Origin of the sequence: Pikeienuella sp. (genome assembly GCF_046290545.1) — a bacterium.
In the GTDB taxonomy this organism is placed as follows: Bacteria; Pseudomonadota; Alphaproteobacteria; order Rhodobacterales; family Rhodobacteraceae; genus Pikeienuella.
The window spans coordinates 137,405-246,438 of the sequence record NZ_JBKAGV010000017.1; the positions used below are offsets into that span (position 1 = coordinate 137,405).

108 protein-coding genes, 1 tRNA gene and 1 riboswitch (2 of these 110 running past the window's edge) are annotated in these 109,034 nt (G+C 70.3%); of the genes, 43 read left to right on the forward strand and 66 right to left on the reverse strand.

Features of this window, described 5'->3' with window-relative positions; all coding sequences use genetic code 11:
* From folE2 to ACE37J_RS17200, 5 genes are all read right to left on the reverse strand, one after another.
* Window positions 1-128, reverse strand: the 5' end (the start) of a protein-coding gene (folE2, locus tag ACE37J_RS17180) for a GTP cyclohydrolase FolE2 (RefSeq protein ID WP_409715455.1). It extends 934 nt beyond the left edge of the window; 128 of the gene's 1,062 nt are visible here — the first part of the coding sequence; the start codon lies at window positions 126-128; its stop codon lies off the left edge, out of view.
* A gap of 101 nt (window positions 129-229) precedes the next feature.
* The gene (locus ACE37J_RS17185; protein ID WP_409713258.1) at window positions 230-1,885 is read right to left on the reverse strand and encodes a 4Fe-4S dicluster domain-containing protein; all 1,656 of its coding nucleotides are present in this window, start codon (window positions 1,883-1,885) and stop codon (window positions 230-232) included.
* A 155-nt stretch (window positions 1,886-2,040) separates the two neighbouring features.
* Window positions 2,041-3,147 (reverse strand): class II histone deacetylase, encoded by a 1,107-nt coding sequence (locus tag ACE37J_RS17190; protein WP_409713261.1) that lies wholly within the window; start codon window positions 3,145-3,147, stop codon window positions 2,041-2,043.
* Window positions 3,148-3,194: 47 nt separating this feature from the next.
* Entirely contained in the window at window positions 3,195-5,375 is a 2,181-nt protein-coding gene (locus ACE37J_RS17195) for a glycosyltransferase (RefSeq protein WP_409713263.1), read from the reverse strand.
* A gap of 262 nt (window positions 5,376-5,637) precedes the next feature.
* Entirely contained in the window at window positions 5,638-6,612 is a 975-nt protein-coding gene (locus ACE37J_RS17200; protein ID WP_409713266.1) for an NAD-dependent epimerase/dehydratase family protein, read from the reverse strand.
* 161 nt (window positions 6,613-6,773) lie between these two features.
* Here ACE37J_RS17200 and ACE37J_RS17205 point away from each other — a divergent pair, with 161 nt between their 5' ends.
* On the forward strand, window positions 6,774-7,949 hold the full coding sequence (locus ACE37J_RS17205) for an aspartate aminotransferase family protein (protein ID WP_409713270.1): 1,176 nt from the start codon (window positions 6,774-6,776) through the stop codon (window positions 7,947-7,949).
* Window positions 7,946-8,890, forward strand: coding sequence for an ornithine carbamoyltransferase (gene argF / locus ACE37J_RS17210; RefSeq protein ID WP_409713272.1), 945 nt, complete (start codon window positions 7,946-7,948; stop codon window positions 8,888-8,890). Before ACE37J_RS17205 ends, argF begins: the two co-directional genes overlap by 4 nt.
* Before the next feature lie 287 nt (window positions 8,891-9,177).
* Here the strand turns inward: argF and ACE37J_RS17215 are convergent, their stop codons facing one another.
* The gene (locus tag ACE37J_RS17215) at window positions 9,178-9,756 is read right to left on the reverse strand and encodes a thymidine kinase (protein WP_409713275.1); all 579 of its coding nucleotides are present in this window, start codon (window positions 9,754-9,756) and stop codon (window positions 9,178-9,180) included.
* 75 nt (window positions 9,757-9,831) lie between these two features.
* On the opposite strand from ACE37J_RS17215, the gene ACE37J_RS17220 reads away from it, so the two are divergent.
* Together ACE37J_RS17220 and ACE37J_RS17225 are read left to right on the forward strand one after the other, a co-directional pair.
* On the forward strand, window positions 9,832-10,818 hold the full coding sequence (locus tag ACE37J_RS17220; RefSeq protein WP_409713278.1) for an NAD(P)-dependent oxidoreductase: 987 nt from the start codon (window positions 9,832-9,834) through the stop codon (window positions 10,816-10,818).
* A gap of 69 nt (window positions 10,819-10,887) precedes the next feature.
* On the forward strand, window positions 10,888-11,346 hold the full coding sequence (locus ACE37J_RS17225) for a universal stress protein (RefSeq protein WP_409713281.1): 459 nt from the start codon (window positions 10,888-10,890) through the stop codon (window positions 11,344-11,346).
* 5 nt (window positions 11,347-11,351) lie between these two features.
* On the opposite strand, the gene ACE37J_RS17230 is transcribed toward ACE37J_RS17225, so the two are convergent.
* Entirely contained in the window at window positions 11,352-12,272 is a 921-nt protein-coding gene (locus ACE37J_RS17230) for a sterol desaturase family protein (RefSeq protein ID WP_409713284.1), read from the reverse strand.
* A gap of 90 nt (window positions 12,273-12,362) precedes the next feature.
* Here ACE37J_RS17230 and ACE37J_RS17235 point away from each other — a divergent pair, with 90 nt between their 5' ends.
* The 6 genes from ACE37J_RS17235 (at window position 12,363) to ACE37J_RS17260 (ending at window position 16,913) form a co-directional block, all read left to right on the forward strand.
* Window positions 12,363-12,950 carry a TetR/AcrR family transcriptional regulator gene (locus tag ACE37J_RS17235; protein WP_409713287.1) on the forward strand — a complete coding sequence of 196 codons (588 nt, stop codon included), beginning with the start codon at window positions 12,363-12,365 and terminating at the stop codon, window positions 12,948-12,950.
* A 65-nt stretch (window positions 12,951-13,015) separates the two neighbouring features.
* Window positions 13,016-13,570 carry a NifU family protein gene (locus ACE37J_RS17240; protein WP_409713290.1) on the forward strand — a complete coding sequence of 185 codons (555 nt, stop codon included), beginning with the start codon at window positions 13,016-13,018 and terminating at the stop codon, window positions 13,568-13,570.
* 6 nt (window positions 13,571-13,576) lie between these two features.
* A complete protein-coding gene (gene tsaB / locus ACE37J_RS17245) occupies window positions 13,577-14,215 on the forward strand; it encodes a tRNA (adenosine(37)-N6)-threonylcarbamoyltransferase complex dimerization subunit type 1 TsaB (protein ID WP_409713294.1) in 639 nt (212 codons plus the stop codon).
* Window positions 14,212-14,661 carry a GNAT family N-acetyltransferase gene (locus ACE37J_RS17250; RefSeq protein ID WP_409713297.1) on the forward strand — a complete coding sequence of 150 codons (450 nt, stop codon included), beginning with the start codon at window positions 14,212-14,214 and terminating at the stop codon, window positions 14,659-14,661. Before tsaB ends, ACE37J_RS17250 begins: the two co-directional genes overlap by 4 nt.
* A gap of 80 nt (window positions 14,662-14,741) precedes the next feature.
* Window positions 14,742-15,104 (forward strand): preprotein translocase subunit SecG, encoded by a 363-nt coding sequence (gene secG / locus ACE37J_RS17255; protein WP_409713300.1) that lies wholly within the window; start codon window positions 14,742-14,744, stop codon window positions 15,102-15,104.
* Window positions 15,105-15,269: 165 nt separating this feature from the next.
* Window positions 15,270-16,913 (forward strand): CTP synthase, encoded by a 1,644-nt coding sequence (locus ACE37J_RS17260; RefSeq protein ID WP_409713303.1) that lies wholly within the window; start codon window positions 15,270-15,272, stop codon window positions 16,911-16,913.
* A gap of 153 nt (window positions 16,914-17,066) precedes the next feature.
* Here ACE37J_RS17260 and ACE37J_RS17265 read toward each other — a convergent pair whose 3' ends face one another.
* From ACE37J_RS17265 to ACE37J_RS17280, 4 genes are all read right to left on the reverse strand, one after another.
* Entirely contained in the window at window positions 17,067-17,774 is a 708-nt protein-coding gene (locus ACE37J_RS17265; protein WP_409713306.1) for a hypothetical protein, read from the reverse strand.
* Between the two features lie 240 nt (window positions 17,775-18,014).
* Complete coding sequence (locus tag ACE37J_RS17270; RefSeq protein WP_409713309.1) at window positions 18,015-18,932, reverse strand: ribokinase; 918 nt, start codon at window positions 18,930-18,932, stop codon at window positions 18,015-18,017.
* Window positions 18,929-19,387, reverse strand: coding sequence for an RbsD/FucU family protein (locus ACE37J_RS17275; RefSeq protein ID WP_409713312.1), 459 nt, complete (start codon window positions 19,385-19,387; stop codon window positions 18,929-18,931). Before ACE37J_RS17275 ends, ACE37J_RS17270 begins: the two co-directional genes overlap by 4 nt.
* Window positions 19,388-19,403: 16 nt before the next feature.
* Window positions 19,404-20,471: an ABC transporter ATP-binding protein gene (locus ACE37J_RS17280; protein WP_409713315.1), complete on the reverse strand. Its 1,068-nt coding sequence runs from the start codon at window positions 20,469-20,471 to the stop codon at window positions 19,404-19,406.
* Between the two features lie 181 nt (window positions 20,472-20,652).
* On the opposite strand from ACE37J_RS17280, the gene ACE37J_RS17285 reads away from it, so the two are divergent.
* Genes ACE37J_RS17285 through ACE37J_RS17295 form a run of 3 tightly spaced genes read left to right on the forward strand, consistent with a single transcriptional unit; the run spans window position 20,653 to window position 24,354 of the window.
* Window positions 20,653-22,284, forward strand: a complete 1,632-nt coding sequence (locus tag ACE37J_RS17285) for an extracellular solute-binding protein (RefSeq protein ID WP_409713318.1) — start codon at window positions 20,653-20,655, stop codon at window positions 22,282-22,284.
* A 49-nt stretch (window positions 22,285-22,333) separates the two neighbouring features.
* Window positions 22,334-23,440 carry a carbohydrate ABC transporter permease gene (locus tag ACE37J_RS17290; protein ID WP_409713321.1) on the forward strand — a complete coding sequence of 369 codons (1,107 nt, stop codon included), beginning with the start codon at window positions 22,334-22,336 and terminating at the stop codon, window positions 23,438-23,440.
* Window positions 23,437-24,354, forward strand: coding sequence for a carbohydrate ABC transporter permease (locus ACE37J_RS17295; RefSeq protein WP_409713324.1), 918 nt, complete (start codon window positions 23,437-23,439; stop codon window positions 24,352-24,354). The genes ACE37J_RS17290 and ACE37J_RS17295 overlap by 4 nt, the downstream gene beginning before the upstream one ends.
* Window positions 24,355-24,658: 304 nt before the next feature.
* On the opposite strand, the gene ACE37J_RS17300 is transcribed toward ACE37J_RS17295, so the two are convergent.
* Genes ACE37J_RS17300 through ACE37J_RS17310 form a run of 3 tightly spaced genes read right to left on the reverse strand, consistent with a single transcriptional unit; the run spans window position 24,659 to window position 28,057 of the window.
* Window positions 24,659-26,149 (reverse strand): FGGY-family carbohydrate kinase, encoded by a 1,491-nt coding sequence (locus ACE37J_RS17300; RefSeq protein ID WP_409713327.1) that lies wholly within the window; start codon window positions 26,147-26,149, stop codon window positions 24,659-24,661.
* A 4-nt stretch (window positions 26,150-26,153) separates the two neighbouring features.
* Entirely contained in the window at window positions 26,154-27,245 is a 1,092-nt protein-coding gene (locus ACE37J_RS17305) for a M42 family metallopeptidase (protein WP_409713330.1), read from the reverse strand.
* Window positions 27,245-28,057 carry a BtpA/SgcQ family protein gene (locus ACE37J_RS17310; RefSeq protein WP_409713333.1) on the reverse strand — a complete coding sequence of 271 codons (813 nt, stop codon included), beginning with the start codon at window positions 28,055-28,057 and terminating at the stop codon, window positions 27,245-27,247. The genes ACE37J_RS17305 and ACE37J_RS17310 overlap by 1 nt, the downstream gene beginning before the upstream one ends.
* Before the next feature lie 88 nt (window positions 28,058-28,145).
* On the opposite strand from ACE37J_RS17310, the gene ACE37J_RS17315 reads away from it, so the two are divergent.
* Window positions 28,146-29,186 carry an aldo/keto reductase gene (locus ACE37J_RS17315; RefSeq protein ID WP_409713336.1) on the forward strand — a complete coding sequence of 347 codons (1,041 nt, stop codon included), beginning with the start codon at window positions 28,146-28,148 and terminating at the stop codon, window positions 29,184-29,186.
* Entirely contained in the window at window positions 29,183-30,016 is an 834-nt protein-coding gene (locus ACE37J_RS17320) for an amidohydrolase family protein (RefSeq protein WP_409713339.1), read from the forward strand. Before ACE37J_RS17315 ends, ACE37J_RS17320 begins: the two co-directional genes overlap by 4 nt.
* Here ACE37J_RS17320 and ACE37J_RS17325 read toward each other — a convergent pair.
* Genes ACE37J_RS17325 through ACE37J_RS17340 form a run of 4 tightly spaced genes read right to left on the reverse strand, consistent with a single transcriptional unit; the run spans window position 30,004 to window position 33,916 of the window.
* Entirely contained in the window at window positions 30,004-30,876 is an 873-nt protein-coding gene (locus ACE37J_RS17325; RefSeq protein WP_409713343.1) for a PfkB family carbohydrate kinase, read from the reverse strand. The genes ACE37J_RS17320 and ACE37J_RS17325 overlap by 13 nt on opposite strands.
* Window positions 30,873-31,859 (reverse strand): TIM barrel protein, encoded by a 987-nt coding sequence (locus ACE37J_RS17330; RefSeq protein WP_409713346.1) that lies wholly within the window; start codon window positions 31,857-31,859, stop codon window positions 30,873-30,875. The genes ACE37J_RS17325 and ACE37J_RS17330 overlap by 4 nt, the downstream gene beginning before the upstream one ends.
* Window positions 31,860-31,872: 13 nt before the next feature.
* A complete protein-coding gene (locus ACE37J_RS17335) occupies window positions 31,873-32,604 on the reverse strand; it encodes a GntR family transcriptional regulator (protein WP_409713349.1) in 732 nt (243 codons plus the stop codon).
* A gap of 43 nt (window positions 32,605-32,647) precedes the next feature.
* Window positions 32,648-33,916 carry an acyl-CoA dehydrogenase family protein gene (locus tag ACE37J_RS17340; protein WP_409713352.1) on the reverse strand — a complete coding sequence of 423 codons (1,269 nt, stop codon included), beginning with the start codon at window positions 33,914-33,916 and terminating at the stop codon, window positions 32,648-32,650.
* 101 nt (window positions 33,917-34,017) lie between these two features.
* Window positions 34,018-34,118: riboswitch (TPP riboswitch) on the forward strand.
* Window positions 34,119-34,167: 49 nt separating this feature from the next.
* On the opposite strand from ACE37J_RS17340, the gene thiB reads away from it, so the two are divergent.
* The 3 genes from thiB to ACE37J_RS17355 are packed head-to-tail and all read left to right on the forward strand — an operon-like array spanning window position 34,168 to window position 37,458.
* Window positions 34,168-35,154, forward strand: a complete 987-nt coding sequence (gene thiB / locus ACE37J_RS17345; protein ID WP_409715457.1) for a thiamine ABC transporter substrate binding subunit — start codon at window positions 34,168-34,170, stop codon at window positions 35,152-35,154.
* Complete coding sequence (locus tag ACE37J_RS17350; RefSeq protein ID WP_409713355.1) at window positions 35,130-36,737, forward strand: thiamine/thiamine pyrophosphate ABC transporter permease ThiP; 1,608 nt, start codon at window positions 35,130-35,132, stop codon at window positions 36,735-36,737. The genes thiB and ACE37J_RS17350 overlap by 25 nt, the downstream gene beginning before the upstream one ends.
* The gene (locus ACE37J_RS17355) at window positions 36,724-37,458 is read left to right on the forward strand and encodes an ATP-binding cassette domain-containing protein (RefSeq protein WP_409713358.1); all 735 of its coding nucleotides are present in this window, start codon (window positions 36,724-36,726) and stop codon (window positions 37,456-37,458) included. Before ACE37J_RS17350 ends, ACE37J_RS17355 begins: the two co-directional genes overlap by 14 nt.
* Here the strand turns inward: ACE37J_RS17355 and ACE37J_RS17360 are convergent.
* The 8 genes from ACE37J_RS17360 to sucC form a co-directional block, all read right to left on the reverse strand.
* Entirely contained in the window at window positions 37,416-37,952 is a 537-nt protein-coding gene (locus tag ACE37J_RS17360) for an NADPH-dependent FMN reductase (RefSeq protein ID WP_409713361.1), read from the reverse strand. The two genes, ACE37J_RS17355 and ACE37J_RS17360, sit on opposite strands and share 43 nt — an antisense overlap.
* A gap of 73 nt (window positions 37,953-38,025) precedes the next feature.
* Window positions 38,026-39,411 carry a dihydrolipoyl dehydrogenase gene (lpdA, locus tag ACE37J_RS17365; protein ID WP_409713364.1) on the reverse strand — a complete coding sequence of 462 codons (1,386 nt, stop codon included), beginning with the start codon at window positions 39,409-39,411 and terminating at the stop codon, window positions 38,026-38,028.
* A gap of 22 nt (window positions 39,412-39,433) precedes the next feature.
* Window positions 39,434-39,823 (reverse strand): MAPEG family protein, encoded by a 390-nt coding sequence (locus ACE37J_RS17370; protein ID WP_409713367.1) that lies wholly within the window; start codon window positions 39,821-39,823, stop codon window positions 39,434-39,436.
* On the reverse strand, window positions 39,820-40,302 hold the full coding sequence (locus ACE37J_RS17375; RefSeq protein ID WP_409713370.1) for a PaaI family thioesterase: 483 nt from the start codon (window positions 40,300-40,302) through the stop codon (window positions 39,820-39,822). Before ACE37J_RS17375 ends, ACE37J_RS17370 begins: the two co-directional genes overlap by 4 nt.
* Window positions 40,302-41,474 (reverse strand): 2-oxoglutarate dehydrogenase complex dihydrolipoyllysine-residue succinyltransferase, encoded by a 1,173-nt coding sequence (odhB, locus tag ACE37J_RS17380; protein WP_409713373.1) that lies wholly within the window; start codon window positions 41,472-41,474, stop codon window positions 40,302-40,304. The genes ACE37J_RS17375 and odhB overlap by 1 nt, the downstream gene beginning before the upstream one ends.
* 14 nt (window positions 41,475-41,488) lie before the next feature.
* Window positions 41,489-44,428, reverse strand: coding sequence for a 2-oxoglutarate dehydrogenase E1 component (locus tag ACE37J_RS17385; RefSeq protein WP_409713376.1), 2,940 nt, complete (start codon window positions 44,426-44,428; stop codon window positions 41,489-41,491).
* A 24-nt stretch (window positions 44,429-44,452) separates the two neighbouring features.
* The gene (sucD, locus tag ACE37J_RS17390; RefSeq protein ID WP_409713379.1) at window positions 44,453-45,328 is read right to left on the reverse strand and encodes a succinate--CoA ligase subunit alpha; all 876 of its coding nucleotides are present in this window, start codon (window positions 45,326-45,328) and stop codon (window positions 44,453-44,455) included.
* Window positions 45,329-45,370: 42 nt separating this feature from the next.
* Window positions 45,371-46,564, reverse strand: a complete 1,194-nt coding sequence (gene sucC, locus ACE37J_RS17395) for an ADP-forming succinate--CoA ligase subunit beta (RefSeq protein ID WP_409713382.1) — start codon at window positions 46,562-46,564, stop codon at window positions 45,371-45,373.
* A gap of 229 nt (window positions 46,565-46,793) precedes the next feature.
* Here sucC and ACE37J_RS17400 point away from each other — a divergent pair, with 229 nt between their 5' ends.
* The gene (locus ACE37J_RS17400) at window positions 46,794-47,048 is read left to right on the forward strand and encodes a hypothetical protein (RefSeq protein ID WP_409713385.1); all 255 of its coding nucleotides are present in this window, start codon (window positions 46,794-46,796) and stop codon (window positions 47,046-47,048) included.
* Between the two features lie 130 nt (window positions 47,049-47,178).
* Window positions 47,179-47,829, forward strand: a complete 651-nt coding sequence (locus tag ACE37J_RS17405; protein ID WP_409713388.1) for a sulfotransferase family 2 domain-containing protein — start codon at window positions 47,179-47,181, stop codon at window positions 47,827-47,829.
* A gap of 199 nt (window positions 47,830-48,028) precedes the next feature.
* Here ACE37J_RS17405 and mdh read toward each other — a convergent pair whose 3' ends face one another.
* Window positions 48,029-48,991 carry a malate dehydrogenase gene (mdh, locus tag ACE37J_RS17410; RefSeq protein ID WP_409713391.1) on the reverse strand — a complete coding sequence of 321 codons (963 nt, stop codon included), beginning with the start codon at window positions 48,989-48,991 and terminating at the stop codon, window positions 48,029-48,031.
* Between the two features lie 85 nt (window positions 48,992-49,076).
* Between mdh and ACE37J_RS17415 the strand changes: the two genes are divergently transcribed.
* Complete coding sequence (locus ACE37J_RS17415) at window positions 49,077-49,841, forward strand: sulfite exporter TauE/SafE family protein (protein WP_409713394.1); 765 nt, start codon at window positions 49,077-49,079, stop codon at window positions 49,839-49,841.
* Here ACE37J_RS17415 and ACE37J_RS17420 read toward each other — a convergent pair.
* The 4 genes from ACE37J_RS17420 to ACE37J_RS17435 form a co-directional block, all read right to left on the reverse strand.
* Entirely contained in the window at window positions 49,834-50,391 is a 558-nt protein-coding gene (locus tag ACE37J_RS17420; RefSeq protein WP_409713397.1) for a HupE/UreJ family protein, read from the reverse strand. The two genes, ACE37J_RS17415 and ACE37J_RS17420, sit on opposite strands and share 8 nt — an antisense overlap.
* An 85-nt stretch (window positions 50,392-50,476) precedes the next feature.
* Window positions 50,477-51,046, reverse strand: a complete 570-nt coding sequence (locus ACE37J_RS17425) for a TetR/AcrR family transcriptional regulator (RefSeq protein WP_409713400.1) — start codon at window positions 51,044-51,046, stop codon at window positions 50,477-50,479.
* A gap of 70 nt (window positions 51,047-51,116) precedes the next feature.
* Complete coding sequence (locus ACE37J_RS17430; protein WP_409713403.1) at window positions 51,117-52,436, reverse strand: hypothetical protein; 1,320 nt, start codon at window positions 52,434-52,436, stop codon at window positions 51,117-51,119.
* The gene (locus tag ACE37J_RS17435) at window positions 52,405-55,554 is read right to left on the reverse strand and encodes an outer membrane lipoprotein-sorting protein (RefSeq protein ID WP_409713406.1); all 3,150 of its coding nucleotides are present in this window, start codon (window positions 55,552-55,554) and stop codon (window positions 52,405-52,407) included. Before ACE37J_RS17435 ends, ACE37J_RS17430 begins: the two co-directional genes overlap by 32 nt.
* Window positions 55,555-55,769: 215 nt before the next feature.
* On the opposite strand from ACE37J_RS17435, the gene ACE37J_RS17440 reads away from it, so the two are divergent.
* A complete protein-coding gene (locus ACE37J_RS17440; protein WP_409713408.1) occupies window positions 55,770-56,291 on the forward strand; it encodes a cytochrome P460 family protein in 522 nt (173 codons plus the stop codon).
* 43 nt (window positions 56,292-56,334) lie between these two features.
* Here ACE37J_RS17440 and ACE37J_RS17445 read toward each other — a convergent pair whose 3' ends face one another.
* From ACE37J_RS17445 to ACE37J_RS17455, 3 genes are all read right to left on the reverse strand, one after another.
* Window positions 56,335-56,658, reverse strand: coding sequence for a hypothetical protein (locus tag ACE37J_RS17445; protein WP_409713411.1), 324 nt, complete (start codon window positions 56,656-56,658; stop codon window positions 56,335-56,337).
* 216 nt (window positions 56,659-56,874) lie between these two features.
* Window positions 56,875-57,324, reverse strand: coding sequence for a glyoxalase (locus tag ACE37J_RS17450; RefSeq protein WP_409713414.1), 450 nt, complete (start codon window positions 57,322-57,324; stop codon window positions 56,875-56,877).
* A 72-nt stretch (window positions 57,325-57,396) separates the two neighbouring features.
* Window positions 57,397-58,215, reverse strand: coding sequence for an alpha/beta hydrolase family esterase (locus ACE37J_RS17455; RefSeq protein WP_409713417.1), 819 nt, complete (start codon window positions 58,213-58,215; stop codon window positions 57,397-57,399).
* 9 nt (window positions 58,216-58,224) lie between these two features.
* Here ACE37J_RS17455 and ACE37J_RS17460 point away from each other — a divergent pair, with 9 nt between their 5' ends.
* Window positions 58,225-59,877 (forward strand): caspase family protein, encoded by a 1,653-nt coding sequence (locus ACE37J_RS17460; RefSeq protein WP_409713420.1) that lies wholly within the window; start codon window positions 58,225-58,227, stop codon window positions 59,875-59,877.
* Window positions 59,878-59,886: 9 nt separating this feature from the next.
* Here the strand turns inward: ACE37J_RS17460 and ACE37J_RS17465 are convergent, their stop codons facing one another.
* The 23 genes from ACE37J_RS17465 to ACE37J_RS17575 all read right to left on the reverse strand — a co-directional run bounded on the left by ACE37J_RS17465 (window position 59,887) and on the right by ACE37J_RS17575 (window position 81,904).
* Window positions 59,887-61,959: an adenylate/guanylate cyclase domain-containing protein gene (locus ACE37J_RS17465; RefSeq protein ID WP_409713423.1), complete on the reverse strand. Its 2,073-nt coding sequence runs from the start codon at window positions 61,957-61,959 to the stop codon at window positions 59,887-59,889.
* A 7-nt stretch (window positions 61,960-61,966) separates the two neighbouring features.
* Window positions 61,967-62,578 (reverse strand): hypothetical protein, encoded by a 612-nt coding sequence (locus ACE37J_RS17470; RefSeq protein ID WP_409713426.1) that lies wholly within the window; start codon window positions 62,576-62,578, stop codon window positions 61,967-61,969.
* Between the two features lie 123 nt (window positions 62,579-62,701).
* Window positions 62,702-63,088 carry a 50S ribosomal protein L19 gene (gene rplS / locus ACE37J_RS17475; protein ID WP_409713429.1) on the reverse strand — a complete coding sequence of 129 codons (387 nt, stop codon included), beginning with the start codon at window positions 63,086-63,088 and terminating at the stop codon, window positions 62,702-62,704.
* A 4-nt stretch (window positions 63,089-63,092) separates the two neighbouring features.
* Window positions 63,093-63,971 carry a tRNA (guanosine(37)-N1)-methyltransferase TrmD gene (trmD, locus tag ACE37J_RS17480; RefSeq protein WP_409713432.1) on the reverse strand — a complete coding sequence of 293 codons (879 nt, stop codon included), beginning with the start codon at window positions 63,969-63,971 and terminating at the stop codon, window positions 63,093-63,095.
* A complete protein-coding gene (gene rimM, locus ACE37J_RS17485; protein WP_409713435.1) occupies window positions 63,964-64,497 on the reverse strand; it encodes a ribosome maturation factor RimM in 534 nt (177 codons plus the stop codon). Before rimM ends, trmD begins: the two co-directional genes overlap by 8 nt.
* A gap of 6 nt (window positions 64,498-64,503) precedes the next feature.
* Window positions 64,504-64,866, reverse strand: coding sequence for a 30S ribosomal protein S16 (gene rpsP / locus ACE37J_RS17490; RefSeq protein ID WP_409713438.1), 363 nt, complete (start codon window positions 64,864-64,866; stop codon window positions 64,504-64,506).
* A gap of 37 nt (window positions 64,867-64,903) precedes the next feature.
* Window positions 64,904-65,200: a chorismate mutase gene (locus tag ACE37J_RS17495; RefSeq protein ID WP_409713441.1), complete on the reverse strand. Its 297-nt coding sequence runs from the start codon at window positions 65,198-65,200 to the stop codon at window positions 64,904-64,906.
* Entirely contained in the window at window positions 65,197-65,718 is a 522-nt protein-coding gene (locus ACE37J_RS17500; RefSeq protein ID WP_409713444.1) for a GNAT family N-acetyltransferase, read from the reverse strand. The genes ACE37J_RS17495 and ACE37J_RS17500 overlap by 4 nt, the downstream gene beginning before the upstream one ends.
* A complete protein-coding gene (locus tag ACE37J_RS17505) occupies window positions 65,715-66,260 on the reverse strand; it encodes a GNAT family N-acetyltransferase (RefSeq protein WP_409713447.1) in 546 nt (181 codons plus the stop codon). Before ACE37J_RS17505 ends, ACE37J_RS17500 begins: the two co-directional genes overlap by 4 nt.
* Window positions 66,257-67,747, reverse strand: coding sequence for a signal recognition particle protein (ffh, locus tag ACE37J_RS17510; RefSeq protein ID WP_409713450.1), 1,491 nt, complete (start codon window positions 67,745-67,747; stop codon window positions 66,257-66,259). Before ffh ends, ACE37J_RS17505 begins: the two co-directional genes overlap by 4 nt.
* 159 nt (window positions 67,748-67,906) lie before the next feature.
* Complete coding sequence (locus tag ACE37J_RS17515) at window positions 67,907-68,113, reverse strand: formate dehydrogenase subunit delta (RefSeq protein ID WP_409713453.1); 207 nt, start codon at window positions 68,111-68,113, stop codon at window positions 67,907-67,909.
* Complete coding sequence (fdhD, locus tag ACE37J_RS17520; protein ID WP_409713456.1) at window positions 68,103-68,924, reverse strand: formate dehydrogenase accessory sulfurtransferase FdhD; 822 nt, start codon at window positions 68,922-68,924, stop codon at window positions 68,103-68,105. Before fdhD ends, ACE37J_RS17515 begins: the two co-directional genes overlap by 11 nt.
* Window positions 68,925-68,930: 6 nt before the next feature.
* Window positions 68,931-71,834, reverse strand: coding sequence for a formate dehydrogenase subunit alpha (fdhF, locus tag ACE37J_RS17525; RefSeq protein ID WP_409713459.1), 2,904 nt, complete (start codon window positions 71,832-71,834; stop codon window positions 68,931-68,933).
* Window positions 71,831-73,351 (reverse strand): NADH-ubiquinone oxidoreductase-F iron-sulfur binding region domain-containing protein, encoded by a 1,521-nt coding sequence (locus ACE37J_RS17530; protein WP_409713462.1) that lies wholly within the window; start codon window positions 73,349-73,351, stop codon window positions 71,831-71,833. Before ACE37J_RS17530 ends, fdhF begins: the two co-directional genes overlap by 4 nt.
* Entirely contained in the window at window positions 73,348-73,824 is a 477-nt protein-coding gene (locus ACE37J_RS17535) for a formate dehydrogenase subunit gamma (protein WP_409713465.1), read from the reverse strand. Before ACE37J_RS17535 ends, ACE37J_RS17530 begins: the two co-directional genes overlap by 4 nt.
* Window positions 73,825-73,917: 93 nt before the next feature.
* Complete coding sequence (locus ACE37J_RS17540) at window positions 73,918-74,805, reverse strand: LysR family transcriptional regulator (RefSeq protein ID WP_409713467.1); 888 nt, start codon at window positions 74,803-74,805, stop codon at window positions 73,918-73,920.
* 71 nt (window positions 74,806-74,876) lie between these two features.
* Window positions 74,877-76,430, reverse strand: a complete 1,554-nt coding sequence (locus tag ACE37J_RS17545) for a class I adenylate-forming enzyme family protein (RefSeq protein WP_409713470.1) — start codon at window positions 76,428-76,430, stop codon at window positions 74,877-74,879.
* The gene (locus tag ACE37J_RS17550; RefSeq protein ID WP_409713473.1) at window positions 76,427-77,077 is read right to left on the reverse strand and encodes an ABC transporter ATP-binding protein; all 651 of its coding nucleotides are present in this window, start codon (window positions 77,075-77,077) and stop codon (window positions 76,427-76,429) included. Before ACE37J_RS17550 ends, ACE37J_RS17545 begins: the two co-directional genes overlap by 4 nt.
* A gap of 4 nt (window positions 77,078-77,081) precedes the next feature.
* Complete coding sequence (locus ACE37J_RS17555; RefSeq protein WP_409713476.1) at window positions 77,082-77,834, reverse strand: ABC transporter ATP-binding protein; 753 nt, start codon at window positions 77,832-77,834, stop codon at window positions 77,082-77,084.
* A complete protein-coding gene (locus ACE37J_RS17560; protein WP_409713478.1) occupies window positions 77,831-78,778 on the reverse strand; it encodes a branched-chain amino acid ABC transporter permease in 948 nt (315 codons plus the stop codon). The genes ACE37J_RS17555 and ACE37J_RS17560 overlap by 4 nt, the downstream gene beginning before the upstream one ends.
* Complete coding sequence (locus ACE37J_RS17565; protein WP_409713481.1) at window positions 78,775-79,671, reverse strand: branched-chain amino acid ABC transporter permease; 897 nt, start codon at window positions 79,669-79,671, stop codon at window positions 78,775-78,777. The genes ACE37J_RS17560 and ACE37J_RS17565 overlap by 4 nt, the downstream gene beginning before the upstream one ends.
* A 78-nt stretch (window positions 79,672-79,749) precedes the next feature.
* Entirely contained in the window at window positions 79,750-81,048 is a 1,299-nt protein-coding gene (locus tag ACE37J_RS17570) for an ABC transporter substrate-binding protein (protein WP_409713484.1), read from the reverse strand.
* A gap of 61 nt (window positions 81,049-81,109) precedes the next feature.
* A complete protein-coding gene (locus tag ACE37J_RS17575) occupies window positions 81,110-81,904 on the reverse strand; it encodes a FadR/GntR family transcriptional regulator (protein ID WP_409713487.1) in 795 nt (264 codons plus the stop codon).
* Window positions 81,905-82,093: 189 nt separating this feature from the next.
* Here ACE37J_RS17575 and ACE37J_RS17580 point away from each other — a divergent pair, with 189 nt between their 5' ends.
* From ACE37J_RS17580 to ACE37J_RS17600, 5 genes are read left to right on the forward strand one after another with little or no spacing between them, the layout of a single operon-like run.
* Window positions 82,094-83,110 carry a BMP family protein gene (locus tag ACE37J_RS17580; protein ID WP_409713490.1) on the forward strand — a complete coding sequence of 339 codons (1,017 nt, stop codon included), beginning with the start codon at window positions 82,094-82,096 and terminating at the stop codon, window positions 83,108-83,110.
* On the forward strand, window positions 83,107-84,651 hold the full coding sequence (locus tag ACE37J_RS17585) for an ABC transporter ATP-binding protein (RefSeq protein ID WP_409713493.1): 1,545 nt from the start codon (window positions 83,107-83,109) through the stop codon (window positions 84,649-84,651). The genes ACE37J_RS17580 and ACE37J_RS17585 overlap by 4 nt, the downstream gene beginning before the upstream one ends.
* A complete protein-coding gene (locus ACE37J_RS17590; protein WP_409713496.1) occupies window positions 84,641-85,690 on the forward strand; it encodes an ABC transporter permease in 1,050 nt (349 codons plus the stop codon). Before ACE37J_RS17585 ends, ACE37J_RS17590 begins: the two co-directional genes overlap by 11 nt.
* A complete protein-coding gene (locus ACE37J_RS17595) occupies window positions 85,690-86,631 on the forward strand; it encodes an ABC transporter permease (RefSeq protein WP_409713499.1) in 942 nt (313 codons plus the stop codon). The genes ACE37J_RS17590 and ACE37J_RS17595 overlap by 1 nt, the downstream gene beginning before the upstream one ends.
* Entirely contained in the window at window positions 86,628-87,908 is a 1,281-nt protein-coding gene (locus ACE37J_RS17600; protein ID WP_409713502.1) for a cytosine deaminase, read from the forward strand. The genes ACE37J_RS17595 and ACE37J_RS17600 overlap by 4 nt, the downstream gene beginning before the upstream one ends.
* Before the next feature lie 46 nt (window positions 87,909-87,954).
* Here ACE37J_RS17600 and ACE37J_RS17605 read toward each other — a convergent pair whose 3' ends face one another.
* The 3 genes from ACE37J_RS17605 to ACE37J_RS17615 form a co-directional block, all read right to left on the reverse strand.
* A complete protein-coding gene (locus ACE37J_RS17605; protein ID WP_409713505.1) occupies window positions 87,955-88,740 on the reverse strand; it encodes a HesA/MoeB/ThiF family protein in 786 nt (261 codons plus the stop codon).
* Between the two features lie 78 nt (window positions 88,741-88,818).
* A complete protein-coding gene (locus tag ACE37J_RS17610) occupies window positions 88,819-90,033 on the reverse strand; it encodes an NAD(P)/FAD-dependent oxidoreductase (RefSeq protein ID WP_409713508.1) in 1,215 nt (404 codons plus the stop codon).
* Window positions 90,026-91,894 carry a glycosyltransferase family 2 protein gene (locus ACE37J_RS17615; RefSeq protein WP_409713511.1) on the reverse strand — a complete coding sequence of 623 codons (1,869 nt, stop codon included), beginning with the start codon at window positions 91,892-91,894 and terminating at the stop codon, window positions 90,026-90,028. The genes ACE37J_RS17610 and ACE37J_RS17615 overlap by 8 nt, the downstream gene beginning before the upstream one ends.
* A gap of 85 nt (window positions 91,895-91,979) precedes the next feature.
* On the opposite strand from ACE37J_RS17615, the gene ACE37J_RS17620 reads away from it, so the two are divergent.
* Genes ACE37J_RS17620 through ACE37J_RS17630 form a run of 3 tightly spaced genes read left to right on the forward strand, consistent with a single transcriptional unit; the run spans window position 91,980 to window position 95,256 of the window.
* Window positions 91,980-93,017, forward strand: a complete 1,038-nt coding sequence (locus ACE37J_RS17620; protein ID WP_409713514.1) for a glycosyltransferase family 2 protein — start codon at window positions 91,980-91,982, stop codon at window positions 93,015-93,017.
* Window positions 93,014-94,921, forward strand: a complete 1,908-nt coding sequence (locus ACE37J_RS17625; protein WP_409713517.1) for an OmpA family protein — start codon at window positions 93,014-93,016, stop codon at window positions 94,919-94,921. Before ACE37J_RS17620 ends, ACE37J_RS17625 begins: the two co-directional genes overlap by 4 nt.
* Complete coding sequence (locus ACE37J_RS17630) at window positions 94,918-95,256, forward strand: hypothetical protein (protein ID WP_409713520.1); 339 nt, start codon at window positions 94,918-94,920, stop codon at window positions 95,254-95,256. The genes ACE37J_RS17625 and ACE37J_RS17630 overlap by 4 nt, the downstream gene beginning before the upstream one ends.
* Before the next feature lie 87 nt (window positions 95,257-95,343).
* On the opposite strand, the gene moaE is transcribed toward ACE37J_RS17630, so the two are convergent.
* From moaE to pgsA, 3 genes are read right to left on the reverse strand one after another with little or no spacing between them, the layout of a single operon-like run.
* Window positions 95,344-95,781 carry a molybdopterin synthase catalytic subunit MoaE gene (moaE, locus tag ACE37J_RS17635; RefSeq protein ID WP_409713523.1) on the reverse strand — a complete coding sequence of 146 codons (438 nt, stop codon included), beginning with the start codon at window positions 95,779-95,781 and terminating at the stop codon, window positions 95,344-95,346.
* A complete protein-coding gene (moaD, locus tag ACE37J_RS17640; RefSeq protein WP_409713526.1) occupies window positions 95,781-96,029 on the reverse strand; it encodes a molybdopterin converting factor subunit 1 in 249 nt (82 codons plus the stop codon). The genes moaE and moaD overlap by 1 nt, the downstream gene beginning before the upstream one ends.
* On the reverse strand, window positions 96,026-96,595 hold the full coding sequence (gene pgsA / locus ACE37J_RS17645; protein WP_409713529.1) for a CDP-diacylglycerol--glycerol-3-phosphate 3-phosphatidyltransferase: 570 nt from the start codon (window positions 96,593-96,595) through the stop codon (window positions 96,026-96,028). The genes moaD and pgsA overlap by 4 nt, the downstream gene beginning before the upstream one ends.
* A 107-nt stretch (window positions 96,596-96,702) precedes the next feature.
* On the opposite strand from pgsA, the gene ACE37J_RS17650 reads away from it, so the two are divergent.
* The 5 genes from ACE37J_RS17650 (at window position 96,703) to yihA (ending at window position 100,451) form a co-directional block, all read left to right on the forward strand.
* On the forward strand, window positions 96,703-96,927 hold the full coding sequence (locus tag ACE37J_RS17650) for a hypothetical protein (RefSeq protein ID WP_409713532.1): 225 nt from the start codon (window positions 96,703-96,705) through the stop codon (window positions 96,925-96,927).
* A gap of 51 nt (window positions 96,928-96,978) precedes the next feature.
* On the forward strand, window positions 96,979-97,218 hold the full coding sequence (locus tag ACE37J_RS17655; protein WP_409713535.1) for a GlsB/YeaQ/YmgE family stress response membrane protein: 240 nt from the start codon (window positions 96,979-96,981) through the stop codon (window positions 97,216-97,218).
* A gap of 73 nt (window positions 97,219-97,291) precedes the next feature.
* The gene (gene yidC, locus ACE37J_RS17660; RefSeq protein ID WP_409713537.1) at window positions 97,292-99,085 is read left to right on the forward strand and encodes a membrane protein insertase YidC; all 1,794 of its coding nucleotides are present in this window, start codon (window positions 97,292-97,294) and stop codon (window positions 99,083-99,085) included.
* Window positions 99,085-99,801, forward strand: a complete 717-nt coding sequence (locus tag ACE37J_RS17665; RefSeq protein WP_409713540.1) for an MOSC domain-containing protein — start codon at window positions 99,085-99,087, stop codon at window positions 99,799-99,801. The genes yidC and ACE37J_RS17665 overlap by 1 nt, the downstream gene beginning before the upstream one ends.
* Window positions 99,798-100,451 (forward strand): ribosome biogenesis GTP-binding protein YihA/YsxC, encoded by a 654-nt coding sequence (yihA, locus tag ACE37J_RS17670; RefSeq protein ID WP_409713543.1) that lies wholly within the window; start codon window positions 99,798-99,800, stop codon window positions 100,449-100,451. Before ACE37J_RS17665 ends, yihA begins: the two co-directional genes overlap by 4 nt.
* A 22-nt stretch (window positions 100,452-100,473) precedes the next feature.
* Here the strand turns inward: yihA and ACE37J_RS17675 are convergent.
* Window positions 100,474-100,548: transfer RNA gene (locus tag ACE37J_RS17675), tRNA-Gly, on the reverse strand.
* A gap of 91 nt (window positions 100,549-100,639) precedes the next feature.
* Between ACE37J_RS17675 and ACE37J_RS17680 the strand changes: the two genes are divergently transcribed.
* From ACE37J_RS17680 to ACE37J_RS17700, 5 genes are all read left to right on the forward strand, one after another.
* Entirely contained in the window at window positions 100,640-101,203 is a 564-nt protein-coding gene (locus tag ACE37J_RS17680) for a prolyl-tRNA synthetase associated domain-containing protein (RefSeq protein WP_409713546.1), read from the forward strand.
* Window positions 101,204-101,263: 60 nt separating this feature from the next.
* The gene (locus ACE37J_RS17685) at window positions 101,264-102,190 is read left to right on the forward strand and encodes a tetratricopeptide repeat protein (protein WP_409713549.1); all 927 of its coding nucleotides are present in this window, start codon (window positions 101,264-101,266) and stop codon (window positions 102,188-102,190) included.
* 7 nt (window positions 102,191-102,197) lie between these two features.
* Window positions 102,198-102,845 (forward strand): LON peptidase substrate-binding domain-containing protein, encoded by a 648-nt coding sequence (locus ACE37J_RS17690; protein WP_409713552.1) that lies wholly within the window; start codon window positions 102,198-102,200, stop codon window positions 102,843-102,845.
* On the forward strand, window positions 102,842-103,048 hold the full coding sequence (locus tag ACE37J_RS17695) for a Trm112 family protein (protein WP_409713555.1): 207 nt from the start codon (window positions 102,842-102,844) through the stop codon (window positions 103,046-103,048). The genes ACE37J_RS17690 and ACE37J_RS17695 overlap by 4 nt, the downstream gene beginning before the upstream one ends.
* A gap of 112 nt (window positions 103,049-103,160) precedes the next feature.
* Window positions 103,161-106,610: an AAA family ATPase gene (locus ACE37J_RS17700; RefSeq protein WP_409713558.1), complete on the forward strand. Its 3,450-nt coding sequence runs from the start codon at window positions 103,161-103,163 to the stop codon at window positions 106,608-106,610.
* Window positions 106,611-106,616: 6 nt separating this feature from the next.
* Here ACE37J_RS17700 and ACE37J_RS17705 read toward each other — a convergent pair whose 3' ends face one another.
* Complete coding sequence (locus ACE37J_RS17705; protein ID WP_409713560.1) at window positions 106,617-106,925, reverse strand: antibiotic biosynthesis monooxygenase family protein; 309 nt, start codon at window positions 106,923-106,925, stop codon at window positions 106,617-106,619.
* Between the two features lie 45 nt (window positions 106,926-106,970).
* Window positions 106,971-107,453, reverse strand: a complete 483-nt coding sequence (locus ACE37J_RS17710) for an Lrp/AsnC family transcriptional regulator (RefSeq protein ID WP_409713563.1) — start codon at window positions 107,451-107,453, stop codon at window positions 106,971-106,973.
* 115 nt (window positions 107,454-107,568) lie between these two features.
* On the opposite strand from ACE37J_RS17710, the gene ald reads away from it, so the two are divergent.
* Entirely contained in the window at window positions 107,569-108,684 is a 1,116-nt protein-coding gene (ald, locus tag ACE37J_RS17715; RefSeq protein ID WP_409713566.1) for an alanine dehydrogenase, read from the forward strand.
* Window positions 108,685-108,837: 153 nt separating this feature from the next.
* Window positions 108,838-109,034, forward strand: partial view of a sulfotransferase gene (locus ACE37J_RS17720; protein ID WP_409713569.1) — the 5' end (the start) only. The gene runs 436 nt beyond the window's last position; only the first 197 of its 633 coding nucleotides appear in the window; the start codon lies at window positions 108,838-108,840; its stop codon lies beyond the right edge, outside the window.

The following is a 109,034-nucleotide window of genomic DNA, read 5'->3' on the forward strand; positions in this document are numbered from 1 at the left end:
GCGCCGGAGGAAAGGCCGAGCGCCGCTGCGGCGGCCGGGTCCGTCTCGCGCAGCCGGCGCAGGATTTCGAGCGCGGCTTCCCCGTCCTCGATGGTCGGGGCGTCGGGCGCCATCGGCTTCACGATCATGTTCATGTCAGGCCTCCGTTCGTCGAACCGGGGATATGGGGCCGATTGCGGGCGCGTCCACGACCCGGACGAATAGTTTCCGGAAGCTTGACGGAACCGCCTCACATGTTCGGGTAGTTCGGCCCGCCCCCGCCCTGGGGCGTTCGCCACTCGATGTTCTGCGACGGGTCCTTGATGTCGCAGGTCTTGCAGTGGACGCAGTTCTGCGCGTTGATCTGGAAGCGCGGGGCCGCGCCCTCCTCCGAAATCACCTCGTAGACGCCCGCCGGGCAGTAGCGCTGCGCCGGTTCGGCGTAGGTCGGCAGGTTGACGCCGATGGGGACGGACGCGTCCTTCAGGTGGAGATGGGCGGGCTGGTTCTCCTCATGGTTCGTGAAGGAGAAGGCGACGTTCGTCAGCCGGTCGAAGGAGAGTTTCCCGTCCGGGCGCGGATAGTCGATCGGCTGGTGCGCGGAGGCCTTCTCCGTCGCCTCGGCGTCGGATTTGCCGTGGCCCATCGTGCCGAAGAGGTTGAAGCCGGTGAGGTTGGCCGTCCACATGTCCACGCCGCCGCCGATGAGCGAGGCGACGAGGCCGTATTTGGACCAGAGCGGCTTCACGTTCCGCACGCGCTTCAGGTCCTTCGCGATGGGGCCGGAGCGGACATCGTCCTCATATTCCGCCAGCACGTCGCCGCCGCGGCCCTCCGCGATGGCGGCGAAGGCCGCCTCCGCCGCCGCCTTGCCGGAGAGCATGGCGTTGTGGTTGCCCTTGATGCGGGGGACGTTGACCATGCCCGCGGCGCAGCCGAGCAGCGCGCCGCCGGGGAAGGCGAGCTTCGGGAGGGATTGCCAGCCGCCCTCGGTGATCGCGCGGGCGCCGTAGGCGACGCGCTTTCCGCCCTCCAGCACCTCCGCGATCAACGGGTGATGCTTGAAGCGCTGGAACTCCATGTAGGGGAAGAGGTGCGGATTCTTGTAATTCAGGTGGACGACGAAGCCGACATAAACCTGGTTGTTCTCGAGGTGATACATGAAGGAGCCGCCGCCGGCGTTGCCGCCGAGGGGCCAGCCCATCGTGTGCGTGACCTGGCCGAGCCGGTGCTTTTCCGGCTTCACCTCCCAGATCTCCTTCATGCCGAGGCCGTATTTCTGCGGCTCGCGGCCTTCCGAAAGGCCGAATTTCGCGATGGCCTGCTTGGAGAGGGAGCCGCGCACGCCCTCCGCGAGGAAGACGTATTTGCCGTGCAGCTCCATCCCAGGCTCGTAGCCGTCGCCCTTCGACCCGTCCTTCTCGATGCCGAACTCGCCGGCGACGACGCCCTTCACCGCGCCGTCCTCGCCATAGACCAGCTCGGAGCAGGACATGCCGGGGAAGATCTCCACCCCCAGCTCCTCGGCGTGCTCCGCCATCCAGCGGCAGACATTGGCCATCGAGACGATGTAGGCGCCGTGATTGTTCATCAGCGGCGGCATCGGCAGGTTGGGGATGCGGATTTCCCCCGCCTCGCCGAGCATGTAGAACCGGTCCTCGGTCACCGGGGTCGTCACCGGGGCGCCGCGCTCCTTCCAGTCGGGGATCAGCGCGTCGAGGCCCGAGGGGTCGAGCACGGCGCCGGAGAGGATATGGGCGCCGACCTCGGAGCCCTTCTCCAGCACGACCACCGAGATGTCGTCGCCCCCGAGCTGCTTCAGGCGGATCGCGGCGGAGAGGCCGGCGGGGCCGGCGCCGACGATGACGACGTCATATTCCATCGCTTCGCGGGCGGTCTCGGTCATGGCTGGCCTTTCTCGGTTGCGCGGCTGCGGCGCATTTAGGGCGGCGCCGGAGGGGCGGTCAATGCGGGCGCGCCGCTTCGTCGCGGCCCATAACCATGGTTATGGGCGTTTTTTCATTGAATTCATTGGCCTTTCCGGAAAGGCGGCCTGGGCGGTCACAATCCGTGCACGGCGGCGACCTCGTCGATCCAGCCGCGGTGGAAGGCGAGCGCCTTGCCCCGCGGCTGGTGCGCGCGCATCCGCGCCTCGATCGGATCGGGCGCCGAGATCGCGCTGCCGGCCATGAGGCGGATGACCTCGTGCCCGCAGAAGGGGACGTGAAGCTCCGAATAGCCGCCCTCATGCGCCATGACGAGCCTGCCGCCGCAGAGTTCCGCCGCGAGGGCGAGGATGCGCTCCGTCATCGCGCCGAAGGTGAAGGCGCCGGCGACGGTGCGGGAGAGCGGGTCGATGCCGGAGGCGTCGAAACCGCAGGCGACGATGATGAGGTCGGGCCCGAATTCCCGCAGCTTCGGCCCGACGATGCGGTCGAAGGCGTAGGTATAGGCGTCGTCCCCCGCGCCGGGGGCGAGAGGGACGTTGACGTTGAAGCCGAGCCCGGCGCCCGCGCCCCGGTCCTCCGCCCCGCCCTTGTCGGTCGGGAAATTGCCCTCCTGATGGAGGGAGATCGTGAGGACGTCCGCATCGTCGTAGAAGATCGCCTCGGTCCCGTTACCGTGGTGCACGTCCCAGTCCACCACCGCAATGCGGAGGTCGGGGCGGGCGGCGCGGGCGGCCTCGATGGCGATGGCGATGTTGGCGAGGAGGCAGAAGCCCATCGGGCTGTCCGGCAGGCAGTGATGCCCCGGCGGGCGCGAAAGGGCGTATGAATTTTCATGGATTCCGGAAAGCACGGACTCGACCGCGGCGACGACGAGCCCTGCGGAAAGCGCCGCGATCTCGTATCCGCCCGGCCCGAAGGGCGTGCGGAGGCCAAGCTCGCCGCCGTCTTTCGCCGAAAGCGCGGCGAAGCGTTCGAGGTAATGCGGCGGGTGGATGCGCAGCAGCATCTCCTCCGTCGCCGCGGGCGCGCTCCGGCAGTCGAGCTCGGCGGAGAGGCCGGTGACGTCCATCAGGTTCTTCAGCCGGCGCTTCGTCTCCGGATTTTCGGGCAGGCCGCCCGAGGGGAGCGGCTGCACCAGCCCGCCGACCCGCGCGACGGAAACGTAATTGCCGCCGAAATGCCAGAAGCATTTCTCGTCCCAGAAGAACCCCGTCTTCATCCGCGCCTCCCTCTGTCCGGCGCCGCTGAAACCCGCCAGACCGTATCTCACCAGATTCTGCCCGCCAATCCGCGCCCGAACCGGTAGGCGCGCAGCCACCACGGATTCGCCGCCGTCTCGAACCCCTCTTCCCAGACCGAGGCGAGCGCCGCGATCGCCGCGTCCGCGTAGCGCGGATCGAGCGCGGGCGGCTCGCCCGCCGCCTCCGCCGCCTTTCGCCAGTCCGCCACAGGCGCATCCGCCCCGTGGGCGTGGAGCCAGGGCAGCGAGCGGGCGGCGAAGCGGTCGATCAGCATGAGCCGCGCCTCCCGCCCGAGGGCGGAGGCCCCCTTTTCCGCCGGCAGCCCGGCGGTGGCGGCGAGGAAGGCGCCGAGCGCATCCGCCTTCGGCCCCTTGCCGATCCGCGCCATGGCGATGGCGCGCGCGGCGATGGCCTGCTCCGCCGTCGGGGAGGGATAGGCGGCGCCGCCCGCCTCGCCTTCGGGCGGCGCGAGGCCGAGCGCGGCGTAGAATTCGCGGTGGAGCCCCCGCCCCGCCGCCTCGTAGCCGATGAGCGTGAGGTTCCCGCCGGCGAAGGCCCGCCAGTCCCCCGTCAGGAATTCGAGATCGGTCATCTGGGGCCCGAGCTCGGCCGCGAACTGCTCCGCCGTCCGCCGCGCCCAGCCGGTCGCGAGGAAGACATGCTCGCGCCAGTAGCGCTCCACATATTCGTCCGGCCGGCGGAAGACGGCGACGATCCGGCGGCGGGGGAAGGCGGCGAAGGCCTCCTCCGCCCGCGCGAGGAAGACGGCGCGCTCCTCCGGCGTGTCGAAGGGGTAGCTCAGGTTCTCCGCGCTGATGAGCACGCGGTCGCCGGGGCTTTCCGCCGCCTCGGCGCGCAGACGCTCGAACACGCCCGCCCCGCCATGCCGCAGCGCGCCGGGAAAGCCGACATGGCCCGGCGTTGCGTCCCCCCTCCGGTTGTCCGCCACCGCGCCGAGAAAGCCGGTGCGTGGGAAGAGGATTCCGGCCCCGGCGAGGCGATCCCTGTCCCGCTCCAGCATCCGCTGGAGGAAGGTGGAGCCGGTCTTGTGGAGGCCGATATGGAGGATCAGCTCCTTGTCGATCCGCGGCGGCGCGATCTTCGCCGGGGCGGGCAGGCGCTGCGCGCGCCGCCAGGCGACGAGATCGGCCCAGCGCCCCGCCTGCGCCAGCGCGAAGGCTTCGATGAGCCCCCGCCAGGTGACGGGGCCGTAGCCGCCCGAGGCCTTCCAGAGATGGGAGATCTTCATGGTGGCGAGGTCGGCGTAAACGGCGCGGCGGAAGGTCAGCCCCTGAAGCGAGGCGGAGAAGCGGGCGCGCGCCTCGTCCAGCGCCGGGCTCTCCTCCGGCGTGAATTCGAGCACGCGCACGTCCCAGATCACGCGGGAGATGGAATGGTGCAGCTCGCGCTGGAGCGCCATCTCCCGGCCCGGCGCCCCCTCCGCATAGGCGCGGGCGGAGAGGACGCATTTCGTCAGGAGGTCGAGCTGCATGGCGATGTCCGCCATCTCCCGCTCGCCCGTCGTGATGGAGCCGAGGCGGCGGCGCCAGATGCGGGCGGGAATGTCGGAGAAGGCCATGTGGCGCGCGGCGAAGACGGCGTCGAGCACGAAGAGCCTGTCCTCGAACCGCCGCTGCGCCTCGTCGAACCGCACGCCCTTTCCGATCAGGAAATCGCGCCGGTAGATCGAGGACCAGGAGGAGACGACGTATTGCGACTCCGGCAGCGTCTCCAGCGTCGCCTTCGGGATGCGGCGGCCGAAGAGGAGATGGTCGCGCCGCAGCGGCTGCGGGTGGAGGCGGCCGACGAACATGGAGAGGGTCGGCGCATGGGTCAGTTCCGCGCCCGTCTCCGCCGCGAAGGCGAGATTGGCGGCGAGCGCGCCGGCGACGAAGACGTCATCCGCGTCGATGAAGGTCACGAAGGGCTTCGTCGCCGCCTCGATCCCGGTGTTGCGGGCGGCGGCGAGGCCGCGGTTGACCTCGTGCCGCACGATGCGGACGGGGTGGCGCGCGGCGACGGAGGCGAGGAAGGCGTCGCTCTCCTCCCCCGGATTGTCGTTGACGACGATGATCTCGAGATCGGGGATCGGCTGGCCCGCGGCGGAGGCGACGGCCTCGTCCAGATAGACCTGGTCCCGGTAGAAGGGGATGACGACGGAGAGGGCTGGGCCGCCTTGCGGCGTCTCGTCTGTCATCGTCGTCATCGGCTCCGGACTTCGCGGATTGCGGTTGCCACCCGATTCGCGCGCCGTCAAGGGCGGGGGGCGGGAAAGCCGGGGGGCGGCGTTGGGCGTCCGCGGTCAGTTTGCGCGCCCGGCCTCGATCAGCATCTCTCCGGGGGAGAGATGCAGAGGCCGTCGCCCGGAGGCGAAGGCCGAAGGCCGCGGGCCGATCTGACGCGGGTCAGATCGGCCGGGCGCTTGTGAAGACGGCCCGCAACAAGTTGAAGGTTAGGCTCCCGCCCCCTCACCGCGCCCCGTAAACCCCCTTCGCCCCCGGATAGCCCTTCGCGCCGACCGCCCGGCCGAGATCGGAGCCGAGGGGCCGCCCCTCCGCGATGGCCCGGAGCGCCGCGGCGAAATCCCAGCGGGGCGCCCAGCCGAGCGCGGCGCGGGCGCGGGCGTTGACATAGACGCGGTCGATGGAGGCCGGCGGGCGGAAGCCGGCTTCGGCGTAGATCGCCGCGCATTCGGGATGCGTGCGGGCGATGACCGGAGCCGGGTCGCGCCGCAGCTCCGGCAGGTCGGCCTTCGCGAAGGGCGTCGTGGCGCTCACCACGAATTTCGCGAAGCCGATCTCGGGCGCGCGGCGGAGTGCGAGTTCATGCGCCTCTGCCGCGTCCTCGATGTCGACGCGCCGGTAGAGAAGCTCGTTTGCCTTCAGGTTCGCATCGGCGAAGCCCTCCCGCGCCGCGGCGTCGTCATCCGGCTCGGGGAAGAAGCGGGAGGTGCGGAGGATGACGACGGAAAGCCGCCCGTCGCGCGCGAAGAGGGCGCAGAGATCCTCCGCAGCCGTCTTGGTGACGCCGTAGATGTTCTTCGGCACGGCGGGCGCATCCTCGTCGATCCAGGCCGCCGGTGCGCCGGGCGGGGGGACGAGCGCGTCGCCGAAGGCGCTCGTCGTGCTGGTGAAGACGAAGCGGCGCGCGCCGGCCTCCGCCGCCGCCTCCAGCAGGGTCAGCGTTCCGGCCACGTTGGCGTCGATGAAGTCCTGCTTGCGGAGCGAGGCGACCTGCGGCTTGTGCAGCGTCGCGGCGTGGATCACGCCCTCCATCCCCGCCATGGCGCGGCGGACGAGCGCGGCGTCCGCCACGGAGCCGACATGGGCGGTGAAGGGGCCGGGGAGCATGTCGAGCCCGGAGGGTTCGTGCCCGAAGGCCGGCAGGATGCGCATCAGCGCCTCGCCGAGATGGCCGGAGCTGCCGGTGACCAGAACCCGCATCGAGCGCCCTCCTTTCGCGCGGATAGCCTTGGAGGCGCGCTCAGGCAAGGGCCTCCGATTGACATTCCCCGCCACGCCCCCCGATATGCTTCCGCGCCCCGCCCGGACGGTTCCGGGCGGGGCGGCGCCGTTTCCCCAGCCCCGGAAGGAGGGCCCGACCGATGATCCCGACCGTGATGCCGACCTATGCGCGCACCGAACATGACTTCGTGCGCGGCGAAGGCGCCTGGCTGATCGACGGGTCGGGCCGACGCCATCTCGATTTCGGCGCGGGCATCGCGGTCAACTGCCTCGGCCATGCGCACCCGAAGCTCGTCGCCGCGCTCACGGAGCAGGCGGGCAAGCTCTGGCACACGTCGAACCTCTATCGCGCGCCCTGGCAGGAGGCGCTTTCGAAGCGGCTCTCTGAGCTGACCTTCGCGGAAACGATGTTCTTCACCAATTCGGGCGCGGAGGCGATGGAATGCGCCTTCAAGCTCGCGCGGAAATACCAGCACCATGCGGGTTTCCCGGAGAAGACGGAGATCGTCGTCTTCGAAGGCTGCTTCCACGGGCGGACGATGGCGGGCATCTCCGCCTCCGGCGCGGAGAAGATGGTGAAGGGCTTCGGCCCGCTTCTCCCCGGCTTCGTGCGTGTCCCGCTCGACCTTGAGGCGGTGAAGGCGGCGGTGAGCGCGGAGAAGACCGCGGCGATCTGCATCGAGCCGGTGATGGGCGAGGGCGGGATCATCCCCATCGAGCGGGACTTCCTCCGCGCGCTCCGCACGATTGCGGACGAGGCCGGCGCGCTCCTGATTCTCGACGAGATCCAGTGCGGCGTTGGCCGGACGGGCAAGCTCTTCGCCCATGAATGGGCCGGGATCACGCCAGACGTGATGGCGATCGCCAAGGGGATCGGCGGGGGCTTCCCCATCGGCGCCTGCCTCGCGACGGAGAAGGCGGCCGCCGGCATGGTCGCCGGCACGCACGGCTCCACCTATGGCGGCAATCCGCTCGGCTGCGCCGTCGCGATGGCGGTGCTGGACGAACTGACGGCGCCGGGCTTCCTCGACAACGTCAATCGCCTCGCCGGGCGGCTCCGCCAGAAGCTCGGCGCGCTGGTGGACGCGCATCCCGCGGTCTTCGAGGGGACGCGGGGAGAGGGGCTCATGCTCGGCCTCCGCTGCGCCGCGCCGAACGGCGACGTGGTGAAGGCGGCCTATGCCGAGGGGCTCCTCACCGTGCCGGCGGCGGACAACGTGGTGCGCATCCTGCCGCCGCTCAACGTGACGGAGGCGGAGATCGACGAGGCCCTCTCCCGGCTCGACGCGGCGGCGGCAAGGCTGGAGGCGGCATGAGCGGGGGCGCGCGCCCCCGCCATTTCCTCGACATCAGGGATCACGCGCCGGAGACCCTGCGCGCGATCCTCGACGATGCGAAGGCGATGAAGGCGGCGCGGGCCGGCCTGCCGAAGGGCGCGCCGGACCCGGAGCCGGCGCTGCCGGGCCACGCGCTCGCCATGATCTTCGAGAAGCCCTCGACCCGCACCCGCGTCAGCTTCGACATCGGCATGCGGCAGATGGGCGGCCATTCGCTGCTCCTCAACGGGGCGGAGATGCAGCTCGGCCGGGGGGAGAGCGTGGCGGACACCGCGCGCGTCCTCTCCCGCTATGTCGATGCGGTGATGATCCGCACGACGAGCCACGCCAACCTCATGGAGCTGGCGGAGCATTCGAAGGTTCCGGTTGTCAACGGCCTGACGGATGACAGCCATCCCTGCCAGATCATGGCCGACATCCTCACCTTCGAGGAGAAGCGCGGCCCTGTCGCCGGGCGGAAGCTGACCTGGACGGGGGACGGCAACAACGTCGCCACCAGCTTCATCGAGGCGGCGGCGCTGTTCGGCTTCGAGCTTGTCCTCGCCTGCCCGGAGACGCTGCCGCCCTCCCCCCGCGCGCTGGCCTTCGCGGCGGAGCGGGGCGCGAAGGTGCGGGTGGAGCGGGATGCGGAGCGGGCGGTGGAAGGGGCCGAGGCGGTCATCGCCGACACCTGGTTCTCGATGGGCGACGACCCTTCCGCGCGGGAGAGCCGGCACAACCAGCTCGCGCCCTATCAGGTGACGGCGCGGCTGATGGCGGGCGCCGCGCCGGGCGCGGTCTTCCTCCATTGCCTCCCCGCCCATCGCGGCGAGGAGGCGACGGCGGAGGTGATGGACGGCCCGCAATCGGCGATCTTCGACGAGGCGGAGAACCGGCTGCATGTGCAGAAGGCGATCCTGAAGTGGTGCCTCGGGGCGTAAGGGCCCCCCTTTGGTGCGGAAGCCGACCTTGTGGACTCGGCCGGGCGGAGGCGCAGCGCTCCCCCCACGCCCCTTGGCCCGTGCGTCCAGCACGGGCCGCGGCCTCCCTCCCCCCAAGGGAGGCCGCATCGCAACGGCGCAAGTTGCGCAATCGTTTGGGTTCCTGACGCCATAAACCGCGCCGACCAATCGTTCCGAGGCGGCCCCCCGGAGGGAGGCCGCGGCCCTTCGCGCTCCGTTCGGAGGCCGGCCGGCCTCGTCAGGTCTCCGCCGGATCAGCCTCCGCCCTACGGGTCGAGCCGCCGCGCGCGCCAGTGCTTGCGGCAGAGCGAGACATAGATGTCGTCCCCGATGGCGATCTGGTCGCCCTCTTCCGCCACGGCGCCCGCCGGGTCGAGCCGCACCACCATCGTCGCTTTCGCGCCGCACCAGCAGATCGTCCGCACCTCGCGCAGGTTGTCCGCGATGGCGAGGAGGGCGGCGGAGCCGGGGAAGAGCGCGCCGCGGAAATCGGTGCGGAGGCCGTAGGCCATGACGGGGACGTTCAGGTCGTCCGCCGCGCGGGCGAGCTGCCAGACCTGCTCCTCCGAGAGGAACTGCGCCTCGTCCACCAGCACGCAATGAAGCGGCCCGGCGCGCATCCGCCGCTCCACCCGGGCGAAGAGGTCGTCATCCGGCCCGAAGGTCTCCGCCGTCGCGGAGAGCCCGATGCGGGAGGCGACGCGCCCCGCGCCCGCCCGGTCGTCCAGCGCCGCGGTCATCAGCATCGTCGCCATGCCGCGCTCGACATAATTGTGGGACGCCTGGAGGAGGATGGTCGTCTTCCCCGCGTTCATCGTTGAGTAGTTGAAGTAGAGCTTGGCCATGGGCGGAGCTTCGCCGCGCCTGCGCCGCGCTTCAAGCCCGGTTGACTTTGGCCGCGCGGCGGAGAGGCTCGCCGCATGATCAGGACCCTGACCCTCCACGAAGACGCCCTCGCCCATATCGGCGAACGGCTCGAGGCGCTCCGCCTCCCGCTCGAGATCGCGACCTTCGGGAATGACGGCGCCGTCGCCTTCCGCGGCGCGACGCTCGCGCCCGGCGAACACGACGCCGGCTATCTCTGGCTCAGCCGGCAGGCCACGGCGGCGATGGGGCAGCCCGCGCTCTTCGACGCCGCGCTCGCCTTCCGCTCGGTCGACGTGCTCCAGACCTACAATGCCGGGCTCGACCATCCGTTCTACGCCGCCATCGCCGCGAAGGGCGCGCGCATCTGCAATTCGAGCGCGCAGGGCGTCGCCATCGCGGAATATGTCTTCGCGGAGCTGCTCGCCGTTCTGCATCCGGCGGAGCGGCGCCGGGCGCTTCAGGCCGAGCGGAAATGGGAGCTGACGCCCTTCCGGGAAATCTCGCGGACGCGCTGGCTGATCCTCGGCCACGGGCCCATCGGCGCCGCCCTCGCGCACCGGGCCAAGGCCTTCGGCGCGGCGGTGGACGTGGTGCGGCGGAGCCCGGCGGGGACGGCGGACGCCGACCGGGCGGGGACGCTGGCGGACCTGCCGCGCTTCCTGCCCGATGCGGACATCGTCATCCTCGCCTGCCCGCTGACGCCGGAGACGCGGGGCCTCGCCGGGGCGGAATTCTTCGCCGCGCTGAAGCCCGGCGCGATCCTCGTCAACGTCGCGCGGGGGGCGCTGGTGGAGACGCCGGCGCTCCTCTCCGCGCTCGACGGCGGGCGGCTTTCGACGGCGATCCTCGATGTCTTCGATCAGGAGCCGCTCCCCGTGGAAAGCCCGCTCTGGTCTCATCCCGGGGTGCGGATGACGGCGCACACCTCCTATGCCGGGGACGGGGCCGGCGGGCGGTGGGACGCTCTCTTCCTCGACAATGTCGCGCGCTGGGCTCGCGGCGAGCCGCTGGCGCGTCTGGCGGAGCCGTCGGCGGGCTGAGGGCGCCATTGCGGGCGGCGCCGCTTTGAGCGATGTTGCCCGGCCGGAGAGGACGGACGGAGCCCCGCCTTGCGCAAGTTCATGACCGTGGTGGACGATTCGCCCGAATGCCGCAACGCGCTGCGCTTCGCCGCGCGCCGCGCCGCGAAGACGGGCGGCGGCGTCGTCATGCTCTATGTGATCCGGCCCGAGGAGTTCCAGCACTGGATCGGCGTCGGCGAGATGATGCGCGCGGAGGCGCGGGAGGCGGCGGAGGCCCGGCTCACACAGCTCGCCGGGGAGGTGAAGGCTCTTTCCGGCGTGCTCCCCGAATTCGTGATCCGCGAGGGCGTGGCGCGGGACGAGGTTCTGGCGCAGATCAGGGAAGACCCGGAGATCGGCGTCCTCGTCCTCGGCGCGGGCGCCTCCGGCGAGGGGCCTGGCCCGCTCGTCTCCGCCCTCGCCGGGCGGCTGGCGGGGACGATGACCGTCCCCGTCACTGTCGTTCCCGGCTCGCTCTCGATGGAGCGGATCGATTCGATCTGCTGACGGGGTCACTCCGCCGGTTTCGCAGCCTCGCCCGGCTGCGCTTCCGGCGGCCCGAACGCGGCCTTCAGCGCGTCGGAGGCCGAGCGGGCGCGGCCCAGCGCCGCGAAGAGCTTGCCGAAACCCGCGAAGTGGACTGCGAGCGGATTGCGGCTCTTCAGTTGCTCGACCAGTCCGTAATCCACCGCCTCGCTCTCCGGCGCGTAGGTGCCGAAGAGACGGTCCCACAGGATGAGGACGCCGCCATAGTTCCGGTCGAGATAGATGTCGTTCCTTCCGTGATGCACGCGGTGGTTCGCCGGCGTGTTCAGCCAGGGGTCGAGGAGCGGCAGCTTGCCGACGAGCTCCGTGTGGATCCATTGCTGCCAGGCCAGCACGACGCCGAAACAGGCGAAGACGAGCAGCGGGTGAAACCCGACGATGACGAGCGGCAGGTAGATCAGCGGGGCGAAGAAGAAGTCCACGAAGCTGATGCGGAGCCCGATCGTCTGGTCGAAATGATCGGCGGAATGGTGCACCGAGTGATAGAGAGACCAGAGCGCGTTCACCCGGTGCCCGAGGCGATGCTCCCAGTAATAGAAGAAATCCACGGCGACGAGGCAGAGCAGGGCCGTCGCCCAGCCGGTCGGGATCGACCAGGGCGCGAGGGTGGAGGCGGCGAGGAAGACTGCCATGAGCGCGCCGCCGAACAGCGCCTGCACGAGGCTCGCGGGCAGGGCGCAGAAGGCGCTCGTCGCCATGCCGGCGAGCCGCCTGCGGGTCAGCTCGCCGCGCCGGCGGAGACGGATCGCCTCGATGGCCAGAAGCGGCAGGCCGACCAGCGCCATGCCGGCGGCGGCGAGGCCGAGCGCGGGCAGGAGCAGAGCCGGCGCGCCGGCGATGGTCTCCGCGCCGAGATCGAAGAGGGAGGGGGCGGTGGCTTCGGACATTCTGCATCTCCATAATGAGAGTGAACGTTCGCTCTAAATAGATGGAGGGCGGCGCCGGCGCAAGGGGCGCGCGAAGGGGACATTGCGGTCATGGGACGGGTGAGGAACGAGACGGTTCATGCGGCGAAGCGGACGGAGATTCTCCGCGCTGCGGAGGGGCTTTTCGTCGAGGCTGGGTTTCACCAGACGGGCATGGCCGCGATCTGCGCGGCCGTCGGCATGAGCCCCGGCGCGCTCTACCGTTATTTCCCGTCGAAGACGGCGATCATCCGCGCCATCGTGGAGGAGGAGCGGCAGGACGCGGCGGCGCGGCTCGACGCGCTCGACGCGGCGGCGGACCTGCGCGCCGGCCTGCTCGACGCGCTCGACGCCGCGATCCTCGCCGCGGCCGACCCGGATTACGGGCGCCTCGCGCTCGAGATCGGCGCAGAGGGCGCGCGCGATGCGGAGATCGGCGCGCTGATCGAGGCCGGGCGGGCGGAGAGCGCGGCCCGGCTCGCCGGGGCGATAGGGCGCGCGGGCGAGCCGGGGGCGGACGCGGAGGCTTCGGCGGCGATCCTCCTCGCGATCATCGACGGCGCGGCGGGGGGCGCAGGCGCCGCGCTCGCCTCCCTGCCGGAGACGCGACGGCGCGCGGCCCTCCGAAGGCTCCTCGACGGGCTGCTGGGCCCGGCTTAGTTTAGAATGATTCTTGATTTCCGCGCCGCGCCGGTCCACATCAACGGGGCGCAAAGGAGCCCGCCATGTTCATCCAGACCGAGTCGACCCCGAACCCCGCGACGCTGAAATTCCTGCCCGGGCAGACCGTGCTCGCGACCGGCTCCGCCGATTTCCCGAACGAGGAGAGCGCCGCCGTCTCCCCGCTCGCGAAGCGGCTCTTCTCCGTGGACGGGGTGGAGGGCGTGTTCCTCGGGCCCGACTTCATCACCGTGACGAAGGACGGGCAGGACTGGGCGCATCTGAAGCCCGCCCTCCTTGGCGTCATCATGGAGCATTTCACCTCCGGCCAGCCGGTGATGGAGACGGACGCCCGCGCCGGCCATGCCGAGCATGACGGGCCGGATTCCGCCATCGTCGGCCAGATCAAGGAACTGCTGGACACGCGCGTCCGCCCCGCCGTGGCGCAGGACGGGGGGGACATCACCTTCCACGGCTTCGACGAGGGCGTCGTCTACCTCCACATGCGCGGCGCCTGCGCGGGCTGCCCCTCCTCCACCATGACGCTGAAGATGGGGATCGAGAATCTCCTCCGGCACTACATCCCGGAAGTGACCGAGGTTCGCCCGGTCAACGTCTGAGGGGTCATGCCCCTCATCCTCGCCTTCGACACGGCCGCCGGGCGCTGCGCGGCGGCCGTTTTCGACGGCGCGCGCCGCCTCGCCGGGCGCGAGGAGATCATGGCGCGGGGCCATGACTCGCGGCTCTTCCCGATGATCGACGAGGCGCTGGCGGAAGCCGGGCGCGGCTATGGCGACCTCGATCTCGTCGCGGTCGGGACCGGGCCGGGCAACTTCACCGGCGCGCGCCTCGCCGTCTCCGCCGCGCGGGGGCTCGCGCTCTCGACCGGGGCGGAGGCGGTGGGGGTGGACCGGTTCGCGGCGCTGGCGGAGGGGCGTCGGGGGATCGTCTGCGCCGCGCTGCTCGCGCCGGGGGGGATGCTGCATGTCGCCCGGTTCGAGGGCGGCGCGGAGGTTTTCGCCGCGACCCTGCGCCCGGAGGAGGGCGGCGCGGCGGCGCGGGGCGCGCTCGTGCTCGGGGACGGGGCGGCCGCGCTCGTCTCCGCGACCGGGGAGGGCGAGGCCGGGGACGGCCTCGAGGCGCCGCTCGACGCCTACGCCGCCGCCGCGCTCAGGCTGAGGGGCGCCGCGCCGCGCCCGACGCCGCGCTATCTCCGCCCGCCCGCCGCCGCGCCGATGGCGCCGCCGCCGCCGATGATCGGATGATCGCCCGCCGCGCCGCGCCCTCGCCGGAGCATCTCGAAGCCCTCGCCCGGCTCCATGCGGAAGCCTTCGCCCCCGAGCGCGGCTGGAGCGCGGCGGAGATCGCGGCGCTCGCCGAAGGCGGGCTCCTCCTCTCGGCGGAGGACGGGACCGCCTTCGCCCTCCTCTCCCGCGCGGCGGACGAGGCGGAGCTGCTGACCATCGCGGTGGCTCCCGGCTTGCGGCGGCGCGGGCTCGGCGCGCGGCTGCTCGCGGCGGCGGAGGCGGCGGCGCGGGCGGAGGGGGCGCGGCGTCTCCATCTCGAAGTCGCGGAGGACAACGAGGCCGCGCGCCGGCTCTACGCCGCCGCGGGCTGGGAGGAGGCCGGGCGCCGGCCGCGCTATTACCTCCGCCCCGGCGGCGCGCGAATCGACGCGGTGATGATGCGGAAGGCGGCGGCGGAGCCCTGACGCCCGGCTATCGACATGCCTTCCCCCTTGCGCTATCCCCCGGCGCGACACAGATCACGCCCGAAAGGGAGCCGCCGCGCATGGAAAACGTCATCCTGATCGTCCACCTCGTGATCGCGGTGTTCCTGATCGCCGTCGTGCTGCTGCAGCGCTCCGAGGGCGGCGCGCTCGGCATCGGCGGCGGGGGCGGCGGCGGGCTCGTCTCCTCCCGCGGGACCACCAGCGCGCTCGCGAAGGTGACCTGGGCGCTCGCCGCGGCCTTCATCGCCACCTCGCTGACGCTGACGGTGATCGCGGCCACGTCCTCCGGCGGCCGGTCGGTGATCGAGGGCGTCTCCACGGGCGTGCCGGAGGCGGACGATGCGCCCGCCCTGCCGGGCGCCGGCGGCTTCAGCCTGCCGACGCTCCCCTCCGCGCCGACCGAACCGCCCGCGGCCGATTGATCCGGGCCCACGGGCCAGCCTGAAGACAGGAGCGGGCGCGGCGGATCGGCAGTTGTGGCGCCGGCGCGAATCCGCTATCTCTCGACTCCCGTGGAACGACATGTTGCGGTTGCGGCTTCGCCGACCGCGAGATGATGGATAACCAGCGGAACGCGGGGGCCGGCGGTGGCGCGATACATCTTCATCACGGGCGGCGTCGTCTCCTCCCTCGGCAAGGGCCTCGCCTCGGCGGCGCTCGGCGCGCTCCTGCAGGCGCGGGGATTTTCGGTGCGGCTCCGGAAGCTCGACCCCTATCTCAACGTCGATCCCGGCACGATGAGCCCGTTCGAGCATGGCGAGGTCTTCGTCACCGATGACGGGGCGGAGACCGACCTAGACCTCGGCCATTACGAGCGCTTCACCGGCGTTCCCTGCCGGCGGACGGACAGCGTGAGCGCCGGGCGCATCTACACCAACGTGCTGGAGAAGGAGCGGAACGGCGACTATCTCGGCAAGACCATCCAGGTCATCCCCCACGTCACCAACGAGATCAAGGACTGGCTCGCCATCGGCGAGGACGAGACCGATTTCATGCTCTGCGAGATCGGCGGCACGGTGGGCGACATCGAGGGCCTGCCCTTCTTCGAGGCGATCCGGCAGTTCATGCAGCAGCGCCCGAAGGGCGACTGCATCCTGATGCACCTCACGCTCCTGCCCTATCTCGCCGCCTCCCACGAGCTGAAGACGAAGCCGACGCAGCATTCGGTGAAGGAGCTGCGCTCCATCGGGCTCCAGCCCGACATCCTCGTCTGCCGCACGGAGCATCCGATCCCCGAATCGGAGCGGGCGAAGATCGCGCTCTTCTGCAATGTGCGGGAGGAGGCGGTGATCCCCGCCATGGACCTCCCCTCGATCTACAAGGCGCCCATCGCCTATCACGAGGTCGGGCTCGACCAGGCGGTGCTCGACGCCTTCGGCATCTCCCCCGCGCCGAAGCCACAGCTCGACCGCTGGCGCGACGTGGCGGAGCGGATCGACAACCCGGACGGCGAAGTGCGCATCGCCGTCGTCGGCAAGTATGTGAAGCTCGAGGACGCCTACAAGTCCCTCGCCGAGGCGCTGACCCATGGCGGCTTCGCCAACCGGGTGAAAGTGCGCGCGGAATGGATCGACGCGGAGATCTTCGAGCGGGAGGATGCGGCGCCGCATCTCCAGGGCTTCCACGCGATCCTCGTGCCCGGCGGCTTCGGCGAGCGGGGGACGGAGGGGAAGATCCGCGCGGCGCAGTTCGCGCGGGAGCGGCGCGTGCCCTATCTCGGCATCTGCCTCGGCATGCAGATGGCGGTGATCGAGGCGGCGCGAAACCTCGCCGGGCTCGGGCGGGCCGGGAGCCAGGAATTCGACCACGAGGCCGGGGGCGGCCGGTTCGAGCATGTCGTCTATCACATGTCCGAATGGGTGGAGGGCAACACGGTCGTCCGCCGCAAGGCGGGGGACGCCAAGGGCGGCACGATGCGGCTCGGCGCCTATGACGCGATCCTGACGCCGGGGAGCCGGGTGGCGGAGATCTACGGCGCCCTGACGATCAGCGAGCGCCACCGCCACCGCTACGAGGTGGACAGCAAGTACATGAAACGGCTGGAGGAGACCGGCCTCCGCTTCTCCGGCCTCTCGCCGGACGGGGCGCTGCCGGAAATCGTGGAGATTCCGGACCATCCGTGGTTCGTCGGCGTGCAGTTCCACCCGGAGCTGAAGTCGAAGCCGTTTGCGCCGCATCCGTTGTTTGCGGATTTTGTGAGGGCTGCGATGGAGCAGTCGCGGCTGGTGTAAGGGGGGAGGCGCGGGAGCCGGCAGTTCGTCGCGCCCGGCGCGAAGGGCCGGTGTGCGGACGAAGCGGACCTTCACATCATGCACCGTTTCAATCATTGAGATGATATGTGCGTCGAATAAGAAAGCATAAAAAAGGGATTGACTTTAGGATTCCTAATCAAAGATAACACCGTCAAGCACTTTAGAACAAAAGTTCTGGATATGAATTGAGATTCGCTCCCTTGCCTTGCATTCTTTCCTTCCATAATCATTTAGCTCTGGCTGAACGTGCCATATCAGTTGCAACTCAATATCAGAAAGTGTTGTATCCCTGCCTGTTGCTGGCAGCAGCCAATCGATCGGAATATGATCTTCATCATCGTTGAAGCCGACAATGCAACCAAAGTATATTTTTTTACACATGCCGTCATATTCCGGCGAATGAAGCTTTGAAATGGCAGCATGGCCGCCGCGGAAGCGATGAGAATTTGAATTTGTTTTTCCTATGTACACGATCCTCTCGTCATTGGTCTTAAGATCAGAAACGGTCATCATGTAGATCGTATAGGCGTTGAGTGGTGGTGGTCCTAGCTCTTTCAGAATTCTTCGGCGACCTTCATGGTCTGGCGACCATTGGGGAATGTTCCGGCCAAGCAATTGGCACGCGCTGCGAAGGTACGAAAAACAGGCCTGTCGAGATGATTCGAACGAAGTCAAAGGGAAATCGGTTGCCTTGTGAAGGCCCATTGAGGCATCAAATGAAACCCAGAAATGCTCCCAAGTGTGGTCTTCACAAGCCATGTACAACGGCGATTTGAGATAAAATGGTCTTTCGGAGAGCCATGCACCAATCGAATGCGAGTTGATCAGCTTAAAGGTCATGCGCGATGATCACCAAAATTTTCCGGCTTTGGCATAGAATACCCAGGTGTGTGCAGGAAAGCCAAGTATCAACCGGTGCCATTATATCGGACATGTAGAGTCCCCACCCCACGTGTCAACGAAGTCAGCCTGCAGCTAACTCTGCGGCAGGCATGAGCGACTAGTTTGGGCTCGAACCCGCCGTTCGTCGCGCCTCGCTCCAAAGTCCGCTCCTGGCCGAACGCCTTCACTGCCCCCCCCTCACCCCCGCGCCACCAACGCATCAATCTCCGCCCGCGCGGGCATCGCCGGCGCCGTCCCCGCCCGCGTCACGGAGATCGACGCCGCGGCGCAGCCGAAGCGCGCCGCCTCCAGCGGGTCCGCGCCTTCCGAGAGCCGGGCGGCGAAGGCGCCGGTGAAGGCGTCGCCGGCGCCGGTCGTCTCCACCACGGGCCCGGCGTCGAAGGCGGGGATGTGGGCGGTGCGCTTCCCGTCATGGAAGAGCGCGCCCTCCGCGCCGAGGGTGACGATGGCGGCGCCGGCGCCCGCGGCGCGGAGCGCGCGGGCGGCGGCTTCGGCCTCCGCGACGGACCGGACGGGAAGGCCGGTCAGCGCCTCCGCCTCGCTCTCGTTCGGGGTGACGAAATCGCAGAGGGCCAGCATGCCCGCGGGGAGCGGGGCGGCGGGCGCGGGGTTGAGCACGGTGAGCGCCGCGCCCGCGCGGGCGATCTCCAGCGCCCTGACGGCGGCCGGAATGGGCTGTTCGAGCTGCGTGACGAAGACGGCGGCGCCGCCGATCAACGCGGCCTGCGCCTCCACGTCGTCCGGCCCGATCTCTCCGGCGACGCCGGGGCAGACGATGATCGCGTTGTTCCCCGTCGCCGCCTCGATGAAGATATAGGCGGCGCCGGTATAGCCGTCCTCCTGGAAGGAGATGGCGGGGCGCACGCCGGCCTTTTCCCATGTCCTGAGCGCCATCTCCCCGAACGGGTCCCGCCCGAGGCGGCTGACGAAATGGGTCTCCGCCCCGGCGCAGGCGGCGGCGACGGCCTGGTTGGAGCCCTTGCCGCCCGGCCCGAGCGCGAAGCTCTCCCCGAGGATCGTCTCCCCCATCCGGGGCGGGCGGGCGGCGCGATAGGCGGTGTCGGCGACGAAGACGCCGAGGATCACGACGCTCACGCCGCCCCCTCCGGCGGGATCACGCCCTTCCTGAGGATGAAGCAACCGTAGAAGCGGCGCTCCCCGGTCTGGATCACGGCGTAGGCCTCGCGCGCCCGGTCATAGAAGGCGAAGCGCTCGATCCCCACCATCGGGCGGGGCCGGCCCTCGGCCCGGTCGATCTCCGCCTGCACCTCCGCCTGAACGGGCGGGATCTCCTCCGGCGCGCCGACCACCTCCATCCGCCCGGCGAAATCCTCCACGAAGGTGTCGAGCGGGAGGACGGAGAGGATGGCGCGCACCGCCTCCGCCGCTGTGGCGGTCTCCATCCGGAGGAGCGCGCCGCGCACGGTCGCCCGCGCCACGGAATCGGAGGGGAAGTTCGCGTCCGCGATCACCAGCGCGTCGCCGTGGCCCATCGCGCGGAGCGTGTGCAGCACCTCCGCGTTCAGGCGATGGTCGATCCCTTTCAGCATGGGTCCCTCCCCTTGGTCAGTCGATACGCCGCCCGGTTCCGGCGTCGAAGAGATGCGCGAGGCCGGGCCGCGGCGCGAGGCGGAGGCGCGCGCCGGGGGCGACGGAGAGACGGTCCCTCGCCACAACGGTCAGCTCCGCGCCCTCCGCCCGCGCCACGAGATGCGTCTCAGAGCCCGTGGGCTCCACCACCGCGACAATGGCCTCGATGGCGCCCTCGGCCCCCTCCGGCGCGATGTCGAGATGTTCGGGGCGGACGCCGAAGGTGACGGCCGCGCCGGGCGCGAGCCGCTCCGCCCCCGGCGCGCTGAGCTCCGCGCCCGCCGCGCGCACGCGCCCGCCGCCGAGCGCGACGGCGGGGAGGAGGTTCATCGACGGGCTGCCGATGAAGCCGGCCACGAAACTGTCCGCCGGCCGGTCATAGACGTCGAGCGGCGCGCCGACCTGCGCGATATGGCCGTCGCGCATGACGACGATGCGGTCCGCCATCGTCATCGCCTCGATCTGGTCGTGGGTGACGTAGACGGTCGTCGTCGCGAGGCGCTGGTGCAGCTCCCTTATCTCCGCGCGCATCTGGACGCGCAGCTTCGCGTCGAGATTGGAGAGCGGTTCGTCGAAGAGGAAGACCTGCGGGGCGCGGACGATCGCCCGGCCCATCGCCACGCGCTGCCGCTGCCCGCCGGAAAGCGCGCGGGGATAGCGGGAGAGATAGGGGGTGAGCCCGAGAATCTCCGCCGCCCGCGCCACCCGCTCCTCGATCTCGGCCTTCGCCATCCCCCACATCTTCAGCGGGAAGCCCATGTTCGCCGCCACCGTCTTGTGCGGGTAGAGCGCGTAGGACTGGAACACCATCGCGATGTCCCGCTCCGCCGGGGGGAGGTTGTTCACCACGCGCCCGCCGATCCGGATCGTCCCGCCCGTCACGGCCTCGAGCCCGGCGATCATGCGGAGGAGGGTGGACTTGCCGCAGCCCGAGGGCCCGACGAGGACGACGAACTGCCCGTCCTCTATGTCGATGTCGACGCCGTGGACGACCGCCTGCGCGCCATAGGCCTTCACCAGCCCCCGTATCTCGACTTCGGCCATCCATCCTCCCCGCCTTGCCTTCGGGCGGCTTTTCGCAAGCGTTAGCGCGGCGGGCGGGGCCTGTCCATCATCCGAACATGCTAACATGTCAGGCGCTTGACTCGACGCGGCGCGGCGCGGAATGATCCCGCGCAAGAGGAAATGACGGCCCGTCGATGCGGCGGCCGCAAGGGAGGACGCCATGAAAGTCGAACTCTACGAACACGCCATGCGCGCCGGGCTGACCCGCCGCGGAATGCTGCGGGGCGCGACCTGTCTCGCCTCCGCCGCCGCGCTTGGCGGCCTCCCCGCGCTCGCGCGGGCGCAGGGCGGGCTCCGCGCGGAGATCCTGAAGATCCCCGGCGTCGGCCGCGGCTCCCCCACGGATGCGGACTGGCGGAAGGTCGGCGAGCTCTGCCTCGGGGGGACGAAGGCCTCCGTCCAGCCGGGCGAGTTTGCGGGCGTGGAGCTGACCTTCATGGGGCTCAACAACCAGAACCTGCACAACTTCCTCTTCCGCGGCTTCCTGCGGCCCTGGGAGGAGTACACGGGCGCGAAGATCAACTGGATCGACCTGGCGCAGGCCGACTACAACGCCCGGCTCCAGCAGTCGATCGCGACGGGGACGGTGGATTTCGACATCCTCGAAATGGGCGCGCCCTTCGAGGGCGACACGGCGGGCCGCGGGCTTCTGGACGAGATGCCCTCATGGGTCGCCGACATGATCGAGATGGACGATTACGTGGGCTACCTGAAGGCCCCGGTCGGGACCTGGGACGGCAAGACCTATCGCGTCGCCATCGACGGCGACTGCCACACCTTCGCCTATCGGACGGATTATTTCGGGCCGGGCTCGATCTCCGGCATGGACGCGCCGCCGAAGACCTGGGAGGAGGTCAACGCCGCCTCCAAGGCCCTCGTCGGCAAGGAGGACCCGCTGACCGGCCTGCCCGCCCACGGCTATCTCGACCCGCTGAAGGGCTGGGGCGGCTTCGGCTTCTACTTCCTCGAGAACCGGGCCGCGGCCTACGCCAAGCATCCGGACGACCCGGCCTGGCTCTTCGACCCGGATACGATGAAGCCGCGCGTCAACAACCCGGCCTGGGTGCAGGCGATCCAGGACGTGATGGACCTGATCGCGACGCCCGGCGTCTACCCCGCCGACCAGATCAACGCCGACCCGGGGACGACGGCCTTCTCCCAGTTCCTCGCCGGCACGGGCTCGATGCTGATGTGGTGGGGCGACGTGGGCTCCTCCGCCCGCACATCGGACACTTCGGTGGTGGGGGACGTGGTCGGCTTCGGGATCAATCCGGGCGCGACCCGCGTCTGGAATTCGAAGACGGGCGCCTGGGAGGAGGGCTATAACGAGGCCCCGAACATGGCCTATATCGGCTGGGGGATCTACGTCACCTCCCGCGTCTCGGGCGACGAGAAGAAGCGGAAGGCCGCATGGTCCGCCGCCGCGCATCTCGGCGGCAAGGACCTTTCGCTCTGGACCTCGGCCTATCCTTCCGGCTTCCAGCCCTATCGCAACTCGCATTTCCAGTTCGGGGAATGGGAGGAGGCGGGATACGACCGCGCCTTCGTCGAGGATTATCTCGGCTCCAACGCGGACAGCTACAACCACCCCAACGCCGCGATCGAGCCCCGGATTCCCGGCATCTTCCAGTATTACTCGGTGGCGGAGGACGAACTCGCCAAGGGCTTCGCCGGGCAATACGGCTCCGCGCAGGAGACGGCGGACGCCATCGCCGCGGCCTGGGAGAAGATCACGGACCAGATCGGGCGGGAGAGCCAGGTGGCGCTCTACAAGGCGTCTCTGGGCCTCTGAGCGCAGGCGGGGCCGGGTTCGCGCCCGGCCCGCATCCTGAAAGGCGGCGATGAGCGCATCGGGCGACCTCCTCCATGTCGTGGAGCCCGACGGGCTCTCGCCCCGCCGCGCGCTGATCGGGCGCGCGGCGATGTGGGGGGCGGGGGCGATCCTCCTCCTCGTCGCCGGGGCGCAGGCGATGCAGGCGCTCGGCCATGCCGATCTCGGCTTCACCACCTGGCGGCCGACGCTCTACGCCTGGCTCCTGTGGATGACCGCCTTCTGCTGGGCGCAGGTGCTGATCCGGGGTGAGGGGGGCAAGCGGCTCCTTTTCGTGCTGCCGGCGGCGTTCTTCGTCGGCTCCATGGTCGTCTTTCCGCTGATCTTCGGGCTCGGCATCGCCTTTTCCGACTGGAACCTCTCCTCGCCCGACGGGCGGCGCTTCAACGGCTTCGACAACATCGTGCAGATGTGGGGGGACCCGTTCTTCTGGAACGCGCTCCGCAACATGGTCTGGTATACGCTTGCGATCCTCGTCGAATACGTCATCGCCTTCGGCCTCGCGCTTCTCCTGAACTCCGAAATCCGGGCGCGGCGGTTCTTCCGCGTCGCCTTCCTCCTGCCGCTGATGCTCTCCCCCGTCGCGGTGAGCTGGATGATCGGCAAGTCGATGCTGGAGCCGCGCTTCGGCCCCGTCGCGAGGCTCGGGCGCGAACTCGGGTGGGAAAATCCCTCCTTCTTCGGCTCGCCGGAGATCGCGCGGCTCACCATCATGGTGATGGACGCCTGGACCTTCATCCCCTTCATGATGATCATGCTGCTCGCCGGCCTGCAGGCGATTCCGAAGGAATTGCAGGAGGCGGCGCGGGTGGACGGCGCGGGGGGCTGGCGCGGCTTCCGGGAGATCACCTTTCCGCTGATGATCCCCGTTTCGATCACGGCGATCCTGATCCGCATCATCTTCAAGCTGAAGCTGGCGGATGTCATCATCAACGTCACCGCCGGCGGGCCGGGCGGGGCGACGGACAGCGTGACGAGCTTCATCTTCCGCGAATACCGGGACCGATCGAATGTCGGCTACGGGACGATGCTGGCGATGGTCTATCTCGTGCTCATCGTCGTCGCGATGACGATCCTGATGAAGGCGGCTGACCGGTGGATGAGGCCGAAAGGATGAGCGGGCAGATCTTCCATGACGGGGAGGCGGACCTCGCCCATCGCGCGAAATGGTGGACGGGGCGGGCGCTGATCTATGGCGCGCTCGCGCTCTGGGCCTTCATCTGCCTTTTCCCGATCTTCTGGACGCTGACGACCTCGTTCAAGACGGCGCCGGACGTGATGAAGGGCAACATCCTGCCCTGGTGGGATTTCCGGCCCGCCTGGCTCGGCTGGCGCTCGCTCGGCCTCTCGCCGGAGACGATCCTCGAGGAATCGACGGTGCGGGAGGAGTTCCTGAAGCGGTTCGTCAACTCGCTGATCACCTCCGTCTCGGCCTCCGTCCTCGCCGTGATCCTCGGGAGCCTCGCGGCCTATGGCCTTTCCCGCTTCGCCTACCGCTTCGGGCCGATGCGGAACGGGGACATCTCCTTCTTCTTCCTCTCGCAGCTCATCCTGCCGCCTGTCGTCCTCGCCCTGCCGTTCCTCGTGCTCTACCGGGAGCTCGGGATGCTCGACACGCGGATCGGGCTGATCCTGCTCTACACGCTCACCGTGCTCCCCATCGTCATCTGGATCATGCGGGACCAGTTCGCCGCGATCCCGACCGAGCTGGAGGAGGCGGCGCTGATGGACGGGCTCTCGATCTGGGGCGCCTTCGCGACGATCATCCTGCCCATCGCGCTGCCCGGCATGGTGGCGGCGCTGATCCTCAGCCTCGTTCTGACCTGGAACGAATATTTCTTCGCCGCGCTCCTCACCTCCACGCATGCGAACACGCTGCCCGTGATGGTGGCGAGCCAGACCGGGAGCCAGGGGATAAGCTGGTGGTCGATGGCGGCGCTCTCGGCCGCCTCCATCGCGCCGCTGATCCTCGTCGGCATCCTGCTCGAGCGGTTCATCATCCGGGGGATGGCGGCGGGGGCGGTGAAATAGGGGCGCGCGCTCACCCGATCTTCAGGTCTTCGCGATAGAAAGCATTTTTGATGATCGGAGAGGGAGCATATCGGGGAATATTTAACATCCGGTGTGCGAGCAGACGTGAAATACGCTTGTAATACGTTTGTAATACATTAATGGTCGTGAATATCCCATATAAATCATATGGTTGGCGGACAAGCCCGGAAGAACGAGCCTGCGCCGGGCCGCCCGCAACAGGGGAAACCGGTATTTTATCGTTACAGAGCAATAACTTGACCGGAAGGCAACACCCGCCCGGCAGCGTTCGCACCCTCTCCCGTCAGCCTTCGCCGCCCAAGGCCGCCGCAATCTCCTTCGTCCGCTCGTAGAGCGCGCGGAAGAGCGGGTATTGCGCCTCGTATTCCGGGCGGCGGACCGGGGCGATCTCCGCCTCGGACGGGTTCCAGTCCTCGATGTCCTCCGGCCGGGCGGCGCCGAGGGCGAGGGCGGCGAGGAAGGCGTCGCCATAGGCGGCGCCGAGGCTGATGCGGCGGAGCCGGTGGGGCAGGCCCGTCATGTCCGCCGTCGCCTGCAGCCAGACCCGGTTCTTCACCCCCCCGCCCACGGCGAAGACGGCTTCGGGCGCGGCGCCGGCCTCCGCATAGGTCTCCGTCACATGGCGGGTGGCGGCGGCGATCCCTTCCAGCGCCGCGCGATACATCTCCCCCCGCCCGTGCGTGAGGTCGAGCCCGAAGAAGGCGCCCTTCGCCTTCGGATCGTGGATCGGCGTCCGCTCGCCCGAGAAATAGGGGAGGCAAAGGAGCCCCCGCGCGCCGGGCGGCGCCGCCTCCGCCTCCGCGCCGAGGGCGGCGAAGGCGCTTTCCCGCGGCAGTTCGCGGGCGAAGGCGTCGCGGAACCAGTGCGTGAGCGTGCCGGATGTGGCGAGCCCCGCCATCGCCGCATGGCGCCCCGGGAAGAGCCAGGGCGCGTGCCAGAGCCGCGGGTCGGAGAGGCGCCGCTCCGTCACGAGGATGATGAAGATGGTCGAGCCCATCATCATCATCATCTCGCCCGGCGACCGCACGCCGACGCTGACCGCCTCCGCCGCCGCGTCGATCGTGCCGCAGGTGACGGGCGTTCCGGCGAGAAGGCCGGTTTCCGCAGCGGCGGCTTCCGTGACCCGGCCGGCGATCTCGTTCGACCACATGAGCCGGGGCAGCATCGCCGCGTCGCAGATGCCCTCAAGGTCCGTGCGCCAGCCCTGCGCCTCGATGTCGTAGAGCGGGGTGAAGTTGGCGGCGGTGTAATGGTCGATCACCGCCTCCCCGGTCAGCCGCAGGGTCAGGAAGCTCGTCGATGTCAGGATGCGCGCCGTCTTCGCCCAGAGTTCGGGGCGGTTGCGCCGGAGCCAGAGGATTTTCGGGCCGACCGATTGCGAGGTGAGCGCGTTGCCGCCGCGGGCGAGAACCTCGGCCTCGCCGATCTCCGCGTTCAGCGAAGCGATCTCCGCCGTTGCGCGCGTGTCGACGCCGTAGAGCACGCCGTTCATCAGAGGGGCGCCCGAAGCGTCCACCGGCGCCATGCAGGGGCCGATCGCGGAGACGGCGACGCCCGCGATGCGCCGCGCCTCGACCCCCTGCGCCAGCAGCGCGCGGGAGAGGAAGGCGAAATCCCCCCACCAATCCTCCTCCGGCCGGTGCTCGGCCCAGCCGGGGCGGGGGACGATCATCTCGTGCGGGCGCGCCGCCTGCGCCAGCACGCGGCCCGAAGCGTCCACGATCACGCCCTTCGATTCGAAGGTGCCGATGTCGATGCCGAGGAAGCAGTCCATCGCCCTAGCCCCGTTCCAGCCGGAAGCCCGGCCCGATCCGCGCCAGCGCCGAGGCGGTGAGCCGGACGAGCCCTTCGAGGTCCCCGAGGTCGCAGCATTCGACGGCGGAATGCGAATGGCGCATCGGGAAGCCGATATCGAGCGACGCGACGCCCTCCCCGACGATCTGCACATAGGAGAGATCGGTGAGGACGCCGACCTGCGCCGAGCGCTGGAGGCCGATCCCCTCCGCCTCCGCCGTTTCCTCGAAAAGGCGCACCAGCGCGGGATGCGGGATGACGCCGTTCAGCGTGCCGCGGCCGTGGAAGGAATAGAGGCTCATCCCCGGCCCGGCGCCGAGCCGCATCTCCCCGCGGTCAACCATGTCCGGCGTGTCGGAGGCGAGCATGAGGTCGATCTGGATCGCGATGTCCGGCCGCAGCGCCTGCGCGGCGACGACGGCGCCGCGGAGGTTGAACTCCTCCTGCACGGAAAAGACGAGATGGGTGGTCGGCCCGCTCGCCCGCGCCGCGAGGAGCCGGGCGAGGGCGAGGAGCGCGGCGCAGCCCGCGCGGTCGTCCACCGAGGGGCCGGCGATCCGGTCCCCCGCGAGCTCCATGACGGAGGGCCGGTAGATCACCGGCGTTCCGATCCGCACCCCGGCTTCCTCCACCGCCGCCTTCGAGCCGTGGCCCGTGTCGATGAGGATTTCGGGCGCGGTGAGGACGCGGTATTTCTCCTCCGGCCCGGTCGCGTGATGGGCCTTGTTCATCACGATCCCCGGCACGTCCCGCCCCTCCCCGACGCAGAGGAGGACGGGCTGCGCCGCCATCGCCCGTTCGGAGACGCCGCCCATCCGCTCGACCCGGATCAGCCCGTCCGTCTCGATCCGCCGGACGAAGAAGCCGATCTGGTCCATATGCGCGAAGACCATGACGGAGGGCGCCGCCTCATCCCCCGCGAAGGTGGCGACGACATTGCCGAGCCGGTCGACCCGGCTCTCCACGCCCGCCTCGCCCAGCTTCGCGCGGATCAGCGCGGCGACCCGCTCCTCGTGGCCCGAGAGGCCGGGCGTGAGCATAAGGGCCTTGAGGTCGTCCCGCAGGCCTTCGCGCATCACCGGCCCCCGCGGGCGGCGCGGGCGCGGGCCATGAAGTCCGCCGCCCGCTCCGGGTCCACCGCGCTCCAGGTGTCGCCGCCGACCTTGAGCGCGGAGCCGACGACGCAGCCGTCCGCCACGCGGAGGACGTCGGCCACCGTTTCGTGCTTCACGCCGGTATTGGCGAGGACGGGCGTTTTCGGCAGGACGCGCTTGACCGCTTCGAGATCGGAAAGCGCCGCCGCCTCCCCGGTGATCTGGCCGGAGACGAGCACCGCGTCCGGGATCGAGGAGAAGACGGCGGAGCGCGCCCGGTCCGGCAGGGGCCGCCGGTCCATGCTGTCCGCGAATTCGGCGGAGACGTTGAAGAGCGTCGCGAGATCCCCCCGCCCGAGCCGGGCGCGGTAGCGCATCGCTGCGCCGGCGTCGGGGGACCAGAGGCCCATGTCGCTCGCATAGGTTCCTGTGAAGATCTCCCGCACGAAGGCGGCGCCGGTCGCGGCGGCGAGCGCCATCGTCGCCATCGGGTCCCAGAGGACGTTGACGCCGAAGGGGAGGGCGATCTCCCCCCGCAGCCGACCGATGACATAGGCCATCGTCGCGGTCGAGGCCGGGTCGACCTTCAGCTCGTAGGGCCGGTCGTTCTCGTTCCCGAACATCACGGCGTCGAACCCCGCCGCCTGCAGCGCGGCGAGGTCGCGCCGCGCGCCCTCCACGAGGCCTTCGAGCCCCGCCTCGGCATCATGGAGCGGCGCGCCCGGCAGGGCGCCGAGATGGACCATCGCGATCACGGGCTTGCCGGGCCCGAAGACCCGCGTGAAGTTCCCCATCCCTCCCCCCGATCTTCCATCGCCGGGCGCGAAGGGGATGCGCCGGGCCTTGTTTCACACTAGCATGTTAGCCGTCACGGAGGCGGACATGCAATTGAAGACAAGGCGCTGGGACCGGCGCGGCGACGGCGGCCTGAGCTTCACAGAGCTCGGCTTCGGCACCGCGCCGCTCGGCAATCTCTATCGCCCGGTTCCCGAGCCGGAGGCGGAGGCGACGCTGGACGCGGCCTGGGAGGCGGGCGTCCGCTATTTCGACACGGCGCCGCTCTATGGCTTCGGGCTCGCGGAGACGCGGCTCAACCGCTTCCTGCGCGGCAAGCGGCGGGACGATTATGTCCTTTCCACCAAGGTCGGCCGCCTTCTGCGCCCCTGCGCGAAGGGAGAGGAGCGGGACGGGATCGGCAAGTTCTTCGACACGCCGGCGCGCAAGGAGGTTTACGACTACGGGCATGACGGCGTGCTCCGCTCCTTCGAGCATTCGCTGGAGCGGCTGGGGGCGGACCGGGTGGACATCCTCTTCGTCCATGACATCGACATGCGGAACCAGGGTGGGCAGGCGGCGCTCGACGCCCGGCTCGCGGAGTTCATGGCCGGCGGCTACAAGGCGCTTCTCCGCCTTCGGGACGAAGGGGTCATCCGCGCCATCGGCGCCGGGGTGAACGAATGGGAGCCCTGCCAGTGGCTCGCGGAGCGGGGGGATTTCGACCTCTTCCTCCTCGCCGGGCGATACACCTTGCTGGAGCAAGAGGCGCTGGCGAGCTTCCTGCCGATGGCGGAGGCGCGGGGAATCGGGATCGTGCTCGGCGGGCCCTACAATTCCGGCATTCTCGCCACCGGGCCGAAGCCGGGCGCCTTCTACGACTACGCGCCCGCGCCGCAGCCGATCCTCGACCGCGTCGCGCGGATCGAGGCGGTGTGCGCCCGGCATGGCGTGCGGCTGGCGGAGGCCGCGTTCCGGTTCCCGCTTCTCCACCCGGCGGTCGTCTCCGTCATCCCCGGCGGGGCCAGCCCGGCGGAGATGGCGGCGAACGCCCGCGCCGCCTCCGCTGCGATCCCGCCCGCGCTCTGGGCCGAGTTGAAGGCCGAGGGGCTGATGCGCGAAGACGCGCCGACCGGAGGCGCGGCATGAGGATCGACGCGCACCAGCATTTCTGGAACCCGGGCCGCGGCGATTACGGCTGGATGCCGGAGGACGAGCCGATCCTCTTCCGGCCTTACGGGCCCGAAGACCTCCTCCCCGCGCTGGAGGCGGCTGGGGTGGAGGGGACGGTGCTTGTTCAGGCCGCGCCGACCGTCGAGGAGACGGAATACATGCTCGGCATCGCGGACGCCGCGCCCTTCGTCCGCGGCGTCGTCGGCTGGGTGGATTTCGAGCGGGCGGACCACGAAGCCGTGCTGAAGCGCCTCGCCGGGCATCCGAAGTTCAGGGGCGTGCGCCCGATGATCCAGGACCTGCCGGACGACAAATGGATGCACCGGGACGACGTGCAATGGGGCTATCGCGCCGTCATCGAGCATGACCTGACCTTCGACGCGCTCGGCTTTCCCCGCCATCTCGCGCCCTTCCTCGCGCTCCTGAAGCGGTATCCGGAGATGCGGGTCGTGATCGACCATTGCATGAAGCCCGACATCGCGAACCACTCGCCCGAACGCTTCGCGCATTGGGCGGAGGGCATGGCGCGGCTCGCCGGGGAGACGGGGGCGTTCTGCAAGTTCTCCGCCCTCGTCACCGAGGCGAAGCCGGGCTGGACTGTCGAGGACCTTCGTCCCTACGCCGCGCATGTCCTCTCCGTCTTCGGGCCGGAGCGGGTGATGTGGGGGTCGGACTGGCCGGTCTGCCGGCTTCGGGCGGAATATGGCGAGTGGCGCGCGGCGGCGGAGGCGCTGACGGCGCATCTTTCCGCGCCGGACCGCGCGCGGGTCTTCGGCGGGACGGCGGCGGCGTTCTACAGGCTCTGACCGGCGAGGGCGGCCGCCGCCTCCGGCGCGGGCGCCGCGCCCGAGACGAAGAGCGCGGCGGCGGCCTGCCCGAAGCGCGCGGCCTCCGCGAGCGGCGCGCCTCCATGGAGCCGGGCGGCGAGGGCGCCGACGAACATGTCCCCCGCGCCGTGGCTCGACTTCGCGCTTACGGGAAAGGCGGGCGAGGCGGCCACGGCCCCCTCCGCGGCGAGCATGAGCCCCGCCGCGCCGAGGGTGACGATCACGGCGCCCGGCCCCTCGGCGGCGAGGGCGCGGGCCGCGGCCTCGGGAGCCGCCCCGGCGCCCGCCATGTCTTCCGCCTCCACCCGGTTGACCACGAGGATGTCCGTGACAGCCCGGAGCGCGGGGGAGAGCGGGCGGGCCGGCGCTGCGTTCAGGAGCACGCGCGCGCCCATCGCGCGGGCGCGCCGGGCGAGGGCGAGGTTCGCTTCCTCCGGTATCTCGTTCTGGAGGAGGAGGAGGCGGAGGCCGGCGGGCGGCTCGATCTCCGCCGGGTCGATCCTGAGATTGGCGCCTGAGACGATGACCGCGCCATAGCCGCCCGGCTCCTCGATCGCGACGCTCATGCCCGAGGCGCCCGGATCGCGCGCGACGCGGGAGGCGTCCACCCCCGCGGCGACGAGCCCGGCGAGGAGGCGCTCCCCCCATCCGTCCGCCCCGATACGGCCGGCGAAGGCTGTGGGCGCGCCCATGAGCGCGGCGGCGCGGGCCTGGTTGCCGCCCTTGCCGCCCTCCACCTCCCGCACCGCGCCGCCCGCCACCGTCTCGTCCAGCCGCGGCAGGCGGGGGGCGGAGACGACGATGTCGAGATGGAGGGCGCCGCAGACGAGGATGGTCACGGTTCCGGCCCGTAGAGCGCCTCGGCCACGATGCGGAGGCTCGCCGGCGCGTCCTGCGCCGCGATGGCGGCGGCGAGGCGCGCATCGCCCTCCAGCCGCGCGGCGATGCGGCGCATCCGCTCCGCCATCGCCACATTCGCCGCCGCCTCGGCGCAGGGGTCGGCGCCGCCGTGATCGGGGAAGGTGTCGAAATAGATCGCGCCGGAATAGCCGATGCGTCGAAGCTCGACGAAAAGCTCCAGCGTCTGCACGGGATGGACGGAGGCGACCATCAGCCCGTCATCCCGCTTCCCGTAGCCGTCGTTCAGATGGACGCCGAGAAGCCGCGAATGGCGGGCGACGAGGCGCGCGGCGTGGGCCGGCAATTCGTCCGCATAGAGCACATGCGCGAAATCGAGCGTGACGCCGAGATTGGGCGCCCCGGCCTCCTTCACCGCCAGAAGCGTCGTTCCGATATCGGGCATGAGCGAATAGGCGCGGGGCTCGTTCGGCTTGTATTCGATGGCGAGGTCGAGGGCCGGGTCATGCGCGGCGAGGCGCCGGAGGGCGTCGATCGCATCGTCCCACATCCGCCCGTAATCGCCCTGGAACGAGTAATCCACGCCGTCCTGCCCCATCCAGAGCGTCATCAGCCGCCCGCCCATCTCCGCCAGCGCGTCGAGCCCGCGGCGCGTGAGGTCGATGGCCGCCTCCCGCACCGTCCGGTCCGGGTTGGTGAAGGCGCCGAGGCGGAGCGCCGGGTCCGCGCCGTAGCGCATGGCGAGGCCGTTGAGCGCCAGCCCCTCCCGCGCCAGCAGGGCGGCGGCCTCGGCGGGCGCGTGATCCGCGAAATGGTCGGGATAGTTCAGGTCCGCCGCGTCGATTCCCTCCACAGAGGCGGCGCGGGCCAGCATCTCGGCGAGGCCGGGACGGCCCTGAAGGCCGATCCGGAAGGCGTTGAGCCGGGCGGCGTAAAGCGGCTTCGGCTCGGGCGGGGCTGTCATGTCTGTCTCCGGCTCATTCGGGCGCGAAGAGGCCCGGATCGGTTTCGGCGAGGCGTTCGAGCTGCGCGAGGAGCTGGCCGAGATGCGCGCGCGTCGCCGCCTCCGCCGCCTCCGGGTCCCGCGCTTCGAGCGCGGCGAGGATGGCGCGGTGCTCCGCGATCGTCGCCTCCGCGCGCCCCGGCGCCGGCAGCATCATCCGCCGCGCCCGGTCCACGTTCACCCAGGCGGAGCGGGTGAGGGGGACGAGCCGGCGGAAGCCGGTGAAGGAAAGGATCAGCTCGTGCATCGCCGCATCCTCGGCGAAGAAGCCCGAAAGGTCCCCGTCCGCCACCAGAAGCTCCTGAAGGCGCAGGACGCGGCGCAGCTCCGTCAGCTGCGCCTCCGTCGCGGCGGCGGCGACGCGGCGGATGGCGGCGACCTCCAGCGCCTCGCGGAGGAACGCGCCCTCCCTTATGTCGGCAAGGGAGAAGCGGGCGACATAGGTTCCGGCCTGCGGCGCGACGACGACGAGCCCCTCCCCGGCCAGTTTCGCGATGGCCTCCGAGACCGGGCTGCGGGAGACGCCGAGGCGGGCGCAAAGCTCGGCCTTCCGCAGCGTCTCCCCCGGCGCGAGCGCGAGGGTCAGGATCGCCTCGCGAAGCGTGGCGTGGACGCGCTGCCCGAGCGAGCCCGCGAAGGCGGAAAGCGGCCGGATCGCGGGCGCTTCCGCGCCGCCCTCCGGTTCTCTCTCCAGCGCGCTTGGCATGCTAACATGCTAGCCGCGGCCCCGCCGCTGTCAACGACCGGGCTCAGGCGGGAGCCGCGCGGCCCCAGTCCGCCGGGACCCAGTTGGAGACGCCGCCGCGCTGGTTCGCCTCCGCCTGGCGGCGATATTCGAGCCGGGCGAGCTGGTCCCTGTGCACCTCGTCCGGCCCGTCCGCGAGCCGCAGCAGGCGGGCGGTGGCGTAGGCGTTCGCCATGCCGAAATCGTTGCTCGTGCCGCCGCCGCCAAAGGCCTGGATCGCCCAGTCCGTGACCTGGCAGGCCATGTTCGGGACCGCGACCTTGATCATCGCGATCTCGGCCTTAGCCGCCTTGTTCCCGACCGTATCCATCATGTGCGCGGCGCGGAGGGTGAGGAGGCGGGCCTGCTCGATCAAGATCCGCGCCTCGGCCACCCGCTCCCGCGTCACGGACTGTTCGGAGACGGGCTTGCCGAAGGCGACGCGCTGGGAGGTGCGGAGGCACATCTTCGCCAGCGCGCGCTCCGCCAGCCCGATGAGCCGCATGCAATGGTGGATGCGCCCCGGCCCGAGCCGGCCCTGCGCGATCTCGAAGCCGCGCCCCTCACCCAGCAGCATGTTGGAGGCGGGCACGCGGACATTCTCGAACACCACCTCCGCCGCCCGGTCCGGCACGCCGTAGAAGCCGAAGATCGGCAGGGCGCGCGTCACCGTCACGCCCGGCGTCGCCTTCGGGACGAGGATCATGGATTGCTGGCTGTAGGTGGGGGCGGCCGGGTCCGTCTTCCCCATGAAGATGATGATCTCGCAGCGCGGGTCGGTCGCCCCGGTCGTATACCATTTCCGGCCATTGATGACGTATTCGTCCCCGTCCCGCACGATCGCGCTCTCGATGTTGCGGGCGTCGGAGGAGGCGACGTCCGGCTCCGTCATCGCGAAGGCGGAGCGGATTTCGCCGGCCAGAAGCGGCTTCAGCCAGCGCTCCTGCTGTTCCTTCGTGCCGTAGCGGGCGAGCACCTCCATGTTGCCGGTGTCGGGCGCCGAGCAGTTGAAAAGCTCGGGCGCGAGCGGGGAACGGCCCATGATCTCGCAGAGCGGGGCGTATTCGAGATTGGTCAGGCCCGGCCCATGTTCCGATTCCGGCAGGAAGAGGTTCCAGAGACCGGCTTCGCGCGCCAGCGGCTTCAGCGCCTCGACGACGGGGAGGACGGCCCAGGGGCCGAGTTCCTCCGCCTCCCGCGCATGGCGGGCCTCGTTCGGGTAGACATGGGCCTCCATGAAGTCCAGCAGGCGGGCTTCCAGCGCCTCGGTGCGGGGGGATTTCTCCGGGATCATCGCGCATCCTCCTTTTTTCGGCGATGCTCTGCCCGTGGCGCCCGGTCCGCAAGAGCGCGGGAGGGCCCGGATTGACGCACCCCGCCGCCTGCCCTAGCTTCGGCCTCGCCTCGGGGTGCGGCGAAGGCCGCTGAGATGCGCAAGCGAACCCGATGAACCTGAACCGGATCATGCCGGCGTAGGGAAGGCGTGGCGATCATCCCGTCCCGAACCTCCTTGCGCCGCAGCGAATGGAGGATTCCTTGAAGACCATGAATCTCGCCGCTGCGGCTTTTGCACTCGCCCTTGCGGGCGGAGCGGCCGCTCAGGAAAAGCTCGTCGTCTACACCTATGACAGCTTCGTCACCGAATGGGGCCCCGCCCCGAAGATCGAGGCGAATTTCGAGGCGATATGCGGCTGCGACCTCGAAATCGTCGCGGCGGGGGACGGCGCCGCGCTCCTCGGTCGCGTGCAGCTCGAAGGCGCGGGGACGGAGGCGGACATCGTGCTCGGCCTCGATTCCAACCTCGTCGCCGCCGCGGCGGAGACCGGGCTTTTCGCGCCGCACGGGCTCACGCCGGAGACGGACACGCCGGGCGGCTGGGCCGACCCTCTGTTCCTGCCCTATGACTGGGGCTGGTTCGCCTTCGTCCATGACAAGACCCGGCTCCCGGAGGCGCCGACGAGCTTCGAGGCGCTGATCGCGGCGCCGGAGGAGGTGACCATTGTGATCCAGGACCCGCGCTCCTCCTCCCCCGGCCTCGGCCTCCTCCTCTGGGTGAAGGCCGCCTACGGGGACCGGGCGCCGGAAATCTGGGAGGCGCTCGCGCCCCGCATCGTCACCGTGACGAAGGGCTGGTGGGAGGCCTATTCGATGTTCCTCGAAGGGGAGGCGATGATGGCGCTCTCCTACACCACCTCGCCCGCCTATCACGCCATCGCGGAGGGGGACGACACGAAGGCCGCCGCGATGTTCGAGGAGGGGCACTACATGCAGGTCGAGGTCGCGGGCGTGCTGAAGGGGACAGACCAGCCGGAGCTTGCCGCGCGCTTCATGGCCTTCATGCTTGAGGAAGGCTTCCAGTCCGTCATCCCGGAAACCAACTGGATGTATCCGGCGAAGACGCCGCCGGGCGGCCTGCCCGAAGGCTTCGCCGCGCTGCCGGTTCCGGCGAAGACGCTGGCCTTCCCGCCCGAGGAAGCCCGAACGATGCGGGAGGAGGCGCTGGCCGAATGGCTGGAGGCGCTGAGCCGGTGATCGCGGCCGCGCGCCCCCCGGCCGGGCCGCTCGTCTGGCTGGCGGGGGGCGCGGCGCTCGCCCTCGTCCTCGCGCTCACGCTCGGAGCGGTGGCGCTCGTCGCGCTGCGGGCGGAGGGGGCGGGGGCGCTGACTGCGCCCGATCTCCGGGCGCTGCGCTTCACCGCCTGGCAGGCCTTCCTCTCCGCCGCGCTTTCGGTTCTGCTCGCCATCCCGCTCGCGCGGGCGCTGGCGCGGCGGCGCTTTCCGGGGCGGGGGGCGCTCGTGAGCCTTCTGGGCGCGCCGTTCCTCCTGCCGGTCATCGTCGCCATTCTGGGCGTCATCGCGATCTGGGGGCGTTCGGGATGGGTGAATGACGGGCTCGGGGCGCTCGGGGCGCCGCGGATCGACGTCTACGGACTGCCGGGCGTGCTGCTCGCCCATGTCTTCTTCAACCTGCCGCTGGCGACGCGGCTGATCCTGCAGGGCTACGCCGAGATTCCGGCGGAGCGCTGGCGCCTCGCCGCGCAGCTCGGGATCGAGGGGCGCGCGCTCTTCCGCCTGCTCGAAGCGCCGATGCTGCGCGCGGTGGCGCCGGGGGCTTTCGCGCTCGTCTTCCTGATCTGCGCCACCAGCTTCGCCGTCGCCCTCGCGCTCGGCGGCGGGCCGCGGGCGACGACGCTGGAGCTGGCGATCTACCAGGCGATGCGGTTCGATTTCGACCTCGGGCGGGCGGCGCTGCTGGCGGCGTTGCAATTCGCGCTCTGCCTCGGCCTCGCGCTCCTCGCCGCCGGGCTTTCCGCGCCCGCGGCCTTCGGGCCGGGCTTCGGCGCGGCGCCGGAGCGGTGGGACGGGCGGGGCGGGATGGCCCGCGCGGCGGATGCGGCGCTGATCGGGCTCGGCGCGGTCTTTCTCCTTTCGCCGCTCCTCGCCGCATTCCTCCACGGGATTCCGGGGCTCGGTTCGATGGGCGCGGGCGTATGGGCGGCGGCGGGGCGGTCGCTGATCGTGGCGCTTGTGGCGGCGGCGCTTTCGCTCTCGCTTGCGGGGGCGCTGGCCGGGCTCATCGTCGCGCTCGAAGCGCGATGGGCGGCGGCGGGTCGGCTGGCGGAGGCGCTTGGGCTCCTGACGCTCGCCGTCTCTCCCTTCGTCGCCGGGGTCGCGCTCTTTCTCGCGCTCCGGCCCTTCATATCGCCGGTCTCGGCCGCGCTGCCGCTCGTCGCCTTCGTCAACGCGCTGATGGCGCTGCCCTTCGCGCTGCGGCTCCTGCTGCCGCCGCTCCGGGAGGCGGCGCGGGACTACGGGCCGCTCGCCGCCTCGCTCGGCATGGGGGCGGGTGCGCGGCTCCGGCTCGTCTGGCTGCCGCGGCTCCGCCGGCCGCTCGGCTTCGCGGGCGGGGTGGCGGCGGCCCTGGCGATGGGGGATCTCGGGGTCGTCGCGCTCTTTTCCGCGCCGGGGGCGCCGACGCTGCCGCTCTACATGTACGGCCTGATCTCTGCGCACCGGCTGGAGGCGGCCGGGGGAGTCGCGCTCCTCCTCGCCGGGCTCAGCTTCGGGCTTTTCGCGGCCTTCGACGCATGGGGGCGCGCCCGTGATCCGGCTTGAGGGCGCCGAGGCGCGGCGGGGCGCGTTCCGGCTCCGCGCCGATTTCGCGCTCGCTCGCGGCGCGCATCTGACGCTCATCGGCCCCTCGGGCGGGGGCAAGAGCACGCTCCTGAACCTCGTCGCCGGCTTTGTCCCCCTCTCGGCGGGGCGGCTTCTTCTCGACGGGCGGGAGATGGGGCGGGCGGCGCCGGCGGAGCGGCCCGTCACGATGCTCTTTCAGGAGCACAACCTCTTTCCCCATCTCGACGCCGCGGCGAATGTCGGGCTGGGCGTCCATCCCGGCCTCCGGCTATCCGCGGCGGACCGGGCGCGCGTCTCCGCCGCATTGGCGGAGGTCGGGCTCGAAGGGCTCGGCCCCCGGATGCCGGCGGACCTTTCGGGCGGGCAGCGCCAGCGCGTCGCCATCGCCCGCGCCCTGCTGCGGGACCGGCCGATCCTGCTGCTGGACGAGCCCTTCGCCGCGCTCGGCCCGGCGATGCGGGCGGAGATGCTGGGGCTCGTCGCCGCGCTCAGGGAGGGGCGGGGCATGACGGTCGTCATGTCCACGCATGACCCGGACGAGGCGCGGCGCGCGGGCGGGCTCGCTTCCTTCGTGGTGGAGGGAGAGGTTTCGGGCCCCGCGCCGGTCTCCGCCCTGCTGGACGCGCCGCCGCCCGCGCTCGCCGCCTATCTCGGCGCTCAGGAAATCGCGCGGAGCGCCGCCATCAGGCCGGCGACGTAGCCGCGGGTCTTCGCGTCCACGAGCCGGCCTTCGGCGAAGAGGCCCTCGGACCCGTTCGATCCGACATGGACCTGCGGCGCGGCGAGCACGCGGCAGTCGAACGGCGTGAGGCAATGCCGGAGCGAGAATTGCGAGAGCTGCCCGCCCGCCGCGCCCGCGGTGGCGGACATGATGGCGACGGGCTTGCCCTTCAGCGGGCCGGGGCTGAAGCGGCTCTGCCAGTCCAGCGCGTTCTTCAGCGCGCCGGAGAGGTTCTTGTTGTATTCGGGCGTGGAGATCACCACCCCGTCCGCCGCGCGGATCGCCTCGACGAAGGCGAGGACCTTCGGCGGATAGCCCGCATCCTCGACATCGCCGTTGTAGAGCGGCAGGTCGATATCGGCGAGGGTGAAGGCGACGTCGTCCCCCGCCAGCTCCCCCGCGGCGCGGACGAGCGCGGTGTTGGTGGAGGCGCGCCGCAGCGCGCCGGAAATGCCGAGCAGGCGATAGGTCATGGCGAGGTCCTTCGGGTTGGCCCGCGCGATCTGGTCGCTGTCGCGCCGCGGCGCGCGCAAGATCGCGTGAGGTTCAGAAATGAATCGCGCCGTCGCCCGCCGCCAGCGCCGCCTCGCGCACCGCCTCCGAATAGGTCGGGTGCGCATGGCAGGTGCGGGCGATGTCCGCCGCCGTCGCGCCCATCTCCATGCCGACGCAGATCTCGTGGATGAGGTCCCCCGCCGCCGGGCCGATGATATGGGCGCCGAGGAGCTGCCCCGTCTTCGCGTCGGCCAGCAGCTTCACGAAACCGTCGGAGACGAGATTGGCCTTGGCGCGGCCGTTGGCAATGAAGGGGAACTTGCCGGCCTTGTAGTCCCGCCCCTGCGCCTTCAGCGCCTCTTCCGTCACGCCGACCGAGGCGACTTCGGGCATCGTGTAGATGACGCCGGGGATGACGGCGTAGTTGACGTGTGACTTGCCCTTCGCGATCTCCTCCGCCACGGCCATGCCCTCGTCCTCCGCCTTGTGGGCGAGCATCGGGCCCTCGGTGACGTCGCCGATGGCGTAGAGGCCGGGGATGTTGGTGCGAAAGCGTGCGTCGGTCATCACCACGCCGCGCTCCATGGCCACGCCCAGCTCTTCGAGCCCGAGGCCCTTCGTGTAGGGGCGCCGCCCGGTGGCGACGAGAACCACGTCGGCGTCCAGCTGATGCTCGGACCCGTCCTTCCGGCGCTGGAAGGCGACCTTCAGCTTGGTCTTGAGCGTCTCGACCCCGGTGACGGCGGCGCCGAGCTCGAAGGCGATGCCCTGCTTTTTCAGGATCTTCCGGAATTCCCGCGCGACCTCGCCATCCTGCCCCGGCGTGATCTCGTCCAGATACTCGATCACGGTGACCTCGGAGCCGAGGCGCTTCCAGACCGAGCCGAGTTCGAGCCCGATCACGCCGCCGCCGATGACGACGAGCTTCTTCGGAACCTTCGGCAGGTCGAGCGCGCCGGTGGAGGAGACGATGCGCTCCTCGTCGATCTCGAGGAAGGGGAGAGTCGCGGGTTCGGAGCCGGTGGCGATGACGATGTTCTTCGCCTTGTGCGTCTCCTCCCCGACCTTCACCTCGCCGGGGGCGGGGATGGAGGCCCAGCCCTTGATGTAGTCGACCTTGTTCTTCTTGAAGAGAAACTCGATCCCCTTCGTGTTCGCCTCGATCACGCCCTTCTTGTGGGCGTGCATCCGGGGCAGATCGACGGAGACAGATTTGGCGACGATCCCCATCTTCGCGAAGCTCGTCTCCGCCTCGTGCAGCATCTCCGAGGCATGGAGCATCGCCTTGGAGGGGATGCAGCCGACATTGAGGCAGGTGCCGCCGAGGGCGCCGCGGCCCTCCACGCAGCCGACCTTGAGCCCGAGCTGCGCCGCGCGGATCGCAGCGACATAGCCGCCGGGGCCGCCGCCGATGATGATGAGATCGTATTCGGCCATGTCGGCCTCCCTCGGTTCAGCGTTAGACCAGCGCAGACGCCAGCATCGCGACGGTGGCGAAGAACCCGGCAGCCCAGATGACGGAGCGCCAGGGCGCCCAGCCGAAGGCATAGGCCGGGACGTAGAGCACGCGGGCGGCGAGATAGATCCAGGCGCAGGCGGCGGTGTAGCCCGTGGCCTGCCCGCCGAGCGTCACCACGACGACCGCGATGGTGAAGAGGATCAACCCCTCGAAATGGTTGTTCATCGCCCGCTGCATCCGCCCGGCGACGCCCTTGAGCGCGAGCGGCTCGTCCCGCGGCCCCATCGTCTTGTCCGGCCCGAGCTGCCGGTTGGCGGGGACGGCCATGAGCATGAACTGCACGACCTGGAGGAGCGCGGCGAGGGCGAGGGCGGTGAGTTCGGGGGTCATCGCCGCGACCCCGCCGTAAGCATTGCGAGGTCGAGCCTCCGGCCCGTCGCGAGCACGGTCCCGCACAGCGTTGCGGCGCCCCTGTCGAGAACGAACACGTCCGCCGCGCCGACGCAGGTCGTCTTGCCGGTCTGGAGCACGCGGCCGACGGCGCGCAGCCTTGAGCCGCGGCTGAGGCCGAGCATCTTCACGGTGAAATCCATTGTGGACATGGCGGAGCCCCGCGGCAGCGCGGAGGAGACAGACGTCATCGCCGCCATGTCGCCAAGCGCTCCGACCGAGCTTGCGGCGAAGGCGCCGGGCGGAGCCTCGAAGGCGGGCGTGAGCGGAGCTTCAAGCGTCACGGAGCCCGGCTCCACGCTCACGATCTCGACCTGCAGCGCGTTGAAGAACGGCATTCCCCCGAGGAGACTCGCTATGTCGCCTTGCGTCGAGAGTATCGCCGCGACGTCCTCTGCGGCGGTTTCATGCGCCGTCATCACAAATCCATCAGCAACCTGCGCGGATCCTCCAGCGCCTCCTTCACGCGGACGAGGAAGGTCACCGCCTCCTTCCCGTCCACGATCCGGTGGTCGTAGGAGAGGGCGAGATACATCATCGGGCGCGCGACGATCTGGCCGCCGACGACCATCGGCCGGTCCATGATCTTGTGCATGCCGAGGATGCCGGATTGCGGGGGGTTGAGGATCGGGGAGGACATCAGCGAGCCGTAGATGCCGCCGTTCGAGATCGTGAACGTCCCGCCCTGCATATCCCCCATCGTCAGCTTGCCGTCGCGGGCCTTCACGCCGAGATCGTTGATCGTCTTCTCGATCGCGGCGAAGCCCATCTCGTGCGCGTTCCGCACGACGGGGACGACGAGGCCCGTCGGCGTGCCGACGGCGACGCCCATATGGACGAAGTTCTTGTAGACGACATCCGTCCCGTCGATCTCCGCGTTCACCGCGGGAACCTCCAGCAGGGCGTGGACGCAGGCCTTGGTGAAGAAGGACATGAAGCCGAGCTTCACGCCGTGCTTCTTCAGGAACTCGTCCTTGTATTCGTTGCGAAGCGCCATGATCGCGCCCATGTCCACCTCGTTGTAGGTGGTGAGCATGGCGGCGGTGTTCTGCGCGTCCTTCAGCCTGCGGGCGATGGTCTGGCGCAGGCGCGTCATCCGCACACGCTCCTCCCGCGCCGCGTCCTCCGCCGGAACCGGGGCGCGCGGGGCGCTCGTCGCGGCCGGGGCGGGCGCGGAGGTTGCGTGGACGGGGGCCGAGGCGGCGGCGGGGGCCGGGCCGCGCGCGGCTTCGGCCAGAACTTCCGTCTTGGACTTCGCGTCGCCCGCCGGGGCTGGGGCCGGGGCGGGCGCGGGGGCCTCGGCCTTCGGCTCCGGCTTCGCCTCCGCCTTCGGCGCAGGGGCGGCGCCCTCGGCGCCCTCGATCAGGAGCGCGAGAAGGGCGTCCCGCCCCACCGTCTCGCCTTCCTTCGCCACGATCTCGTCGAGCCGGCCGGCGGCGGGCGCCGGCACCTCGATGGCGACCTTGTCGGTCTCCAGCTCCACCAGCGGCTCGTCGGCGGCGACGGCGTCCCCCGCCTTCTTCAGCCACTTGCCGACCGTCGCCTCCGTCACGCTCTCGCCGAGCGTCGGCACGCGGATTTCGATGCTCATGCCGTGATCCTCTCTCAGCCCGTCAGCGCGTCGGAGACGAGCTTTTCCTGTTCATGCTTGTGCTGCGCCGCGAGGCCGGTCGCCGGCGAGGCGGAGGCGTTGCGGCCGGCATAGCGGGCGCGGCCCTGCTTCGCGCCGATCCGCTCCAGCACCCATTCGATGTTCGGCTCGACGAAGCTCCACGGGCCCTGGTTCTTCGGCTCCTCCTGGCACCAGACGATCTCCGCCTTCTTGAAGCGGGTCAGCTCCTTGGTGAGGGAGAGCGCGGGGAAGGGGTAGAGCTGTTCGAGCCGGAGGAGATAGACGTCGTCCAGCCCCGCCGCGTCCCGCGCCTCGAGAAGATCGTAATAGACCTTGCCGGAGCAGATGACGACGCGCTTGATCCTGTCGTCCTTCTTGAGCTTCACGGTCGAGCCGCCGCCCATCTCCGCATCGTCCCAGAGGACGCGGTGGAAGCTCGAATCCGGCCCCATCTCCTCGATCTTCGAGACGCAAAGCTTGTGCCGCAGCAGGCTCTTCGGCGTGAAGAGCACCAGCGGCTTCCGGAAGTTGCGGTGCAGCTGCCGGCGCAGGATGTGGAAATAGTTGGAGGGCGTGGTGCAGTTGGCCACGATCCAGTTGTCTTCCGCCGAAAGCTGGAGGAACCGCTCGATCCGCGCGGAGGAATGCTCCGGCCCCTGGCCCTCGTAGCCGTGCGGCAGCAGCATCACGAGGCCGGACATGCGGAGCCATTTCCGCTCGCCCGGGCAGATGAACTGGTCGATCATGATCTGGGCGCCGTTGGCGAAGTCGCCGAACTGCGCCTCCCAGAGCGTCAGGCCGTTCGGCTCCGCCAGCGTGTAGCCGTATTCGAAGCCGAGCACGGCGTATTCGGAGAGCATCGAGTCGATCACCTCGAACTCGGCCTGCCCCTCCCGGATGTTCTTCAGCGGGTAGTAGCGCTCTTCCGTCTGCTGGTCGATGATGCCGGAATGGCGCTGGGAGAAGGTGCCGCGCGTGCAGTCCTGCCCCGAAAGCCGCACGGGGAAGCCTTCGAGCTGGAGCGCGCCGAAGGCCAGCGCCTCCGCCGTCGCCCAGTCGATCCCCTTGCCCGTCTCGAACATCTTCGCCTTGTCGGCGAAGATGCGCTCCACGGTCTTGTGCGCGTTGAAGCCCTCCGGAATGCGGGAGAGCGCGGCGCCGACCTCGCGCAGCCGGTCGAGCGGGACGCCGGTGACGCCGCGCTGATACTCCTCCGCCCCGGCGCCGAGATGCTTCCAGCGGCCGTCCAGCCAGTCCGCCTTGTTGGGGCGATAGACTTTCCCGGCCTCGAACTCCTCGTTCAGCAGGGCCTGGAACTCCGCCTTCATCTGGTCGACCTCGCCTTCGGCGATCAGGTCGTCCTTCACCAGCGTCTCGGCGTAGAGCTGCAGCGTCGTCTTGTGCTTCTTGATCTGCCGGTACATTTCCGGCTGCGTGAACATCGGCTCGTCGCCCTCGTTATGGCCGAAGCGGCGATAGCAGAAGATGTCGAGCACCACGTCCTTGTGGAATTTCTGCCGGAACTCGGTGGCGATGCGCGCGGCGTGCACCACCGCCTCCGGATCGTCGCCGTTCACGTGGAAGATCGGCGCCTCCACCATCAGCGCGATGTCGGTCGGATAGGGGGAGGAGCGGGAATTGTGCGGGGCGGTGGTGAAGCCGATCTGGTTGTTGACGATCAGGTGGATCGTCCCGCCCGTCCGGTGCCCGCGCAGGCCGGAAAGGCCGAAGCATTCCGCGACCACGCCCTGCCCGGCGAAGGCCGCGTCGCCGTGGAGGAGGATGGGCAGGACCTCCGTCCGCTCCCGGTCGCCGATCTGCTCCTGCTTGGCGCGCGCCTTGCCGAGGACGACGGGGTTCACCGCCTCGAGATGCGAGGGGTTGGCGGTGAGCGAGAGGTGGACGGAATTGCCGTCGAACTCCCGGTCGGAGGAGGCGCCGAGATGGTATTTCACGTCGCCCGAGCCCGCCACGTCGTCCGGCTTGAAGCTGCCGCCCTGGAACTCGTTGAAGATCGCGCGATAGGGCTTGCCCATCACGTTGGCGAGCACGGAGAGCCGACCGCGATGCGGCATGCCGATGATGATGTCCTTCACCCCGAGCGCGCCGCCGCGCTTGATGATCTGCTCCATCGCGGGGATCAGCGCCTCGCCGCCGTCGAGGCCGAAGCGCTTGGTTCCGAGATACTTGACGCCGAGGAACTTCTCGAAGCCCTCGGCCTCCACCAGCTTCTGCAGGATCGCCTTCCGGCCCCGCTTGGTGAAGGCGATCTCCTTGCCGTAGCCCTCGATCCGCTCCTTCAGCCAGCCGGCCTGCTCGCCGTCGGAGATGTGCATGTACTGGAGAGCGAAGGTGCCGCAATAGGTGCGCTTCACGATCGCCGTGATCTCGCGCATCGAGGCGAATTCGAGCCCGAGGACGTTGTCGATGAAGATCGGGCGGTCCATGTCCCCCGCCGAAAAGCCGTAGCTCGCCGGTTCGAGCTCGGGGTGGCTCGCGGGCGGCGTGAGCTTCAGAGGGTCGAGATCGGCGGCGAGATGGCCGCGGATGCGGTAGGCGCGGATCAGCATCAGCGCGCGGAGAGAGTCGAGCACCGCGGTGCGGACCTGCGCCTCGGTCAGCGCCGCGCCCTTGGCCTGCGCCTTGGCGGCGACCTTGTCGGCCAGCTCCTTCGGGCTCCGCTCCGTCGGCCACTGCCCGTCCATCGCGGAGACGAGATCGCCGCCGCGGGTCGGCGGCCAGTCGCTTCGCGCCCAGGAGGGGCCGGCGGGCGCCGCATCCTCGCCGAGCGAGCGGAAGAAGGCGCCCCAGGCCTCGTCCACCGCGCCGGGGTCCGCCTGGTAGCGGGCGTAGAGCTGTTCGACATAAAGGGCGTTATGCCCCTGCAGGAAGGACGAGTTCTGGAAGAGCTCGTTCGGGGATTGCTCGGTCATGTCGCTCTCTCGCCCTTTGTCAGGTCAGCGCCCCATCGCCTTCAGGATCGCGGCCCCCAGCCCGGCGGGGCTGTCGGCCACGGTGTATCCGGCGGATTTCATCGCCTCGATCTTGTCCTCCGCGCCGCCCTTGCCGCCGGAGATGATCGCCCCGGCATGGCCCATGCGCCGGCCCGGAGGGGCCGTGCGGCCGGCGATGAAGCCGGCCATCGGTTTCTTGACACGGTTCTGCTTAACGAAGTCCGCAGCGTCCTCCTCGGCGGAGCCGCCGATCTCGCCGATCATGATGATCGCCTCGGTCTCGTCATCCGCCAGCAGCAGCTCCAGCGCGTCGACGAATTCGAAACCCTTGATCGGGTCGCCGCCGATGCCGATGCAGGTGGACTGGCCGAGGCCCGCCGCCGTCGTCTGCCCCACCGCCTCATAGGTCAGCGTGCCGGAGCGGGAGACGATGCCGATCCGCCCGCGGCGGTGGATATGGCCGGGCATGATGCCGATCTTGCATTCGTCCGGCGTGATGACGCCGGGGCAGTTCGGGCCGATGAGAGTCGAATTCGAGCCCTGCAGCGCTCGCTTCACCTTCATCATGTCCATCACCGGGATGCCCTCGGTGATGCAGACGATGAGCTCGATTTCCGCGTCGATGGCTTCGAGGATCGCATCGGCGGCGAAAGGCGGGGGGACGTAGATGGCCGAGGCGTTGGCGCCCGTCGCCTCCCGCGCGTCCGCCACAGTGTCATAGACGGGGAGGCCGATATGCGTCGTCCCGCCCTTTCCGGGCGTGACGCCGCCGACCATCTTCGTGCCGTAGGCGATCGCCTGTTCGGAGTGGAAGGTGCCCTGCGAGCCCGTGAGGCCCTGGCAGATCACCTTGGTGTTCTTGTCTACGAGAACGGCCATGAGGGCCCCCTGTTCAAATCACTGCCGGTCCGGAGCGGGCCCTCAGCCCTTCACCGCCTTTACGATCTTCTGCGCCGCATCCGCGAGGTCGTCCCCCGAGGTGATGTTGAGGCCGGATTCCGCGAGGATCTTCTTGCCGAGCTCCACATTCGTCCCTTCGAGCCGGACGACGAGCGGGACCTGGAGGCCTACCTCCTTCACCGCGGCGATCACGCCCTCGGCGATCACGTCACAGCGCATGATCCCGCCGAAGATGTTGACGAGGATGCCCTTCACGTTCGGGTCAGACGTGATGATCTTGAAGGCTTCCGTCACCTTCTCCTTCGTCGCGCCGCCGCCCACATCGAGGAAGTTGGCGGGCTCGGAGCCGTAGAGCTTGATGATGTCCATCGTCGCCATCGCGAGGCCGGCGCCGTTCACCATGCAGCCGATCTCGCCGTCGAGCGCGATGTAGTTGAGGTCGAATTTCGAGGCCTGAAGCTCCTTCGGGTCCTCCTCCGTCTCGTCGCGGAGCGCCATGATCTCGGGGTGGCGGTAGAGCGCGTTCGAGTCGAAGTTCATCTTGCAGTCGAGGCAGACGACATCGCCGGCCTTGTTGACGATCAGCGGGTTGATCTCGAGCAGGCTGCAATCCTTCTCGGTGAAGAGCTGGTAGAGCTTCGTGACGAGCGTGACGCACTGCTTCACCGCCTTGCCCGTCAGCCCGAGCGCGAAGGCGACGCGGCGGCCGTGGAAGGGCTGCACGCCGGAGGCGGGATCGACGGAGAAGGTCAGGATCTTTTCCGGCGTGTCATGCGCCACCGCCTCGATGTCCATCCCGCCTTCGGTGGAGACGATGAAGGAGACGCGGGAGGTTTCCCGGTCCACCAGCAGGGCGAGGTAGAGTTCGGTCTCGATGTCCGAGCCGTCCTCGATGTAGACGCGGTTGACCTGCTTGCCCGCCGGGCCGGTCTGATGCGTGACGAGGGTGCGGCCGAGCATCCGCTCCGCCTCCTCCGCCGCCTCCTCGACCGATTTGGCGATGCGGACGCCGCCCTTCGGCCCGGCCGAGTCCTCCTTGAAGGAGCCCTTGCCGCGGCCGCCCGCATGGATCTGCGCCTTGACGACCCAGATCGGCCCGTCGAGCGCGCCGGCCTGTGTCTTGGCCTCCTCGGCCCGCGTCACCGCGCGGCCGTCGGATACGGGCAGCCCGTATTCCTTGAGGAGGTGCTTCGCCTGATATTCGTGAATGTTCATGGGGTTCGGTCCGTCGCCAGATCATCGACCCCGCGGGGCCAGCGCCACTCGGCGGCGCCCCGCAGCGCGCCGTGTCCGCATCGCATAAGCCGCTCGCCGCCAGTTCGCAACGAAAATGACCGTGATTTTTTGGTAACTACCCGTTCGGGCGGTATCAGACCCTCCGGGGCGCGCGCCGGGCGCGCGTCGTTGACAGCCCGGCAAGCGTCTGAAACACAAACCATGCTGGATGACGAAGGAAACGCTCATGCCGCTGGCGACGATCAACGGGCAGGTCTTCTTCATCCATGTCCCGAAATGCGGCGGCGCCAGCGCGGGGGGCTTTCTCGCCCGGCATGGCGCACGCGCGCCGAACGGCCCGAAACGGCGCCGTGAGAAGCGCAGAGTTCGGGGCCTGCGGTTCCGGAGCGACTTCGCGCTGCGGCGGGTCCCGTGCTCGCCGCCATACGCCGCGCTCACGCGCCGCCACCATGCGCTTGACTGAGACCCGCGCGGAAACCGAACGAAACACGATGCCCACTCCTCTCGTTCAGAAAGTCTTGCGCCTCGTCCGGAGAGCCTCTGTCCGGTTCCTGTCTCCGGTTGTCGCGCGGCTCCGCGGCGTGAATGAGGGCGTGGTCCGCCGCGAGATCCTCTATGCCATGCTCGAGATCGAGGGGCCCGACCCGGAGGTCTGGGCGGGCCCGATCTTCATCCATGTCCCGAAGGCGGCCGGGTCCAGCATCCTGGCGACCGGGGTCAAGTCGACGCCGGGGCACAAGCCGCTGTCCTTCTACCTGCGCCACCGTCCGAAGGGCGTGAAGATGCCCGTGACCTTCGCCGTGGTGCGCCATCCGGTCGACCGTTACATCTCGGCCTTCTATTTCCTGCGCGGAGGCGGCATCAACCCGCAAGACGCCCATTGGGCCGCCCGCCACATCCCGCCGGAGATGGACCACAACGCCTTCGCCGAACGGCTGGCGGAGCGGCCGGACTACCTGCGCCAACTGCACCTGCAGCCGCAGGCGCCGATGCTGACCGACGGGGCGGGGAACATCGCCGTCGACCACGTCCTGCGGATCGAGTCGCTGCGCGCGGACTGGCCCGCCTTCGCCGAAGCCCACGGGCTGGCGCCCGACCTGCCGGAGAAGAACACGGGCGCCGCCCATCCGGGAGGCCGCCCACCGCCGACGACGGAGCGCTGCCTCGAGATCCTGCGCCGGGTCTACGCCGCGGATTTCGCCAAGCTCGGCTACACCGGGGAGAGCGCGGCGAAGACGCCGTGACAGCCGGAGACGAAGGTCGGCCGCATTGCGGAGAGGCTGGTATCGGGGCGGAAGAGGCGACGATCCGGTAGAGCCGGACCTGCCTGCGGCGATCGTCTGTTCGCCGGAGACCGGACAGGCGATCCGCGACTTCCACGCCGCGGATCATGCCCCGTTCGAGAGGCGGCGCGCCGCCCGCCGGTGAGCGGGCGGCGGCGGCTCAGGCCAGCGCGCCGTCGATGTCCTTGCAGGCGGCGACGAGGCCCTTCACGGCGTTGACGGACTTGTCCATCATCTCCTGCTCGGCCTTGTCGAGCTTGATGTCGATGACCTTCTCGACGCCGCCGGCGCCGATGATCGTCGGCACGCCGACATACATGCCGTCGAGCCCGTAGGCGCCCTCGACCCAGGCGGCGCAGGGCAGGACGCGCTTCTGGTCCTTCAGGAAGGCTTCCGCCATCTCGATGGCCGAGGCGGCGGGGGCGTAGAAGGCGGAGCCAGTCTTCAGCAGGGCGACGATCTCGGCCCCGCCGTCGCGCGTACGCTGCACGATCGCGTCGAGCTTCTCCTGCGTCGTCCAGCCCATCTTCACGAGATCGGGGAGCGGGATGCCGGCCACGGTGGAGTAGCGGGTCAGCGGCACCATCGTGTCGCCGTGCCCGCCGAGCACGAAGGCGGTGACGTCCTTCACCGAGACCTCGAACTCCTCGGCGAGGAAATAGCGGAAGCGCGCCGAATCGAGCACGCCCGCCATGCCGCAGACCATGTGCTTCGGCAGGCCGGAAAATTCGCGCAGCGCCCAGACCATCGCGTCGAGCGGGTTGGTGATGCAGATCACGAAGGCGCCCGGCGCATGTTCGGCGATGCCCTCGCCGACGGCCTTCATCACCTTGAGATTGATGCCGAGAAGGTCGTCACGGCTCATGCCGGGCTTGCGCGGCACGCCGGCGGTGACGATGCAGACATCGGCGCCCGCAATGTCCGCATAGGAATTCGCGCCCTTCAGCTTCGCGTCAAACCCGTCCACCGGGCTCGATTCCGCGATGTCGAGCGCCTTGCCCTGCGGCGTGCCCTCGGCGATGTCGAATAGGACGATGTCGCCCATTTCCTTCAGGCCGGCGAGGTGGGCGAGCGTGCCGCCGATCTGGCCGGCGCCGATGAGCGCGATTTTCGGTCGTGACATGGAAGCGGGCCTTTCCTGGACTCCGTGAAGGTCGCGGGCCTGAATACGCCTTGCCCCCCGCGCTCGCAAGTGAGAAGCCGGCGGCATGGTCGAAGCCGGAGCCGCCTTCTGGGCGGCGGCGATTCCGGCCGTCCTCCTCGCCGGAATCTCAAAGGGCGGGTTCGGGGGCGGGCTCGGATTCGCCGCCACGCCGCTCATCGCGCTCGCCGCCGGGCCGGCGGCGGCGGCGGCGATCATGCTGCCGCTGCTCATCCTCATGGACCAGGTCGGGATCGTCTCCTACTGGCGGCGCTGGAGCCTCGCCGCCGCGCTCCCGGCCATCGCCGCCGCCGCCCTCGGGATCGGCGCGGGGGCGCTGGCCTTCGGTTCCGTGCCGCCGGACGCGCTGCGCCTCGCGCTCGGGCTCATCGCGCTGACCTTCGTCGCCTTCCAGTTCGCGCAGCGCGCCGGCTGGCGGCCGCGCGCCGGGGGGCGGCGACCGCTCCGCGCCGCGATCTGGGGCTGGGCGGCGGGCTTCACCTCGACGATCAGCCATGCCGGCGGCCCGCCGATCACGCTCTATCTCCTTGGCGAGCGGCTGGAGAAGACGGCCTTCCAGGCCTCGACGATCCTCATCTTCTGGGCGATCAACCTGATGAAGATCGGGCCCTACGCCGCGATTGGCGTGCTCGACCTCTCCACGCTCTCGCGCTCGCTCAGCCTCGCCCCGGCCGCCTTCGCCGGGGTGTTGATCGGCGTCTGGGCGCACCGGCATGTGCCGGAGCGGCTTTACTTCGGGATGATGGTCGTCCTCCTCGGCGTCACCGGCGCGAAGCTGGCCTGGGACGGGGCGATGGGCCTTCTCAGCTGAGGGCCAGCGCCGCGCCCGCCGCCGCCGTGAGCGCGCCGAGCGCGCGCGCGCCGGCTCCCGACAGCGCCCGCGCGAGCCCGAACCCCGCGAGATGCAGGCCCGCCGTCGCAAGCGCGAAGCCGAGCCCGAAGGCCAGCGCGCCGGCGCCGCCGATCTCCCCGCCATGCGCATGGCCGTGGAAGAGCGCGAAGAGCCCGGCGAGCCCCGCCGCGGCGGCGGGCGGCAGCTTCAGCGCCAGCGCGGCGACGAGTCCGAAGGCGACGATGGAGGCGAGGATCATCGGCTCAGCCGCCGGCAGCGCCATGCCCGCGAGCGCGAGCGCATAGCCCGCGACCATCGCGAGGACGAAGGTCGCGGGCGCCGCCAGCGTCGCCCGCCCGCCGATCATCCCCGCCCAGAGGCCGACCACGACCATCGCCAGGACATGATCGAGCCCGAAGAGCGGATGCGTCGCCCCCGCCATGAACGACCCGTATTCCCCGTGCGGCAGATGCGCGAGCGCGGGCGAGGCGAGGAGGATGAGGGGCAGGGCGAAGGCGGCGCGGTTCATGTCTGTCTCCCGGTTGGCGTCACGGAAGTGAAGCACGGGGCGTCTTGACCGGCAACGAGGATTTCGCAGTTGCGAAACCGTTTGCTCAGCCTTTCGCCCGCACCCCGCGGAAGACCAGCTGAAGCACGCCCTCGAATTCCGGCATGATCGTGGACTTGTCCCGCCATTCGGCGAGGCATTGCGGCATCTGGAAGGCCTTCAGGCAGTGCATCAGGTCCACCGCCGTCTCCGGCATGGGCGCGCGGGCGAAAGCGCCTGCGTCCATCCCCTCTGCAAGCTCCGCCTCGACCCTTGCGCGTTTCCAGGCGATGTGCCGGTCGAGCACATGGCGCGGTCCGTCCTCGGCGCAGAGGAATTCGCAAAGCTCCATGATCTTCGGCGTGCGGTCCATCATCGCCAGCATGTTGAGCAGCCCCGCCCGAAACAACGCCTTGACCCGTTCCTCCGGATCGGTTTCGGAGGCGACCGCGGCGAGCATGGCGGACCGGCTGTCGGCGAAGAACGCCTCGATCACGGCGACGCCGATCGCCTGCTTGTTTCGGTAATAGCGGTAGAGGTTGCCCGGCGACATGCCCGCCCGTTCCGCGATGTCGGCCATCGAGGTCTTCGAGAAACCGTAATGCGCGAAGAGGTCCTCCGCATGGCGGAGGATCATCGCCCGCGTCTCGTCCGCATGGTCGGACGGGCGGAGATCCGCCAGAGTATCGGTCAGGATGGTTCCTCCTTCACCAATAATAGGCCAGTTTCATGCGGATGAAACTGTCGTCGCGCAGGTCCGCAGCGACTGGATCTTCGCCACCGTTCACGAAGAGCACGCCTTCGAGAGAGGCGATCCAGCCGTCCGTCACCCGCGTCTCCGCCTCAAGCCGGATCGAGGCCGCGCCGAATTCGTGGTCTATCGCGGAGGTCAGCAGGAAGGACGTGTCAGCGATGTCGTTGAGCGCGAGCCGGGCGCCGAGGATCACGTCGTTCTGGAAGATCGTCGTCGCGTTCCGCCCCCGGCTGTCGATGGAATATTCCGCGATGAGGCCGAGATCGGCGTTTTCGAGAAAGCCCGTCCCTTCCCCGACGCCGAAGAGCGTGTGTTCGAGCCCGCCCGTCGCACCGACGAAGGCGCGCTCGCGCCCGCGGAGATCCTCCTGCCCGTCGCGCCAGATCGCCTCGGCCTTCCAGAGCGTCGCGCCGCTCGTATACTGGCCGTCGAAGCCGAACTGCGTGATCGTCTCGTAGACGGGCACGAGCCGGGTCGGCGCCGGCCCGCCCGGCGTCGCGACGAAGCCGCCGGGGCGCAGTGTCGGGTCCCGCGCCACGCCGTTGAAGGCGGAGAGGCCGATATCGGCGTCGCCGAAGACGCCCGCGAAGCGCGCCGCGAAGGAGGGCGCCCAGCGCCCGCCATCCCGCTCGATCACCCGCGCGCTCTCGTCCACCACCAGCGCGGAGCGGAGCCGCCCCTCTCGCCCCGGAAAGGTCCTTGTGCGGACATAGGGAAGGTAGAAGACGGAGAATTCCCCGATCTCCGTGAGGCGGGAGATACGGACCATCGGCTGGCCGAGATTGTCCTCGTCGTCGATATCCTCCACCGCGTCGGTCTGGTTGATGATGTCGACGAGGTGGTTCGCCTCGGTCTTCCCCCAGAACACGCGGTCGAGCCCGACCGTCGCCTCCCAGTCGCCGCTCCGGACGTCGAACTTCGCCTCGCGGATGTCGTAATGACTCCGGTCTTCGTCCGCCGCGGCGGCGCGGGCGAAGGGCGTGAATGTGAACTGCAGGTCGCCGTCCAGCCATTCGGCCCGGATCGTCGGCTCGATGGCTACGGAAAGGTCGTGCCGCCGCTGCCCGGCGAAGCGCGGCCCCTCGCCGAAGAGCGTCGCCTCGCCCTCGATCTTGCCGAAGAACTCAGCGTATTCAGGCGTGAAGGGGCCGAAATCCGCCTCCTCCGCCCGCGCCTCGCAGGGCGAGAACCCCGCAAGGACGAGCGCTGCGACGGAGAGCGCGGCGCCGGCGCCGAAGCGCTCAGCGCGCCATGCGGTCGAGACGCTGCGCATCGAAATCCCCTTCCTCTAGCCCGGCGTTGAAGACGTAGTCGGACCAGACCAGCTCGGTGCTCTTGCCCGTCTGGCGGTTCTGCATGTTGATCGTGTCGGGCCGCCAGAACTTTCCGAGATATTGCTGGTATCCGCCGAAGGTCATCACCTTCTCGAACTCGCCGCGGCGGTTGTAGAACTCGACCTGATCGAGCCGGTATTCGGCCTGGTCGATCCAGACGATGGTCTTCGAATAGCCGGATTTCGAATTCTTCGGCGTCCGCTCGGAGACATAGCAGGTCCCGTCCAGATTGGGGCAGGGCTCGTCCCGCAGCCACTTGTAGGTGAAGTCGTCGACCTCCTGCCCGCCGAGATCCTCGTAGGAGAATTCGGAGGAGACGAACTTGCCCGTCCGGTTGGAGGAGGAGATGCGCTTCACCCGCTTCACCGCGGGGAGGTAGAGCCACTGGTCGTCATCCGCGGGCTCGATATTGGCGTGGGTGAGGAGGCCGGTGCCCTTCACGTCGCGCGGCTCGTCGAAGACGATCACGGCGAGGTCGCCGACCCCGCCCTGCGGCCGCTCCTTGATCATGTTGCGGAAGACGCGGGTGGAGCTCTGGCCCTGGCTGTCGCGCAGGATCATCTGGCCCTGAACGGTGTAGTCGCCGAAGCCGAGGTCCCGCCGGTCCGCCTCCATGGCGATGGCGAGGCCCTTCTCCTCCGGCGTCTCGGCCATCACGTCCTTCGCGAAGGCGACGAGGCCGAGGCCGATCAGGCCGGCGGCGACGAGGGCGGGGGCGGGAGCGGGGATCCGCATGGGCGTTCTCCTCTGGTCGAGCTGGATCAGAAGCGCCGGCAGCAGCAGGAAATCCGCCACGAGCGCGATGGTGATGGTGATGGCGGTGAGCTTGGCGAGGTCGCCGTTCACCGCGAAGCCGGATTGCGCGAGCACGCCGAAGCCGGCGACGAGACCCACTGTCGTCACGAGAAGCGCCATGCCGACCTTCGAGAAGGCGTAGCGCACCGAATCCTCGGCCGTTTTCCCCTCTCTCCGCGCCTTCGCGTATTTCGAGAGGAAGTGCACGGTGTCGTCCACCACGATGCCGAGCGTCGCCGCGAGCACGACCGCGATGGCGAGCGTGACGGCGCCGACGCCGTAGCCCCAGAGCCCGAAGCCCACGACGGCGGGCAGCACGTTCGGGATGAGCGAGATGAGCCCGATCCTGATGTCCCTCAGCGCCAGCATGATGATGGCGGAGATGAGGACGAGGGCGATGGCGGTGCCGGTCAGCATCGCGCGGGTGTCGCGATAGGAGATGAGGTTGAAGACATGGACGATCCCGGTCGGCGCCGCGGTCAGCGACTGGTCGCCGTTTTCGGCGAGCCAGGCTTCCGCCCGGCCGGTCAGGTCCCTCATGTCCGAGGTCGTCACGTCCCGCATGTTGAAGGTGACGCGCATGAACTGGCGGGAGACGTCGATCTGGTCCGTCAGGTCCATGCCGTAGCCGATGGAGAGCTCGTAGAGGAAGAGGTATTGCGCCGCCTCGTTCGCATCGTCCGGGATCCGCATGTAGCTCGGATCGTCCGCGTGCATGTTCATGTTCAGCCGCTTCACCGTGTCGGTGAGCGTGCGGACGTTGACGACCTCGGGCTGCGCGCGCAGCCATTCGGCGAAGCTATCCACCGTCTTGAGGAAGGCCGGGTCGTTGATGCCCTGCTCGCGCCCGCTGTCGACCTTGAATTCAAGCTGGTAGAGCCCCGCCAGTCGTTCCTCAGCATAGTCGGTGTCGCGCCGGAACTCGTAGCTCTCGTCGAAATACTCGACGAAATTGTCCTCGAGCTTGAGCTGGCTGACCCCCGCCGCCGCAGCGGCGACGACAGCAAACCCGCCGAGAAGGATCGGTCGGCGGCGCGCGATGACGAACTCGGCGAGCCGGTCCATCGCCAGCCCCGCCGCGGGCCGCGTCGTCTGCCGCCGGAAGGGCAGGATGGCGACGAGCGCCGGGAGCAGCGTAAGCGTGTAGATCATCGCCGCCAGCACGCCGAAGCCGGTGATGTTGCCCAGCTGCCGGAACGGCGGCGAGATCGAGAAGTTGAGTGAGAAGAAGCCGATCGCGGTCGTCACGCAGGCGACGACGATGGGGCCCATATGTTCCGTCAGCGCGCGGCGCGCCCATTCCTGCCGGTCGTCGGTATCCACCATGTGCTGGCGCACCGAGACGAGGATGTGGACCGCGGAGGCGACCGCCAGCGTCATCACGTAGAGTGGCGCCAGCACGGTGACGGAATTGAGCTGCACCCCCATCCAGCCGAGCGCGCCGAGCCCGCCGAGGGCGGAAAGGATGATGATCAGGAGGACGCTCGCCACCCCGAAGAAGGACCGGAGCGCGAGCCCGACGATGAGGAGGATCGCCGCGAACATGAGGGGCGTGAGCGAGGAGGCGTCATTCTGCCCCGAATCGGCGAATTGCTGGTTGAGCGCGACGGAGCCTGTGAGCCGGAGATCGACGCCGGGATTGGCGGCCTCCACCCGTTGGATCAGCGCCTGCGCCTCGTTGTAGATCTTCGGCCCCTCGACCTCGGGGTTGACGCCAGGAAGGGTGAAGAGCACCTGCACCTGGGTGATCGAGGCCGCCGGGTCGATCATAGAGTTGCGGAGTTCGATGCGGGAGAGCGCGATCTCCTGCGCCTCGGCCGCCTCTTCCGGCGTCACGTTCGCGGGATCCTCCACGAGGTCGCGGACGATCATCTCGTCGCCCTCGGCGTAGGTGTGCTGGAAATTCGTGATCGAGTTGACGCGGCGGACGAAGGGCAGGCGCCACATCTCCTCCGTCATTTCTCCGATCAGGGCGAGCGTCTTCGGTGTGAACACCTTGCCGTCTAGCGGCTCGACGAGGAAGACGAGGTTGTCGTCCTTCGAGAACATGGCCTCGAATGCGTCGAGGCGCTGCCGGTCCGGATTCTCGGGTGCGAAGAAGATACGCGCGTCGGGGTCGATCGGCACGATCCGGTCCAGCCGGGCGACCGAGACGGCCGCCAGGATCACTGTGAGCGCAAGCCAGGCCCAGCGCCATCGGACGATGAAGGTTGCGATCCGGGCGGTCACGCCGCCCTGCTGCTCAACGCCGTCTCTCGCCATGCGCGTCTCCACCCGGCCTCGCCGCGGAATAGCGACGAATGAATTTTTTTCATATTGTTCAGTCGTCACTTTCGTTCAAGGCCGCAGGCGAAATTTTATGGAAATTCCGCGAACTGCGCGAAATGGGGCGCGGCGCTGCGAATCCCTGAAACCGGAGCGCCGACGTTGACGTAGGATGCCTGTGGGGCGCACCCACCTGACAGGAAGGACCCGCCATGACCCGCCGCTTCGCCTTCGCCGCCTTCGCCCTCCCCGCCGCGCTCGCCCTCGGCGCCGCCGCGCTGGAGGATCGCAGCCTCGCCTTTCCGGCCGATTACCGGACCAGCTTCAGCAACTACCTGATTTCGGACCGCTTGGGGCAGGAGGACCAGATCATGAATTTCTGGGCCAACGACATCGCCCGCACGGCGGCGCAGGCCGGCGAGCCGCTGCCGGACGGTTCCGTCCTCGTCGCCGAAATCTACAAGGCGAGGAAGGACGAATCGGGCGAGGTGATCGAATCGCAGCTTGGCCGCCGCATTCCGGGGGAACTGTCGGTCATCCTCGTGATGGAGCGGAAGTCGGGCTGGGAAGACCAGTATCCGGACGACCTGAAGGTCGGCGGCTGGGAGTTCGAGGCCTTCAGCCCTGCGGGCGAGAACCTGAACCGGGATACGACAGCCTGCCGCGAATGCCATCAGCCGCTGGCGGATACGGAATACACCTGGTCCTACCCGCACATGGCCGGGCTGAACTGAACGCCGTCCGGCGCGCCCATCGGGCGAGAGGCGCGCCGTTTCTTCAGGCAGGCTCGTCTTTCTTGGCGACGGGCGCCGCGCCCGCCTCGGTCTGGAACGCTTCGCCCGCCGCAACGAGGCAGGCGACGCCGGTCGGCATGGCGACGATGATCGTCCAGCTCCCCGTCTCGCTGTTGGCGTAGGTCTCCATCACCTGCATGTTCTGCTGGAGTCCGACGGCGCGCCGCGTCTCGCCGTGCTTGTCTGCGAGCTGGGCGACGATCCGCTCCCGCGGGCCGCAGAACGCGCCCTGCTGCGCGGCGGCGGCGAGGCTGGAGGCAAGGAGCGCCGCGATGCAGGTGGCGGCGCCGAGGCTGGTGGTCTTCACGGCACGGGACAAGCGGATCTTCATGGGTCACGCCTTTCCGCGCGCGGCGGGTCGTCTCGCCTTTGGCCGAGGCCCGGCGCGCGCCTTCTCCGGTTGCTGAAGCGTCGGCCGGATTTTCCGGCTTTCGCGGCTCACTGGCGGCGCCTTCTGGTCAACCCGCCGATATGCCAACGCTGCCACCGTGAGGCGAATAAATGGTGAATCGGGCGTGCGCCCTCACGTTTCACGCAACGCCGCCGAGGGAACCCAGACATAGCCGTCCGGATCGACCAGATGCGCCTCCCTGAGGCCGTGCGGCTTGTCCACGGCTCCGGAGAGGACGATGGCGCCCGCCGCGCGCGCCCGCGCCTCCGCCGCGTCCGGGTCGAGCCCGTAGAGGCGGAACTCCGCGCCGGCGCCCCGCGCCTCCACCCCGGCGACGACGCCCCGCATCTCATGGTTGCGATAGGACCAGTCGGAATGGAGCTGCCATGTCGCGCCGAGGAGCGTGACGACAGCGAAATGCTGCTCGAGATAGACGACCCGGGCGGAGAGAACCTCCGCCGAGAAGCGGGCTGCGCGCTCCACGTCCCCGACAAGGAGATTGAGCCCGAGCCCCGCCTGCAGCGCCCGGCCGAACGCCATCGGGTCGGGCCGCCCGGCGCCCTTTTCCGGCAGGTCCGTCATCGTTTCCGCTCCTCTTCGCCGCGCACGGCTCGCAGTCTTTCCGGAGCGGATGCGGCCTGTCCAGCCTGCGGCTCAGTCCGCCGCCTTCCCCTCGAACCAGTCGAGCGCCAGCGCGGCCCAGCCTTCGGGGATGCGGTGGCCGCCGGGATGGAGCGCGAGGGCGAGGCGCGCGCCCGCGGCGCAGCCCTCCCACGAACGGAGGAGAAAGGGACCGGAGGCGGCGTATCCGTCCGGCTCGTCCTTCGGGCAGCCGAGTGCGGCGCGCAGAAGGGCGAGCCCGGCGAAGAGGTCGCCCTGCGTGATTCGGCCCCCGGCGACGGAGCGCCCTTCGAGCGGCACGACCTCGTCAGCCCAGCCGTGGACATGGAAGAGCGAGACAGGCCCCGCGCAGCCCACCGGCAGCGGCCGCCAGAGGAGGCCCGCCACCGGCGCATAGGCGGCGAAGGCGGCGGGCGCATCACAGGCGACGCGCCAGGCCATCATGCCCCCGCCGGAGAAGCCGGAGAGGAGCATCCGCCCCCGGTCGAGCGCGAATCGCGCGGCGGCGTCGTCCGCCACCGCGGAGAGAAAGGCGACGTCGTCGCGCCGTTCATGGCTGGCGAAGCTGTTCCAGGCGCCGCCCCGGTCGCCTTCCTGCCGCGGCGCGCCCTGCGGTGCGACGACGGCGTAGCCGCGCGCGAGCGCCGCCTCGACCAGAGCCCGGTCGCGGAGCATCCCTGCGCCCGTGCCGCCGTAGCCGTGAAGGAGGATCATCGCGGGATGCGGGCCGGCGCTGGGCGGGACTTCCGCCAGATAGGCGCCGCCCCCGGCCTCGCAGGGCGCCTCCGCGCCGCAGGCTTCGGCGGCGAGGGGCACGAGAAAGAGAAAGAGGAGCGCGCGGAGGAGGATCATAGCGGGACCATGCCCGAGCCCAGGCGCCCGATCCATCACGTTCGCGCCGGCCCCGGTCTTGGCGGCGCGGCGCGGGGCTGGCACTCTCTACCCATGCGCGCGTTCCGGCCCCTCGCCTTTCTCGCTTGCCTCGCGGCCGCTCCGGCGGCGGCGGATATCCATGCGGTGGTGGTGGGAGTGGACGCCTATCGCACGCTCCCCCCGCTCGGCGGCGCGGCGAACGACGCGCGGGACCTGGCGGAGACCTTCCGCCGCCTCGGCGCCGAAGTCGAACTCCTCGTCGACGGGGAGGCGACGCGCGCCGCCGTGATCGCCGCCTTCGAGCGGCAGGCGGCGAAGGCCGGGCCGGGGGACATGTTCGTCTTCTCCTATGCCGGCCACGGTCTGCAGGAGCCCGAAGCCATCCCCGGCGACGAGAAGGACGGGCTCGACGAGACCATCGTCTTCGCCGGATTTGACTTCACGGGCTTGGCGGCGGGCGAACGGCTCCGGGACAACGAGATCGGCGCCCTTCTCGCGAAGGTGCATCCCGGGGCGCGCGCGCTCGTCATCGTCGATTCCTGCCACAGCGGGACGATGACTCGCGCGGGGGACCCGCGCGGCGCGCCGCTCGTGACCCGGTTCGGCGGGATCGGGCGAATCGGGGAGGACCCGTTGCCGAAGCCGGGCGCGGAGACGAAGGGGCTGGACCTGTCGGGTGCGGACAACATCGTCTTCGTCGCCGCGGCGCGGGACGAGGAGCAGATACCGGAGGTGGAGATCGACGGCGTCCCCCGCGGCGCGCTGAGCTGGACCGTGGCGCGCGCCATCGACGGGGCGGAGGGATTCGGCGGGCCGGACATGCCGCTTTCCGAGTTCAGCGTCTATGTGCGCGCGCAGGCGCGGGCGCTTTCCGCCGGGCGGCAGACCCCTTCGGTCACCTTCCGCTCCGCCCGGATCGGCGCGGAGGCGGCCGTCATCCCAGCCTCGGCGCGCCCGCCGAACCTGGCCGCGCCGCCCGCCTCCGGATCGATGGAGCCGGACCGGCCGGCGCTCGTCCATCCGCTTGGCGCGGCGGCGGAGGGCGATCCCGGCCCCGGCGGCGCCTGGGCGGAGGCGCGGGAGGCGGCGGACCTGATCTGGGACGCGGAGGCGGGCGAGCTGATCGACCTTCGGAGCGCCGATCTCGTCGCCACCGTGCATGACCGTGCGGCGCTCGCCCGCGCGCTGACGACATGGCGCGCGGCGCGGCGGCTTACGGGCTGGAGCGCGCGCAGGCATGCGGAGCTTCTGATCGAGCCGGATCACGGGCGCCACAGGCTCGGCGCCTATGTCACGCTCTCCGTTGCGCGGCCGGCGGAGGCGGACGCGTGGCTCACCATCGTCAACCTCGCCTCGGACGGGCGGGTGCAGTTCGTCTTCCCCGATGTCCGCGACGTGGCCTCCGGCGCGGACCTGGTGCGCGCGGGGGAGGGCCGCCAGCGGATCGGGGATGTGGAGGTGACGCATCCCGTCGGCGCCGATCACGTCGTCGCCATCCTCTCGGATGAGCGGCCGGACGCGCTGCGCGAGACGTTGGAGCGCGGCGGGCGCGATGCGGAGGCGTTCGTGGCGCTCCTGCAGGCCGAGGCGGCGCAGGGCGGGCACCGGATCGGCGTCACGCCGATCTACACGATGCGGTAGGGCGCGGGATCATTTCGCCGTCATCGTCACGGCCCCGTCCCAATCCGGCGGCGGGGGCGGGCCGGCCTCGGCCTCGCGCGCGAAGCGGGCCATCGCCGCCGCGGCCCCGGCGCCTGGCCACGCCCCCTCTGTCAGCGCCTCCCAAGCGGCCCTAGCCTCCCCGAAACGGGCCGTGCGCCAGAGCGCGAGGGCGGCGGCGAAGGCGGCGATTCGCGCCGGCTCCGACCCCTTCGCCAGCGGCGTGAAGACGCTGGCGGGCTCCCGCCGGCCCTTCACGCGGATCGGGGCGATCTCCAGCATGTCGAAGTCTTCCGCCGACGCGGCGGCGACGCCCGGGCCGAGGACGATCTCCGTCCCGAAGGTCGAGCAGAGCCCTTCGAGCCGGGCGGCTAGGTTCACGGCGTCGCCGATCGCGGTGTAGTTCATCCGCGTTTCCGTGCCGACATTTCCGACGATGGCCGGCCCTGCGTTCACCCCGATCTTCACGGCGAAGGCGGGGAGGTTCCGCGCGCGGTCCCGCCGCCCGGCGGCGGGCACCAGCTCCCTGATGGCCACCGCGGCGCGCACCGCCGCGCGCGCATGGTCCGGCGCCTCGACCGGCGCGTTCCAGAGCGCCATCACCGCGTCGCCGATGAACTTGTCCACATAGCCGCCGGAGCGTTCGACCTCCGCCGCGATGATCGAGAGATAGGCGTTGACGGTCGCCGTCAGCACCGTCGCCTCCAGCTCGCCGCTGTTCACCTTTTCCGAGAGCGCGGTGAAGCCGGAAAGGTCGGCGAACATCACCGTCACCTCCCGAGGCTCCCCTTCGAGGGCGGGGAGCCGCTCCTGGCTCAGCATCCGGTCCACGAGCGACGGGGCGAGGTAGCGGGAGAAGCTGTCGCGAAGCGCGCGGGCGCGACGGTCCAGCAGGAGGAGCCGGCCAGCCCAGCCGATCCCGAAGCCGAGGAGCGCGGCGAGGCCGGGCCGCGCCGCCGGGGCGAGAACCCCCGCCTCCAGCGCAGCCGCCGCTCCGGCGAAGCCGAGGACGGCGAGCCCCCCCGCCGCCGCCGCCGCACGCGCGGGGGCGAGCCGGAGCCCGGCCAGCGCCGCCAGCGCCGCGAAGAGCGCGGCGAGCGCAGCGTCGACCGCCGGCGCGGTCGGCGCGGGCGCCCAGCCGGAGAGGACGGCGTCCGCCGCCGCGGCGTGGAGGAAGACGCCGGGCAGGTCCCCCCCTGGCCCGCGCACGGGCGGGGGGGCAAGGGCGCAGGGGCCGCCTTCCGCCTCCGGCGCGGCTTCCTGCACGGGGAAGAACCGGTCCGGCGCGCGGAACCGGTCCTCCCCCGGCAGCGCGCCGCCGACCAGCACGACGCGGCCGCCGAAGAAGGCGGAGAGCGCCGCGGCGCCGCCCGGCTCCTCCGCGCAGGCCAGCACGTCCGCGAGCCGGGCGGCGGGCAGCGAATCGAGCGGTGCGGGCGGGATGATGTTCAGCGTTTGCGGCGCGGCTGCGGCGCCCGTCAGCGCCCCCGAAAGTGTGGGCGCGAGGCCGCCTTCCACCGTGAGAAAGGCGGTTCTGACCCGGCGCACCACGCCGTCCGGCTCCGTCTCGATATCGACATGAGCGAGGCTGGCCCCGCCCGCCATCAGCGCGAAGCGGCGCGCAGGCGCGAGCGCGGCGCTCCGTCCGATCGCCAAGCGCCCCGCGCGCCCCTCCCGCCGCAGAAGCTGGAGGAAGGCGTCGTCATGCCGGGCGAGGGGCGCCTCTTCGCCGATGCGGAAGGCGGCGGCGTCGAAGGCGAAGATGAAGTCGAAGCCGACGGAGACCGCGCCGCTTGCGAGCGCCGTCTCCGCCAGCGTCGCCCAGACCGGGGACATTAGCGCCCGCGGTGTCGATTCGAGCCGGGGATCGGCTACGCTCGTCTCGTCGAGGAGGACAAGCGCGACATGCGGCGTCTCGAAGCCGCCCGGCGCGGCGAGAGCGCGCAGCGCCGCCGCGCCGTCCCCCGCCGCGCCGTCGAGCGCGGCGGGCGGCGCAAGCGCGGCGAGCCCGCCGCCCGCCGCCGCCGCGAAGAGGACGGCGAGGAGGCGGCGCAGCGGCCTCATCGCCGCCTCAGGGCTGGACGATGGTGACGCCGGCCGCAGGGGAGACGGCGGCGGGCGCGCGCCGCGTGACGCCGCCGCCGGTGAAGGCGATCTCGTATTCCGCCCCCGGCTCCAGCGCCGCGAGCCCGGCCGGCCAGCGCGCGATGCCGCCGCGCACGTCCATCGCGCCGACGACGGCCCCGCCCCGCTCCACCGAGATTTCGGTCAGTCCCTCGCCAAGCACGACGAAGAAGGGCCGCGCGTTGACGACCGTCCGCGCCTCCCCGCCGCGGAGGACGACGGAGGCCGCGGCGTCCGGCGCCTCGGCGAGGGCGACCTTGCGCGGGCACTCGATCTCGGTCTCCGCCACGATCTCCGCCCCGCCGGTGGCCCCGAGCGCGCCTATGGCGACCTCGCCGCCGCGAAAATGGCTTTCGACGCAGCTGGCGTAATGGATGACGATCAGCTCGGCGGCCTCGTCGAGCGTGAAGGTCGCGCCCTCCTCGGCCTCGGTCAGCGCGGGCGCCGGCGGGATGATGGCGCCGCGGCTGTCGACGATGAGCGCCATGGGCGCGGCGGCGGCGCCCGCCGCGAGCAGTGTCGCGAGGCCGAGTGCGAGTGCGCGAAGGGTCAACGTCATGAGAAACCACCCGCCTGTCGTTGCGCCGCGCGCAAGACTAGGCCGGCGAAGCGCAGCGCCGCAAGTGACGCCGGTCACGGCGTTCGACGCCCCCGCATTCCGGCGGGGACGAAAAGCGGAAGGTCACTCGGCTGTGGCGCCCTTGAGCGGGCGATAGTTCGTCTTCTCGACGATGCGCGCGGATTTCCCGCGGCGGTCGCGGAGGTAGTAGAGCTTCGCACGGCGCACCTTGCCGCGGCGCACGACCTCGATCGAGTCGATGGCGGGCGAGTGCAGCGGGAAGACGCGCTCCACGCCCTCGCCGAAGCTGATCTTGCGGACGGTGAAGGAGGCGCCGAGCGTCATCCCGCCCTTGCGGCCGATGCAGACGCCCTCATAGGCCTGGACGCGGCTGCGCGTCCCTTCCGTCACCTTCACGCCCACGCGGATCACGTCGCCCGGCGCGAAATCGGGAATCTTCTTGCCAAGCTCGGCGATGTGCTCGGCTTCGATCTGCTGCAGCAGGTTCATCGTCTCAGTCCTTTTCAAGCCCGCCTGTGGCGGCGGTGATGTGCGCGCCCGATTGCTCTGTCCTCGCCTCCGGGTCCGCAGAGGAGGCCTTCGCCTCATGCGCCCGCCAGAGATCTGGGCGACGTTCCTTCGTCAGCGCCTCGCTCTTCGCGGTTCGCCATGCGGCGATCCGGGCGTGATGGCCGGAGAGCAGGACCTCCGGTATCGCGCGCCCTTCCCAGAGCTGCGGCTTCGTGTAGTGCGGCGCTTCGAGAAGCCCCGCAGAAAAGCTTTCCTCGGCCACGCTGGCGGCGTTTCCGAGGACGCGGGGTATAAGCCGAACTGTGGCGTCGATCAACGCCATTGCGGCGATTTCGCCGCCCGTCATCACGAAATCGCCGAGCGATACCTCTTCGACGCTGCGCGCCTCGATCAGCCGCTCGTCTATCCCCTCGAACCGGCCGCAAATCAGGGTGACGCCGTCACAGGCCGCGAATCGCCTGGCCATCGTCTGGTCGAAGGGCTTGCCGCGCGGCGAGAGATAGACGAGAGGCCAACGCGCCCGGTCCTCCGGCGCGCCGCGCATCGCCTCGTCAACGGCCGCGGCCGCGATGTCGGCCCGCAGCACCATGCCGGGCCCGCCGCCGGCGGGCGGCGCGTCCACATTGCGGTGCCGCCCCTCGCCGAAGCGGCGAAGGTCCAGCGTCGTAAGGTTCCAGAGCCCGGTTCTCAAGGCCTGGCCGAGCAGCGAGGCGCCGAGCGGGCCGGGGAAAAGCTCGGGGAAGAGCGTGACGATCCGCGCCGTCCACACCCCGATGACCTCCGCCTCCTCCATCAGCGCACGCGGTTTCAGCGTGACGCGAGGCGCGATCCGGCCGTGGGAGCGGGAGGGGGGCTCACTCATCCGGCGCCCCTTCGACGATAATCTCCTCCGGCGGGTCGATCACCACGCGCCGCGCGGCGAGGTCCACGGTCGGCACCGCCTCCCGCGTGAACGGCACGAGGAGCGGCGGCGCTGGCGGGCAGGCGATCTCGAGGAAATCGCCGCCGCCGTGATTCTCGACCGACCGGACGCGCCCGAGCGGCGCGCCGCCCGTATCGACGGCGTCGAGCCCGATCAGGTCCGCATGGTAGAACTCGTCGTCCGGCAGCGCGGGGAGGCGGGCGCGCGGGGCGTGCAGACGCAGGCCCCGCAGCGCCTCCGCCTGTTCCCGCGTCGCTACACCGCCGAGCCGCGCGGCGAAGCCGCCGGATACGGGCCGCGTGATGCGGATCGTGAAGCTCCGCGCGCCGTCCTCCGTCAGGAGAGGGGTGTAGCGGGCGATGTCCTCCGGCTCGGCGCAGAAGGACTTGATCCGCGCCTCGCCATGAACGCCGAAGGCGCCGGCGACGGCGCCGACGCAGATCAGCTCATCCGGCCCGCCAGGCACGCGGCGTCACTCCGCCGGCGCCTCGGCCGCTGCGGCGGCCTTGTCGGCCTTTTCCTTCGCGCGTTCCAGCGCCTTCTGGCCCGGCTTCGCCTTCTCGGGGTTGTTGCGCACCGTCTTCTCCACCGCGCCGGCGGCTTCGAGGAAGCGGCGGATCCGGTCGGTCGGCTGAGCGCCCTGGCCGATCAGCTCCATGATCCGCTCGACATTCATCTTCACGCGGTTCTCGTCGTCCTTGCCGAGGAGCGGGTTGTAGGCGCCGAGACGCTCCATGAACCGCCCGTCGCGCGGCGCGCGCGCGTCCGCCGCCACGATGGTGTAGTAGGGCCGCTTCTTCGAGCCGCCGCGCGCCAGTCTGATCTTCACAGCCATGTCAGTCTCCTTTGGTCATGTCTCCGGGGCCGCGCCCCTATTTCTGGAACTGTTCGTGATGCCTGATGACTTCCGAAATGATGAAGCTCAGGAACTTCTCCGCGAAGACGGGATCGAGGTCGGCGTCGGCCGCCAGCTTCCTCAGCCGCTCCACCTGCCGCGCCTCGCGCGCCGGGTCGGAGGGCGGGAGCGCATGCTCCGCCTTCAGCCGGCCGACCGCCTGCGTCGCCTTGAACCGCTCGGCGAGCGTGTAGACGAGGATCGCGTCGAGATTGTCGATGTGATGCCGCTGCTCCGCGAGGAGCCCGGCGGCGCGGGCGGTGTCGTCGGTCATGCATGAATCTCCGGCTTCGGATGGCGGAAGACGACGCATTGCAGGCCTTCCGGCGTCTTCGCCGACCAGTCGGGCCGCGCGCCGAGCCGTTCGGCGAGCCGGGCGGAGCGAGTGTTCCGCGCGTCCACATAGCTCACCGCCGTCTCCCAGCCGAGATCGCGGAACGCATGATCCCGCGCCGCCGAGGCCGCCTCGAAGGCGAAGCCCTTGCCCTCCGCCTCCTCGCGCCAGAGCGTCCAGCCGAGCTCCGGCTCCGGCCAGCCTTCCGGGAACCACGGCCCCGCGGCGCCGAGCGGGGCCTCCGGCGCCGCCTTCTCCGCGAAGACGAGGGAGCCGAAGCCGCGGATCGCCCAGTGGCCGATGATGGTGGCGAAGGCCCGCCAGCCGAGCGCCCGGGTCGGCTCGGGCGTGCGGACATAGCGCGCCCGGTCGCTCATGAAGAAGTCGAGCCAGACGGGCAGGTCCGACGCTTCGGGACGCCGGAGGATGAGCCGTTCGGTTTCGAGGACCGGGGTCACTGAACGGCCTCCGGCGCGGGATGCCGCCAGACCTTCAGTTCGAACCCTTCGGGATGCGCAAAGAGGCTTTCCTCGACCGCGCCCATGCGCCGCGCCAGCGCTTCGGAGCGGGTGTTGCCCGGCAGCGTGCAGGAGATCGCCGTGCGCCAGCCGAGCGTTCCGTAGGCGAAGGCGCGCGCCGCCTGCGCCGCCTCGAAGGCGACGCCCTTGCCCTCCGCCGCCTCGAACACGGTCCAGGCGATCTCGGGCTCCGGCCAGCCCTCGGGATACATCGGGCCGACAACGCCGAGCGGCACGTCCCTTTCCAGATCAGCGATTACCCAGCGGCCATAGCCGCGCATCCGCCAGTGGCCAACGAGCGCGCAGAATTTTCCGAACGCCTCCGTGCGGCTGATCGGTCCGCCGACGCCGGCGGCGCGCGGGGAGGCGCTGAACTCGGCATAGGCCTCGAAGTCGGACGGGCCGGGCGCGCGAAGCCGCAGCCTCGCGGTCGTCAGAGACGGGATCGTGACCGTCGCCGGCTCCGCAAAGGCCATCGTCATTTCTTCTTTCCGAAGCCCGAAAGGCCGGGTGGCAGCGCGCCGCCGCCGAGGCCGGGGAGCCCGCCGCCCGGCATCCCGCCCGGAGGGGTGAGGCCGCCGCCGGGGCCGCCCATCATGCCGGGGCTCATGCCGCCCTTGCCGAACATCTGGGAGAGGGCGCCGCGCATCAGGCCCTTCTTCCCCATCTTGCCCATCTTCTTCATCATGTCGGCCATCTGCCGGTGCATCTTCAGCAGCCGGTTCAGCTCCTGCACCTCGAGCCCGGCGCCGGCGGCGACGCGCTTCTTGCGGCTGGCCTGCATGAGGTCCGGGTTGGCCCGCTCCTTCTTCGTCATGGACTGGATGAGCGCGATCTGCCGGCGGATCACGCGGTCGTCGAAATTCGCGCTCTCCATCTGCTTCTGCATCTTGCCCATGCCGGGCAGCATGCCCATCAGGCCCTGGAGCCCGCCCATCTTCATCATCTGTTCGAGCTGTCCGCGCAGGTCGTTCATGTCGAAGCGGCCCTTCTGGAACCGCTTCATCATGCGCTCGGCTTCGTCCTGCTCGACCGTCTCCTGCGCCTTCTCGACGAGCGCGACGATGTCGCCCATGCCGAGGATGCGGCCCGCGATGCGGGAGGGGACGAATTCCTCCAGCGCGTCCATCTTCTCGCCGGTGGCGACGAACTTGATCGGCTTGCCGGTGACGGCGCGCATGGAGAGCGCGGCGCCGCCGCGCCCGTCGCCGTCCATCCGCGTCAGCACCACGCCGGTGACGCCGATGCGCCCGTCGAACTCGGTCGCGACGTTCACGGCGTCCTGCCCGGTGAGGCCGTCGACCACGAGGAGCGTCTCGTGGGGCTTCGCCACGTCCCGCACCGCCTCGACCTGCTCCATCAGCGCCTCGTCGATATGGAGCCGACCCGCAGTGTCCAGCAGGTAGACGTCATAGCCGCCGAGCGTCGCCTGTTGCTTCGCGCGCTTCGCGATGGCGACCGGGTCCTGCCCCTTCACGATGGGGAGCGTGTCGACGCCGACCTGCATGCCGAGGATGGCGAGCTGCTCCATCGCCGCGGGGCGGTTCACGTCCAGCGAGGCCATGAGGACCTTCTTGCCCTCCCGGTCCTTCAGTCGCTTCGCGATCTTCGCCGTCGTCGTCGTCTTGCCCGAGCCCTGGAGGCCGACCATGAGAATCGGCGCGGGCGGGCTGTCCACCCGCAGCTTGCCGGCGGCCGCGTCGTCGCCCGCCAGCGTCGCTGTCAGTTCGTCATTGACGATCTTGACGACCTGCTGGCCGGGGGAGACGGATTTCGTCACCGCCGCGCCGGTCGCCTTCTCCTGCACCCGCGCGATGAAGTCCCGCGCGACGGGGAGGGAGACGTCCGCCTCCAGAAGGGCGACGCGCACCTCGCGGAGCGCGGCCGACACGTCCGCTTCGGTCAGCGCGCCCTGGCGCGTCAGCCGGTCGAGGACGCCGGAGAGGCGTTCGGACAAACCTTCGAACATCGCGCGCCTCCCGCCCGCCGAAATGCCGTCCGCCCCGGCGGGCGCAACGCGCTGACCGGGGGCGATCTCCGCCCCATGCGGAGACCGGAAGCGCAGAGATGCTTCCGAGATGCGCCGCGTTTACGCCTTTCCGGCCTCCCGGTCAACGCCGGGGCCGCGTCAACCGAGGAGCGGGGCGGCCTCGATCACCGCGGGGTCGAGCCCGCGCCCGCCTTCCGCGACATGGCGGCGCAACTGCTCGCGCATCCGCGGCTCCCAGAAATCCCGCAGATGCGCGGCGACGCGCTCCGCCGCCTTACCGCCCGGCTGGGTCTTGAAGAAAGTCGCGATCTGGTTGGCCATGTGGACCATCTTGTCAGGCGACATCGGTGGCCTCCGTCTTGATGCGCTCGGGATGGGAGAAGACGTCGAACCCGCCCTGCCGCGCGAAGGCGACGAGGGTGATCCCCGCCGCTTCGGCGACGCGCAGCGCATGCGCGGTCGGGGCCGAGACGGCGACGAGCATGGGGCAGCCCGCCATCGCGCATTTCTGCACGAGTTCGACGGAGATGCGGCTGGTCAGGACGAAGGCGCCGGCGCCCATGTCCGCGCCCCGGAGCGCGAGAGCGCCGATCAGCTTGTCGAGCGCATTGTGCCGGCCGACATCCTCCCGCGCCTCGACGACGCCCTCGCCGGGGGCGAGGAACCCGGCGGCGTGGGTCGCCCCTGTCAGGGCGTGCAGCGCCTGATGCGCGCGAAGCGCGTCCGTCGCGCCCGCAAGCTCGAAACGGCCGAAGGTGAAGCCCGGCTCGGGGACGCGGGGGGCGGGCCGGTTCGCCTCTTCGAGGCTTTCGATCCCGCAGAGCCCGCAGCCGACCGGACCCGCCATGCGCCGGCGGCGGGCGGCGAGAGCCTGCGCCCGGTCCTCCCGGAGCCAGAGCCGCGCCTCGATCCCCTCCCCGGAGGCGACTTCCTCGAAATCCTCGATCTCCTCAAGCCCGGCGACGAGGCCCTCGGTGAGCGCGAAGCCGTGGGCGAAATCCCGGATGTCGCCCGGGCTCGCCATCATAACCGCCTGCGTCGTCCCGTTGCAGACGATCGCGACGGGGACCTCCTCGGGCAGGGAGCGGCTGATCGGCGTCGCACCGCCCGCGCGGAGCGCGAGGCCGGGGAAGGAGCGGCTCAGTGGGTGGGTCATGGCCGGCTACTCCGCCGCCAGAATGCGGCGAGACTGCGCCGCCTGCTCGGCATAGTCGCGCTGCCAGCCGGTCGGCCCGTTCGAGGGGCTGACCTGCACGGCGGTCACCTTGTATTCGGGGCAGTTCGTCGCCCAGTCCGAATAATCGGTGGTGATGACGTTGGCCTGCGTCTCCGGATGATGGAAAGTCGTGTAGACGACGCCGGGGCTCACCCGGTCCGTCACCTTCGCGCGGAGCGCCGTCTCGCCGGAGCGGGAGGCGAGGCGCACCCAGTCCCCGTCCTTCACGCCGCGGGTTTCCGCGTCATGCGGGTGAATCTCCAGCACGTCCTCCTCATGCCAGACCACGTTCGCCGTGCGCCGCGTCTGCGCGCCGACATTGTACTGGCTGAGGATGCGTCCCGTGGTGAGGAGAAGCGGGAAGCGCGGGCCCGTCCGCTCGTCCGTCGCGACATATTCGGTGACGATGAAACGCCCCTTGCCGCGCACGAACCCGTCCACATGCATCAGCGGCGTCCCCTCGGGGTGAGCCTCGTTGCAGGGCCATTGCACGCTGCCCTTTTCCTCCAGCAGCGCGTAATCGACGCCGGAAAAGCTTGGCGTCGTCGCCGCGATCTCGTCCATGATCTGGGCGGGATGCGTATAGGCCCAGTTGCCGCCCATCGCATTGGCGAGCATCTGGGTGATCTCCCAGTCGGCGTAGCCGTTGCGCGGGGCCATGACCTTGCGGACGCGGTTGATGCGCCGCTCGGCGTTCGTGAAGGTCCCGTCCTTCTCAAGGAAGGTCGAGCCCGGCAGGAAGACATGGGCGTAATTCGCCGTCTCGTTCAGGAAGAGATCGTGGACGATGACGCAGTCCATCGCCGCGAGCCCGGCGGCGACGTGCTTCGTATCCGGGTCGGATTGCAGGATGTCCTCGCCCTGGCAGTAAAGCCCCCTGAACTCGCCCTCCACCGCCGCGTCGAGCATGTTGGGGATGCGCAGGCCCGGCTCCGGGTCGATCTCGACCCCCCAGGCCTGCCGGAACACGTCCCGCACCTCCGGGTTCTTCACATGGCGATAGCCCGGCAGTTCGTGCGGGAAGGAGCCCATGTCGCAGGAGCCCTGCACGTTGTTCTGCCCGCGGAGCGGGTTCACGCCGACGCCCTTGCGGCCGATATTGCCGGTGAGCATGGCGAGGTTGGCGATGGCCATCACCGTGGTCGAGCCCTGGCTGTGCTCGGTGACGCCGAGGCCGTAATAGATCGAGCCGTTCCCGCCGGTTGCGAAGGTCCGCGCCGCGGCGCGAAGCTCGGCCGCCGGAACGCCGGTGAGAAGCTCGGTCGCCTCCGGCCCATGGCGCGGGTCGGAAACAAACTCGGCGTAGAGCTGGAACTCGTCCCAGTCGCACCGCTCCCGGATGAAGGCCTCGTCCATCAGGCCCTCGGTCACGATCACATGCGCGAGCGCGGTGACCACGGCGACGTTCGTGCCGGGCCGGAGCGGCAGGTGATGCGCCGCCTCGACATGAGCGGATTTCACGAGGTCGATGCGCCGCGGGTCGATCACGATGAGCTTCGCACCCTGCCGCAGCCGCTTCTTGAGGCGGGAGGCGAAGACGGGGTGCCCGTCCGTCGGGTTGGCGCCGATGACGATGACGACGTCGGTATGCTCGACGCTGTCGAAATCCTGCGTGCCCGCCGAGGTGCCGAAGGTCTGGCCGAGGCCGTAACCGGTGGGCGAATGGCAGACGCGGGCGCAGGTGTCCGTGTTGTTGTTGCCGAAGACGGCGCGCGCCAGCTTCTGCACGAGATAGGCTTCCTCGTTCGTGCAGCGCGAGGAGGTGATGACGCCGATGCTCTTCTTCCCGTAGGTTTCCTGAAGCCCGCGGAGCCGGTTTGCGGCGAAGGAGATCGCCTCCTCCCATCCGACCTCGCGCCAGGGTTCGTCGATACGGTCCCGGATCATCGGGCTGAGGATGCGGTCCTTGTGGGTGGCGTAGCCCCAGGCGAAGCGGCCCTTCACGCAGGAATGACCGCGATTGGCCTTGCCGTGCTTCCACGGCGTCATGCGCACGAGCGTATCGCCCTGCATCTCCGCCTTGAAGGAGCAGCCGACGCCGCAATAGGCGCAGGTGGTGATGACGGAGCGCTCAGGCGTCCCCATCTCGATGATCGACTTTTCCTGCAGCGTCGCGGTCGGGCAGGCCTGAACGCAGGCGCCGCAGCTCACGCAATCGGAGGCGAGGGCGTTGTCCGCCCGCGCGCCGAACGACACGCGGCTGTCGAAGCCGCGCCCCTCGATGGTCAGCGCGAAGGTCCCCTGCACCTCCTCGCAGGCGCGGACGCAGCGCGAGCAGACGATGCATTTTGCGGGGTCGTAGGTGAAATAGGGGTTGCTCTCGTCCTTCGGAATCCATTGCGGGTTCGCGGCGCCGGAGGCTTCGCGCGGGGCGAAGTGATTGGCGAGGCCGCCTTCCGCCGGGGCCTTGTAGCGCACGTCGCGGAGGCCAACGGCGCCCGCCATGTCCTGCAATTCGCAGTCGCCGTTGGCGGCGCAGGTCAGGCAATCGAGCGGGTGGTCGGAGATGTAGAGCTCCATCACCCCCTTGCGGAGCTTCCGGAGCTTCGCCGTCTGGGTATGGACGACCATGCCGGGCGCGACCGGCGTGGTGCAGGAGGCGGGGGCGCCCCGCCGGCCCTCGATCTCCACCGAGCAGAGCCGGCAGGAGCCGAAAGCCTCCACGCTGTCCGTCGCGCAGAGCTTCGGGATCTGGATGCCGGCCTCGGCGGCCGCGCGCATCAATGAGGTTCCCGCGGGAACCGTCACCGCGAAGCCGTCGATGGTGAGCGTGACCGGCGCGCCCTCCCGCTCGGGCGTGCCCATGTCGCGTTCGTCGAAGGCGGCGGGGGGCATCACGAAGTCTCTCATTCGGCGGCCTCCTTCGCGGTGGCGAATTCGTCGGGAAAATGCCGGACGGCGGACATGACCGGGAAGGGCGTGAAGCCGCCGAGCGCGCAGAGCGAGCCATCCTTCATCGTCTCGCAGAGATCGGCGAGGAGTGGGAGCGCGGAGGGGTCCCCCTCCCGGATCCGGTCGATCGTCTCGACCCCGCGCACCGCGCCGATCCGGCAGGGGGTGCACTTGCCGCAACTCTCGATGGCGCAGAACTCCATGGCGAAGCGCGCCATGCCCAGCATGTCCGCCGTATCGTCGAAGACGACGAGCCCGGCATGGCCGATCAGCCCGCCCGCTTCGTCGAACTCCTCGTAGCCGAGCGGCGTGTCGAACATCGAGACCGGCATGTAGGCGCCAAGCGGCCCGCCGACCTGCACCGCCTTCACGGGCCTGCCTGTCGCGGAGCCGCCGCCGAGGTCGTTCACCGCCTCGCCGAGCGTCATGCCGAAGGCGGTTTCGAAGAGGCCGCCGCGCTTCACGTTGCCGGCGATCTGGAGCGTGACCGTCCCTTTTGAGCGGCCGACGCCGAAGCCGGCGTAATGCGCCGCGCCCTTCTCCATGATGACCGGGACGGTCGCGAGCGAGATGACGTTGTTGACGACAGTCGGCCGCCCCATGAAGCCTTCGAGCGCCGGGAGCGGCGGCTTCGCGCGCACAATCCCGCGCTTGCCTTCGAGCGAGTTGAGGAGCGACGTCTCCTCCCCGCAGACATACGCGCCGGCGCCCTTCCTGATCTCGACGTCGAAGGCGCGGCCCGGCCCGAGCGCCTCCGCGCCGAGGAGGCCGGCCTCGCGCGCGATCTCCACCGCCCGGCCCATGACGCGGATCGCGTCCGGATATTCCGAGCGGAGATATACATAGCCCTTCGAAGCGCCGACGGCGTGGGCGGCGATCGCCATGCCCTCGATGAGGGAGAACGGGTCCCCTTCCATGAGCATCCGGTCGGCGAAGGTGCCGCTGTCTCCCTCGTCGGCGTTGCAGACGATGTATTTGAGCGCGCCCGGCGCGTCATGCACCGTCTTCCACTTGATCCCGGTCGGGAAGCCGGCGCCGCCCCGCCCGCGGAGGCCGGATGCGGAAACCTCGTCGATCACCGCGGCGCCCTCCATCGCCAGCGCCCGGCGAAGGCCGCCGAGCCCGCCATGCGCCTCGTACTCGGCGAGCGAGAGCGGGTCGATCACGCCGACGCGGGCGAAGGTCAGTCGCGTCTGGCGGCGCATCCAGTCGATCGCCTCCACGGGTCCGAGCGCGCAGGCGGCGTCGCCCGAGAGGATCGCAGCCGCGTCGCCCGGCGTTGCGGGCCCGTAGCCGCAGCGAACGCCGTCGATCTCGACCTCGACGAGCGGTTCGAGCCAGATCATGCCCCGCGAGCCGTTCCGCATGATCCGCGCCTCGATCCCCCGCGCGCGCGCCTCCTCGGCGAGCGCCTCGGCCACCTCGTCCGCGCCGAGAGCCCGGGCGGCGGAATCTGCTGGAACCCAGATCCTCACGCCCCCGCCTCCGCCAGGAGCGCGTCCATCCGCGCCCGGTCCACGCGCCCGACGGGCCTTTCGTTCAGCATCGCGGCGGGAGCGCAGGCGCAGAGGCCGAGGCAATAGACCGGCTCGACCGTCAGCGCGCCGTTCGCCGTCGTCCCGTGCCAGCCGAGCCCGAGCCGCGCCAGCGTCGCCTCCCCCAGCGCCGCGCCGCCCATCGCCTGGCAGGCCTCGGCCCGGCAGATCTTCAGCACATGGCGCCCCGTCGGCGCTTCCCGGAAGTCATGGTAGAACGTGATGACGCCGTGGAGTTCCGCGCGGGTGATGTTGAGCGCGTCGCAGATCGGCTCCCGCGCCGCTTCAGGGATATGGCCGCAAGCCTCCTGCAGCGCGTGGAGGATCGGCAGGAGCGGCCCTTCGAGCGCAAGATGCCGGTCGATGATCGCACGGACCTCGTCTTCCGAGAGCGAAGGCGCCGATGGTTGCAAGGCTGGCCTCCCGCGTGCTGCGACCCTTCGGAAACGGTGCCATGCGAGTCATATCGCGATCAATATCAACTTCCCGTCGATTGATAGCGAATTTCAATCGTGCCGGGACATTCCCCGCGCCGCTCGCAGCATCGCGTCGAGAACCGGCGTATGCGGCTCGCGCCACGGGGCGATGAGGCCCACGGAATGCGCCGGGCCGGGCTTTTCGAGCGGCACGAGGCTCACGGCCTTGCCCGAGGCGAGGAAGCGCGCGCTGTCCTCCGGCAACACGGTCACGCAGCCGCCGCGCTCCACCGTGGCCATAAGCACGACGGTCGAATTCGATTCGATCCAGGCTTCCGGCTCCACCCCGGCCTCGGCGAAATTGCGGTTGATGATGCGCCGGTTCTGCATGTCGGGCGTCAGGAGGCAGAGCCGCTCCCCCCGCAGCTCGCCCCAGCCGACCGAGTCGCGCCCGGCGAAGGGCGAATCCTTGGCGCAGACAAGCATGAACCGCTCCCGATAGAGCGGCTGCGTGCTGACGCGGCCCATCGGCTCGTTGTCGAGATAGGAGATGCCGGCGTCGACCTCCAGATTGTCGAGCATCGAGAGAATCTCGACCGAGGTGCGCGAGAGAATGGTGAAGCGGACATTCGGATGCTTCTCCCCGAACCGTGCGGCGAGCCACGCCGCCCAGGTCAGCGCCGTGGGGATGACGGCGAGGCGCAGGCGGCCCGAAAGCCCCTCCCGCTTGAAGCGCATCTCCTCGCGGAGCTGCCGCGCGTCCCCGACGATCCGGCGGGCCCAGACCAGCGCCGTCTGCCCTTCCGGCGTCAGCCCGCCATAGCGCGAGCCGCGGAAGACGAGCTGGACGCCGAGCTGCTCCTCCAGCTGCTTGATCCCGGTCGAGAGGCTGGGCTGGGTGATCCCGAGGCTTTCGGCGGCGCGGCCGAAATGCTCCTCCCGCGCGACGGCGATGAACATTTCGAGCTTGTCGAGCATGGTTGGCGTTCCGGATCGAAAGTCATCGTTCCGATAGCCTTGCTCAATGAAACGGACCGCGCAAGCCGGCCTCAGCCCGCCTCCCGCAGGACATGCTTCATCACCTTGCCGTTGGCGTTCCGCGGCAGGGGCGCCCCGGTGAAGGTGAAGAGGTCGGGCGTCTTGTAGTCCGAGAGCCGTTCCCGGCAGAAGTCGCGGAGGTCCGCCTCCGTAACCGCCGGGTCGGAGAGATGGACGAAGGCGCGGGACTTCTCCCCGAGCACCGGGTCGGCGAAGCCGATCACCGCCGCCTCGGCAACGCCGGGATGGTAGGCGAGGGCATTCTCAACCTCGGCCGGATAGACCTTGTAGCCGCCGCGGTTGATCATGTCCTTGATCCGGTCGTGGACGTGGAGGAACCCCTCCTCGTCGAACCGCCCGACATCGCCGGATTTCCAGAAGCCGGCATGGAAGCTTTCCGCCGTCTTCTCCGGCATCCGCCAGTAGCGGGGGACGACCATGGGCCCGCCGATCCAGATCTCGCCCGAGGCGCCGGGCGGAAGCTCGCGCCCTTCCGGATCCACGACGACGATCTCCGCCGTGGGGACGGGGCGGCCGACGCTCGCCGGGCGTTCGATCTGGAGGCCGAGCGGCATGATTGTGGCGGGCGAGGTCGTTTCCGTCGAGCCGTAGGCCTGCGCGAGCGTGAGGCCGGGCAGCGCCGCGCCGAGCCGCTCGATCGTGGCGACGGGCATCGGCGCGCCGCCGAAGGCGCCGACGCGCCACCCGGAAAGGTCGTAATCCGAAAGCTCCGCGCGCATGAGGCAGAGATTGTACATGGCGGGGACGAGGACGGTGAAGCTCATCCGTTCCGCCGCCGCGAGGGTCAGGAACCCCTCCACCTCGAACCGCTCCAGCATCACCGCGGCGCCGCCCGCGGCGAGCGGGGCGAAGATGCAGGCGACGAGCCCGGTCACATGGCTCGCCGGGACGGCGACCACGGCGCGGTCCGCCGGGCCGAGCCCGAACGCATCGCCATAGGCGAAGCAGGAATGGACGATGTTGAGATGCGTGAGCGTCGCGCCCTTCGGCCGCCCGGTCGTGCCGGAGGTGTAGAGGATCACGGCGACGTCCGTCTCCCCCGCCGCGGCGGGGGGGACGGGCGCATGGGCCGCGAGGGCGTCGAACCCGCCCGGCCCGTCATCCCCGGCGGAGGCGAAGGCGGCGCCTTCGGGCAGGAGCGGCTCCAGTCCCTCGTCGCAGAGCGTCAGCGTAGCCTCCGCGTCCCCGAGGATATAGGCGACTTCCGGCGCGCTGGAGCGGACGGAGATCGGCACGGCGATGGCGCCGGCCCTGATGATCCCGAGCAGCCCGGCGACGAAGCGCCAGCGGTTGCGGAAGAGGAGGCCCACCCGGTCCCCCGGCGCGATCCCCCGCGCGGCGAGCCCGGCGGCGATCGCGCCAGCCACCCGGTCGAGTTCCAAATGGGTGAGCCGCGCCGCGCCGCCCTCCCGCAAGTCCACCAGCGCGTCCCCGTCCGGGGCCGCGGCGGCGAGCATGGCGGGGATCGTCTTCGGCCTTTCGGCATAAACGCGGAGTATCCTGTCTCCGAACAGCGCCTCCCGCCGCACCGCCCGGCTCGTCACGCCGCCGCCCGCATGTTCGCGCCGCGCTCGATGCCCCAGACCCGGTCCAGCATCGTCTCCGAATGCGTCAGCTCCGACATCGACATGACGACAGTGAGGTCCCCCGCCCGGAGGCCGGAGATCACGTCCGAAAGCCGCTGCGCCAGCGCCGGCGCCACGCCCTCGAACGGCTCGTCGAGGAGGAGGAGCCGCGTGCCCGCCGTCAGCGCCCGGCCGAGCGCGGCCATCTTCTGCTGCCCGCCGGAGAGGAGCAGCGCCTTCCTGTCCGCCATCTCCTTCAGCTCCGGCATGATCTCGTAGACGAGGCGGAGCCGCGTCGCTCCGTCGAGGCCGGGGGTAACCCAGGTCGGCAGCAGGATGTTCTCCTCCACCGTCAGATCGGGGATCAGCCCGCGCGTCTCCGGCATGTAGCCGATGCCGAGCGCGGCGCGGCGGTGCACGTCGACCTTTGCGAGATCCTGCCCGTCGAACTCCACGCGGCCGGCGGCGAGCTTCGCGAGGCCCATCACCGCGCGCATCACCGTCGTCTTGCCGGCGCCGTTGCGCCCAGCGAGCCCGATCATCGCGCCCTTCGGCGCCTCCATCGAGAAATCCCGCACGGCCTCGACCGCGCCGATCCTGACCTTGACGCCTTCGACCTTCAACATGGCCTCACCTCGCCGTTCCGGTGACATATTTCTGCACCGCGGGGTCGGAGAGCACGTCCTCCGGCGCATCGTCCGCGATGATCTCGCCGGCGTAGAAGGCCAGCACCCGGTCCGCGTAGCGGGTCACGATGTCCATGTCGTGCTCGACAAAGATCGCCGCCGCCTTTTCCCCGGCGAGGGCGGTCATCACCTTGTCCATCAGCGGGAACTTCTCCTCCGAGGAGACGCCGGAGGTCGGCTCGTCCAGCAGCAGGACGCGCGGCTTCATGGCGAGGGACATGGCGATGTCCACCAGCTTTCGCACGCCGCCGGGCAGCTCGTTCACCGGCCGGTTCGCGAACTCGGTCAGCCCGAACCGCTCAAGCATTTCCGCCGCCGCCGCCAGCGTCTCCCGCCGCCGGGCGGGGCGGAAGAAATGCGGCGCGCCGCCTGCGGCGATCTCGGTCGAGACGAGGATGTTCTCCGTCGGCGTCATCGTCTCGCAGAGCTGCGGGATCTGGAAGGAGCGGCAGACGCCGGCCTGCGTGATCCGCCGCGGCGGCAGGCCGGTGATCGGCTTTCCGTCCAGCAGCACCTCGCCGCTGTCGGGCTTGAGGTATCCCGTCACCATGTTGACGAAGGTCGTCTTCCCCGCGCCATTCGACCCGATGAGGGAGAGCCGGGCGGAGGGCATGACGTTCACGTTAATGTCCTTCGCCGCGACGACGGCGCCGAAGGTCTTGTTGAGGCCCCTGACCTCTAGGATCGCCGCGCTCATTCGCCCGCCCCCTTCGCGCCCGTCGCGCGCTTCGCCCAGAGCGAGCCGAAGCCGCGCGGCAGGAAGATGATGACGAGGAGCAGGAAGATCCCGAGGAAGAGCTGCCAGCTCTCCGGGAAATACTGCCCCGAGAAGGAGCGCACGAGCTCCACGATCAGCGCCGCGCCGAAGACGGCGACGGCGGAGGCGTAGCCGCCGAGGATGGCGATGAACACCACCTCGCCCGACGTCGTCCAGTAACTGAAGAACGGGTCCACATGGCCGAGCGCCATGCCGTTCAGCGCCCCGCCGAGCCCGGCGAGCCCGCCGGCGAGGATGAAGTTACGCTGCGTGACGGTGAAGACCGATGCGCCGAGATACTCGACGCGAAGCTCGTTCTCCCGCGCCGCGAGGGCGACGAGCCCGGGCCCGCTGTCATAGTAGAGGCGGCAGAGCGCCGCCGCGACCGCCGCGAAGATCACAGCGACGACATAGAGCGCGAGGTCGGCGCTTTCCGGCCCCGGCGTCCAGCCGCCGAAGGACGGGCGCGGGACGTTGAACCCGTCCGTCCCGCCGATCGGCGTCGCCTTGGCGAGCACGCCGTAGAGCACCATGGAGAGCGCCATGGTCAGCATCGCGAAGAAGATGCCGCGATAGCGCGCGATGAGCGGCGAGACGAGCGCCGCCGCCGCAGCCCCGGTCACCGCCCCGATGAGGAGGAGGAGCGCTGCCTCGCTCACGCCGAAACGCGCGGCGAGGAGCCCGGAGACATAGGCGCCGGCGCAATAATACAGCCCCTGGCCGAAGCTCACGAGCCCGCCCCGCATCAGCCCGACGATGCCGAGCGCGACGAGGCCGAAGGCGATGGCCTTCGTCATGGTGAAGACGAGCCAGTCCGGCGCGAGCACGCCCGCGGCGATGGCGAGAACGGCGCCGAGCGCCGCGAGACCGAAGACGCGAATCATATCTTCCTCGCCTTGACCGGAGTGAAGAGGCCCTCGGGCCGGAAGATCAGCACGGCGACCATCACGAGATAGATGATGAAGATTTCCGCCTCCGGAAATTCGTAGACCGCGAAGGAGCGGGCGAGGCCCACGATCAGCGCGCCGACGGCCGCGCCGGGGATCGAGCCGAGCCCGCCGATGATGACGACGGCGAAGCTGACGATGATGACCGAGACGGAATTGCCCGGCTGCACCGAAATCAGCGGCGCCGTGAAGGCCCCGCCGAGCGCGGCGAGGAAGACGCCGAGGCCGAAGGCGAGAAGGTAGATGCGCGCGATGTTGACGCCCATCGCCTGGGCGACCTCGGGCTCCGCGATCACCGCCAGCGTGACCTTGCCGATCCGCGTCTTGCGGAGGCCGAACCAGACGCCGACGCCGCAGATCACCGCGAGCCCGCCGAGCGCGAGATCGTAGCCGACATAGTACAGTGATCCGATCTCGACATTGCCGAGAACGTTCCGCGGCTCGAAAAGGTAATAGGGGTTAACGCCGAAGATGAGCTTGGTCGCGTCCTCCAGCATCAGGAAGACTGCGTAGGTGATGAGGAGGATCAGCACCTCGTCCCGCCCGTAGAAGAAGCGCAGCAGCCCACGCTCGATCAGCGGCGCCAGCAAGATGGCGACGGCCATGGCGGCGATGAACATGGATACGATGCTGAACCAGTCGGGCAGGCCGAACCCGGCAAAGAAGGGCGTGACGATCACCGCCGCATAGGAGCCGAGCGCGTATATTCCGCCATGCGCGAAGTTGAGGATGCGCAGCACGCCGAAGACGAGCGTCAGCCCGAGCGCCACGATGAAGAGCCATGAGGCGTAGATCAATCCGTCTAGGATGATCGTCAAGACGAGGTCCATGCGTCAGGGTCCGCCGGTTCGGGTGAGAGGAAAGGGCCGCGCCCCCTGGGGAGCGCGGCCCGCGTTGTCAGTCAGGGATCAGTCGCACTGGGCGCCGGGGAAGCCGGCGTTGATCCAGTCGATGCCCTTCATGTCCGCAGGCGGGTTCACGCAGCGGGCGGGGAAGCGGACGATGTCGCCGAGCACGACCTCGCCGGCGTCGTTCTTCATCGACCGGCCGAAGGCGATCGGCTGGATCGCCTGGTGGCCGTTCCCGTTCGCCATCTCGATGAGGCCGGCCGGGCTCTCCCACGAGAAGTTCTTCATCGCCGCAGCGAGCTCCTCCGAGGTCGGCTTCTTGCCGCCGTTGGCCTCCATCGCCTTCTCGACGGCGAGCTTCAGACCGGTCAGCGCCTGCGCCATGCGATAGGGCGCCTGCACCGGAATCACGTTGTAGGCGTCCATGTAGAGCTTGGTCCACCAGCGATTCAGCTCGGTGTCCGGCGCCATGTAGCCATAGGCGCCGCGGGCGCCGACGATCACGCCCTCGGGATAGTTGGCGCCGAGCGGCGGCATCGCGTGGTCGCCCGCGGAGAAGACGACCTGGCTCCGCTGGAAGAGCCCGCGCGGCAGGCCCTGAAGGATCAGCGCTTGGTTGTCCCCGCCCCAGAGCGAGGAGTGGATGAGGTCCGGCCGCGACTGGAGGAGGGCGGAGATCTCGGTGCCGTACTGACCGGCCCCGAAGGCGGGGAAGAGTTCCGCCGCCACCGTCGCTTCGGGGTAGACCTGCTTCATCGCCGCGGTGAAGTCGGCCCAGCTGTCATGGCCCCAGGCATAGTCCTGGTTGATGCCGGCATAGGTGTTCACTTCGACGCCCTTGGCCTTCAGGTAGCGGGCGAGACCCACATTGTCCTGCGTCGCATGGGCCGCGGTGCGGAAGACGTACTCGTAGCTCGCATCCTCGAAGATCCGCGGCGTGCCGCAATCGTAGAGGATCGTGAACTGCTTCAGTTCCTCGGCGACCGGCGCGATGGCGAGGCAGTCGCCCGAGCTGACATAGCCGACGACGACGTCCACGTTCTCGCGCTGCACGAGGTTGCGATATTCCTGCACCTGAACGGTGGCGCCGCCTGCCTCGTCGATGACGACGGGGACGATCTCCATCCCGCCGAAGCCCTTCTTGTCATAGGGGGCCGGGGCCGTTCCGTTGTTGAAGGCCTCGATCAGGACCTTGCCGCCGTCCCATGCCGGCACGCCGAAGCTCTGCGCCGCCTGGCCGGAGAGGAAGGTCACGATCCCGACCTTGAAGGTCTCCTGCGCCTGCGCCGCTCCGCCGAAGGCGAGCGCCGCCCCGGCTAGCAGCGCGGCGATTCCGCTGCGTTTCCTGACGTCGAACATTAGCCGTCTCCTCCTTGTTCGCCCGGTCTCGCCTCGATGCGGCCGGGCCTTTGGTTTCGTCTCAATTCGCCGGCGCGCCGACGGGGCTCACCGGTTCGTCCGGGTCGAATCCGGCGAGGACGTAGCCGCGCCGGAAATCGTCGATATGCCGGCGCATCCAGCGCTCGGCGCCTACGCCATCCCCTGCGCGGACCGCATCGAAAATGCTGCGGTGGGCGGTCAGCAGCCGCGCGCCGGACTGGGCGAGGCGCGGCAGCATCCGCTCGTTCGCCGGGAACAGCAGCGCCGCCGAAGGCTCCCGCGCGAGGCGCCAGGCGGCGTCCCCCGTCGCTTCGGCGATGAGGGCATGGAATTCGAGGTCGAGTTGCGTGACGCTCCGCCCCGCTGTCACGGCTTCCGCCGTCTGCGCGAGATTGACCTCGAGCGCCCGCACCGTCTCCGGATCGATCCGCTCCGCCGCCAGCGCCGCCGCAGCAGGCTCGAGCGCCCGGAGAAGCCGCCAGAGCCCGTCGAAGCTGACGCGGCTGAGGCTCAGCGCGCGCTGCGCGCGCTCGGAAAGATCATCCGTCCGGGGCAGCGAGGCGTAGAGCCTGCGGCCCTCCCGGCGCTCGGCGAGGCCGGATTGCTCCAGCAGGCGGAGGCCCTCCCGCGTCGTCGAGCGGTGGACGCCGAGGCGCTGCGCCAGTTCGGTCTCCGTCGGCAGGCGGTCGCCGATCCGCAGCCGGCCTTCGAGGATTTCGCGTTCGATGGCGTGGAAGACGAGACGATAGGCCGGCGCCGCCTCGATCACGGAAAAGACGGCGTGCGCGCTTTCTCGCGCGCCGCCATCAGCCCCGGCGTCCGCCGTTCCGTCCATCGTCGCCGTTTCCTCTCCCCGGCGCCCGTTTGCGGGCGCTCGTGCTTTGTCCGACAAACAGACTAAGCGTGGCGGCGCCGCTGCGTCAACTCTCCCCGGAGTCCCGGCGCTCCACGAAATTCTTGTGCGGCGCCACGATAAAGTTTACCGTTTGATAAAAATTCAAACCGCCAGCCAGCAGGGACAGCCATGACAGAAAGCCGCCGCCTCTCCGCCTCCCGCCGCCAGCTTCTCGCCGGGAGCGGCGCCGCCGCGCTCGCGGCGATGCTGCCCTCCCGCCTCCTCGCAGCCGGCCCGATCCCGACTGCGGGCATCTACACCGTCCCGGTGGAGCAGCAATGGGTGAGCCGCATCCACAAGGCAGCCGAGGCGGCCGCAGCGGGTGGGCGGATCGACTACCGCTTTTCCGAGAACGTCTCGAACACCGACTATCCGCGCGTCATCCGCGAATACGCCGAAGGGGGCGTGAAGCTCATCATCGGAGAGATCTTCGGCGTCGAGCAGGAGGCGCGGGAGGTGATGGCGGATTATCCGGAGACCGCCTTCCTCATGGGCTCCTCCTTCAAGGAAGACCCGGCCCTGCCGAACCTCGCCGTATTCGACAACTACATCCAGGACGCCGCCTATCTGACCGGCCTGATCGCGGGCGCGATGACCAAGAGTGCGAATGTCGGCATGGTCGGCGGCTTCCCGATCCCCGAGGTGAATCGGCTCATGCACGCCTTCATGGCCGGCGTGCGGGAGATCAAGCCGGAGACGCGCTTCCAGGTCGCCTTCATCGGCTCCTGGTTCGACCCGCCCAAGGCGAAGGAGACGGCCTTCGCGATGATCGAGAACGGCGCGGACATGCTCTATGCGGAGCGCTTCGGCGTCTCCGACGCGGCGGCGGAGCGGGGCGTGCTCGCCATCGGCAACGTGATCGACACTCAGGCTGATTATCCCGACACCGTCGTCGCTTCAGCGATCTGGCATTTCGAGCCGACGCTGGAGGCCGCCATCGCGGCGGTGAACGCCGGGAGCTTCACCGCGAAGGATTACGGTATCTATTCCTTCATGAAGGAGGGCGGCTGCTCCCTCGCCCCGCTCGGAACCTTCGAGGGCAAGGTTCCTGCGGAGACGATGGCGCTTGTCGCGGAGCGGGAAGCGGCGATCAGGGCCGGGACCTTCACGGTCGCCATCGACGACAGCGAACCGAAATCGGCGTGAGTGGAGCGGAGGGCGGAGGCGAGATCGTCCTCGCCCTCCGCGGGATCACCAAGCGCTTCGGCCCCACCCTCGCCAATGACCGGATCGACCTGACGCTGCGGCGCGGCGAGGCCGTAGCCCTGCTCGGCGAGAACGGGGCCGGCAAGACGACGCTGATGAACATCCTCTTCGGCCAGTATGCGGCCGACGAGGGAACGGTCGAGGTCTTCGGCCGCCCGCTCGCGCCCGGCCGGCCGCGCGCCGCGCTGGAGGCGGGCGTAGGCATGGTGCACCAGCATTTCACGCTGGCGGAGAACCTGACGGTGCTGGAGAACATCCTCCTCGGCGCCGCGCCGCTTACCGGGCTCTCTCTCGGGCGGGGCGCGGCGAGGGCGCGGCTCGCCGCGCTTTCCGCCGAATACGGGCTGAAGGTGGAGCCCGACGCGCGCGTCGGCGCGCTCACCGTGGGGGAGCGGCAGCGCGTCGAGATCCTGAAGGCGCTCTGGCGCGACGCGCGCATCCTGATCCTCGACGAGCCGACCGCGGTGCTGACTCCGCAGGAGGCGGAGGCGCTCTTCGCCACGCTCCGCCGGGCGGCGGCGAAGGGGCTCTCCCTCGTCTTCATCAGCCACAAGCTGCATGAGGTCATGGCCGTCGCGAACCGCGTCGTCGTCCTCCGCCGCGGCCGCGTCGCCGGCGCGGCGCGCGTCGCGGAGACGGATGCGCGCCGCCTCGCGGCGATGATGGTCGGCGCGGAGGTCGAGCGGCCCGTCCCCGCCCCGAGCGCGCCGGGCGCGCCGCTTCTGGCGCTCGATTCGGTATCCACCCGGCCCTCGGGCGCGCGGCCCGGCCTCCGCCGCGTCTCGCTCCAACTGAGGGCGGGGACGATCACCGGCCTCGCCGGCGTCTCCGGCAACGGGCAGGCCGCGCTCGCCGCGCTCGTCGCCGGCGCCGCCCGCCCGGCGGAGGGGCGGATCCTGCTGGAGGGCGGGCGGGAGGCGGGGCCCGGCTGGTCCCCCCGCGCCGCGCTTCGCGCCGGGGTGGGCCGTGTGCCGGAGGACCGGAAGCGGGAGGGCGTCGTCGCCGATTTCACGCTCGCCGAGAACGCGGTGCTGGAGGCATACCGCGCAGCGCCCTTCTCACGGCTGGGCTGGCTCAACCGCCGCGCGGCCCGGGCGCAGGCGGCGGCGCTCATCGCGGAGCACGACATCCGCTGCCCGGGGCCGGAGGCGCGTATCCGCCTCCTTTCGGGCGGCAACATGCAGAAGCTGATCCTCGGCCGCGCGCTCGCGCCGTCCCCCCGTGTGATCCTCGCGGACCAGCCGGCGCGGGGGCTCGATGTCGGCGCCGTCGCCGCGATCCACGCGAAGCTCCTCGCGGCGCGGGACGGTGGGGCCGCCGTCCTGCTCATCTCCGAGGATCTGGACGAGGTGATGACCCTTTCCGACGTGATCCACGTCATTTCGGAAGGCCGCCTCTCGCCCCCCTTTGCGCGCGGGGAGATGAGCGCCGCCGCACTCGGGCTCCGGATGGCGGGGGAGGGCTTCGCCGATGCGGCTTGAGCCGATCCCGGCGCCCGGCCCGGCCCGCCGCTTCGGCCTCCCCGCCCTCGCCCTCGCGGCGACGGCGGCGCTCGGCTCGCTCCTCGCGCTTGTCGCGGGGGCCGAGCCCTTCGGCGTGCTGGGGCTCATCGCGAAGGGCGCCTTCGGTTCGAAATTCGCCCTCCTCGAGACGCTGAACCGCGCGACGCCGCTCATCTTCACAGGCCTCGCCGTCGCGGTCGCCTTCCGCGCGCGGCTCTGGAACATCGGGGCGGAGGCGCAGCTCTACGCCGGCGCGCTCATGGCCGTGCTGATCGGGGCGGGGACGCCCGCCCTTTCCGGCCCGCTCCTCCTCCCCTTGATGGCGCTCGTCGCGATGCTCGCCGGCGCGCTCCTCCTCCTCGGCCCCGCGCTTCTGAAGACGCGGCTCGGCGTGGACGAGGTTGTGACGACGCTCCTCCTCAACTTCATCATGCTCCTTTTCGTTTCCATGCTGCTCGAAGGCCCGCTGAAGGACCCGATGGGCATGGGCTGGCCGAAATCCGAGGCGCTGGCGCGGGAGGCGCGGCTGCCGCGCATCGTGGAAGGGTTGCGCCTCCACTGGGGCTTCGGCCTCGCGCTCATCGCAGCGCTGATCGTATGGCTGGTGCAATCGCGCACGACGCTCGGCTTCGAGATGCGCGCGGTGGGGGAGAACCCGGCCGCCGCGCGCTATGCGGGGATGCCGGTGGAGCGGACCATCGCGCTCACGGCCCTCCTTTCCGGCGGGCTCGCCGCGCTCGCGGGCTTTTCCGAGGTCTCCGGCCTCAAGGGGAACCTGACGCTCGATCTCTCGCCGGGCTTCGGCTATGCCGGCGTCATCGTAGCCATGCTGGCGTTGCTCCATCCGCTCGGCGTCGTCCTCTCCGCGCTCTTCGTCGCAGGCGTGTTCGTCGGGGCGGACAGCATGAGCCGCGCGGCGGGCGTGCCCACTTATATCGCGGACATTCTCCTCGCCGCGGCGCTTCTCTTCATGTCGCTGGCGATCCTCCTCGCCCGGTTCCGCGTGGCGAGGGATTGATGGAGATTCTCGACATCCTCCTCTCGGCGACCTTCTGGGCCGCCGCCGTGCGCATCGCGACGCCGCTCATCTTCGCGACGATGGGGGAGCTGATCTGCGAGCGGGCCGGGGTGCTCAATCTCGGGATCGAGGGGATCATGGCGATGGGCGCCTTCACCGGCTGGATCACGGTCTATGCCGGCGCCGATCTCTGGGCCGGGGTCGGCGCCGCCTTTCTGGCGGGGATGCTCTTCGGGCTCGTTCACGGGGTGCTGACCGCGCCCTTCGGCCTCTCGCAGCATGTGGTCGGGCTCGGGATCACCCTCCTCGCCTCGGCCGTCGCCGCCTTCGCCTATCGCGTCTCGCTGCCGGAGGTGACGAACCCGCCGAAGATCGAACCCTTCCAGCCGGTCGCGCCCGCGCTGGCCGATTTCCCCATCCTCGGCCCTGCGCTTTTCGCGCAGACGCCGCTGACCTGGGCGGCCTTCGCTGTCGTCGGCCTCACCGCCTTCGTCCTCTGGCGAACGCCGCTCGGCCTCGCGGTGCGCGCCGCGGGGGAGAGCCCGGAGGCGGTGGCGGCGCAGGGGCTTTCCGTCAACGGACTCCGGGTCGGGGCGGTGATGGTCGGCTCCGGGCTGATGGCGGTGGGGGGCGCGTTCCTCACGCTCTCCGCCTTCTCCTCCTTCTTCTTCGAGATGGTGAACGGGCGCGGCTGGGTCTGCATCGCGCTCGTCGTCTTCGGGGCCTGGCGGCCGGGCAAGGCGCTGCTCGGCGCGCTCCTCTTCGCGGCCTTCGACGCGCTCCAGATACGGCTCCAGCAGACGCCGATGGGGGCGGACATCCCTTACCAGATCTTCCTGATGGCGCCCTATGCGCTCTCCATCCTCGCGCTCGTCGTGATGTCCCGCCGCGCGGCGGCGCCGGCGGCGCTCATGATCCCCTGGCGGAAAGGCGAACGATGAGCTTCGATCTCGTGGTGAAGGGCGGCGTGCTGCCGGACGGGCGGCGGGCCGATATCGGGGTGAAGGCGGGCCGCATCGCGGCGGCGGAGCCGCTGCCGGACGGGGTGGAGGCGGGGCGGGTGATCGACGCGGCGGGCGACCTCATCTCCCCGCCCTTCGTCGACCCGCATTTCCACATGGACGCGACCCTTTCCTACGGGACGCCGCGGGTGAACGCCTCCGGCACGCTGCTGGAGGCGATCGACCTCTGGGGCGAGTTGCGCGCCGTCGCCACGGCGGAGGAGATGGCGGCGCGGGCGCTCGAATATTGCGATTGGGCGGCGGCGATGGGCGTGCTCGCGATCCGCACCCATGTGGACGTGACGGACCCGCGCCTCGCCGGCGCGGAGGCGCTGCTTTCCGTGCGCGAGGCGACGAAAGATTGGCTCGACCTCCAGCTCGTCGCCTTCCCCCAGGACGGGCTCTATCGCGCCCCCGGCGCGCGGGAGAACCTTCTCCGCGCGCTGGACATGGGCGTGGACGTGGTCGGCGGTATCCCGCATTTCGAGCGGACAATGCAAGAAGGGGCGGACAGCCTCGCCGATCTCTGCCGCATCGCGGCCGAACGCGGCCTTCCCGTCGACATCCACTGCGACGAGACGGACGACCCGATGTCCCGCCATGTCGAGACGCTGGCGCGGGAGGCGCTGCGCCACGGGCTAGGCGCGCGGGCGACGGGCTCGCATCTCACCTCGATGCATTCGATGGACAATTACTACGTCTCGAAGCTCCTGCCGCTCATCGCCGAATCCGGCATGAACGCCATCGCCAACCCGCTCATCAACATCACCCTTCAGGGGCGGCATGACACCTTCCCGAAGCGCCGCGGCATGACGCGGGTGAAGGAGATGCAGGCGCTGGGGATTTCGGTCGGCTGGGGGCAGGATTGCGTGCGGGACCCGTGGTATCCGCTCGGCGCGGCGGACATGCTGGACGTCGCCTCGATGGGCCTCCATGTCGCGCAGATGACCCATCCGGCGGAAATGGCACGCGCCTTCACGATGGCGACGGAGACGAACGCCGCCATCATCGGGATAGACGACTGGGGCCTCCGCCCCGGCGCCCGCGCCTCCTTCGTCGTGCTCGATGCGGGCAACCCCGTTGAGGCGCTGCGGCTCAAGCCGGCGAGGCTCTTCGTTGTGTCGAACGGCGCGGTGATCGCGGAGAGCCCGCGCGGCGCGGCGCGGCTTTCGCTGCCGGGGCGGCCGGAGCGCGTTTCGCGGCGATCTTCCGGTTAGACAATGATATCATAGAGATAAGGGGTCTGCTCACTGTGAGCAGGCCTCACCCCGCGGCCGCCTGCGGGTTCCGTTTCACGTCGCAGACTGGGCATCCCTTCCGCTTTTCCACCTCGAAGGTACGGCTCTCGCCGTCGAGCGCGTTGTAGACGAGCATCCGCCCCTTGAGAGGCCGTCCCGAGAGGGCGATGTCCTTGATCGCCTCGACCGCGATCATCGAGCCCATCACCCCGGCGAGCGGGCCGAGCACGCCCCCGGCCGCGCAGGAAAGCGCCTGCCCTTCGCGCGGCGGTTCGGGAAAGACGCAGGCGTAGCAGGGCTCGTCCTCCCAGGGCTTGAAGACGGAAACCTGCCCCTCCCATTGCGTGATGGCGGCGGAAATCAGCGTCGCGCCCCGCGCGACGCAGGCGCGGTTGAGGATGTAGCGCGTCTCGATATTGTCCGAACCGTCGATGATGAGGCGATAGGGCTTGATCAGCGCCTCCGCATTCTCCTCCGTCACCCGCGTCCGGTGGGGGCGGACGACGACATGCGGGTTCAGCGCATGCATCGCGCCCTTCGCGCTCTCCACCTTCGGCGCGCCGACGCGGGCGGTGGCGTGGATGATCTGTCGCTGGAGGTTGGAGAGGGATACGACATCGTCATCCACGATCCCGATCGTGCCGACCCCGGCGGCGGCGAGATAGATGAGCGCGGGCGAGCCGAGCCCGCCGGCGCCGACGACGAGCACCTTCGCCCCCTGAAGCCGGCGCTGCCCGGGGCCGCCGATCTCCCGCATGATGATGTGCCGGGCGTAGCGCTCCAGCTCCCCGGCCGTGAAGGTCTCGCTCATCGGAGGCTCCGCGTCTCGCCCTCTTCCCGACCATATAGCGCGGTCGTAGTCCCGGCGCCATGCGCCGTTAACCTTTCGTCAGTCCATGAGCGCCTTCAGCGGCGTCGCCGGGTCCGCCGCCCGCTCCGGCGCGGGGCTCTTCCCCGCCTCGATCAGCCGCTTCGCGGTCATGTAGGCGCGCGGGTCGTTCATCGCGTCCACCGCCAGAAGCCTTTGGCCGCGATAATACCAGACGGAATGCGCCACGCCTTCGCCGTCCCGCGTCACTACGAGATCATGCCCGAGATTGAGCCCCGCGATCTGCAGCTTCACGTCATATTGATCGGACCAGAACCACGGGGACGGGCGATAGGGCTCGCCGGCCCCGATCATGCAGCTCGCCGCGGCCTCCGCCTGGTCGATGGCGTTCTGCACGCTTTCGAGCCGGATGCGCACGCCTTCCCAAAGCAGGGAGGCGCAATCCCCCGCGGCGAAGATCGCGGGGTCCGACGTGGCGCAGGTCTCGTCCGTCTCGATCCCGTTTCCGGTCTTGAGCCCCGCCTCCGCCGCAAGCTCCTGATTGGGCAGGACGCCGATGCCGACCACGACGAGATCGACATCAAGCGTTTCGCCAGTCGCGAGCCTCGCACGGGCGACCCGGCCTCCCTCCCCTTCGAGCCGGTCGAGCCCGACCCCCTCCCGGATGTCGACGCCATGGGCGCGGTGGAGGTCGCGGAAATAGTCAGCCGTCTCCGCCGCCGCGACGCGCTGCAGGATGCGCGGCGCGAGCTCGATCAGCGTGACGCGAAGGCCTTTCGCCGCCGCCACCGCCGCCGCTTCGAGCCCGATATAGCCGCCGCCGACGATCAGGAGGCGCGCGCCCTCCCGGAAATCCGGCGCCATCCGGTCCACATCCGCGAGGCTGCGAACGGCGTGGACGCCGCCGAGCGCGCCGCCCGTCGCTTCGGGCAGGAGCCTGGGGCGCGAGCCGGTCGTGAGCGCGAGCCGGTCATAGGGCAGGCGCCGCCCGTCCGACAGCGCGACGGCCTTGCCCGCCCGGTCAATCGAGACGACGGCGACGCCGGTCAGAAGGTCGATGCCCTGCTCCGGGTAGAATTCCGGCGGGCGCAGGAAGAGCCGCTCCGCCGCCATCTCTCCCAGCAGATACTTCTTCGAGAGCGGCGGGCGCTGGTAGGGCGGCGCCGGCTCCTCCCCGATCAGCGTCACCGGCCCGCCGTAGCCGATCGCGCGCAGCTTCGCGGCGAGCGCGGCGCCCGCCTGCCCGGCGCCGACGATGACGATTCGCTCATCCATCCGCATCTCCCCTTCCGGCCAGCGCCGCCTCTGGCCCCTTGTCGAACACAGCGTTGCCGAACCGTGCGAGGATTCGCGACAGGGCGCGCATCCGCGGGCTCTCGATCTCCGCGAAGAGCGCGGCGTAATCCGGCCGCGTCTTCAGCTCCGCGATCTTCTCCCGGTGCCAGGAGACGGCGCGCCGGTGCATCGCGGCGATCTCCGGGTCCGCCATCAGCCGCGCGAACTCCGCCTTCGCCGCCGGCAGATGGCGGAGGATAGAGCGCTCCTCGACGGCGTTGTGGTTCATGCGGAACCAGTAGGCGAGGCCCTGGTCCCGGTCCACATGGTTCACGCGCCCGCGGTCCCGCTTCACGAGGAAGCTTTCGGCGGAGCGGACGGCGTAATGGTTGAGCGTGACGAGCCCGTATCCCGCCGTCCGCGGCGTCGCGCGCCACCCGGCCTTCAGATAGCTATCGGGGAGCGCCGCGCCGGAACCGGTTATCCAGCGGACGCCGGTCGCCCGGTCCGGGTCCGGCGCCTTCGGGCGGTGGACGTCCAGCTTCGCGAAGGCGCCGTCATTGCGGAAGGCGGTCTTGAAGCCCCAAGCCTGATGCGGCTTGTTCGCCCGCTCATGCGCGGCGAAGAGATGCCGCTCCGTCACGAAAGCGTCCTCATAGGCGGAGACGAAGCCGCTTCCGAAGAGCCGCCAGATCATCGAGATCGCGGTCGCCTCCGGCGCGGCGTCCAGCAGGTCCTGGAAGCGCCCGGCGCCAACATGGATGTTGACGAACTCGTCGCAATCCATGGGCATGATCCAGTCCGCCTCGGCGAAGACCGGCCGCTTCGGCGCATCCGAGAGGGCGGCGTGCTGCGGGCGCTTGTTCTTCATTTCGCGAAACGGGTTCTCCCGATGCTCGGAGACAATCCCCTTGCGGGCGAGAAGGGCGTGGAACTCGTCCGTCCCGTCCTCGCAGTCGTTGGTGTAGACGAGGAAATCCGTCACTCCGGCCACGGCGCGGTGATAGGCGATCCATTCGAGGAGGAAGGGCCCCTCGTTCTTCATCGTGGTGACGATCAGGACGCGCCCGGTGGGCGCGACGCGGCGCGGCGCGGGGGCGGGCGCCGGCGGCGCCCAGCGCGGATCGTCCGCCGCGGGCGGCGGCGCGCCCGGGACCGGCGCGGCGCGCGGGTCGACGCCGAAGCGGCGCGCGAGGCGCCCGAGCGGGGAATGCCAGCGCGGCAGCCCCCCCGGCGCGGCGGCGAGCGCGCGGGCGAGTTCGGGCAGGTGGAGTGAAAGAGCCACGGCGCCTTCCGGGGCGGCGGCTTCGAGCGGGCCGCGTTCGAGGAGGCGCCCGCGCTCCGCATAGGCGGGGCCGTGGAGCGCGCCCTCCGGCAGCGCGACGCCCGCCTCCCCGCTCGCCTCCAGCGCGGCGGTGAAGCCCCGCGCCCCAAGGTCACCCCAGGCTTCCTCCGGCGCGTCGCAGGCCTCGATCATGCGCCCCAGCGCCGGGCTTTCGGGCGACAGCGCGACGATCTCCGGCGAGACGAAGCGCGCGCTCTCCCGCCCGTAGAGCCGCCCGGCGACTGGCGCGAGCGACCCGAGCAGGAGCGCTCCCGCGCCGGCCCAGATGAGGCCCGGCTCCGTCGCCAGCAGCCGCCAGCGGAACCTGTCCTCCCCGTCGCCCTCGGGCGAGATCGCGCCAGCGTCTCGCCGCTCCGCCCAATCGGGCGGGCCGGGCGCGGGCCCCCATGAGTAGAGGATGAGCGGGTGGCCGGCCTCCCGGATCGCCGCGAAGGTCAGAAGGTCGAGCCATGAGGGCGCGCCGCCGGGCCAGAGCCGGGCGATGGGAAGGGCCTCGTTCGTCGCCGCGTCGCGCATGGGGCGAGACTAACGGCGAGGCGGGGCGGCGCAAGCGCGGCCCGCGCGGCTTCCGGCGCCCGGGCCTGCATGTTAAGCCCGCGCTATGCGTCTGATCGTGACCGTCATGAAGAACGAAGGCCCGTTCATTCTCGAATGGGCGGCGCATCACCTCGCCATCGGGTTCGAGCGCTTCCTTGTCTACACCAATGACTGCGAGGATGGGACCGACGCGATCTGGGAGCGGCTCGCGGCGCTTGGTCTCGCGGTGCATGAGCGGAATGACGACATCCGCCCCCGCGGCGTGCAGAAGACGGCGTTGATGCGGGCCGATTCCCACCCGCTCCGGCGGGAGGCGGAGTGGCTGCTTTGCCTCGACGTGGACGAGTTCGTGAACGTGAAGCGGGGCGAGGGGCGGCTCGACGATCTCTTCGCCGTCTCGCCGGATGCGGACATGATCGCCCTCGCCTGGCGGCGCTTCGGCGCGGCGGGCCGGGCGCGCTGGCGCGACGAGCCGGTGACGGGGCTCTACCGCCGCGCGGCGCCGGAGGCGTGCCCCTTTCCCTTCCACAATTACGGGATCAAGAGCCTCTGGCGAGCGGATGCGGGCTGGGCCCGGCTCGGCGTGCATCGCCCGCTGGAGCCAGACCCTGCGCGCCTCGCCTCGCTTCGCGTGACGAATGCGGAGGGGACGCCGCTGCCCGGCTTCGCTGAACGGGGGCTCTGGCTCCGGCTCGAGACGGCGGGCTATGGCGCGGCGCAGGTCAACCATTACGCGCTCCGCTCGGCCGAGTGCTTCCTGATGAAGGCGGCGCGAGGGCTGCCGAATTCGCGCCGCTCGGCGCTCGATCTCGGCTATTGGGCGGAGCGGAACTTCAACCAGGTGGAGGATCGGAGCATCGACCGGAGCGCGAAGCTGCGCGACGACTGGTTGGCCCGGCCGCGGGTCGATCCCGTCCTATCCCGTCTCCACGAAGACGCCTGCGCCTGGCGGCGGGAGCGGATCGCCGCCCTCCTCGGCGAGGCGGAGCCGCTAGCGCTCTGGCTCCGTCTTATCGTGACGGAGACGGCGGCGCTGCCGGCGGAAGCGGCGGCGGCGCTCAATCCGCTTGTCGCCAAGTCCTGGGCGATGGGGCGGGCGTGAAGCGACCTCTTCTCCTCGGCCTCGCCCTCTGGGCCGCGGCGGCGCTGGCCGCGGCGCTGCTCGGGCGGGAAGGGGCGCGGCTCGCCGAGGCGGCGGCGGCGCTTCGCGCCGAGGCGGCGCTCGGCCCGGCGGGCCATTCCTGGGCGCGGCTGGAGGCGGACGGGCTGCGCCTGACGCTCCGCGGGGAGGCGCCGGGAGAGGCGGCGCGTGAGGCGGCCTTCGCGGCCCTCTCCGCCGCCGCGGTCTTGCCCGTTCCGGGCTTCTCGGTCATGCTCGCCAACGAGGCTGGCGCACGCGCGCAGCCCGAGGTCTTCCGCCCGGAGGCGGAGGCGATCCTGATGCGCGGGCTCTCCGACATCGCGATTTCCGGCGCCGCGCCGGGCCGTCTCGCCCGCGCCGCGCTTCTTGATGCGCTGGAGGCTGCGGGGCCGGGGCTCGCCCTTGTCGATCTGAGCCGGGACGACGCGGCCGGCTCCGCCGCGCGGTGGGAAGAGGGGGCCGCCGCGGCCGCGGAGATCGCGGCTGCGCTGCTCCACGGGCGCGTCTCCTACACGCCGGAGCGGATCGCCTTTTCCGGCGTCGCAGCCGGGCCGGCCGAGATTTCGCGGATCGAGACGGCGATGGCGGCGGCGGAGGCGGCGGGATGGCGCGTCGAGGCGGATATCGCGGCGCTCCCGGTCTCCGCCCCCGCGTTCATTCTACATGCGGAAACCGGCGACGGCGGGCGCGGCGCCATCGCCTGCATGGCGGGAACGCCCGAGGCGGCGGCGGCGCTCGACGCGCGGCTCGCCGCCGCGCCGGGCCTCGGCGCGGGCGTCGGCGCGGGCGTCGGCTCAGGCGTCGGCTCAGGCGGTGCGCCCTGCCTGCTAGCCCCGGGCGCGCCGCCGGGATGGGACCGGGCGGCAGAGGCGGGGCTCGACGCGCTTCTCACCCTGCCGGCGGCGGAGTTCCGGATGACCGGGCGCCGCGCCCGGCTCTCCGCCCGCCCGCCAACCCGCAGGCTCGCGCTCGAGGCGGCGGGGGCGCGGCTCCGGGCGGCTCTGCCCGAAGGGTATTCGCTTGCCGTTCTGACCGGAGGAGCGGACGTTCCGGACGATGCCGACGACGGGTCAGAGCGCGAGACGGGCGCAAACGGCGCCGCGCCCGCGCCGCTTCTCATCCGGCGCGAGCCGGGGCGGATGGCGGTTTCGGGCGGCGCGCCGGACCCGCTGATCGGCGAGAGCCTGGCCGCCTACGCCCGCGTCGCTGCGCCGGGCGCCACGGTGGAGGCGGATTTCGTCTATGGCGGAGCCTTCGACCCGGCGTGGCGCGCCGCGGCGATGACCGCCGTCGCCGCCCTCGCCCGGCTTGAAGAAGGCGAGGCCGAGATCGGCGCGGCCAGCGCCCGGCTCGAGGGGCGGGTGGAGACCCCGCTCGCCATCGCGGAGATCCACCGCATGTTCGCATCCGGGATCGGCGGCGCGCGCGTGGCGGAAACGCGCCTCGCCGTCTCGCCCGCCCGCATCGCCGCTCGACAGATGCTGCCGCCGGGGCGCTGCGCGGAGGAGATGACCGCCATCGCCGCGGCGGATCCGATCCGCTTCGCACCGGGCTCGGCGGCGCTGGAAGAGGGGGACCAGGCGGTGATCCGTGCGCTTTCCGGCGCGCTCCGGCGCTGCGAGGGGGGACGGATCGAGATCGGCGGACATACCGATTCGCAGGGGCGGGAGGCCCTCAACCTGGCGCTCAGCGCCGCGCGGGCCGAGGCGGTGCTCGCGGCGCTCGTCCAGGCTGGAGCGCGGCTTACGCTGCTGAGCGCAAGAGGATACGGAGAGGCGCAGCCGATCGCCGACAACGGGACGGACGAGGGCCGCGCACGGAACCGGCGGATCGAGTTTCGCGCTCTGGAGGTGGACAAAGAATGACCGGAGCCGAACTCGCCGCTGCGCTCGGCGGCCTCCTGTTCCTCGCCTTCGCCGCCGGCTGGGGCGCGCACTGGCTCTGGTCCCGCGCCGCCGCCGCCTCCGCGCCGCGGCAGGACCGCGCGGACGAGCTTGCCGCCGAGCTTCTCGTCGTCGAGGCGGCGCGGGACGCGGCGCTGGCCGAAGCAGCCGCGCGGGAGGCGGCGCTGCGCGAGGAAGCCCTCTCTGTGCGGTTGTCCGCCGAGGCGACGGCGCGGGAGCGGGAGGCGGAGATGGAGGCGCTTTCCGCCGGGCTCCGCGCTGCGCGGGAGGAGATCGCGGCGCTCCGCGGGCGCTGAGCGCGCGCGCTCAGGCAGCCCGAAGGGCGGTAGCGCAAAAAAAACAATCAACGCTCACGCAGCCCGGAGGGCGGCGGAGCGAAAAATCTATCCCTGCGCGGCCCAGCGCCTTGCGGCGCTTTCGTCCGTCTCCCGCGCATCGACCCAGCGGGCGCCCGCGGCCGTCTCCTCCTTCTTCCAGAAGGGCGCGCGCGTCTTGAGGTAGTCCATCAGGAATTCCGCCGCCTCGAAGGCGGCCTGCCGGTGGGCGCTCGCGGCGGCGACCATCATGATCCGCTCTCCGGGGAGGAGCCGCCCGACGCGGTGGATGATGGTCACGCCCGAGAGCGGCCAGCGCGCGCGGGCCTCGGCCTCGATCTCCGCCAGCGCCGCCTCCGTCATGCCCGGATAGTGTTCGAGCGTCATGGCCGAAACGTCCCCGCCGCGCACGATCCCGGTGAAGGTGACGACGGCGCCCGCCCCCGCCTCCAGCGCGGCGGCCTCTGCGCCGAGGTCGAACGCCTCCCGCTGGACGCGGACGGCCATCAGCCGCCCGTCATCGGCGGGAAGAAGGCGACCTCCCCGGCCCCTTTCAGTGGCGCGTCCCAGTCCCTAACCTTCTGGTCGACGGCGACGCGCACCGCTTCCGGCGCCTCGAAGGCCGCCTCGTAGCGCGGACCGCGGGTGCGGAGATGGGCGACGAGATCGGAAACGGTCTCAAGCCCTTCGGCGGACACCTCCTCCGCGCTTTCCCCGATCCGCTCCCTCAGCCAGGCGAAATAGAGAACCTTCATCGGCGTTCCTCCTCCGCCCTTATGTAGGCGAGCCCGCGTGAGAAATAATCGTAGCCGGTGATCGCTGTCAGCGCGGCTGCGATCCAGAGAAGTGCGAGCCCCGCCGCCTCGACCCAGCCGCCGAGCCCCGCGAAGCCGGCGAGGAGGAGGGCGCCGAAGGCGGTCATCTGCGCCGTCGTCTTCCATTTCGCCAACGTGGTGACGTCAAGCACGCTGGCGCCCTTCAGATATTCGCGGAGGCCGGAAACAAGCGTCTCCCTGAGGAGTATCACCGTCACCGGTATCGTCACCAGAGCGGAGAGATCGTAGAGCGCGAGGAGGACGGCGCCGGTGACGGCGATCATCGCCTTGTCCGCAATCGGGTCCAGCATCCGGCCGAAGGCGCTGACCTGCCCCCAGCGGCGCGCGAGCCAGCCGTCGAGGAAGTCGCTGATCCCGGCGACGGCGAAGATGAGAAAAGCGACGAGATCGGCCAACGGCCGAGCCATCGCGAGAAAGCATAAGGCCACGAGCGGCGCCGCGACGACGCGCGCGATGGTGAGCACGTTGGGGATCGTGAGCCGCATGCGCCTCACATTCGCCATCGGCGAAGGCGGGTCAAGGGACGGCGCGGCGAGACAAGCGCCCGCAGGCGCCCTATGGTCCGTCTGCGACCGCGGAAGGAGCCTCGCCCATGATCTTCATCGCCGTTCTTCTCGGCGGGCTGACCGGTTTTCTCGCCGAACGGTTCGGCCTCGTCCGGAACGGCTATGTCGTCTCCGTCACGCTCGGAGTCGGCGGGGCGACGCTGGCCTGGTTCCTGCAGTATGCGCTCGGCGTCGGATTCGGCTTCGGCCGGGCGATGACCTCGATCCTCGGCGCGGCGGCGATGCTGCTGATCGCCTCTATGAGGCGATGAAAGGCTGGCGGCGCGCGCCTATGTGAACCCGGAGCCGCATAGGGAGCCCCGATGTCCGCCCTCCTCCTCGTTCTCGTCGGAATCGCCGCCGGCTTCGTCGCGTCAAAGCTGATGAAGGTTCCGCTGTCCTTCCTCGAAACGGCCGCCATCGGCGTGCTCGGCGCGCTTATTGGCGGCTTCGTGCTCAGGGCGCTGATCGCGGCTTCGGGCGTCGTTCTCGGCCTCGTCGGCGCCGTTGTCGGGGCCTGCGTGCTGCTCTGGCTCTACCAGCGCTGGATGCGCCGGCGCTGAGCCGCGTCGCCGCCGCCTCTTGACCTCGCCCGCGCGGAGGGGTTCAACCCGCCGACGCTTCAGGGAGCCCGCAATGTCCGACCAGAAGAACCTGATCGCCGCCGCCGGCCTCAGCTTCCTCGTGATCCTCGTCTGGACCTTCTTCTTCGCCCCGCCGCCGCCCGACCCGGAGACGGCGCCGACCGTGGCGGAGAGCGCGGCCGCGCCCGTGGCCGGCGCGCCGGCCGGCCAGCAGGCCGCGCAGGGCGAGACGCAGGAGGCCGAGGCGGTGGCGGCGGAGGCCGTGCGGGTCAGGATCGAGACGCCTGCCCTCTCCGGCTCCATCTCGCTTCGCGGCGGGCGGATCGACGACCTGCACCTGACTGAGTACCAGGAAACGCTGGACGAAGGGTCCGACACCGTCACACTCCTTTCGCCGGTCGGGTCGCGGCATCCTTATTTCGCCGTCTGGGGCTGGCTCAATGCCGAGGGCGGAGCTGCGAAGACGCCGGAGCCCAATACCGAGTGGCGGCTGGAGAGCGGCGAGACGCTCACGCCGCAAACGCCGGTCACGCTCGTCTGGGACAATGGCGAAGGGCTGATTTTCCGCCGGACGATGGCGGTGGACGAGAATTTCATGTTCACTGTCACCCAGTCGGTGGAGAACGCGGGCGGCGCGGCGGTGAGCCTCGCCCCCTATTCCTATGTAGCGCGGCGCGGCGAACCGGAGACGATCAACTTCTTCATCCTCCACGAGGGCGCGATCGCCGTGCTGGACGGGCAATTGAAGGAGGTCGACTACTCCGACATGACGGAGATGCCGCCCTCCGGCCCTGGCGTCCGGCAGGAGCGGGTATCGGCCCTTTCGGACGGGTTTGTCGGCTTCACCGACAAGTACTGGATGACGACCATCGCGCCGGGCCCGGGCGTCGCCTTCGACGCCGCGTTCAAGCACGTGCAGCGCGCGACCGGCCCCGAGTACCGGACGGAGGCGCTCCTCCCGATCCGGGAGGTTGCGCCGGGCGCGAAGGCCGAAGTCTCTACCTTCCTCTTCGCCGGAGCGAAGGAATACCGCACGATCCATGACTATCAGGAGCGGCTGAAGATCGACCGCTTCGACGACAGCATCGACTGGGGCTGGTTCTTCTTCCTCACCAAGCCGATCTTTCAGCTCCTGCTCTGGGTCGAGGACATCATCGGCAACATGGGCTGGTCGATCATCGCGCTCACCTTCATCATCAAGGCCGCGCTCTTCCCGCTTGCGTGGAAGTCCTATGTCGCGATGTCGAAGATGAAGAAGCTCCAGCCCGAGATGGAGAAGATCAAGGAAAAGGTCGGTGACGACCGGCAGAAGATGCAGCAGGAGATGATGGCGCTCTACAAGCGGGAGAAGGCCAACCCCGCGGCGGGCTGCCTGCCGATCCTTTTGCAGATCCCGATTTTCTTCTCGCTTTACAAGGTGCTCTTCGTGACGCTGGAGATGCGGCACGCGCCCTTTATCCTCTGGATCGAGGACCTTTCGGCCCCGGACCCGACCTCCATCCTCAACCTGTTCGGCCTCCTGCCCTGGGACACGCCGGACCCGTCCTCCTTCTTCTACATCTTCTCCATCGGCGTCTTCCCCGTGTTGATGGGGGTGACCATGTGGATGCAGCAGAAGCTGAACCCGGCCCCGACGGACAAGATGCAGGCGCAGATTTTCGCCTGGATGCCCTGGATCTTCATGTTCATGCTCGGAACCTTCGCGAGCGGGCTGGTGATCTACTGGTGCGCCAACAACATCATCACCTTCATCCAGCAATATGCGATCATGCGGAGCCAGGGGGTGGATGTGGACTTCCTAGGCAACGTCAAGAAGAGCCTCAAGCGAAAGCCGAAGGAAGGCTGATGGGCGCGCTCGCCGCCATCGCCCGCTTCCCGGTGAAGGGCCTCGGCGGCGAAACGCTCGCGAGCGCGACGCTTTTGGAGGGGCGCGGGGTCGAAGGCGACCGCGTCTTCGGCTTTGCCCATGCGGTGAGCGAGGCGGCACCGGAAGGCTGGGCGAGGCCTCGCGAATTCGCAACGCCGCGCCGGGCGCCGGAACTCGCCCGGGTCGCCGTTTCTCTCCGGGCGGGCGGGCTTCTGGCCGCCTCCCATGGTATGCTCGGCGACATTCAGGGCGAACCGGATGCGCTCGCAGACTGGCTCGGGCCCCTCGCCGGGCCAATGGCGCCGCTGCGTTTGGTGCGCGCCGGGGCTGGCGCGATCCACGACACGCCGGAAGGCCATGTCTCGGTGGGCAGCCTCGCTTCGCTCCGCGCGCTCTCCGACCTCGCCGGGGTGGCGCCGGACCCGCGCCGCTTTCGCATGAACCTGTGGCTTGAAGGCTTCGCGCCTTGGGAAGAGCGGGGCTGGTCCGGGATTGTGCTCGACCCTGTCCGCCTTCGCGTCATCGCGCCCGTCGAGCGCTGCGCGGCGCCGGACGCCAATCCGGAGACGGGGCGGCGCGATGCGGATCTCTGCGGCGCCCTTCACGCCCGCTTCGGCCATGCCGAATTCGGCGTCTACGCCCAGGTGGAGACGGGCGGCGAGATCGCGCCCGGCGCCGAGGCGCAGGCCACATGAGTCGCTTCCCGCTCGCCCCCGAACCCGAGGAGGACGTCGCCGAGGCGGGGCGAAAGCTATTCGCCGGGCGCTGCGACTTCGTGAAGGGCGTCGTCGCGATAGACGGTTTGCCAGCAGCGGACCGACCGGAAATCTGTTTCGCCGGGCGCTCCAATGTCGGAAAATCTTCGCTCATCAACGCGCTGACAGGTCGCAAGGCGCTCGCCCGCGCCTCTAACACGCCGGGCCGGACGCAGGAGATCAACTATTTCGACCTCGGCGGGCGGCTCTATCTGGTGGACCTGCCGGGCTACGGCTACGCCGAGGCGCCGGTGGCGGTGGTTGCGAAATGGCAGGCGCTGCTTAAGACTTATCTCGCCGGCCGCGCCACTCTTCGCCGCGCCTATGTGCTGATTGACGCGCGGCACGGCGCGAAGGCGGTGGACCATGAGATAATGGCGCTGCTCGATACGGCGGCGGTGAGCTTCCAGGCCGTGTTGACGAAGGCGGACAAGCTGCGCCCCGGCGGGCTGGAGGCGGTCGCGGCGAAGCTGGGCGAGGACCTGAAGCGGCATCCGGCAGCCTATCCGGAGATCATCGCCACCTCGTCCGAGAAAGGCGAAGGGCTTCCGACGCTGCGCGCCGCGGCCTGGGCCCTCACTGTAGAGTGAAACGCCGCATGGCGGCGGAAACTGGAGCGGGCGATGAGATTCGAACTCACGACCCCAACCTTGGCAAGGTTGTGCTCTACCCCTGAGCTACGCCCGCATCCTTGGGTGAGGCGGGGTTATAGGGATTCGGCGGGCCGTTGCAAGCGCGATTTGCGCGGATTATGCGGCGCACCGGAAGGGGCCGCCAAATGACCGTAGACACGCTTTCTCCTGACGATCGGGCCGCCGAGGTGCGCCTTCTTGCGCTCCTAGACCGGCTGCGGATCGGCCATGCGCTCCACCGGCACGCGCCGATCTTCACGGTGGAGGAGAGCGTTGCGGAAACCGCGCATCTGCCGGGGGCGCATACGAAGAATCTCTTCCTCAAGGCCAAGGACGGGGCGCTTCTGCTTGCGACCTGCTTCGGCCACCGGCGCATCCGGGTCGCCGACCTTGAGAAATCGGTCGGCGCGAAGCGGCTCTCCTTCGGCTCGTCCGAACTCCTTGGCGAGGTTCTCGGCGTGCGCCCTGGCTCTGTCACGCCGCTGGCGCTGATGAATGACCGGGCGCGGCGCGTACGGTTGATCCTCGACGCGCAGATGATGGAGATGGAGACGCTGAACTTCCATCCGCTCCACAATGCGGCGACTGTGGCGCTCTCCCGCACGGGCTTCCTCGCTTTCCTGGGCGAAACAGGTCACATGCCGCAGGAGGCGGATTTCGACGCGCTGGAGGCGCTGGCGGCGGAGCGGGCGCGCGAAAAGACCGGCTGAAGGATTGTCCTTTCTCCCCCTCCCGCACTATGTCGTGCCAAACGGAGGAGAGAGGCCGAGATGCTTAACCTGGGGTCTAAGGGCGCGGTGCCCGCGCCTGCCGCCGATGTCGTGAAGGACGGGACGGACGCCAGCTTCATGGCGGACGTCGTCGAGGCGTCCAAGAGCGTCGCCGTGATCGTCGATTTCCACGCCGAATGGTGCGGGCCCTGCAAGACGCTCGGCCCGGCGCTGGAGGCCGCGGTGCGCGGCGCGAGCGGCAAGGCGAAGCTGGTCAAGATCGACATCGACCGGAACCCCCAATTCGCATCGCAGCTCCGCGTGCAGTCCATCCCCGCCGTCTTCGCCTTTGTGAACGGCAGGCCGGTTGACGCCTTCATGGGCGCGCTGCCGCCTTCCGAGATCAAGGCTTTCGTCGACCGGGCCGCCGCCGAGGGCGGGGCCGGCGCCGCCGAGGCCGCCGGGATCGAAGACGCGCTCGACGCCGCCGACCTGATGCTCGCCGAAGGCGCCGTCGCCGACGCGGCGGACACGTTCGGCGCGGTGCTCGAAGCCGAACCCGAAAACGCCCGCGCGCTCGCCGGCCTCGCCCGCGCTTTCGCCGCGGCGGGGCGCGCCGACCAGGCGCGCGCGACGCTCGATTCCGCGCCGGCCGCGATCGCGAACGATCCCGCGCTCGTCGCCGTCCGCGCCCAGCTCGACCTTGCGGACCTCGCCGCCGGCGCGGGCGAGGCGGCAGACCTGAGGAAGAAGGTCGAGGCGAATCCGGGCGACCATCAGGCGCGCTACGACCTCGCCCTGGCCCTCCTCGCTGAAGACGATGCGGAGGGCGCGATCGAGGCGCTGCTTGAGCTCTTCCGGCGCGACCGGGAATGGAACGAGGGCGCAGCGCGCTCGCAGCTCTTCAAGATTTTCGAATCGCTGGGGGAGAAGAACCCGCTCGCCCTCAAGGGCCGCCGCCGCCTGTCCTCGATGATCTTCGCGTGAGGGCGGGATGACCCGGCATTTCGGCATCGCTGACCTGCCGGAGACGCTTTCCGTCTTTCCGCTGCCCGAGGCGCTGCTGCTCCCGCGCGGGCGGCTTCCGCTGAACATCTTCGAGCCGCGCTATCTGGCCATGTTCGACGACGCGCTGAAGACGCCGCACCGGCTCATCGGCATGGTTCAGCCGGCTGACAACACGAGGCCGCCCCTGCTTCGCAGCGTCGGTTGCGCTGGCCGCATCGTGAGCTTCTCGGAGACGGAGGATGGCCGCTATCTCGTCGTCCTCGCCGGTATCTGCCGCTTCGCGCCGGTTGAGGAGCTGGACGGTTTCACGCCCTATCGCCGGGTGAGGGCAGACTGGTCGCGCTGGGGCCACGATCTCGGCAAGCGTGACATCGACGAGGGGTTCGACCGCCCGGCCTTCCTCGCGCTCCTGAAGCGCTATTTCGCCGCCGCCGGCCTTTCTACCGACTGGGACAGCCTGAAAGAGGCGGACGAGGAGATGCTCGTCAATTCCCTCGCCATGCTCTGCCCTTTCTCCGCCGAGGAGAAGCAGGCCTTGCTGGAGGCCGACCGGCTGAAGGACAGGCGCGCTTCCCTCGCGGCGCTCATGGAGTTTGCGGTGGCGAGTCAGGGCGAGGACGGGCCTTTGCAATGACCGAAGAGCACAAGGAGAGTGTTGCGGCGACGGCGGGGGTGGACCGCAAGATGCTCGAAAGTCTCGTCTGCCCGGTCACGCAGAAGCCGCTCGACTATGACCGCGAGGCGGGGGAACTTGTCTCCCGCGCCGCCGGCCTCGCTTTCCCGATCAGGGACGGGATCCCGATCATGCTTGTGGACGAGGCGCGCGAGATCGACTGACGGCGCCATATCTGGGGCCGCGCGCGGCTCACGCCGCCAGATCGGCCTTCCTGCTTGACGCGCCGCTCCGCCCGCCCTACCGACAAAGGGCTGGGAGAGGAAGGGCCGCCGGGTGATCTTCACCAAGCTGAGGCTGCACGGGTTCAAGAGCTTCGTCGATCCGACGGAACTCGTCATCGCGCCCGGCCTCACCGGCGTCGTAGGCCCGAACGGCTGCGGCAAGTCCAACCTTCTCGAGGCGCTGCGCTGGGTGATGGGGGAAAGCTCCGCAAAGTCGATGCGCGGCGCGGGGATGGAGGATGTGATCTTCGCCGGCGCCGCCTCCCGCCCCGCGCGACATTTCGCGGAGGTCGCGCTCAGCATCGACAATTCCGCCCGCACCGCGCCCGCCGCCTTCAACCGGCACGAGACGCTGGACGTGATCCGCCGCATCACGCGGGACGCCGGCAGCGCCTTCAAGGCGAACGGGGACGATGTGCGCGCCCGCGATGTGCGGATGCTCTTCGCGGACGCCGCCACTGGCTCGCAATCCCCCGCCCTCGTGCGGCAGGGGCGCATTGCGGAACTCATCAACGCCAAGCCTGCCGCCCGGCGTGCGATTCTGGAGGATGCCGCGGGGATCGGCGGGCTCTGGCAGCGGCGGCACGAGGCCGAGCTGAAGCTCTCGGGCGCGGAGACGAACCTCGCCCGCGTGGCGGACGTGATCGAGGGGCTGGACCAGCGGCTCGCCGCGCTCGCCCGTCAGGCGCGGCAGGCCGCCCGCTATCGCGAGATCGCGGCGGCGCTGCGGCGGGCGGAGGCGATGGCGCTCTGGCTGCGCTGGCGCGAGGCGGAAGCGGCGCGGGAGGCGTCGGCGGCTGCGCTCGCGGAGGCGCTCACGGCCACCGGGGCGGCCGAGCGCGCCGCGCTCGCCGCACGGCGGGCGCGCGAGGCGGCGGAGGCCGCGCTGCCCCCGCTTCGGGAGGAGGAGATGGTCGCCGCCGCCGTGCTGCAGCGCCTCGCCGTCGAGCGGGACCGGTTGAAGGAGCGGGAGGCGGAAGCGGGGGCCGCGCTTCAGGCTCTCGCCGCACGCGCGGCGCAGATCGCCCGGGACGCGGAGCGCGAGGCGCAACTTCGGGCCGACGCCGGGGGGATGATCGAGAAGCTGGAGGCCGAGGAGGAGGCGCTGATCGCCGCCCGCGCCGGCCATGACGAGGCCGCAAAGGCGGCGGACGAGGCCGCGCGCGCGGCCTCCGCCAGGCTCGAGGTCGCGGAGGTCGAGACCGACAGGCTGAACGCCGAGGCGGCGCGCCTCGCCGCGGCGTCGCAGGCGGCGGCGCGCCGGCTGAAGGAGGTCGAGGCCGCGGCGACGCGGGCGGCCAAGGGCGCAATGGAGGCCGCCGCGGCCGCCGCCGAGGCCGCCCGGCGGTTGCAGGCGGAGGAGGCGCGCCGCGTCGCTGCCGCCGGAGCGGCTGCGGAAGCGGCGCGGAAAGCCGAGGCGGCGGACGCCGCTCTGATCGCCGCGGAGGCGGCGCGGGGCGAGGCGCAGGGCGAGGAGGCGGAGCGCCGCGCCGCCGCCTCCGCCGCCTCGGGCGAGCTCTCCGCCCTTCGCGCCGAGGTCGCCTCGCTCGAATCGCTGCTGGCGCGGGACAAGGGCGCGGCGGAGGCGGTGCTGGACCGGATTTCCGTCGCCCCCGGATACGAGGGCGCGCTCGGCGCCGCGCTGGACGAGGATCTGAAGGCGCCGCTGGCCGGAAAGGGCTCGGGCTGGGCCGCGCTCCCGCCCTATGGCGAGGCGTCGGAGCCGCCGCCGGGCGCGGAGCCGCTCGCCCCGCTTGTCGCCGCGCCGGACGCCCTCGCGCGCCGGCTCGCGCGAATCGCGGTGGCGCCGGCGGAGGCGGGGGACGCGATGCAGGCTGCGCTCGCGCCCGGCTGGCGTCTGGTGAGCCGGGAGGGCGACCTCTGGCGATGGGACGGGTTCCGGCAAAGGGCGGCGGATGCGCCTTCTGCGGCTGCGGAGCGGCTACGCCGGAAAAACCGCCTCGCGGAGATGCGCGCAGCGCTCGCAAGTGCGGAGAATGAGGCGGAAGCCGCCGCGGCGGCGCATCGAACGGCCAAGGCGCGGCTGGAGGCGGCTGCGGCGGCCGATCAGGCGGCGCGCGCGGCGCGGCGGGCCGCCGACGCCGCCGCGGCGGAGGCGGCGCGGGCCGCCGCGAAGGCGGAGGCCGATCTCGACATGGCCGCTTCCCGGCGCGAGGCCGGCGAGGCCGCCGCCGCCCGGCGCGCGGAGGAAGCGCGGGAGGCGGAGGCGCTCCGGGCCGAGGCCGCCGCCGCCGCCGCCGCGATCGCCGATCCGGAGGACGCCTGGCGCGCGGCGGAGGCGGCGAAGCTCACCCTCGCCGCCGCGCGCGCGGAGATGCTTTCGGCCCGCGGCGCGGCGGACGATCTCCGCCGCGCGGGCCGGGCGCGGGAGGAGCGCCTCGCCGCCGCGAGTCAGGAGCGCGCCTCCTGGCGCGCGCGGGCCGAGACGGCGGCGCGGCGTGCGGCCGAGCTCGCCGAACGTCTGGACGAGACCGAGGCGGAGCGCCGCGCCGCCGCAGGCCGGCCCGGCGAACTCGCCGCGCGGCGCGCGGCGCTGGCCGGTGACATCGAGCGCGCCGAGGCCCGCCGCGCCGCCGCGGCGGACGCGCTCGCCGCCGCCGAGGCCGCGGCCCGCGCCGCCGAAGCCGCCTCTCGCGAGGCGGAGCGCGAGGCCTCCTCCGCGCGGGAGGAGCGGGCGCGGCGCGAAACGCAGGGCGAGGCCGCGGCGGAGCGGGCGCGGGAGGCCGCGGCGCGCATCCGCGAAGAAGCGGATTGCGCGCCCGCTGCGCTTCTCGAACGGATCGGCGGCGAGGCGGCGCTCGAGGCGCCCGAGGCGCTGGAACTCGAAATCGCCCGCCTCCGCCGGCAGCGGGAAAGCCTCGGCCCGGTCAATCTCCGCGCCGAGGAGGACGCCCGCGCCGCGCAGGAGGAGCGGGACGCGCTGGCCGCCGAGGCCGCCGATCTCGAAGCCGCAATCGGAAAGCTCCGCCACGCCATCGCGGAGCTGAACGGGGAGGGCCGGCAGCGCCTCCTCGCAGCCTTCGAGGAGGTGAACCGCAACTTCGCCGCGCTCTTTCGCCATCTCTTCGGCGGCGGCGAGGCGACGCTGGCGCTGGTCGAGAGCGACGATCCGCTGGAGGCCGGGCTCGAAATCATGGGCATGCCGCCGGGCAAGAAGCTCTCCACCCTCTCGCTGCTCTCGGGCGGGGAGCAGACGCTGACGGCGCTTTCGCTGATCTTCGCGGTTTTCCTCGCCAACCCCTCCCCGATCTGCGTGCTGGACGAGGTGGACGCGCCGCTCGACGATTCGAATGTCGGCCGGTTCTGCGATCTGCTCGACGAGATGACGAGGCGGACGGAGACGCGCTTCCTCGTCATCACCCACCATGTCGTCACCATGAGCCGGATGGACCGGCTCTTCGGCGTCACGATGGCGGAGCCGGGGGTGAGCCAACTCGTCTCGGTCGATCTGCGGCGGGCGGAGGCGATGGTCGCCGGCTGAAGCGGCTCAGGCCCCGGAGACGGCGTCGAACCCCTCGAAGGCGGGCGGGCCGAGATAGAGCGGCTTGTTCTTCCCGGCGTCCTTGTGCGCCTCGCGGAACTGCTCCGAACGCGTCCAGGCCTCGAAGGCGCCGCGGCTCTCCCAGATCGTGTGGGAGGCGTAGAGAACGTGATCCTCCGCCTCCGGCCCGCGCAGGAGGTGGAATGAGACGAAGCCCGGCATTTCCGGCAGCCGCGTCTCCCGCCCCGTCCAGACCGCTTCGAAGGCGGCTTCCTGCCCTTTCACGACCTTGAAGCGGTTCATGGCGACGAACATCGGAGCCTCCTTTCCTTGGCCATGAACCTGCCCGCGCAATCGCCCTCAGTCCAGCGGCAGCGCTGTCGCGCCGAAGACGGTGCGGAGCGCGAAGCTCGAATGCATCTCGCGCACGCCGGGCAGGCGCGTCAGGTGCTGGCGGTGGATTCGGGCGAAATCGTCGCTGTCCCGCGCCAGAACTTTCAGGAGGTAATCTGCGACCCCGGCCATGAGGTGGCACTCGAGCACGTCCGGCACGCGGGCGACGGCGGATTCGAAGGCGTCCAGCAATTCCTCGGACTGACCGGTCAGCGTGACCTCGACGAAGACGGTCGCGCGCCGGCCCACGGCGCGCGGATCCAGCATCGCCACATAGTCCCGAATCACCCCCGAAGCCTCCAGCCGCTTCACCCGCCGGTGACAGGCGGACGCGGAGAGGTTGATCCGCTCGGCAAGGTCGGCGTTTGTGAGCCGCCCCTCCCGCTGCAGGAGCGTCAGGATGCGGCGGTCGATCGCATCAAGCGGCGTTTCCGGCGATTCCTTGCGCATGATGATCCTCCTGTCGAAGACTCTGCGCAAGACCGGCGGCGTCGCAACAGGAATTCGCAAACATCATCGGCACGATGCGCGATATACAGCATCCCGTTGCGAAAAGGAGGACGCCATGCGCATCGGCTGCCCGAAAGAGATCAAGAATCAGGAATACCGTGTCGGCCTCACGCCGATGGCGGCCCGCGAGGCCGTCTCCCGAGGCCACGAGGCGATCGTCGAAACCGGTGCGGGGGCCGGCGCCGGCTTCCCGGATGCGGATTATCTCGCCGCCGGAGCCCGCATCGCCGGGAGCGCCGAGGAAGTCTTCGCCGAGGCGGAGATGATCGTGAAGGTAAAGGAGCCGCAGGCGGCGGAGCGCAGGCGCCTGCGCGAAGGGCAGATCCTCTTCACCTATCTCCATCTCGCGCCGGACCGGCCGCAGACGGAGGACCTGCTCGCCTCCGGCGTCACCGCCATCGCCTACGAGACCGTGACGGACGCGGTGGGCGGCCTGCCGCTCCTCGCGCCGATGTCCGAGGTCGCGGGGCGGCTCGCGCCGCAGATGGGGGCCTGGTCGCTCCAGAAGGCCAATGGCGGCCGCGGCGTGCTGATGGGCGGCGTGCCGGGCGTGGGCCCGGCCGAGGTCGCCGTCATCGGCGGCGGCGTGGTCGGCATCAACGCGGCGCGGGTCGCCGCCGGCATGGGCGCCTCCGTCGTCGTGCTCGACCTCTCGCTCCCCCGGATGCGGTGGATCGACGACACGTTCGGTGGCCGCATCCGCACCCGCTACGCCTCCCGCGCCGCCACCGAGGAGGAGGTGACGAAGGCGGACATGGTGATCGGCGCCGTCCTCGTTCCGGGCGCCGCCGCGCCGAAACTGGTGAAACGCGACCTCCTGAAGAAAATGAAGCCCGGCGCCGCGGCGGTGGATGTCGCCATCGACCAGGGCGGCTGCTTCGAGACCTCGCGCGCGACGACGCATGACGACCCGATCTATATCGAGGAGGGGATCGTGCATTACTGCGTCGCCAACATGCCCGGCGCCGTGGCCCGCACCTCCACCCTCGCGCTCGGCAACGCCACCATGCCCTTCATGCTCGCCCTTGCGGACAAGGGCTGGAGGAAGGCCTGCCAGGAAGATCCGCACCTCGCCGAGGGGCTCAACGTCCATGCCGGCAAGCTGACCTACTACGCCGTGGGCGAGGCGCTCGGGATCGACGTGATCTCGCCGCGGCTCGTGCTGCGGTAAGTCCGCCAATCCGCGCTGCGCGGGCTCAACGCACGCCTGCGCAGCCCCAAGATTGAAGTTTGGAGGAAACCCCCTTTCGGCCCTATTCTGGCCGCCAGGGGAGTAAGCGCGAAGCCCCGGGCGACTGCAGAACAGGAGTTGACGGAGGCTGCCGTGATCGTGGCGACGGGATTGAGCCGAACGGGGACGACATCTCTTCACCTCGCTTGCCTCTCCTTCGGCTTCGCCGGCATTCACTATCCTGATCGCGAAGCCATCCCCTGGCTCAACGGCCGCTTCACCGACGAGATATTCAGCCGCTACGACATCGTGAGCGACGCGCCGGTTCCCGCCTATTGGCGGCGATTGAG

What these genes read in the sequence shown, in the direction of transcription:
- ACE37J_RS17185 (WP_409713258.1), bottom strand. Translation starts at nt 1,885, where the DNA reads ATGACCGAGACCGCCCGCGAAGCGATGGAATATGACGTCGTCATCGTC.
- ACE37J_RS17190 (WP_409713261.1), bottom strand. Translation starts at nt 3,147, where the DNA reads ATGAAGACGGGGTTCTTCTGGGACGAGAAATGCTTCTGGCATTTCGGC.
- ACE37J_RS17195 (WP_409713263.1), bottom strand. Translation starts at nt 5,375, where the DNA reads ATGACGACGATGACAGACGAGACGCCGCAAGGCGGCCCAGCCCTCTCC.
- ACE37J_RS17200 (WP_409713266.1), bottom strand. Translation starts at nt 6,612, where the DNA reads ATGCGGGTTCTGGTCACCGGCAGCTCCGGCCATCTCGGCGAGGCGCTG.
- ACE37J_RS17205 (WP_409713270.1), top strand. Translation starts at nt 6,774, where the DNA reads ATGATCCCGACCGTGATGCCGACCTATGCGCGCACCGAACATGACTTC.
- argF (WP_409713272.1), top strand. Translation starts at nt 7,946, where the DNA reads ATGAGCGGGGGCGCGCGCCCCCGCCATTTCCTCGACATCAGGGATCAC.
- ACE37J_RS17215 (WP_409713275.1), bottom strand. Translation starts at nt 9,756, where the DNA reads ATGGCCAAGCTCTACTTCAACTACTCAACGATGAACGCGGGGAAGACG.
- ACE37J_RS17220 (WP_409713278.1), top strand. Translation starts at nt 9,832, where the DNA reads ATGATCAGGACCCTGACCCTCCACGAAGACGCCCTCGCCCATATCGGC.
- ACE37J_RS17230 (WP_409713284.1), bottom strand. Translation starts at nt 12,272, where the DNA reads ATGTCCGAAGCCACCGCCCCCTCCCTCTTCGATCTCGGCGCGGAGACC.
- ACE37J_RS17235 (WP_409713287.1), top strand. Translation starts at nt 12,363, where the DNA reads ATGGGACGGGTGAGGAACGAGACGGTTCATGCGGCGAAGCGGACGGAG.
- ACE37J_RS17240 (WP_409713290.1), top strand. Translation starts at nt 13,016, where the DNA reads ATGTTCATCCAGACCGAGTCGACCCCGAACCCCGCGACGCTGAAATTC.
- tsaB (WP_409713294.1), top strand. Translation starts at nt 13,577, where the DNA reads ATGCCCCTCATCCTCGCCTTCGACACGGCCGCCGGGCGCTGCGCGGCG.
- ACE37J_RS17250 (WP_409713297.1), top strand. Translation starts at nt 14,212, where the DNA reads ATGATCGCCCGCCGCGCCGCGCCCTCGCCGGAGCATCTCGAAGCCCTC.
- secG (WP_409713300.1), top strand. Translation starts at nt 14,742, where the DNA reads ATGGAAAACGTCATCCTGATCGTCCACCTCGTGATCGCGGTGTTCCTG.
- ACE37J_RS17265 (WP_409713306.1), bottom strand. Translation starts at nt 17,774, where the DNA reads ATGACCTTTAAGCTGATCAACTCGCATTCGATTGGTGCATGGCTCTCC.
- ACE37J_RS17275 (WP_409713312.1), bottom strand. Translation starts at nt 19,387, where the DNA reads ATGCTGAAAGGGATCGACCATCGCCTGAACGCGGAGGTGCTGCACACG.
- ACE37J_RS17280 (WP_409713315.1), bottom strand. Translation starts at nt 20,471, where the DNA reads ATGGCCGAAGTCGAGATACGGGGGCTGGTGAAGGCCTATGGCGCGCAG.
- ACE37J_RS17285 (WP_409713318.1), top strand. Translation starts at nt 20,653, where the DNA reads ATGAAAGTCGAACTCTACGAACACGCCATGCGCGCCGGGCTGACCCGC.
- ACE37J_RS17290 (WP_409713321.1), top strand. Translation starts at nt 22,334, where the DNA reads ATGAGCGCATCGGGCGACCTCCTCCATGTCGTGGAGCCCGACGGGCTC.
- ACE37J_RS17295 (WP_409713324.1), top strand. Translation starts at nt 23,437, where the DNA reads ATGAGCGGGCAGATCTTCCATGACGGGGAGGCGGACCTCGCCCATCGC.
- ACE37J_RS17300 (WP_409713327.1), bottom strand. Translation starts at nt 26,149, where the DNA reads ATGGACTGCTTCCTCGGCATCGACATCGGCACCTTCGAATCGAAGGGC.
- ACE37J_RS17305 (WP_409713330.1), bottom strand. Translation starts at nt 27,245, where the DNA reads ATGCGCGAAGGCCTGCGGGACGACCTCAAGGCCCTTATGCTCACGCCC.
- ACE37J_RS17310 (WP_409713333.1), bottom strand. Translation starts at nt 28,057, where the DNA reads ATGGGGAACTTCACGCGGGTCTTCGGGCCCGGCAAGCCCGTGATCGCG.
- ACE37J_RS17315 (WP_409713336.1), top strand. Translation starts at nt 28,146, where the DNA reads ATGCAATTGAAGACAAGGCGCTGGGACCGGCGCGGCGACGGCGGCCTG.
- ACE37J_RS17320 (WP_409713339.1), top strand. Translation starts at nt 29,183, where the DNA reads ATGAGGATCGACGCGCACCAGCATTTCTGGAACCCGGGCCGCGGCGAT.
- ACE37J_RS17330 (WP_409713346.1), bottom strand. Translation starts at nt 31,859, where the DNA reads ATGACAGCCCCGCCCGAGCCGAAGCCGCTTTACGCCGCCCGGCTCAAC.
- ACE37J_RS17335 (WP_409713349.1), bottom strand. Translation starts at nt 32,604, where the DNA reads ATGCCAAGCGCGCTGGAGAGAGAACCGGAGGGCGGCGCGGAAGCGCCC.
- ACE37J_RS17340 (WP_409713352.1), bottom strand. Translation starts at nt 33,916, where the DNA reads ATGATCCCGGAGAAATCCCCCCGCACCGAGGCGCTGGAAGCCCGCCTG.
- thiB (WP_409715457.1), top strand. Translation starts at nt 34,168, where the DNA reads ATGAATCTCGCCGCTGCGGCTTTTGCACTCGCCCTTGCGGGCGGAGCG.
- ACE37J_RS17350 (WP_409713355.1), top strand. Translation starts at nt 35,130, where the DNA reads ATGGCTGGAGGCGCTGAGCCGGTGATCGCGGCCGCGCGCCCCCCGGCC.
- ACE37J_RS17360 (WP_409713361.1), bottom strand. Translation starts at nt 37,952, where the DNA reads ATGACCTATCGCCTGCTCGGCATTTCCGGCGCGCTGCGGCGCGCCTCC.
- lpdA (WP_409713364.1), bottom strand. Translation starts at nt 39,411, where the DNA reads ATGGCCGAATACGATCTCATCATCATCGGCGGCGGCCCCGGCGGCTAT.
- ACE37J_RS17370 (WP_409713367.1), bottom strand. Translation starts at nt 39,823, where the DNA reads ATGACCCCCGAACTCACCGCCCTCGCCCTCGCCGCGCTCCTCCAGGTC.
- ACE37J_RS17375 (WP_409713370.1), bottom strand. Translation starts at nt 40,302, where the DNA reads ATGACGGCGCATGAAACCGCCGCAGAGGACGTCGCGGCGATACTCTCG.
- odhB (WP_409713373.1), bottom strand. Translation starts at nt 41,474, where the DNA reads ATGAGCATCGAAATCCGCGTGCCGACGCTCGGCGAGAGCGTGACGGAG.
- ACE37J_RS17385 (WP_409713376.1), bottom strand. Translation starts at nt 44,428, where the DNA reads ATGACCGAGCAATCCCCGAACGAGCTCTTCCAGAACTCGTCCTTCCTG.
- sucD (WP_409713379.1), bottom strand. Translation starts at nt 45,328, where the DNA reads ATGGCCGTTCTCGTAGACAAGAACACCAAGGTGATCTGCCAGGGCCTC.
- sucC (WP_409713382.1), bottom strand. Translation starts at nt 46,564, where the DNA reads ATGAACATTCACGAATATCAGGCGAAGCACCTCCTCAAGGAATACGGG.
- ACE37J_RS17400 (WP_409713385.1), top strand. Translation starts at nt 46,794, where the DNA reads ATGACGAAGGAAACGCTCATGCCGCTGGCGACGATCAACGGGCAGGTC.
- mdh (WP_409713391.1), bottom strand. Translation starts at nt 48,991, where the DNA reads ATGTCACGACCGAAAATCGCGCTCATCGGCGCCGGCCAGATCGGCGGC.
- ACE37J_RS17415 (WP_409713394.1), top strand. Translation starts at nt 49,077, where the DNA reads ATGGTCGAAGCCGGAGCCGCCTTCTGGGCGGCGGCGATTCCGGCCGTC.
- ACE37J_RS17420 (WP_409713397.1), bottom strand. Translation starts at nt 50,391, where the DNA reads ATGAACCGCGCCGCCTTCGCCCTGCCCCTCATCCTCCTCGCCTCGCCC.
- ACE37J_RS17425 (WP_409713400.1), bottom strand. Translation starts at nt 51,046, where the DNA reads ATGATCCTCCGCCATGCGGAGGACCTCTTCGCGCATTACGGTTTCTCG.
- ACE37J_RS17430 (WP_409713403.1), bottom strand. Translation starts at nt 52,436, where the DNA reads ATGCGCAGCGTCTCGACCGCATGGCGCGCTGAGCGCTTCGGCGCCGGC.
- ACE37J_RS17435 (WP_409713406.1), bottom strand. Translation starts at nt 55,554, where the DNA reads ATGGCGAGAGACGGCGTTGAGCAGCAGGGCGGCGTGACCGCCCGGATC.
- ACE37J_RS17440 (WP_409713408.1), top strand. Translation starts at nt 55,770, where the DNA reads ATGACCCGCCGCTTCGCCTTCGCCGCCTTCGCCCTCCCCGCCGCGCTC.
- ACE37J_RS17450 (WP_409713414.1), bottom strand. Translation starts at nt 57,324, where the DNA reads ATGACGGACCTGCCGGAAAAGGGCGCCGGGCGGCCCGACCCGATGGCG.
- ACE37J_RS17455 (WP_409713417.1), bottom strand. Translation starts at nt 58,215, where the DNA reads ATGATCCTCCTCCGCGCGCTCCTCTTTCTCTTTCTCGTGCCCCTCGCC.
- ACE37J_RS17460 (WP_409713420.1), top strand. Translation starts at nt 58,225, where the DNA reads ATGCCCGAGCCCAGGCGCCCGATCCATCACGTTCGCGCCGGCCCCGGT.
- ACE37J_RS17465 (WP_409713423.1), bottom strand. Translation starts at nt 61,959, where the DNA reads ATGAGGCCGCTGCGCCGCCTCCTCGCCGTCCTCTTCGCGGCGGCGGCG.
- ACE37J_RS17470 (WP_409713426.1), bottom strand. Translation starts at nt 62,578, where the DNA reads ATGACGTTGACCCTTCGCGCACTCGCACTCGGCCTCGCGACACTGCTC.
- rplS (WP_409713429.1), bottom strand. Translation starts at nt 63,088, where the DNA reads ATGAACCTGCTGCAGCAGATCGAAGCCGAGCACATCGCCGAGCTTGGC.
- trmD (WP_409713432.1), bottom strand. Translation starts at nt 63,971, where the DNA reads ATGAGTGAGCCCCCCTCCCGCTCCCACGGCCGGATCGCGCCTCGCGTC.
- rpsP (WP_409713438.1), bottom strand. Translation starts at nt 64,866, where the DNA reads ATGGCTGTGAAGATCAGACTGGCGCGCGGCGGCTCGAAGAAGCGGCCC.
- ACE37J_RS17495 (WP_409713441.1), bottom strand. Translation starts at nt 65,200, where the DNA reads ATGACCGACGACACCGCCCGCGCCGCCGGGCTCCTCGCGGAGCAGCGG.
- ACE37J_RS17505 (WP_409713447.1), bottom strand. Translation starts at nt 66,260, where the DNA reads ATGACGATGGCCTTTGCGGAGCCGGCGACGGTCACGATCCCGTCTCTG.
- ffh (WP_409713450.1), bottom strand. Translation starts at nt 67,747, where the DNA reads ATGTTCGAAGGTTTGTCCGAACGCCTCTCCGGCGTCCTCGACCGGCTG.
- ACE37J_RS17515 (WP_409713453.1), bottom strand. Translation starts at nt 68,113, where the DNA reads ATGTCGCCTGACAAGATGGTCCACATGGCCAACCAGATCGCGACTTTC.
- fdhD (WP_409713456.1), bottom strand. Translation starts at nt 68,924, where the DNA reads ATGACCCACCCACTGAGCCGCTCCTTCCCCGGCCTCGCGCTCCGCGCG.
- fdhF (WP_409713459.1), bottom strand. Translation starts at nt 71,834, where the DNA reads ATGAGAGACTTCGTGATGCCCCCCGCCGCCTTCGACGAACGCGACATG.
- ACE37J_RS17540 (WP_409713467.1), bottom strand. Translation starts at nt 74,805, where the DNA reads ATGCTCGACAAGCTCGAAATGTTCATCGCCGTCGCGCGGGAGGAGCAT.
- ACE37J_RS17550 (WP_409713473.1), bottom strand. Translation starts at nt 77,077, where the DNA reads ATGTTGAAGGTCGAAGGCGTCAAGGTCAGGATCGGCGCGGTCGAGGCC.
- ACE37J_RS17555 (WP_409713476.1), bottom strand. Translation starts at nt 77,834, where the DNA reads ATGAGCGCGGCGATCCTAGAGGTCAGGGGCCTCAACAAGACCTTCGGC.
- ACE37J_RS17560 (WP_409713478.1), bottom strand. Translation starts at nt 78,778, where the DNA reads ATGATTCGCGTCTTCGGTCTCGCGGCGCTCGGCGCCGTTCTCGCCATC.
- ACE37J_RS17565 (WP_409713481.1), bottom strand. Translation starts at nt 79,671, where the DNA reads ATGGACCTCGTCTTGACGATCATCCTAGACGGATTGATCTACGCCTCA.
- ACE37J_RS17570 (WP_409713484.1), bottom strand. Translation starts at nt 81,048, where the DNA reads ATGTTCGACGTCAGGAAACGCAGCGGAATCGCCGCGCTGCTAGCCGGG.
- ACE37J_RS17575 (WP_409713487.1), bottom strand. Translation starts at nt 81,904, where the DNA reads ATGGACGGAACGGCGGACGCCGGGGCTGATGGCGGCGCGCGAGAAAGC.
- ACE37J_RS17580 (WP_409713490.1), top strand. Translation starts at nt 82,094, where the DNA reads ATGACAGAAAGCCGCCGCCTCTCCGCCTCCCGCCGCCAGCTTCTCGCC.
- ACE37J_RS17590 (WP_409713496.1), top strand. Translation starts at nt 84,641, where the DNA reads ATGCGGCTTGAGCCGATCCCGGCGCCCGGCCCGGCCCGCCGCTTCGGC.
- ACE37J_RS17595 (WP_409713499.1), top strand. Translation starts at nt 85,690, where the DNA reads ATGGAGATTCTCGACATCCTCCTCTCGGCGACCTTCTGGGCCGCCGCC.
- ACE37J_RS17600 (WP_409713502.1), top strand. Translation starts at nt 86,628, where the DNA reads ATGAGCTTCGATCTCGTGGTGAAGGGCGGCGTGCTGCCGGACGGGCGG.
- ACE37J_RS17605 (WP_409713505.1), bottom strand. Translation starts at nt 88,740, where the DNA reads ATGAGCGAGACCTTCACGGCCGGGGAGCTGGAGCGCTACGCCCGGCAC.
- ACE37J_RS17610 (WP_409713508.1), bottom strand. Translation starts at nt 90,033, where the DNA reads ATGGATGAGCGAATCGTCATCGTCGGCGCCGGGCAGGCGGGCGCCGCG.
- ACE37J_RS17615 (WP_409713511.1), bottom strand. Translation starts at nt 91,894, where the DNA reads ATGCGCGACGCGGCGACGAACGAGGCCCTTCCCATCGCCCGGCTCTGG.
- ACE37J_RS17620 (WP_409713514.1), top strand. Translation starts at nt 91,980, where the DNA reads ATGCGTCTGATCGTGACCGTCATGAAGAACGAAGGCCCGTTCATTCTC.
- ACE37J_RS17630 (WP_409713520.1), top strand. Translation starts at nt 94,918, where the DNA reads ATGACCGGAGCCGAACTCGCCGCTGCGCTCGGCGGCCTCCTGTTCCTC.
- moaE (WP_409713523.1), bottom strand. Translation starts at nt 95,781, where the DNA reads ATGGCCGTCCGCGTCCAGCGGGAGGCGTTCGACCTCGGCGCAGAGGCC.
- moaD (WP_409713526.1), bottom strand. Translation starts at nt 96,029, where the DNA reads ATGAAGGTTCTCTATTTCGCCTGGCTGAGGGAGCGGATCGGGGAAAGC.
- pgsA (WP_409713529.1), bottom strand. Translation starts at nt 96,595, where the DNA reads ATGCGGCTCACGATCCCCAACGTGCTCACCATCGCGCGCGTCGTCGCG.
- ACE37J_RS17650 (WP_409713532.1), top strand. Translation starts at nt 96,703, where the DNA reads ATGATCTTCATCGCCGTTCTTCTCGGCGGGCTGACCGGTTTTCTCGCC.
- ACE37J_RS17655 (WP_409713535.1), top strand. Translation starts at nt 96,979, where the DNA reads ATGTCCGCCCTCCTCCTCGTTCTCGTCGGAATCGCCGCCGGCTTCGTC.
- yidC (WP_409713537.1), top strand. Translation starts at nt 97,292, where the DNA reads ATGTCCGACCAGAAGAACCTGATCGCCGCCGCCGGCCTCAGCTTCCTC.
- ACE37J_RS17665 (WP_409713540.1), top strand. Translation starts at nt 99,085, where the DNA reads ATGGGCGCGCTCGCCGCCATCGCCCGCTTCCCGGTGAAGGGCCTCGGC.
- yihA (WP_409713543.1), top strand. Translation starts at nt 99,798, where the DNA reads ATGAGTCGCTTCCCGCTCGCCCCCGAACCCGAGGAGGACGTCGCCGAG.
- ACE37J_RS17680 (WP_409713546.1), top strand. Translation starts at nt 100,640, where the DNA reads ATGACCGTAGACACGCTTTCTCCTGACGATCGGGCCGCCGAGGTGCGC.
- ACE37J_RS17685 (WP_409713549.1), top strand. Translation starts at nt 101,264, where the DNA reads ATGCTTAACCTGGGGTCTAAGGGCGCGGTGCCCGCGCCTGCCGCCGAT.
- ACE37J_RS17690 (WP_409713552.1), top strand. Translation starts at nt 102,198, where the DNA reads ATGACCCGGCATTTCGGCATCGCTGACCTGCCGGAGACGCTTTCCGTC.
- ACE37J_RS17695 (WP_409713555.1), top strand. Translation starts at nt 102,842, where the DNA reads ATGACCGAAGAGCACAAGGAGAGTGTTGCGGCGACGGCGGGGGTGGAC.
- ACE37J_RS17705 (WP_409713560.1), bottom strand. Translation starts at nt 106,925, where the DNA reads ATGTTCGTCGCCATGAACCGCTTCAAGGTCGTGAAAGGGCAGGAAGCC.
- ACE37J_RS17710 (WP_409713563.1), bottom strand. Translation starts at nt 107,453, where the DNA reads ATGCGCAAGGAATCGCCGGAAACGCCGCTTGATGCGATCGACCGCCGC.
- ald (WP_409713566.1), top strand. Translation starts at nt 107,569, where the DNA reads ATGCGCATCGGCTGCCCGAAAGAGATCAAGAATCAGGAATACCGTGTC.